This window comes from Nonomuraea muscovyensis, from assembly GCF_014207745.1.
Classification (GTDB): Bacteria; Actinomycetota; Actinomycetes; order Streptosporangiales; family Streptosporangiaceae; genus Nonomuraea; species Nonomuraea muscovyensis.
The window spans coordinates 3,217,461-3,328,116 of sequence record NZ_JACHJB010000001.1; the positions used below are offsets into that span (position 1 = coordinate 3,217,461).

General features: G+C 70.9%; 115 protein-coding genes and 5 pseudogenes (2 of these 120 only partly in view). 79 read left to right on the forward strand and 41 right to left on the reverse strand.

Annotation, left to right across the window (positions count from 1 at the left end; all coding sequences use genetic code 11):
- The 6 genes and pseudogenes from FHU36_RS15275 to FHU36_RS15300 form a co-directional block, all read left to right on the forward strand.
- On the forward strand, positions 1-6 hold the final stretch of the coding sequence (locus tag FHU36_RS15275) for an STAS domain-containing protein (RefSeq protein WP_101786510.1). The gene continues 345 nt to the left of window position 1, outside the view; only the last 6 of its 351 coding nucleotides appear in the window; the start codon falls outside the window, past its left edge; the stop codon is at positions 4-6.
- Positions 7-8: 2 nt separating this feature from the next.
- Positions 9-440, forward strand: a complete 432-nt coding sequence (locus tag FHU36_RS15280) for an ATP-binding protein (RefSeq protein WP_185084327.1) — start codon at positions 9-11, stop codon at positions 438-440.
- Positions 441-2,420: 1,980 nt separating this feature from the next.
- Positions 2,421-4,703: a sodium-translocating pyrophosphatase gene (locus tag FHU36_RS15285; protein ID WP_185084328.1), complete on the forward strand. Its 2,283-nt coding sequence runs from the start codon at positions 2,421-2,423 to the stop codon at positions 4,701-4,703.
- 410 nt (positions 4,704-5,113) lie between these two features.
- A complete protein-coding gene (locus FHU36_RS15290) occupies positions 5,114-5,326 on the forward strand; it encodes a sensor histidine kinase (protein ID WP_185084329.1) in 213 nt (70 codons plus the stop codon).
- Positions 5,323-5,762: pseudogene (locus tag FHU36_RS15295) on the forward strand (response regulator transcription factor). The gene FHU36_RS15290 and the pseudogene FHU36_RS15295 overlap by 4 nt, the downstream one beginning before the upstream one ends.
- Positions 5,763-5,941: 179 nt before the next feature.
- Positions 5,942-6,409, forward strand: a complete 468-nt coding sequence (locus FHU36_RS15300) for a SixA phosphatase family protein (protein ID WP_246502053.1) — start codon at positions 5,942-5,944, stop codon at positions 6,407-6,409.
- 32 nt (positions 6,410-6,441) lie between these two features.
- Here the strand turns inward: FHU36_RS15300 and serB are convergent, their stop codons facing one another.
- From serB to FHU36_RS15315, 3 genes are all read right to left on the reverse strand, one after another.
- Positions 6,442-7,659, reverse strand: coding sequence for a phosphoserine phosphatase SerB (serB, locus tag FHU36_RS15305; RefSeq protein WP_185084330.1), 1,218 nt, complete (start codon positions 7,657-7,659; stop codon positions 6,442-6,444).
- Positions 7,660-7,729: 70 nt separating this feature from the next.
- On the reverse strand, positions 7,730-8,785 hold the full coding sequence (locus FHU36_RS15310; protein WP_185084331.1) for an S-adenosylmethionine:tRNA ribosyltransferase-isomerase: 1,056 nt from the start codon (positions 8,783-8,785) through the stop codon (positions 7,730-7,732).
- A complete protein-coding gene (locus tag FHU36_RS15315; RefSeq protein WP_185084332.1) occupies positions 8,782-9,438 on the reverse strand; it encodes an SDR family oxidoreductase in 657 nt (218 codons plus the stop codon). Before FHU36_RS15315 ends, FHU36_RS15310 begins: the two co-directional genes overlap by 4 nt.
- A 124-nt stretch (positions 9,439-9,562) precedes the next feature.
- On the opposite strand from FHU36_RS15315, the gene FHU36_RS15320 reads away from it, so the two are divergent.
- Both FHU36_RS15320 and FHU36_RS15325 read left to right on the forward strand, forming a co-directional pair.
- On the forward strand, positions 9,563-10,678 hold the full coding sequence (locus FHU36_RS15320) for a GAF domain-containing sensor histidine kinase (protein ID WP_185084845.1): 1,116 nt from the start codon (positions 9,563-9,565) through the stop codon (positions 10,676-10,678).
- Positions 10,675-11,295 (forward strand): response regulator, encoded by a 621-nt coding sequence (locus FHU36_RS15325; protein ID WP_185084333.1) that lies wholly within the window; start codon positions 10,675-10,677, stop codon positions 11,293-11,295. The genes FHU36_RS15320 and FHU36_RS15325 overlap by 4 nt, the downstream gene beginning before the upstream one ends.
- A gap of 6 nt (positions 11,296-11,301) precedes the next feature.
- Here FHU36_RS15325 and FHU36_RS15330 read toward each other — a convergent pair whose 3' ends face one another.
- A complete protein-coding gene (locus tag FHU36_RS15330) occupies positions 11,302-12,030 on the reverse strand; it encodes an Rv1486c family protein (protein ID WP_312891603.1) in 729 nt (242 codons plus the stop codon).
- A 68-nt stretch (positions 12,031-12,098) separates the two neighbouring features.
- Here FHU36_RS15330 and FHU36_RS15335 point away from each other — a divergent pair, with 68 nt between their 5' ends.
- The 3 genes from FHU36_RS15335 (at position 12,099) to FHU36_RS15345 (ending at position 13,978) form a co-directional block, all read left to right on the forward strand.
- Entirely contained in the window at positions 12,099-12,887 is a 789-nt protein-coding gene (locus FHU36_RS15335) for an ABC transporter ATP-binding protein (protein WP_185084334.1), read from the forward strand.
- An 86-nt stretch (positions 12,888-12,973) separates the two neighbouring features.
- Positions 12,974-13,729: a sulfite exporter TauE/SafE family protein gene (locus FHU36_RS15340; protein ID WP_185084335.1), complete on the forward strand. Its 756-nt coding sequence runs from the start codon at positions 12,974-12,976 to the stop codon at positions 13,727-13,729.
- Between the two features lie 30 nt (positions 13,730-13,759).
- Positions 13,760-13,978, forward strand: coding sequence for a DUF8836 family protein (locus tag FHU36_RS15345; RefSeq protein ID WP_185084336.1), 219 nt, complete (start codon positions 13,760-13,762; stop codon positions 13,976-13,978).
- A 30-nt stretch (positions 13,979-14,008) separates the two neighbouring features.
- On the opposite strand, the gene FHU36_RS15350 is transcribed toward FHU36_RS15345, so the two are convergent.
- The 6 genes from FHU36_RS15350 to FHU36_RS15375 all read right to left on the reverse strand — a co-directional run bounded on the left by FHU36_RS15350 (position 14,009) and on the right by FHU36_RS15375 (position 19,641).
- Positions 14,009-14,863: an NAD(P)H-binding protein gene (locus FHU36_RS15350; RefSeq protein WP_185084337.1), complete on the reverse strand. Its 855-nt coding sequence runs from the start codon at positions 14,861-14,863 to the stop codon at positions 14,009-14,011.
- Positions 14,864-14,881: 18 nt separating this feature from the next.
- Entirely contained in the window at positions 14,882-15,715 is an 834-nt protein-coding gene (locus FHU36_RS15355; RefSeq protein ID WP_246502054.1) for a Rieske (2Fe-2S) protein, read from the reverse strand.
- Between the two features lie 120 nt (positions 15,716-15,835).
- Positions 15,836-16,447 (reverse strand): HD domain-containing protein, encoded by a 612-nt coding sequence (locus FHU36_RS15360; protein ID WP_185084339.1) that lies wholly within the window; start codon positions 16,445-16,447, stop codon positions 15,836-15,838.
- Positions 16,448-16,466: 19 nt separating this feature from the next.
- Complete coding sequence (locus tag FHU36_RS15365; RefSeq protein WP_185084340.1) at positions 16,467-18,638, reverse strand: molybdopterin-dependent oxidoreductase; 2,172 nt, start codon at positions 18,636-18,638, stop codon at positions 16,467-16,469.
- Between the two features lie 123 nt (positions 18,639-18,761).
- On the reverse strand, positions 18,762-19,424 hold the full coding sequence (locus FHU36_RS15370) for a hypothetical protein (protein ID WP_185084341.1): 663 nt from the start codon (positions 19,422-19,424) through the stop codon (positions 18,762-18,764).
- A gap of 1 nt (position 19,425) precedes the next feature.
- A complete protein-coding gene (locus tag FHU36_RS15375) occupies positions 19,426-19,641 on the reverse strand; it encodes a hypothetical protein (protein ID WP_185084342.1) in 216 nt (71 codons plus the stop codon).
- 694 nt (positions 19,642-20,335) lie between these two features.
- Here FHU36_RS15375 and FHU36_RS15380 point away from each other — a divergent pair.
- Together FHU36_RS15380 and FHU36_RS15385 are read left to right on the forward strand one after the other, a co-directional pair.
- Positions 20,336-21,199 (forward strand): helix-turn-helix domain-containing protein, encoded by an 864-nt coding sequence (locus FHU36_RS15380; protein ID WP_185084343.1) that lies wholly within the window; start codon positions 20,336-20,338, stop codon positions 21,197-21,199.
- A gap of 53 nt (positions 21,200-21,252) precedes the next feature.
- Entirely contained in the window at positions 21,253-21,477 is a 225-nt protein-coding gene (locus tag FHU36_RS15385; protein ID WP_185084344.1) for a DUF397 domain-containing protein, read from the forward strand.
- Between the two features lie 291 nt (positions 21,478-21,768).
- On the opposite strand, the gene FHU36_RS15390 is transcribed toward FHU36_RS15385, so the two are convergent.
- On the reverse strand, positions 21,769-23,166 hold the full coding sequence (locus FHU36_RS15390; protein WP_185084345.1) for an MFS transporter: 1,398 nt from the start codon (positions 23,164-23,166) through the stop codon (positions 21,769-21,771).
- Positions 23,167-23,284: 118 nt separating this feature from the next.
- Here FHU36_RS15390 and FHU36_RS15395 point away from each other — a divergent pair, with 118 nt between their 5' ends.
- The 4 genes from FHU36_RS15395 (at position 23,285) to FHU36_RS15410 (ending at position 27,727) form a co-directional block, all read left to right on the forward strand.
- Positions 23,285-24,106, forward strand: coding sequence for a helix-turn-helix transcriptional regulator (locus FHU36_RS15395; protein ID WP_221495902.1), 822 nt, complete (start codon positions 23,285-23,287; stop codon positions 24,104-24,106).
- A gap of 71 nt (positions 24,107-24,177) precedes the next feature.
- Positions 24,178-25,254, forward strand: a complete 1,077-nt coding sequence (locus tag FHU36_RS15400) for a CapA family protein (protein WP_185084346.1) — start codon at positions 24,178-24,180, stop codon at positions 25,252-25,254.
- 41 nt (positions 25,255-25,295) lie between these two features.
- Entirely contained in the window at positions 25,296-27,026 is a 1,731-nt protein-coding gene (locus tag FHU36_RS15405; protein ID WP_185084347.1) for an SDR family oxidoreductase, read from the forward strand.
- A 41-nt stretch (positions 27,027-27,067) separates the two neighbouring features.
- The gene (locus FHU36_RS15410; RefSeq protein WP_376774131.1) at positions 27,068-27,727 is read left to right on the forward strand and encodes a TetR/AcrR family transcriptional regulator; all 660 of its coding nucleotides are present in this window, start codon (positions 27,068-27,070) and stop codon (positions 27,725-27,727) included.
- Here the strand turns inward: FHU36_RS15410 and FHU36_RS15415 are convergent.
- Both FHU36_RS15415 and FHU36_RS15420 read right to left on the reverse strand, forming a co-directional pair.
- On the reverse strand, positions 27,724-28,563 hold the full coding sequence (locus FHU36_RS15415; protein WP_185084348.1) for an SMI1/KNR4 family protein: 840 nt from the start codon (positions 28,561-28,563) through the stop codon (positions 27,724-27,726). The genes FHU36_RS15410 and FHU36_RS15415 overlap by 4 nt on opposite strands.
- Positions 28,564-28,661: 98 nt before the next feature.
- Entirely contained in the window at positions 28,662-28,892 is a 231-nt protein-coding gene (locus FHU36_RS15420; RefSeq protein ID WP_185084349.1) for a hypothetical protein, read from the reverse strand.
- Between the two features lie 179 nt (positions 28,893-29,071).
- Between FHU36_RS15420 and FHU36_RS15425 the strand changes: the two genes are divergently transcribed.
- Positions 29,072-29,602, forward strand: a complete 531-nt coding sequence (locus tag FHU36_RS15425; protein ID WP_312891604.1) for a tetratricopeptide repeat protein — start codon at positions 29,072-29,074, stop codon at positions 29,600-29,602.
- Positions 29,603-29,774: 172 nt separating this feature from the next.
- Here the strand turns inward: FHU36_RS15425 and FHU36_RS15430 are convergent, their stop codons facing one another.
- The 7 genes from FHU36_RS15430 to FHU36_RS15460 form a co-directional block, all read right to left on the reverse strand.
- Positions 29,775-30,545: a hypothetical protein gene (locus FHU36_RS15430; protein WP_185084350.1), complete on the reverse strand. Its 771-nt coding sequence runs from the start codon at positions 30,543-30,545 to the stop codon at positions 29,775-29,777.
- A 358-nt stretch (positions 30,546-30,903) separates the two neighbouring features.
- Positions 30,904-33,474 carry an ATP-dependent chaperone ClpB gene (clpB, locus tag FHU36_RS15435; protein WP_185084351.1) on the reverse strand — a complete coding sequence of 857 codons (2,571 nt, stop codon included), beginning with the start codon at positions 33,472-33,474 and terminating at the stop codon, positions 30,904-30,906.
- A gap of 5 nt (positions 33,475-33,479) precedes the next feature.
- Positions 33,480-33,830 (reverse strand): heat shock protein transcriptional repressor HspR, encoded by a 351-nt coding sequence (locus FHU36_RS15440; protein ID WP_185084352.1) that lies wholly within the window; start codon positions 33,828-33,830, stop codon positions 33,480-33,482.
- A gap of 3 nt (positions 33,831-33,833) precedes the next feature.
- Positions 33,834-35,015 (reverse strand): molecular chaperone DnaJ, encoded by a 1,182-nt coding sequence (gene dnaJ, locus FHU36_RS15445; RefSeq protein ID WP_185084353.1) that lies wholly within the window; start codon positions 35,013-35,015, stop codon positions 33,834-33,836.
- 21 nt (positions 35,016-35,036) lie between these two features.
- Complete coding sequence (gene grpE / locus FHU36_RS15450) at positions 35,037-35,663, reverse strand: nucleotide exchange factor GrpE (protein ID WP_185084354.1); 627 nt, start codon at positions 35,661-35,663, stop codon at positions 35,037-35,039.
- Positions 35,663-37,537: a molecular chaperone DnaK gene (dnaK, locus tag FHU36_RS15455; protein ID WP_185084355.1), complete on the reverse strand. Its 1,875-nt coding sequence runs from the start codon at positions 37,535-37,537 to the stop codon at positions 35,663-35,665. Before dnaK ends, grpE begins: the two co-directional genes overlap by 1 nt.
- 154 nt (positions 37,538-37,691) lie before the next feature.
- Positions 37,692-38,168 (reverse strand): hypothetical protein, encoded by a 477-nt coding sequence (locus tag FHU36_RS15460; protein ID WP_185084356.1) that lies wholly within the window; start codon positions 38,166-38,168, stop codon positions 37,692-37,694.
- A 91-nt stretch (positions 38,169-38,259) separates the two neighbouring features.
- Here FHU36_RS15460 and FHU36_RS15465 point away from each other — a divergent pair, with 91 nt between their 5' ends.
- From FHU36_RS15465 to FHU36_RS46325, 5 genes are all read left to right on the forward strand, one after another.
- On the forward strand, positions 38,260-39,150 hold the full coding sequence (locus FHU36_RS15465; RefSeq protein ID WP_185084357.1) for a proline dehydrogenase family protein: 891 nt from the start codon (positions 38,260-38,262) through the stop codon (positions 39,148-39,150).
- A gap of 20 nt (positions 39,151-39,170) precedes the next feature.
- The gene (gene proC / locus FHU36_RS15470; RefSeq protein WP_185084358.1) at positions 39,171-39,965 is read left to right on the forward strand and encodes a pyrroline-5-carboxylate reductase; all 795 of its coding nucleotides are present in this window, start codon (positions 39,171-39,173) and stop codon (positions 39,963-39,965) included.
- A 268-nt stretch (positions 39,966-40,233) separates the two neighbouring features.
- Positions 40,234-40,521: a hypothetical protein gene (locus FHU36_RS15475; protein WP_185084359.1), complete on the forward strand. Its 288-nt coding sequence runs from the start codon at positions 40,234-40,236 to the stop codon at positions 40,519-40,521.
- Positions 40,508-41,710 (forward strand): RNA-guided endonuclease InsQ/TnpB family protein, encoded by a 1,203-nt coding sequence (locus tag FHU36_RS15480; protein WP_185084360.1) that lies wholly within the window; start codon positions 40,508-40,510, stop codon positions 41,708-41,710. Before FHU36_RS15475 ends, FHU36_RS15480 begins: the two co-directional genes overlap by 14 nt.
- A gap of 330 nt (positions 41,711-42,040) precedes the next feature.
- Positions 42,041-42,649 (forward strand): ABC transporter permease, encoded by a 609-nt coding sequence (locus FHU36_RS46325; RefSeq protein WP_312891605.1) that lies wholly within the window; start codon positions 42,041-42,043, stop codon positions 42,647-42,649.
- A 16-nt stretch (positions 42,650-42,665) separates the two neighbouring features.
- Here FHU36_RS46325 and FHU36_RS15490 read toward each other — a convergent pair whose 3' ends face one another.
- The 4 genes from FHU36_RS15490 to FHU36_RS15505 form a co-directional block, all read right to left on the reverse strand.
- On the reverse strand, positions 42,666-43,406 hold the full coding sequence (locus FHU36_RS15490; protein WP_185084362.1) for an ABC transporter permease: 741 nt from the start codon (positions 43,404-43,406) through the stop codon (positions 42,666-42,668).
- Positions 43,403-44,293, reverse strand: coding sequence for an ABC transporter ATP-binding protein (locus FHU36_RS15495; RefSeq protein ID WP_185084363.1), 891 nt, complete (start codon positions 44,291-44,293; stop codon positions 43,403-43,405). Before FHU36_RS15495 ends, FHU36_RS15490 begins: the two co-directional genes overlap by 4 nt.
- An 80-nt stretch (positions 44,294-44,373) precedes the next feature.
- Entirely contained in the window at positions 44,374-45,033 is a 660-nt protein-coding gene (locus FHU36_RS15500; RefSeq protein ID WP_185084364.1) for a response regulator, read from the reverse strand.
- On the reverse strand, positions 45,030-46,190 hold the full coding sequence (locus FHU36_RS15505; protein WP_185084365.1) for a sensor histidine kinase: 1,161 nt from the start codon (positions 46,188-46,190) through the stop codon (positions 45,030-45,032). Before FHU36_RS15505 ends, FHU36_RS15500 begins: the two co-directional genes overlap by 4 nt.
- 119 nt (positions 46,191-46,309) lie before the next feature.
- Between FHU36_RS15505 and FHU36_RS15510 the strand changes: the two genes are divergently transcribed.
- The 10 genes from FHU36_RS15510 (at position 46,310) to FHU36_RS15555 (ending at position 54,401) form a co-directional block, all read left to right on the forward strand.
- On the forward strand, positions 46,310-47,473 hold the full coding sequence (locus tag FHU36_RS15510; protein ID WP_185084366.1) for an acetoin utilization protein AcuC: 1,164 nt from the start codon (positions 46,310-46,312) through the stop codon (positions 47,471-47,473).
- 9 nt (positions 47,474-47,482) lie between these two features.
- Positions 47,483-48,265 carry a phosphatase gene (locus FHU36_RS15515; RefSeq protein ID WP_185084367.1) on the forward strand — a complete coding sequence of 261 codons (783 nt, stop codon included), beginning with the start codon at positions 47,483-47,485 and terminating at the stop codon, positions 48,263-48,265.
- A gap of 312 nt (positions 48,266-48,577) precedes the next feature.
- Positions 48,578-48,781, forward strand: coding sequence for a helix-turn-helix domain-containing protein (locus tag FHU36_RS15520; protein ID WP_026214222.1), 204 nt, complete (start codon positions 48,578-48,580; stop codon positions 48,779-48,781).
- Between the two features lie 185 nt (positions 48,782-48,966).
- A complete protein-coding gene (locus FHU36_RS15525; RefSeq protein ID WP_018654693.1) occupies positions 48,967-49,065 on the forward strand; it encodes a 30S ribosomal protein bS22 in 99 nt (32 codons plus the stop codon).
- A 23-nt stretch (positions 49,066-49,088) separates the two neighbouring features.
- Entirely contained in the window at positions 49,089-50,084 is a 996-nt protein-coding gene (locus FHU36_RS15530; protein WP_185084368.1) for an NAD-dependent epimerase/dehydratase family protein, read from the forward strand.
- Positions 50,081-50,983: a lysophospholipid acyltransferase family protein gene (locus FHU36_RS15535; RefSeq protein WP_376774132.1), complete on the forward strand. Its 903-nt coding sequence runs from the start codon at positions 50,081-50,083 to the stop codon at positions 50,981-50,983. The genes FHU36_RS15530 and FHU36_RS15535 overlap by 4 nt, the downstream gene beginning before the upstream one ends.
- Before the next feature lie 69 nt (positions 50,984-51,052).
- A complete protein-coding gene (locus FHU36_RS15540; protein ID WP_185084369.1) occupies positions 51,053-51,847 on the forward strand; it encodes an SDR family NAD(P)-dependent oxidoreductase in 795 nt (264 codons plus the stop codon).
- A 69-nt stretch (positions 51,848-51,916) separates the two neighbouring features.
- Complete coding sequence (locus FHU36_RS15545; protein WP_185084370.1) at positions 51,917-52,498, forward strand: RNA polymerase sigma factor; 582 nt, start codon at positions 51,917-51,919, stop codon at positions 52,496-52,498.
- A gap of 2 nt (positions 52,499-52,500) precedes the next feature.
- On the forward strand, positions 52,501-53,490 hold the full coding sequence (locus FHU36_RS15550) for an LCP family protein (protein WP_185084371.1): 990 nt from the start codon (positions 52,501-52,503) through the stop codon (positions 53,488-53,490).
- A gap of 77 nt (positions 53,491-53,567) precedes the next feature.
- Complete coding sequence (locus FHU36_RS15555; RefSeq protein WP_185084372.1) at positions 53,568-54,401, forward strand: hypothetical protein; 834 nt, start codon at positions 53,568-53,570, stop codon at positions 54,399-54,401.
- Positions 54,402-54,405: 4 nt separating this feature from the next.
- Here FHU36_RS15555 and FHU36_RS15560 read toward each other — a convergent pair whose 3' ends face one another.
- The 3 genes from FHU36_RS15560 to FHU36_RS15570 all read right to left on the reverse strand — a co-directional run bounded on the left by FHU36_RS15560 (position 54,406) and on the right by FHU36_RS15570 (position 56,639).
- Complete coding sequence (locus FHU36_RS15560; protein WP_185084373.1) at positions 54,406-55,281, reverse strand: HAD family hydrolase; 876 nt, start codon at positions 55,279-55,281, stop codon at positions 54,406-54,408.
- Between the two features lie 10 nt (positions 55,282-55,291).
- A complete protein-coding gene (locus FHU36_RS45610; protein WP_185084374.1) occupies positions 55,292-55,930 on the reverse strand; it encodes a DUF5667 domain-containing protein in 639 nt (212 codons plus the stop codon).
- Positions 55,931-56,000: 70 nt separating this feature from the next.
- Positions 56,001-56,639 (reverse strand): sigma-70 family RNA polymerase sigma factor, encoded by a 639-nt coding sequence (locus tag FHU36_RS15570; protein WP_185084375.1) that lies wholly within the window; start codon positions 56,637-56,639, stop codon positions 56,001-56,003.
- A gap of 178 nt (positions 56,640-56,817) precedes the next feature.
- Here FHU36_RS15570 and FHU36_RS15575 point away from each other — a divergent pair, with 178 nt between their 5' ends.
- Positions 56,818-58,455, forward strand: a complete 1,638-nt coding sequence (locus tag FHU36_RS15575) for an antibiotic biosynthesis monooxygenase (protein ID WP_185084376.1) — start codon at positions 56,818-56,820, stop codon at positions 58,453-58,455.
- Between the two features lie 24 nt (positions 58,456-58,479).
- Here FHU36_RS15575 and FHU36_RS15580 read toward each other — a convergent pair.
- Positions 58,480-59,080 (reverse strand): annotated as a pseudogene (locus tag FHU36_RS15580) (transposase family protein); the annotation flags it as partial.
- Between the two features lie 53 nt (positions 59,081-59,133).
- On the opposite strand from FHU36_RS15580, the gene FHU36_RS15585 reads away from it, so the two are divergent.
- A complete protein-coding gene (locus FHU36_RS15585) occupies positions 59,134-59,466 on the forward strand; it encodes a type II toxin-antitoxin system PemK/MazF family toxin (RefSeq protein ID WP_185084377.1) in 333 nt (110 codons plus the stop codon).
- Positions 59,467-59,672: 206 nt separating this feature from the next.
- Here the strand turns inward: FHU36_RS15585 and FHU36_RS15590 are convergent, their stop codons facing one another.
- Positions 59,673-59,906, reverse strand: a complete 234-nt coding sequence (locus FHU36_RS15590) for a glutaredoxin family protein (protein ID WP_185084378.1) — start codon at positions 59,904-59,906, stop codon at positions 59,673-59,675.
- Positions 59,907-60,006: 100 nt separating this feature from the next.
- Here FHU36_RS15590 and FHU36_RS15595 point away from each other — a divergent pair, with 100 nt between their 5' ends.
- The 6 genes from FHU36_RS15595 to FHU36_RS15620 all read left to right on the forward strand — a co-directional run bounded on the left by FHU36_RS15595 (position 60,007) and on the right by FHU36_RS15620 (position 66,459).
- Positions 60,007-60,699, forward strand: a complete 693-nt coding sequence (locus tag FHU36_RS15595) for a redox-sensing transcriptional repressor Rex (RefSeq protein WP_185084379.1) — start codon at positions 60,007-60,009, stop codon at positions 60,697-60,699.
- The gene (locus FHU36_RS15600; RefSeq protein ID WP_185084380.1) at positions 60,696-61,952 is read left to right on the forward strand and encodes a glutamyl-tRNA reductase; all 1,257 of its coding nucleotides are present in this window, start codon (positions 60,696-60,698) and stop codon (positions 61,950-61,952) included. The genes FHU36_RS15595 and FHU36_RS15600 overlap by 4 nt, the downstream gene beginning before the upstream one ends.
- A gap of 29 nt (positions 61,953-61,981) precedes the next feature.
- The gene (gene hemC, locus FHU36_RS15605; protein WP_221496360.1) at positions 61,982-62,854 is read left to right on the forward strand and encodes a hydroxymethylbilane synthase; all 873 of its coding nucleotides are present in this window, start codon (positions 61,982-61,984) and stop codon (positions 62,852-62,854) included.
- The gene (locus tag FHU36_RS15610) at positions 62,851-64,395 is read left to right on the forward strand and encodes a bifunctional uroporphyrinogen-III C-methyltransferase/uroporphyrinogen-III synthase (RefSeq protein ID WP_221495904.1); all 1,545 of its coding nucleotides are present in this window, start codon (positions 62,851-62,853) and stop codon (positions 64,393-64,395) included. Before hemC ends, FHU36_RS15610 begins: the two co-directional genes overlap by 4 nt.
- Positions 64,392-65,375 (forward strand): porphobilinogen synthase, encoded by a 984-nt coding sequence (hemB, locus tag FHU36_RS15615; RefSeq protein WP_185084382.1) that lies wholly within the window; start codon positions 64,392-64,394, stop codon positions 65,373-65,375. The genes FHU36_RS15610 and hemB overlap by 4 nt, the downstream gene beginning before the upstream one ends.
- A gap of 454 nt (positions 65,376-65,829) precedes the next feature.
- On the forward strand, positions 65,830-66,459 hold the full coding sequence (locus FHU36_RS15620; RefSeq protein WP_185084383.1) for a bifunctional DNA primase/polymerase: 630 nt from the start codon (positions 65,830-65,832) through the stop codon (positions 66,457-66,459).
- Between the two features lie 211 nt (positions 66,460-66,670).
- On the opposite strand, the gene FHU36_RS15625 is transcribed toward FHU36_RS15620, so the two are convergent.
- On the reverse strand, positions 66,671-67,537 hold the full coding sequence (locus FHU36_RS15625) for a CPBP family intramembrane glutamic endopeptidase (RefSeq protein ID WP_185084384.1): 867 nt from the start codon (positions 67,535-67,537) through the stop codon (positions 66,671-66,673).
- Positions 67,538-67,666: 129 nt separating this feature from the next.
- Here FHU36_RS15625 and hemL point away from each other — a divergent pair, with 129 nt between their 5' ends.
- Positions 67,667-68,956 carry a glutamate-1-semialdehyde 2,1-aminomutase gene (hemL, locus tag FHU36_RS15630; protein WP_185084385.1) on the forward strand — a complete coding sequence of 430 codons (1,290 nt, stop codon included), beginning with the start codon at positions 67,667-67,669 and terminating at the stop codon, positions 68,954-68,956.
- A 30-nt stretch (positions 68,957-68,986) separates the two neighbouring features.
- Here hemL and FHU36_RS15635 read toward each other — a convergent pair whose 3' ends face one another.
- From FHU36_RS15635 to wrbA, 4 genes are all read right to left on the reverse strand, one after another.
- On the reverse strand, positions 68,987-69,379 hold the full coding sequence (locus FHU36_RS15635; protein ID WP_185084386.1) for a DUF6069 family protein: 393 nt from the start codon (positions 69,377-69,379) through the stop codon (positions 68,987-68,989).
- On the reverse strand, positions 69,376-69,561 hold the full coding sequence (locus FHU36_RS15640; protein WP_185084387.1) for a hypothetical protein: 186 nt from the start codon (positions 69,559-69,561) through the stop codon (positions 69,376-69,378). Before FHU36_RS15640 ends, FHU36_RS15635 begins: the two co-directional genes overlap by 4 nt.
- 91 nt (positions 69,562-69,652) lie before the next feature.
- The gene (locus FHU36_RS15645; RefSeq protein ID WP_185084388.1) at positions 69,653-70,993 is read right to left on the reverse strand and encodes an SGNH/GDSL hydrolase family protein; all 1,341 of its coding nucleotides are present in this window, start codon (positions 70,991-70,993) and stop codon (positions 69,653-69,655) included.
- Positions 70,990-71,622 carry an NAD(P)H:quinone oxidoreductase gene (gene wrbA / locus FHU36_RS15650; RefSeq protein WP_246502055.1) on the reverse strand — a complete coding sequence of 211 codons (633 nt, stop codon included), beginning with the start codon at positions 71,620-71,622 and terminating at the stop codon, positions 70,990-70,992. The genes FHU36_RS15645 and wrbA overlap by 4 nt, the downstream gene beginning before the upstream one ends.
- Positions 71,623-71,708: 86 nt before the next feature.
- Between wrbA and FHU36_RS15655 the strand changes: the two genes are divergently transcribed.
- Positions 71,709-72,323: a TetR/AcrR family transcriptional regulator gene (locus FHU36_RS15655; protein ID WP_185084389.1), complete on the forward strand. Its 615-nt coding sequence runs from the start codon at positions 71,709-71,711 to the stop codon at positions 72,321-72,323.
- Positions 72,324-72,361: 38 nt separating this feature from the next.
- On the opposite strand, the gene FHU36_RS15660 is transcribed toward FHU36_RS15655, so the two are convergent.
- Positions 72,362-73,240 carry an EamA family transporter gene (locus FHU36_RS15660; protein ID WP_185084390.1) on the reverse strand — a complete coding sequence of 293 codons (879 nt, stop codon included), beginning with the start codon at positions 73,238-73,240 and terminating at the stop codon, positions 72,362-72,364.
- A gap of 183 nt (positions 73,241-73,423) precedes the next feature.
- Here FHU36_RS15660 and FHU36_RS15665 point away from each other — a divergent pair, with 183 nt between their 5' ends.
- The 6 genes from FHU36_RS15665 to ccsB all read left to right on the forward strand — a co-directional run bounded on the left by FHU36_RS15665 (position 73,424) and on the right by ccsB (position 78,927).
- Entirely contained in the window at positions 73,424-74,344 is a 921-nt protein-coding gene (locus tag FHU36_RS15665) for a LysR family transcriptional regulator (protein WP_185084391.1), read from the forward strand.
- Positions 74,345-74,399: 55 nt separating this feature from the next.
- Complete coding sequence (locus tag FHU36_RS15670; RefSeq protein WP_185084392.1) at positions 74,400-75,041, forward strand: histidine phosphatase family protein; 642 nt, start codon at positions 74,400-74,402, stop codon at positions 75,039-75,041.
- Between the two features lie 88 nt (positions 75,042-75,129).
- Entirely contained in the window at positions 75,130-75,699 is a 570-nt protein-coding gene (locus FHU36_RS15675; RefSeq protein WP_185084393.1) for a TlpA family protein disulfide reductase, read from the forward strand.
- A complete protein-coding gene (locus tag FHU36_RS15680) occupies positions 75,692-76,414 on the forward strand; it encodes a cytochrome c biogenesis CcdA family protein (protein WP_185084394.1) in 723 nt (240 codons plus the stop codon). Before FHU36_RS15675 ends, FHU36_RS15680 begins: the two co-directional genes overlap by 8 nt.
- Positions 76,415-76,427: 13 nt before the next feature.
- Positions 76,428-77,987 (forward strand): cytochrome c biogenesis protein ResB, encoded by a 1,560-nt coding sequence (gene resB, locus FHU36_RS15685; protein WP_185084395.1) that lies wholly within the window; start codon positions 76,428-76,430, stop codon positions 77,985-77,987.
- The gene (gene ccsB, locus FHU36_RS15690; protein WP_185084396.1) at positions 77,977-78,927 is read left to right on the forward strand and encodes a c-type cytochrome biogenesis protein CcsB; all 951 of its coding nucleotides are present in this window, start codon (positions 77,977-77,979) and stop codon (positions 78,925-78,927) included. Before resB ends, ccsB begins: the two co-directional genes overlap by 11 nt.
- 28 nt (positions 78,928-78,955) lie before the next feature.
- On the opposite strand, the gene FHU36_RS15695 is transcribed toward ccsB, so the two are convergent.
- The gene (locus tag FHU36_RS15695) at positions 78,956-79,264 is read right to left on the reverse strand and encodes a PLD nuclease N-terminal domain-containing protein (RefSeq protein ID WP_246502056.1); all 309 of its coding nucleotides are present in this window, start codon (positions 79,262-79,264) and stop codon (positions 78,956-78,958) included.
- A gap of 168 nt (positions 79,265-79,432) precedes the next feature.
- Here FHU36_RS15695 and FHU36_RS15700 point away from each other — a divergent pair, with 168 nt between their 5' ends.
- Positions 79,433-80,485, forward strand: coding sequence for a hypothetical protein (locus FHU36_RS15700; protein WP_185084398.1), 1,053 nt, complete (start codon positions 79,433-79,435; stop codon positions 80,483-80,485).
- A 10-nt stretch (positions 80,486-80,495) separates the two neighbouring features.
- Positions 80,496-80,789: a hypothetical protein gene (locus tag FHU36_RS15705; protein ID WP_185084399.1), complete on the forward strand. Its 294-nt coding sequence runs from the start codon at positions 80,496-80,498 to the stop codon at positions 80,787-80,789.
- Between the two features lie 151 nt (positions 80,790-80,940).
- On the opposite strand, the gene FHU36_RS15710 is transcribed toward FHU36_RS15705, so the two are convergent.
- A complete protein-coding gene (locus FHU36_RS15710) occupies positions 80,941-81,162 on the reverse strand; it encodes a BldC family transcriptional regulator (RefSeq protein WP_026214226.1) in 222 nt (73 codons plus the stop codon).
- A 256-nt stretch (positions 81,163-81,418) separates the two neighbouring features.
- On the opposite strand from FHU36_RS15710, the gene FHU36_RS44425 reads away from it, so the two are divergent.
- Positions 81,419-81,637, forward strand: coding sequence for a DUF4229 domain-containing protein (locus FHU36_RS44425; protein ID WP_185084400.1), 219 nt, complete (start codon positions 81,419-81,421; stop codon positions 81,635-81,637).
- Here the strand turns inward: FHU36_RS44425 and FHU36_RS15720 are convergent.
- A complete protein-coding gene (locus tag FHU36_RS15720; RefSeq protein WP_185084401.1) occupies positions 81,634-82,845 on the reverse strand; it encodes a hypothetical protein in 1,212 nt (403 codons plus the stop codon). The two genes, FHU36_RS44425 and FHU36_RS15720, sit on opposite strands and share 4 nt — an antisense overlap.
- A gap of 77 nt (positions 82,846-82,922) precedes the next feature.
- Between FHU36_RS15720 and FHU36_RS15725 the strand changes: the two genes are divergently transcribed.
- The 17 genes from FHU36_RS15725 (at position 82,923) to FHU36_RS15805 (ending at position 101,347) form a co-directional block, all read left to right on the forward strand.
- Positions 82,923-83,639, forward strand: coding sequence for a demethylmenaquinone methyltransferase (locus tag FHU36_RS15725; RefSeq protein ID WP_185084402.1), 717 nt, complete (start codon positions 82,923-82,925; stop codon positions 83,637-83,639).
- A gap of 149 nt (positions 83,640-83,788) precedes the next feature.
- Positions 83,789-85,045, forward strand: coding sequence for a geranylgeranyl reductase family protein (locus tag FHU36_RS15730; protein ID WP_185084403.1), 1,257 nt, complete (start codon positions 83,789-83,791; stop codon positions 85,043-85,045).
- A 73-nt stretch (positions 85,046-85,118) separates the two neighbouring features.
- Positions 85,119-85,514: an NADH-quinone oxidoreductase subunit A gene (locus tag FHU36_RS15735; protein ID WP_185084404.1), complete on the forward strand. Its 396-nt coding sequence runs from the start codon at positions 85,119-85,121 to the stop codon at positions 85,512-85,514.
- 2 nt (positions 85,515-85,516) lie between these two features.
- Positions 85,517-86,068: a NuoB/complex I 20 kDa subunit family protein gene (locus FHU36_RS15740; protein WP_185084405.1), complete on the forward strand. Its 552-nt coding sequence runs from the start codon at positions 85,517-85,519 to the stop codon at positions 86,066-86,068.
- Positions 86,065-86,745 carry an NADH-quinone oxidoreductase subunit C gene (locus FHU36_RS15745; RefSeq protein ID WP_185084406.1) on the forward strand — a complete coding sequence of 227 codons (681 nt, stop codon included), beginning with the start codon at positions 86,065-86,067 and terminating at the stop codon, positions 86,743-86,745. The genes FHU36_RS15740 and FHU36_RS15745 overlap by 4 nt, the downstream gene beginning before the upstream one ends.
- On the forward strand, positions 86,742-88,067 hold the full coding sequence (locus FHU36_RS15750) for an NADH-quinone oxidoreductase subunit D (RefSeq protein WP_185084407.1): 1,326 nt from the start codon (positions 86,742-86,744) through the stop codon (positions 88,065-88,067). The genes FHU36_RS15745 and FHU36_RS15750 overlap by 4 nt, the downstream gene beginning before the upstream one ends.
- Positions 88,064-88,720: an NADH-quinone oxidoreductase subunit NuoE gene (gene nuoE, locus FHU36_RS15755; protein WP_185084408.1), complete on the forward strand. Its 657-nt coding sequence runs from the start codon at positions 88,064-88,066 to the stop codon at positions 88,718-88,720. The genes FHU36_RS15750 and nuoE overlap by 4 nt, the downstream gene beginning before the upstream one ends.
- On the forward strand, positions 88,717-90,006 hold the full coding sequence (gene nuoF / locus FHU36_RS15760; RefSeq protein WP_185084409.1) for an NADH-quinone oxidoreductase subunit NuoF: 1,290 nt from the start codon (positions 88,717-88,719) through the stop codon (positions 90,004-90,006). The genes nuoE and nuoF overlap by 4 nt, the downstream gene beginning before the upstream one ends.
- Positions 90,003-92,390 carry an NADH-quinone oxidoreductase subunit G gene (locus FHU36_RS15765; protein ID WP_185084410.1) on the forward strand — a complete coding sequence of 796 codons (2,388 nt, stop codon included), beginning with the start codon at positions 90,003-90,005 and terminating at the stop codon, positions 92,388-92,390. The genes nuoF and FHU36_RS15765 overlap by 4 nt, the downstream gene beginning before the upstream one ends.
- Positions 92,387-93,736: an NADH-quinone oxidoreductase subunit NuoH gene (nuoH, locus tag FHU36_RS15770; protein ID WP_185084411.1), complete on the forward strand. Its 1,350-nt coding sequence runs from the start codon at positions 92,387-92,389 to the stop codon at positions 93,734-93,736. Before FHU36_RS15765 ends, nuoH begins: the two co-directional genes overlap by 4 nt.
- Positions 93,723-94,238, forward strand: coding sequence for an NADH-quinone oxidoreductase subunit NuoI (gene nuoI / locus FHU36_RS15775; protein ID WP_185084412.1), 516 nt, complete (start codon positions 93,723-93,725; stop codon positions 94,236-94,238). The genes nuoH and nuoI overlap by 14 nt, the downstream gene beginning before the upstream one ends.
- The gene (locus FHU36_RS15780; RefSeq protein ID WP_185084413.1) at positions 94,231-94,989 is read left to right on the forward strand and encodes an NADH-quinone oxidoreductase subunit J; all 759 of its coding nucleotides are present in this window, start codon (positions 94,231-94,233) and stop codon (positions 94,987-94,989) included. Before nuoI ends, FHU36_RS15780 begins: the two co-directional genes overlap by 8 nt.
- Positions 94,986-95,282: an NADH-quinone oxidoreductase subunit NuoK gene (gene nuoK, locus FHU36_RS15785; protein ID WP_185084414.1), complete on the forward strand. Its 297-nt coding sequence runs from the start codon at positions 94,986-94,988 to the stop codon at positions 95,280-95,282. The genes FHU36_RS15780 and nuoK overlap by 4 nt, the downstream gene beginning before the upstream one ends.
- Before the next feature lie 73 nt (positions 95,283-95,355).
- Positions 95,356-97,200 (forward strand): NADH-quinone oxidoreductase subunit L, encoded by a 1,845-nt coding sequence (gene nuoL / locus FHU36_RS15790; RefSeq protein WP_185084852.1) that lies wholly within the window; start codon positions 95,356-95,358, stop codon positions 97,198-97,200.
- The gene (locus FHU36_RS15795; protein WP_185084415.1) at positions 97,200-98,765 is read left to right on the forward strand and encodes an NADH-quinone oxidoreductase subunit M; all 1,566 of its coding nucleotides are present in this window, start codon (positions 97,200-97,202) and stop codon (positions 98,763-98,765) included. The genes nuoL and FHU36_RS15795 overlap by 1 nt, the downstream gene beginning before the upstream one ends.
- The gene (nuoN, locus tag FHU36_RS15800; RefSeq protein ID WP_185084416.1) at positions 98,762-100,348 is read left to right on the forward strand and encodes an NADH-quinone oxidoreductase subunit NuoN; all 1,587 of its coding nucleotides are present in this window, start codon (positions 98,762-98,764) and stop codon (positions 100,346-100,348) included. Before FHU36_RS15795 ends, nuoN begins: the two co-directional genes overlap by 4 nt.
- 9 nt (positions 100,349-100,357) lie before the next feature.
- Entirely contained in the window at positions 100,358-101,347 is a 990-nt protein-coding gene (locus FHU36_RS15805; protein WP_185084417.1) for a polyprenyl synthetase family protein, read from the forward strand.
- Here the strand turns inward: FHU36_RS15805 and rarD are convergent.
- The gene (gene rarD, locus FHU36_RS15810) at positions 101,323-102,258 is read right to left on the reverse strand and encodes an EamA family transporter RarD (protein ID WP_185084418.1); all 936 of its coding nucleotides are present in this window, start codon (positions 102,256-102,258) and stop codon (positions 101,323-101,325) included. The two genes, FHU36_RS15805 and rarD, sit on opposite strands and share 25 nt — an antisense overlap.
- A 120-nt stretch (positions 102,259-102,378) precedes the next feature.
- Between rarD and msrA the strand changes: the two genes are divergently transcribed.
- From msrA to FHU36_RS15845, 8 genes and pseudogenes are all read left to right on the forward strand, one after another.
- The gene (gene msrA / locus FHU36_RS15815) at positions 102,379-103,050 is read left to right on the forward strand and encodes a peptide-methionine (S)-S-oxide reductase MsrA (protein WP_185084419.1); all 672 of its coding nucleotides are present in this window, start codon (positions 102,379-102,381) and stop codon (positions 103,048-103,050) included.
- Between the two features lie 56 nt (positions 103,051-103,106).
- On the forward strand, positions 103,107-103,415 hold the full coding sequence (locus FHU36_RS15820; RefSeq protein WP_185084420.1) for a type II toxin-antitoxin system prevent-host-death family antitoxin: 309 nt from the start codon (positions 103,107-103,109) through the stop codon (positions 103,413-103,415).
- 3 nt (positions 103,416-103,418) lie between these two features.
- Entirely contained in the window at positions 103,419-103,937 is a 519-nt protein-coding gene (locus FHU36_RS15825; protein WP_185084421.1) for a type II toxin-antitoxin system RelE family toxin, read from the forward strand.
- A gap of 21 nt (positions 103,938-103,958) precedes the next feature.
- Positions 103,959-104,066, forward strand: a pseudogene (locus FHU36_RS44430) (peptide-methionine (S)-S-oxide reductase MsrA); the annotation flags it as partial.
- Between the two features lie 318 nt (positions 104,067-104,384).
- Positions 104,385-106,004 (forward strand): peptidoglycan-binding protein, encoded by a 1,620-nt coding sequence (locus FHU36_RS15830; RefSeq protein WP_185084422.1) that lies wholly within the window; start codon positions 104,385-104,387, stop codon positions 106,002-106,004.
- 162 nt (positions 106,005-106,166) lie between these two features.
- Positions 106,167-106,475: a hypothetical protein gene (locus FHU36_RS15835; RefSeq protein WP_221495907.1), complete on the forward strand. Its 309-nt coding sequence runs from the start codon at positions 106,167-106,169 to the stop codon at positions 106,473-106,475.
- On the forward strand, positions 106,451-106,867 hold the full coding sequence (locus FHU36_RS15840; protein WP_185084423.1) for a PIN domain-containing protein: 417 nt from the start codon (positions 106,451-106,453) through the stop codon (positions 106,865-106,867). Before FHU36_RS15835 ends, FHU36_RS15840 begins: the two co-directional genes overlap by 25 nt.
- 45 nt (positions 106,868-106,912) lie before the next feature.
- Positions 106,913-107,044 (forward strand): annotated as a pseudogene (locus tag FHU36_RS15845) (peptide-methionine (S)-S-oxide reductase MsrA); the annotation flags it as partial.
- Positions 107,045-107,434: 390 nt separating this feature from the next.
- On the opposite strand, the gene FHU36_RS15850 reads toward FHU36_RS15845, so the two are convergent.
- The gene (locus FHU36_RS15850; protein ID WP_185084424.1) at positions 107,435-107,923 is read right to left on the reverse strand and encodes a DUF6326 family protein; all 489 of its coding nucleotides are present in this window, start codon (positions 107,921-107,923) and stop codon (positions 107,435-107,437) included.
- 378 nt (positions 107,924-108,301) lie between these two features.
- On the opposite strand from FHU36_RS15850, the gene FHU36_RS15855 reads away from it, so the two are divergent.
- Together FHU36_RS15855 and FHU36_RS46330 are read left to right on the forward strand one after the other, a co-directional pair.
- Positions 108,302-108,976 carry a TetR/AcrR family transcriptional regulator C-terminal domain-containing protein gene (locus tag FHU36_RS15855; RefSeq protein ID WP_185084425.1) on the forward strand — a complete coding sequence of 225 codons (675 nt, stop codon included), beginning with the start codon at positions 108,302-108,304 and terminating at the stop codon, positions 108,974-108,976.
- Positions 108,977-109,062: 86 nt separating this feature from the next.
- Positions 109,063-109,149 (forward strand): annotated as a pseudogene (locus FHU36_RS46330) (transposase); the annotation flags it as partial.
- A gap of 59 nt (positions 109,150-109,208) precedes the next feature.
- On the opposite strand, the gene FHU36_RS15865 reads toward FHU36_RS46330, so the two are convergent.
- Positions 109,209-110,656, reverse strand: the 3' portion of a protein-coding gene (locus FHU36_RS15865; RefSeq protein ID WP_185084426.1) for a glycoside hydrolase family 5 protein. 988 nt of this gene lie beyond the right edge of the window; the window shows 1,448 of its 2,436 coding nt (coding positions 989-2,436); the start codon falls outside the window, past its right edge; the stop codon is at positions 109,209-109,211.

Consider the following 110,656-nt stretch of genomic DNA (forward strand, 5'->3'; position numbering starts at 1 on the left):
AAGTAGTCATGGCTACTGTCGAGCTGACGTTCAGCGCGCTCCCCGCGCATGTGCGGACCGCCCGGCTGGTGGCGACGGCGATAGCCCGGCGCACCGGCGTGGAGGAGTCATTGCTGGACGAGGTCAGGCTCGCCGTGGGGGAGGCGTGCTCTCGGGCGGTGGAGGCTCACCGTGCTCACTGCCCGGGTGAGCCCATCCGCATCGAGCTGCGTGACGACTCGGGGCGGTTCGAGGTCACGGTCAGTGACCTGGCGCCGAGCGACGAGACCATTCAGGAACGACCCCTCGATCTGGGTGTGCTCTCCGACTCGTTCATGTCGGGCTTCGGCATCGCGGTCATCGCGGGCCTGGCCGACGACGTCGAGGTCTTCCCCAGCCCCAAGGGCATGCGCATCCGCATGAGCTGGCCCGCCGCGACGAACGGTCATCCGTCCTTCTGAGCGCGGGCCGTCTCGCGGTGTTTCCCCCTCCAGGGCGGGGTTCCCGTCCAGCTTGTACGGCAGGCACGGTGCACCCCACCCTCCGCACGTGGCCGGTCTCCGTCCAGGGGAACGCTCCTCCGGTGGAGACGGCTGCGCGCCGTGACGTGCGCACCGGACCCGTGGCTTCCGCCTGCGCTCACTCGTGCCGACTGGTGAGGTGGCCACCCGTGCCGACTGGTGAGGTGGCCACCCGTGCCGACTGGTGAGGTGGCCACCCGTGCCGACTGGTGAGGTGGCCACCCGTGCTGGCCGGTGAGGTGGTCACCCGTCCCGGACGGGTCACATGGTCACCCGTCCCGGAAGGTGACATGGCCGACTGTGCCGGAGGGCTTTGTAGGGCTCCGAGGCCGGGCGTGACCCGTGCGTCGTGCGGACTGGCCGGGGGCGGATTCGGCGCAATCGGGTGTCTTGCGGGTGCCTGAGGCGTCGTAGGGACTCGTGCGTCCCTGTGGGTAGGCCCGTGCGTCCTGTGAGTGGCTTGTACGTCTTGCTGAACGCCGTGCGACCTATGAGTGGCCTGTCATCTCGCTGCGTCAGGTTGGCTGGACGTCCTCAGGGGGATCGTGCGTCCTTGCCGTCCGACACTGGGCAGGAGCGTTCCGGATAACGCCGGCGACCCCGCGGGGAGGTGGCGACGGGGTGCTCGTGGGCTGGTGCGGCTACGCCGTGTCAGAGGTCGGTGCGACGGTGGCGAGGCGCTCTTGGCCCGAGGACGTTCGCCCGTGCATGATCGTTGCTTCGCGTGCACCGCTCTATGCCATGCTCCGGGCGTGCTGCTGGACGCCGCCGCTTCCGGCGTGTGCCGTGGTGGTCTCTGGAGATCTTGGGAAGCGGTGTCACCGGGCGGGCTCGTGGTGGATCGAGAAAAGCCGCTCGTCTTGGCCGTATTCGCAGCGATCTAGGAATTCCGTCCCCACCGGCCCATTCGTGATGATCCTGAGGGAAACGGTCTGAGGTCAATGCTGTGGTGCTTCTTGGGGAACGGGTAAGGCCGCATTCCCGAGCGGCTTTTGCGGGTTGAGGAAGATCGCTTTTCGGGTGCGCTTTTGGCGGGGTGCGGGAGCGTACTTCCGAGACGTACCTTCCCGATAGGCGATCAAGATGGTGAGGCCGCTGACGAGAAGCGGGGGTCGAGTGGGACCGGAAGCCGGTGATGGTTGGGGTGAACCGCGGAGGCGTGGCCCAGGACGAGGTAGGGGCTGGTCAATAGGGATGGGACGGGGTAGGGGCCGGGCAGTTGGGGCCTCTGGCGGGACGGGCATGGTGAGGTAGCCAGGGATCAGTGCCACGATTCATGGCAGAGTGGTCGCGGTCAGGCCGTGTACGGGGCGTCGAGGCGGCCTGTCCGGCTTGGGGGCGGGGCGTACCGCAGGTCCGGAGCTGGTTCCGGTGTGGGGTGCGTACTTCAGGCGATGGGTCGGTTCGGGGCGTGGGTGTGCTCCCTGGCGGGCTGGGGCCGGCTCGGGTGGGGGTGCAGGCGGTGGCTGGGGCCGGCTTGTGCGGGTGGTGCGGGCGGGAACGCGCTGCGTGTCGGTCCGGGGTGTGGCGGGATGGGTCGTGCGGGGGTTCGGGGCGGGGGTACAGCGTCGAGACGCGCCGTTCCTGGGGTGGGAGTGGGCTGGGTGACTCCAGGGATGAACGGGTTTCGGGCGTGTCGTTATTGAGGGTTGTCATGGCCGTAAACCGGGGGAAATATCTCTTGTCAGAGCCCAAATCCCCTCGCTGCCCGGGGATTACTGGACGCACGCACAATTAGGCGGCTGCAGAGCCTTCATATCCGGGCAGACGCTGCGTAGACTCCCGGCACCGGCCAAGGTGATCCGGAGCGACTACGGACTCAACCGGAAGCGGCACCCACAACCCGGATGGTGCCGCACCGCCCGCCGGTGTTCGCGGCACCGCCCGGGCAGGACGACCGGTCTTGCCGAGGAGAAACCGATGATCAGGCACGTGCTGGCACTGGAGCCAGCGTCCAATCTGGCCCTGAACGGTAGCAATCTCACCATCGTGATCGTGGTAGCCGCGGTCGCACTGATCGCCCTGGCCGTCGCCGGCGGCCTGGTGCGCGAGGTGTTGCGCGCCGACCAGGGCACTGAGCGCATGCAGAACATCGCCCGCGCCGTGCAGGAAGGCGCCGCAGCGTATCTGACGCGGCAGTTCCGCACGTTGGCGATCTTCGTCGTCGTGATCCCCTTCCTGCTGTTGTTGCTGCCGGGCGCGATGGACGTCCGCATCGGCCGCTCGATCTTCTTCGTGGTCGGTGCGGTGTTCTCCGCGCTGACCGGCTTCATCGGCATGTGGCTGGCCGTGCGCGGAAATGTCCGCGTCGCCGCCGCGGCCCGCGAGTCGGGCGAGAAGCGCGCCATGCGCATCGCCTTCCGCACCGGTGGCGTGGCCGGCATGGTCACGGTGGGTCTCGGCCTGCTGGGCGCGGCCGTCGTCGTCCTCCTCTACCAGGGCGACGCGCCGGGCGTTCTTGAGGGCTTCGGCTTCGGCGCGGCGCTGCTCGCGATGTTCATGCGTGTTGGTGGCGGCATCTTCACCAAGGCGGCCGACGTCGGCGCCGACCTCGTCGGCAAGGTCGAGCAGGGCATCCCCGAGGACGACCCACGCAACGCGGCGACCATCGCCGACAACGTGGGCGACAACGTCGGAGACTGTGCGGGCATGGCCGCCGACCTGTTCGAGTCGTACGCGGTCATGCTGGTGGCGAGCCTCATCCTGGGCAAGGTGGCCTTCGGCGAGCAGGGTCTGATCTTCCCGCTCATCGTTCCGATGATCGGCGTGCTCACGGCGATCATCGGCATCTTCATCACCGGGATGCGCGACCGCGACCGCAGCGGCATGGCCGCCATCAACCGCAGCTTCTTCATCTCCGCCGCGATCTCCGCGATCCTCGTCGCCGCCGCGACGTTCTGGTACCTGCCGAGCAGCTTCAGCGGCCTGACCGGGGCGAGCGTGCAGTCCGACGCCGACCCGCGGATCATCGCCCTCGGCGCCGTGCTCATCGGCCTGGTCCTGGCCAGTGCCATCCAGCTGCTGACCGGCTACTTCACCGAGACGAACCGCCGCCCGGTCCGCGAGATCGGCGAGAGCTCGGCCACCGGCCCGGCGACCGTCATCCTGGCCGGCATCAGTGTCGGTCTGGAGTCGGCCGTCTACACGGCGCTCATCCTCGCGGGCGCCGTCTACGGGGCGTTCCTGCTGGGATTCGGCAACGTGACGATCGCGCTGTTCGCGGTGGCGCTGGCGGGCACCGGCCTGCTCACCACGGTGGGCGTCATCGTCTCCATGGACACCTTCGGCCCCGTCTCCGACAACGCGCAGGGCATCGCCGAGATGTCCGGCGACGTCGAGGGCGAGGGCGCCCGGGTGCTGACCAGCCTCGACGCCGTCGGCAACACGACGAAGGCCATCACCAAGGGCATCGCGATCGCCACGGCCGTGCTCGCGGCGACCGCGCTGTTCGGGGCGTTCCGGACTGCCGTGGAGAGCGAGCTGGCGCAGGCGTCGACGTTCAGTCTCAGCATCGACCAGCCGAACGTGCTGGTCGGCCTGATCATCGGCGCCGCGGTGGTGTTCCTGTTCGCCGGTCTGGCGATCATGGCGGTCGGACGGGCCGCGATGCGGGTCGTGTTCGAGGTGCGCGACCAGTTCCGCAACAACCCGGGCATCATGGACGGCTCGGTCAAGCCGGAGTACGGGCGCGTCGTCGACATCTGCACTCGCGACTCGCTTCGCGAGCTGGCCACGCCGGGCCTGCTGGCCGTCATGACGCCGATCGCGGTCGGTTTCGCCTTCGGGTACGCCCCGCTGGGCGCGTTCCTGGCCGGCGCGATCGCGTGCGGCACGCTGATGGCGGTGTTCCTGGCGAACTCCGGTGGCGCCTGGGACAACGCGAAGAAGCTGGTCGAGGACGGCCACCATGGCGGCAAGGGCTCCGAGGCCCACGCCGCGACCGTCATCGGCGACACCGTCGGCGACCCGTTCAAGGACACCGCCGGTCCGGCCATCAACCCGCTGATCAAGGTGATGAACCTGGTCGCGCTGCTGGTGGCGCCCGCGGTGGTGCTCTACGCGGACAACGTCGCGCTGCGTGTCGGCATCACGGTCGTCGCCACGGCCGTGGTGGTGGGGGCGATCATCGTCTCCAAGCGCCGCTCGGCCACCACCACACCCGCCAACGACAAGAAGCGCGAGCAGACGCCGGTCGCGTCGTAGACCGCGGTCACCGGGCACCCCGGTCCGCCCGACCTCGCGGTGGCCGGGTCCTGCGGTGGCCGGGTCCTGCGGTGGCCGGGTCCTGCGGTGGCCCGGCCCTGCGATGGTTGGGCCCTGCGAGTGGCCGGGCCCGCGGTGGCTGGGCTTTGCGGTGGATCGGTCGCACGGTCGCTGGGCCCTCGCGGTGGCTCGGGTTCTGTGGTCGCGGGGCTCTGCGGCCGTCGCCGTACGGCGTGATCCATCTGCGGGAGCGTTCGTCCCTTCGCCGGGAACACCGGGAGGGGGCGGGCGCTTCCTGCCGTTGCGGGGTGGGCCTGCGGGTCCGTTGACAGTACGGGCCTACCGCGGCGCCCGCGGGCCCTGGAACGTGGGCCTGGTCGGCGGGTCGCCTGGCCGCATCGCGTCAGCGTGTGGCCGTCACGATCGGCCACGACGGCGACTGCCTGGAGATCGAGGTCACCGACACCGGCGGCACGCGGACGGCCCGGTCGCGGACGGGCAACGGCCGCGTGCTGATCGGGCTGCGCGAGCGGCTCGCCCTCCACGGCGGTGTCCTGGAGACCTCGCGCACGACCGGCGGCGGCTACCGGCTCAAGGCCCGCGTCCCCTGGAGAACCCCATGACTCAGCCGCTACGCGCCGTCATCGCCGACGACCAGGCGCTGGTGCGCACCGGGTTTCGGATGATCCTCACCGCCGGCGGCATCGACGTGGTGGCCGAGGCCGCCGACGGAGCCGAGGCGATCGCGGCCGTCCGGCGCACCCGGCCCGACGTCGTGCTCATGGACATCCGGATGCCCCGGACGGACGGCCCACCCGGCGGATCGTGGCCGGCCCGCACCGGGATCTGTCCGAGCTGACACCGCGCGAGCTGGAGGTGCTGCGCCTGCTCGCGACCGGCCACAGCAACGCCGAACTCGCCGACCGGTTGTCCCTCAGCGCGACGACGGTGAAGACGCATGTCGCCCGCATCCTGTCCGAACTGGGCCGGCGCGACCGCGTCCAGGCCGTCGTCATCGCCTACGAGACCGGACTGGTCACCCCCGGTCGTCCGACATGACCTCCGGGGATCACCCGGGGTTGGGCGAGGACCCCGGGGGGCCGGTGGGAAACTGTTCGGATGAACGACAAGCGGCCCACCGGAGGAAAGGCGCTGGCCTACATCCTGCTGGCGATGCTGGGCATCCTGGCGGTCATCATCGGGCTGGCCATGTGGGCATCGAGAGGGATGTGACCGGCTTGCGCACACTGATCGTGCTCCGGCATGCCAAGGCCGCTCACGTGCCCGGCCTGGCCGACAGGGAGCGGCCGCTGACCGGGCGGGGAGAGCACGACGCCGCGCTGGCCGGTGAGCGGATGCGCGCCCTGGGACTGGCTCCCGAGCTGGTGCTGTGCTCGCCCGCCGTGCGCACCCGTCGCACCGCCGAGCTGGCGTTTCCCGGCCTGGAGCCCAGTTTCGAGCGCGACGTCTACGAGGCGTACCCGGACGAGCTGCTCGAACTGGTCAGGAGGACCGAGCCCGAGCTGCGGACCGTGGTGCTGTGCGGCCACAATCCGGGCGTGCACGAGCTGGCGATCGGGCTGGCCGGGGGCGACTACGGCTTCCGGCCGGGTTCGTTCGCCGTGATCGAGACCGACTCGGAGTGGAGCGACCTGTCCCCGGGCGAGGGGCGTCTCGTCATGCTGTGGGACCCCAAGGCGGACTGACAGGCAGGACCGGCCGGGGGGTCCCGGGAGGCTCAGCGGGTCAGGACCCCGTCCTCGGCGTCGGCGGCCTCCACCTCGTCCCTGGAGATGCCGAGCAGGTACAGGATCGAGTCGAGGTACGGCGTGTTGACCGCGGTGTCGGCGGCCTCGCGGACGACGGGCTTGGCGTTGAACGCGATGCCCAGCCCGGCCACGGCGATCATGTCGAGGTCGTTGGCGCCGTCGCCGATGGCCACGGTCTGGCTGATCGGCAGGCCCGCCTCACGGGCGAACCGCTCCAGCGCCCGCGCCTTGCCCGGCCGGTCGACGATCTCGCCGACGACCTTGCCGGTGAGCCGCCCGTCGGCGATCTCCAGGACGTTCGCGGCCGAGTAGTCGATGCCCAGGTCCTCGACGAGCGCGTCGGTGATCTGGGTGAAGCCGCCGCTGACGATGGCGAAGCGGTAGTCGAGCCGCTTGAGCGTGCGGACGAGCGTGCGGGCGCCCGGGGTGAGCACGACCTCGCGGCGCACGTCAGCCAGCACCTCGACGGGCAGTCCTTCGAGGAGCGCCACCCGGCGGCGCAGCGACTCGGCGAAGTCGATCTCGCCGCGCATGGCCTGACCGGTGACCCGGGCGACCTCCTCCAGGCAGCCGGCGTGGGCGGCGAGCAGCTCGATGACCTCGCCCTGGATCAGGGTGGAGTCGACGTCCATGACGACCAGCCGCTTGGCCCGGCGCGAGAGGCCGGTGCGCTGCACGGCCACGTCCACCTGGAGGGCGGCGGCCTCGGCGGCCAGCTCGACGCGGAGCGCGTCGGGGTTGGCGCCGGAGACGGACAGCTCGATGCAGGTGACCGGCCACTGGGCGAGCCGTTCGATGCGGTCGATGTTGGCGCCGGCGGCGGAGATGCGGCCGGCGATGCCGGCGATCGCCGCGGGCTGGAGGGTCGCGCCGAGCACGCTGACCGACAGGCGGCCGCGGCGGCGCTTCTCCTTGGCCTGGGAGCCGGTGGACAGCTCCACCTCCATGCCAAGGTCCTCGGCGACGTTCTCGACGGCGGTCCACATGGCGCCGAGCGTGGTGCCCGTGCCGGTCGACGGGCCGCCCGCGTAGGCGACGAGCACGCCGAGGGTGAGCCGGCCCCGGATGACGACCTGCTCGATGTCGGAGACGGTGACGGGGAAGCTCGACAGGACGGAGAAGAGCCGGGAGGTGACGCCTGGCCGGTCGGGCCCGGTGAGGGTGATCAGGAGCGTGCGCTGGTCCACATCGTGCCACGCTACTGCGCCCGGAGGGGTGCTCGGGCGGCAGGGTGGTCGTTCGGGGCGTCCCGGCGGTTCAGGGGGAGAGCTGTGTCCCGGCGAGGATGAGATGCGTGTCGCCGAACTCGTGCCACAGGTACCCCTCCCGCAACGCCTCCTCGTAGGCCCGGGCGAGCGGGCCCGCCCCGGCGATCGCGGTCAGCATCATCAGGTGGCTGGACCGCGGCTCATGCAGGCCGGTGATCAGGCCGGTGACGGCCCGGACGCCGGTGCGCGGGGTGACGACGTGCCGGGTCCACCCGGCCGAGGCGGACACGAGCCCGTCGCCTCCCGCGGCGGTCTCCAGGGCGCGGACCACGGTCGTGCCGGCGGCCACCACCTGGCCGCCGTTCCGCCTGGTCAGGTTGACCAGCCGGGCCGTGGCCGCGGGGACGGCGTACCGTTCGGCGTAGGGCGGCTCGTCCTTCTCCGGCGAGGCGACGCCGGTGTGCAGCGTGATCGGCGCGAGCTGCACACCGCGCGCCACCAGCGCCGTCACGAGGCCGGCGCTGAACGGCCGGCCGGCGCTCGGCATCTCCGCGCTGCCCGGCACGGCCGCGAACACCGTCTGGTACGTCTCGATCGGCCAGTCGCGCGGCACGTACCCGTAGCGGATCGGCACCCCGTACGCCGCCAGGTACGCCTCCACGTCCCGGTCGAGGCGGGCCCGCCACAGCCGGGGCGTCTCCCGCTCGATCAGCCGCAGCGTCGCCCGGCCGGGCAGGGGCAGCCACTCGCCGGGTTCGCCGCCGCCGTACGGCTCGGACGCGCTGGAGGTGCGGCGGCGCAGCTCGACCAGCCAGGTGCCGTCGTCCCGGGCGGTGGAGAAGTGCACGGCGAGCCGGTCGAGGCGGATGGCGGCGGGGAGCGTCGCCGAGTTGTTGACCACGACCAGGTCGCCCGGCGCCAGCAGGTCGGGCAGGTCGGTGAAGCGGTGGTGCTCCGGAGCTCGTCCGCCCCGGCTGACGAGCAGGCGGACCGCGTCGCGGGCCAGGCCGCGCGCCTCGGGCGGCTCGTGCGCGGCGAGCGCGGGCGGCAGGACGAAGTCGAAGGCGGGCTCCGCGGGCGGCCCGTCGCCGAGTGTCGTGGTCATTGCAGGCTCACCCTGCCGCTGGCCGGGCGGGAGCGGACCAGGTCGCGCAGGGCGGCGGCGACCTTGGCCGGGTCGGCGGCTCCCGCGGCCTCCTCCACGCCGACGGCGTCGGCCAGCATGCGGGTGTTCATCTCGCCCGGGTCCGTCCACCAGACGGCCAGCTCGGGCTCCTCGGCGGCGAGCACGTTCGAGAGCTGCTCCAGGGCCGCCTTGGTGGCGCCGTACCCGCCCCAGCCCGGGTAGGCGCCGGTGGCGGCGTCGGAGGTGACGTTGACGACGGCGCCGCGCCTGGCCCGCAGCGCGGGCAGCACGGCCTGGGTGAGCGCGAGCGGGGCGGTCACGTTCGTCTCCAGCAGCAGCTTGAACGCCTCCAGCGGGTAGCTCGCCAGCGGCGGCAGCGGCGTCACGCCCAGCGCGCTCGCGTTGTTGACGAGCAGGTCCAGCTCGGGCACGGCGAGCGAGAGGCGTTCGACGTGGGCGGGATCGGTCACGTCCCCGGGCAGGGCGGTGGCGCCCAGCTCGGCGGCGGCCCGCTCCAGGTCGTCGTGCCCGCGGGCGGTGAGGACGAGGCTCCAGCCCGCGTCGGCCAGTGACCGCGCGAGGGCCAGGCCGAGCCCGCGGGAGGCGCCGGTGATGAGTGCGGTGTTCGTCATGGCTCGACGGTAGGAACGCCGCGTGGACCGCACATCGGGCGTCGGGCCGGGCCGGGAGTGGGCACTTCGTCCTAGGACCGCCGGCCCTGGTGGTTCGCGGGGAGCACCCTAGAGTGGGGGCGTGATGGCGGAGGAGCGGGAGGAGATCCTGCAGGCGGTGAGTTCGGCGGTGCTCGCCGTGACCCGGCACCTGTCGGTGCGCGAGGTGCTGCAGGTCATCGTCCGCTCGGCGCAGCGGCTGCTGGACGCGCGCTACGCCGCGCTGGGGGTGCCGGACGACGACGGGGCGTTCGCGGAGTTCGTCGCCGAGGGCATCACCGACAAGCAGTGGGAGGCGATCGGGCCGCTGCCCCGGCAGCACGGCATGCTCGGCGCGATGCTGCGCGAGGGAGCCCCGGTGCGGCTGCCGGACCTGTGCGAGGATCCCCGGTTCGAGTACTGGCCGAAGGCGCACCCGGTGATGAAGGACTTCCTGGGCGTGCCGATCCGCGACGGCGACGAGGTCCTCGGCATCATCTTCCTGACCAACAAGCGCACCGAGGGCGGCTTCACGGCCGACGACCAGGACCTGCTCACGCTGTTCGCCGCGCACGCCGCCATCGCGCTGACCAACGCCCGGCTGTACGAGCGCGGGCGCGAGCTGGCCATGCTGGAGGAACGCAACCGGGTGGCCCGCGAGTTGCACGACGCGGTCACCCAGAAGCTGTTCTCGCTCCGGCTGTCGGCGCAGGCCGCCGCGACGGTGCTGGACCGCGACTCGGCCCGGGCCGCCGCCGAGCTCGAACGGGTCCAGCGCCTGGCGGGCGAGGCGCTGGCCGAGCTGCGCGCCGTGATCGTCGAGCTGCGTCCGGCGGAGCTGGACCGCCACGGGCTGGCCGAGACGCTGCGCAAGCACGTGCGCCTGCTCGACCGGCTGCATCCGGTCCGGGTCACGTTCGACTGCGAGGGGCTGCCCGCGCTCGACCCGGCCGTGGAGGTGGCGGTGCTGCGGGTGGCGCAGGAGGCGCTGCACAACGCGCTGCGGCACGCGGAGGCCGCCGGGGTGTCGCTGTGGCTCGGCCACGAGGCCGGCAGGCTGGTGATGTCGGTGCGCGACGACGGCAAGGGTTTCGACCAGGCGGCCTCGCGTGGCCTGGGGCTGGTGTCGATGCGCGAACGGGCGGAGTCGGTGGGCGGGGTCATGAGCGTGGAGTCGGCCCCCGGCGAGGGGACGGCGGTCCGCGTGGAGGTGAGCGTGTGATCCGGGTGCTGATAGCCGACGACCATCCGGTGGTGCGGCAGGGGCTGCGTACGTTCCTCGACCTGCAGGACGACATCACGGTCGTGGGGGAGGCGGGTGACGGGGCCGAAGCGGTCGAGCTGGTCGGCGAGCTGGCGCCCGACGTGCTGCTGCTCGACCTGAAGATGCCGGTGCTGGACGGGCTCGGAACTCTGGAGATGCTGTCGGGCACCGCGACCCGGGTGGTCGTGCTCACGTCGGTGAGCGAACCGTCGGACGTGGGGCCGGCGATGCGGGCCGGGGCCTCGGGGTTCCTCTACAAGGACGTGGACCCGCCCGCGCTGGTGCAGGCCGTACGGGCCGTGTACGGCGGGCAGGTGCTGCTCGCGCCGGAGGCGGCCGAGGCGATGCTGGCCGGTGGCGGAGGCGGCGGGGCGCCCGCGCCGGTGCCGCTGACCGAGCGCGAGCGGGAGGTGCTCACGCTCATCGCGGCCGGGCGGTCGAACCGCGAGATCGCCAGGAGCCTGGTCGTCGCGGAGAAGACGGTCAAGACGCACGTCTCCAACGTGCTGATGAAGCTCGGTGTCCAGGACCGCACCCAGGCCGCCCTGTACGCGGTGCGGCACGGCCTGGCCTGAGCCCGGTCAGGCGCTGCGCAGGGGCTCGAAGATGGCGTGGTGGGCGGCCACGGTCGCCCGCCGTACCGACCGGTCCAGCGCGCGCAGCGCGTCGCCGCGGGCCGCGAGCTGCGCCGAGGTCAGCCCCCGGTCGTCGGCCAGCCGCAGCACGGTCGCCAGCCGCGCGGCCAGCGACGCGACCCGGTGCGCCCGCGCGGGGTAGCCGGGAGCCAGGCCGGTGTCGCCGGGGGCGCCGCCGGGCAGCCGCTCAGGCCGGCCCTGCGCCGGGCCCTCGACGGAGGCCAGCGCCTCGGTCGCCGACCTCATCACGGCCGACAGCTCCTGCTCGGCCTCGGCCAGGGACGGCAGGTCGTGCCTGACGGGTCCGGCCTCGTACACGGTCAGCCGCACCCCGGCGTACGAGGAGCCGCGCCGGTCGGGTGCGGGCACGAGCCCGAGGCGGCGGTCGGGCAGCACGACGACGACGGCCTCGCCCGCGTCGACGGCGGCCGAGTTGAACTCCGGCGGCCCGGAGAGCCCGAGCGGGTCGCCGGGCGCCGGCAACGCCAGCCGGAACTCGCTCAGGCCGTCGGCGCGCAGGCCGGCGAGGTAGCCGCGCAGCGGCACCTCGCCCGCGACCGTGGGTCCGCCGGCCACCTCGACGCGGTCGGCGGCCTCGTCGAGACCCACGTGACCGGCCAGCCAGGCGTTGCCCCAGGCGACCAGGACAGGAGAGACAGTCGATTCAGGGCGCACCGGTCCACGATATGCGCTCGCCCTGCAATAGGTTTGACCCGAGCGTTCTCCTGAAGGAGGGATCCGGAATGGGTGGTCAGGTGCTGCGGCTCCAGGACGTGGTCGTCAGGCGCGACGGAGCGGCCCTGCTGCGCGGCATCGACTGGGAGGTCAACGCGGACGAGCGTTGGGTCGTGGTCGGGCCCAACGGCGCGGGCAAGACGACGTTGCTGCAGGTGGCGAGCACGCTGCTCCATCCCAGCGAGGGCGTCGTCGAGGTCCTCGGCGAGCGCCTGGGCCAGACCGACGTGTTCGACCTGCGACCGCGCATCGGGCTGGCGAGCGCGGCGCTGGCCGAGCGCATCCCGCCCGAGGAGAAGGTCATCGACCTCGTGCTCACCGCGTCCTACGGCATCATGGGCCGCTGGACGGAGGAGTACGACTCCAACGACGTCACCCGGGCCGTCGAGCTGATCGACATGCTCGGCGCCGCCCACCTGATCCGGCGGCGGTTCGGCACCCTGTCGGAGGGGGAGCGCAAGCGGGTGCAGATCGCCCGTGCCCTCATGCCCGACCCCGAGGTGCTGCTGCTCGACGAGCCGGCCGCGGGGCTCGACCTGGGCGGCCGCGAGGACCTGGTGCGCCGCCTGACGGTGCTGGCCCAGGACTTCCGGTCGCCGACGCTGGTGCTGGTCACGCACCACGTGGAGGAGGTGCCGAGCGCGTTCACGCACGGGCTGCTGCTGCGCAACGGCTCGGTGGTGGCGCAGGGGCCGCTGGACCAGGTGATGACGGCCGACAACCTGTCGCGGACGTTCGGGTTGCCGCTCTCGCTCGACCGCAGCGCCGAGGGCCGCTGGTACGCCCGCGCCCTGTGACGTGCGGGTGGTTCGCGCGCCCGGGTGCCGTGATCTGCCCGGGGCCGCTGTGCTGACGGCGCCGGGCGGCGTCTAGGCTACGGCGGGTGACGATCTGGGAAGTACTGGCCGTGTGCGCGGCGGGGGTCGCGGCCGGGGCCATCAACGCGGTCGTCGGCTCCGGTTCGCTGATCACCTTTCCGACCCTCGTCGCGGTGGGCGTCGACCCGGTCGTGGCGAACGTGTCCAACAACATCGGCCTGGTCCCCGGGTCGTTCACGGGTGCCTACGGCTACCGCGAGGAGCTGAAGGGTCAGCGTGACCGGCTGGTCCGCCTGGGCGTGGCCTCGTGCCTGGGTTCGGCCATCGGCGGCGTCCTGCTGCTCTCCCTGGACCCGGGTGTCTTCCAGGTCGTGGTGCCGGTGCTGATCGCCGTGGCCTGCGTGCTGGTGGTGGTGCAGCCGCGGCTGAGCGCCCGGCTGGCGGCCGGGCGCCCGCACGCGGACTCGCACGGCGGGGTGGCGCTCTGGCTGGGCGTGTTCGGCGCCGGCATCTACGGCGGCTACTTCGGCGCCGCCCAGGGCGTGCTGCTCATCGGGCTGCTCGGCAGCTTCCTCAGCGAGCACCTCCAGCGGGTGAACGCCGCCAAGAACGTGCTGTCGCTCATCGTCAACTTCACCGCCGCCGTCATATTCACGGTGGTGGCCGAGGTCGACTGGTGGGCGGTGCTGGCGGTGGCGCTGGGGGCGATGGCGGGCGGGTTCGTGGGGGCGAAGGTGGGCCGGCGCATCCCGGCGCCCGTCCTGCGTGGCGTGATCGTTGCCGTGGGGATCATAGCGATTGTCAAACTGGTGTACGGATAAATTCCCGCTCTTCTGGGTATGAATCTGGACATGAAGGGTGATCGGGTGGAGATCGTCATCGACGCGGGCGGCACCCCGCGAACCTACGAGGTCATCGCCACCCGCGCGGGTCGTCGCGTCGAGGTGGCCACGCGGCGGGGTCTGGTCGAGGTGAGCGAGGTGACCCGCGGCGGCACGGCCGTACGGACCGCACGGTTCATGTCCAGCCGCATCCTCGCGCTGGTGGAGCACCCCGCCGACGAACACTGACGAACGCCGGATACGACGGGCGGGGCGGCCCTACCGGAAGTCGGCGACGTGGTCGCCCGCCCACTGCCGGAACGTCAGCGCCCGCCTACCCAGCAGCCGCTGCACCGTGTCCGTGACGCGCTCCGGCGTGCCGGCGAACGACGCCCACGCCGCGAGCGCGTCGTCCACGGCCTCCGGGTCTCCCCAGGCCGCCAGCAACTCCTCGCGGGCCGCCGCCGGCGGCGGCTCCTCCCAGCGCACCTCGCGCCCGACGACCTCGCCGATGATCCGCGCCTGGTCCGCCCGGGTCACCGCCTCCGGCCCGCTGATCGTGTACGCGGCGCCGCCGTGCCCGGCGGAGGTGAGCACGTGCACGGCCACGGCCGCGACGTCGCGCTCGTGGACGGGCGACCGCGCGGCCGTCCCGTACGGCAGGCGCACCACGCCCCGGCGCACCTGGCCGGCCCAGCCGAGGGTGTCCGCGGCGTACCCGGTGGGCCGCAGGAACGTCCACGGCACCCCCGCCCCCCGGATGTGCCGCTCGGTCTCCCGGTGGACGGCGTGGTCGCCGGACAGGTAGATGATCCGGCGGGCGTGCCTGGCGACGGCCGCGACCACCGGGCCGGCGGTCGCCGCGGCGGAGTCCGGCCAGGGCGGGTCCTGCCGGGGCGGGCCCGGCCAGGTCGGGAACGGCCAGGCCAGGAGCACGGTCTCCACGCCGCGCAGCGCGGCCTCCAGCGTCTCCGGCGCCGTCAGGTCGCCGCCGGTCACCTCGACGCCCTCCGGCAGCCGGGCCCGGGACGGGTCGCGGACCAGCGCGCGGACCGCGAGACCCGCCTCGGTCAGCTGGGTGACGACGTGCCTGCCCACGTCACCGGTCGGTCCGGTCACGAGAAACTCGCCCATGACCTCGACCGTAGGATCTCAAGTCAGCTTGAGGTCAAGCCCCGGCCGTACCTGGATGATCCCGTCACGCCGGATGCGGGTCTCGAAGTTCGGCGCCGGAGCGGTCGCGGGCCCGTGCTTGACCGACCCGTCGCCCAGCCGGAACGTGCTGCCGTGCCAGGGGCAGACCACGCAGGCCTCGCCGTTCTCCACCACGAGCCTGCCCTGGTGCAGCGGGCCGGCGAGGTGCGGGCAGCGGTCGGCGAGCACGGTGACGTGGTCGCCGCGCCGCAGCACGAAGAGCTGGATGTAGCCGAGCCGCCGCGCCACCGGCCTGCCGTCGGGCAGGTCGGCGAGCGCGCACAGGTCGTGCCAGCCCAGGGGCACCAGGTGGGCGAGCTGGGGGGCGTGGTTGGCCCCGGCCGCCTGGCGGTAGGCCATGTGGCCGCCCAGGTAGGCGCCGATGCCGCCGATGCCGACGCCGGCGAACGACAGGATGCGGCCCACCCGCTCCCGTCCGGCCAGCCGCGAGGCCAGCGAGGCGGAGAACAGCCCGAGCGCGGTGACGTTCGTCAGCAGGTGCACGAAGCCGACGCGCTGCTGTTCCCGATGCAGCGACGACCAGTCGGTCAGCCCGGCGGCTGCGGTGGGGAGCGCGCTGCCGATGCCGACGGTCAGCAGCAGCCGTGCCGCCCGGGGGTCGATCCGGGTGAGGTCGAGCACGGCCGCGGAGAGCCAGCAGCCCAGGGTCACGTTGGCCATCGGCGGGTGCAGCGGCTTGCCCAGCGGGACTCCGTGGAGCAGGTCGCGTATCAGGCCCGGACGGATGGTGTCGCGTACGGCCTTGGCCAGCGCCAGGATGGGCTTGTCCATGGCCTTGGTCTTCTCGAGCTGTTCCGCGAGGTTGACCGGCCCCCCGAAACGGCGCAATTGCCTACGTCTCGGTCGCACTATCTCTTTCACGAAATGTCCCCTACCCCCGGCACGAGGGCATCACTCGGACAGGTGTCCCCGCGACACGGAGAGTTCGACCAGGTCGAGGGCGTACGCGCCGAGAGAGGGGGAGCCCTCCTGGATCAGCCGGACGTTCCGCTTGACCTGCTCGGCCGTGACCTTGAACAGCGGCCAGGTGCCGCCCTCGGTGTGGTGGTTGGCCAGCAGCGGCGCGAACCGGTCGAGCGCGCGGGCGAACCTCGCCTCCGGCGTCCTGCGCGCCTCGAACTCGTTCCACAGCTCCCGCAGCCCCGCCGCCTGGTCGGCGGGCAGCAGGGCGAAGATGCGGTCTGCCGCGGCTTGCTCGGCCTCCGCCTGCGCGGCCACGGCGACGGGATCGTAGATGAAGGTGTCGCCCGCGTCGATCTCGACCAGGTCGTGCACCATCAGCATGGCGACGACCCGCTGGATGTCCGTGCCGGGAGGCGCGTGCTCGGCGAAGATCATCGCCAGCATGCCCACGTACCAGGAGTGCTCTGCGTCGTTCTCCCGCCGGGAACCGTCCATGAGGAGGTTGCGGCGGATGATCCGCTTCAGCTTGTCGATCTCGACGGCGAAGGAGATCTGGGCGTGGAGGCGGTCCTTTTCCGGCACGGTAGTCACGCGCGACACCCTAACGGCCGATGATCACTTAGGTGGGCAGAACGGTCACCGGAACCCCGTTGAACACCGCGTTGCCCGACGGGACGTCGATCGCCGTCTCGTCCGTGAGCACGTTGGCGCTGACCCCGGCGTGCTCGGCGGCCACCGCCTGGGAACTGCCCGCGTGCCCCCAGCCGTGGGGCAGCGAGACCACGCCGGGCATGATGGCGTCGGTCGGTTCGAGGGGCACGGTCAGCTCGCCCCTGGCCGAGCGCACCACCGCCTCGCCGGCCAGCCCGAGCCTGGCCACGTCGGCCGGGTTCATCTGCAGCGTGCAGGTGTTGCTGCCGCCGACCAGCGGCGCGACGTTGTGCAGCCAGCTGTTGTTGGAGCGCAGATGGCGCCGCCCGATCAGGACGAGCTCCGGCGGCTGCTCCTCCAGCCCGGCGCGCAGCCGCTCGACGTCCCGCAGGAGCAGCGCCGGGGCCAACTCGACGACGCCCGAGGCGGTACGGAGCACCTCGGGCAGCCGCGGCTCCAGCGGCCCGAGGTCGATGCCGTGCGGGTGGTCGAGCAGCGTGCGCAGCGACAGCTCGCCCTTGCCGGACCATGTGCCGTACGGGCCGAGCCGCAGCATCAGGTCGAGCCGGCGCTCGGCACCCGTCTCCCCGTCGAGCGCGGCCTGCAGCTCGGCCGCGTCACGGCCCTCGACGCCGGAGCCGGGCGTCTGGACGGCCTTGGCCAGCGACTGCCCGATGACGAACGCGTCCAGGTCGCCCTCCACCCCGGAGGCGATCATGGCGAGCCGGGCCAGGATCTCCGCCTCGGACGGCCGCCCGTCCAGGGGGAGCGACGGCCGCGAGTAGCGCGCGTAGTTGCGCACGGCGAAGCCCTGCAGCGCGAAGTCGAAGTGGCCCGACTGCAGCATCCGCGGCGGCGGCAGGATGACGTGCGCGTGCCGGGTGGTCTCGTTCAGGTACGGGTCAACGCTGACCATGAAGTCGAGCCCCGCGAACGCCCGGTCGAGCCGTGCCCCGTGCGGCGCCGACAGCACCGGGTTGCCCGCCACGGTCAGCAGCAGCCTGATCTGCCCCTCGCCCGGCGTCTCGATCTCGTCGGCCAGCGTCGCCACCGGCAGCTCGCCGTTCGTCTCGGGCAGGCCGCGCACCCGGCTCGTCCACCGCCCCACCGTGTACGGCCGGCGCGGGCCGCCGTACTCGGTGGCGGGCTTGGCGAACATGGCGCCGCCCGGCCGGTCGAGGTTGCCGGTCAGCACGTTCAGGACGTCGACCAGCCACTGCGCCAGCGTGCCGAACTCGGCCGTGCAGGTGCCGATCCGGGCGTAGACCGCCGCGGCCGGGGCCGCCGCGAGCTCCCTCGCCAGCCGGACGATCACCTCCGCCGGGACGCCCGTACGGCGGGCCACCACGTCCGGCGGGAAGTGCTTGGCGGCCTCTCGCACCTGGTCGAGCCCGTTGACCTGGAGCGACACCCGGTCCAGGCCCTCGGCGAGCACCGTGTGCACCAGGCCGAACAGCAGGTAAGCGTCGGTGCCCGGCCGGACGAACACGTGCTCGTCAGCCAGGGCGGCCGTCCGCGTGTGGCGCGGGTCCACCACGACGAGCCTGCCGCCGCGCGCCCGCAGCGCCCTGAGCCGGCCGGGGAAGTCGGGCGCGGTGCACAGCGAGCCGTTCGACTCCAGCGGGTTCGCGCCGAGCATGAGCAGGTAGCCGGTCCGGTCGAGGTCGGGCACCGGGATGGTCATCGGGTGGCCGAACATGAGCCCGCATGACACGTGCTTGGGCATCTGGTCGGCGGTGCTGGCGGTGAAGACGTTGCGGGTGCCCAGCGCTTTGATCATCGGGCCGGCGTAGAGGGCGCCGGCCATGGTGTGGGCGCTGGGGTTGCCCAGGTAGACGCCGATCGACTGGCGGCCGTACGTCTGGGCGACGCGCTCGAATCCGGCCTCGACGGCGGCGAACGCCTCGTCCCAGCCGGCCTCGCGCCACCGCTCGCCGTCGCGGATCATCGGGTGGCGCAGCCGGTCGGGGTCCTCGTCCAGGCGGCCGAGACTGGCGCCCTTGGGGCAGATGAAGCCCTTGCTGAACGGGTCGTCCCGGTCGCCCCGCACGCCGGTCACGTGCCCGCCGTCGTCGAGGGTGAGGGTCAGGCCGCAGACGGCCTCGCACAGGGGGCAGGTGCGGTGGACGGTCGAGGGCATCACGACTCCTGAGTTCGTCAACTGAACTCATCTTGGCCTGTCCCGCGCGCGGGGGGAAGCCCCGGAGCCCCCGCGGTCTCCGGGGCTTGCCCCGGGGGCACGGCGCGGTCGCGCCCCCAGGAGTCAGCCCACCTGCGACAGAACCAGCCTGCCGGGCGGAGCGGAGCGCAGATCAGGCGGCTCCTCGAGATCGGACGACCGGAGCGGGATCCACGCCCGCCGGCCGTACAGGCGTTCCAGCCCGGGGGAGAGCGCCCCCGGCAGCTCGTCCCGCCGGACGATCTCCACGATCACCAGGTGTGCCCACCTGCGGTGCCGGTAGACGGCGGCGCTCCTGGCCCAGCAGGCGGCGGCGATCTCCTCCGCGTACGCCTCGAACTCCGCCGCCGAGATGCCGGCCCTGGTCAGCACCAGCGCCTTCTCGCCCGTACGGGTCGGCGTGATCCACAGCACCAGCGGGATCCGGCCGGCGCGCGTGTGCATCGTCGTCTCCAGGCAGGTGCGCTGCAGGCGGTGCCGGGAGACCACGCACCAGAAGTGCGCCACCACCCAGTTGCGGCCGCTCCTGGTGACCGCGGGCGCCGAGATCGCGGCGCTGAGCAGGATCAGCGGCATCCACCGGCCCTGCCCCACCGCCCCCACCAGGGCTGCGGCGACCAGGAAGAGAGCCGCGAGGACCAGCAGCTCGGTCCGGTAGCGCCACAGTCGGGCGAGCGCGGTGGACCGGCGGGCCGCCGGCAGGTCCTCGCCGGCCGGGTAGATCTGGTTGCGCGGGTTCCGGTCCATCTCACGACACCTCCTCGGCCACTGGTGGCGCGACGCGGAGCTGGTCGAAGCGCGGGTCCCGGTAGAGCCGGGTGCCGAATCCGGACCTGGTCACCGCCCAGCCCCGCCGGTAGGCGAACTCGTCCGGCTCCATGCAGATCTCGCGATCGGCCCAGGCGATGAGCTCCCGGATACGAGACTTGATTCGCCTGAGTCCCTTGGTACCTTGTGAGTACATGTGGAAGACCCCTTTCGCGGTAGTACTCGAGCGCCGTATTACTCGAGGTGGCTTCTCAAGCCGGACTGCAGGCTGGTGACCGGATTCGCCGCAGGGTGGCAGCCCTTATGCGGTGACCGGCCGGCAGCCTGAGTCCGGTTTTTTCGTGCACCCGAGCCGGGTTCGCCGGTGGGTGCGGCTCCTGCGCCGGTGTCTCCGGCGGAGCGACAGTCGCGGCTTCGTGTCAGACGAGTGCGAGATCCTTCCGGCAAGCGGCCTCCCTGGGGCGGGGATTCGTATCCGGGACGGCGCCGTTGCCGGTGGGGCGGCCCGCGTGGCCGCGCGCGAACATGAACGGAAGGACCGGGCGGTGCGGCCGTGTCGTCATTCCGGCCTCCTCGGCAGCTCGTTCCCTCCTGAGCCCGATCGTCTCTCCGTAACGTTTCCCCTGCAAGGCCCCGAGCAAGAGAAGATTTACATTTCTTCGCACCTTGCTTATTGCCTTGCGCTGCAAATTGCACGACCGAGGCTGTTTCCCCATGCTTGTTCCCGTGCTCGCTTGCTCGACGCCGCCGATCGTGTCAGGCTGCAAGCGCGGCTGAGCGCGACTACACATGCAAGTTGCAGTGTAAGATTGAGCGATACGGCCCCCCGTCCGGGCATTCCAAACGACCCTTCCCGGCTACACCTTCCTTCCCGACGAGGAGAGTGGACGGTGCCATCGCAGCAGGGCAGCCCGACTGTCCGCCGGCTCAGACTCGCCCAGGAGCTCCGCCTCCTCCGCGAGCGCAGCAAACTCACCGGGGGCAAGGCCGCCGGTGAGCTCGGCTGGTCGGCGAGCAAGGTATCCCGCATCGAAGCGGCCAAGACCATGCCCAGTGCCGACGACATCAAGGCGCTGGCGGAGCTCTACCAGGTCGACGAGCCGAAGCTTGACGAACTTTTCGGCCTGTTGCGTGACGCGCTTCAGCGCGGATGGTGGGAGGATTACGAAGATTCTCTACCCGAGGAGTACACAAGATTCCTTGGGCTGGAGGCGGAGGCCACGTTTCAGCGCAACTGGGAACCCCAGGTGGTGCCGGGCCTTCTGCAAACCGAGGACTACGCGCGGGAGGTCATCCTGGCACCGCGCGGCATCGTCCGTATCACGCACAGCGGTGTCCGGAGCCGGGTCGAGGCTCGGATGGACCGACAGCGGCGAGTCCTGCAGCGGCCGGATCCACCCGAGATGCGCTTCGTCCTGGACGAGTCCGTGCTGACCCGGAAGTTCGGCGAGCCCTCGGTGATGCGGGCGCAGATGGAGCATCTCCTGGAGATGTCCCTGCTCTCGCACGTCAGCGTCCGCGTGCTGACGATGGAGTCGCTGCACCCGGTCAACACGGGAGCGTTCATCCATCTGAAATTCGCGGCGTTTGACGATGTTGTATACCTGGAGCAGCTTTACACGGCTAACTTCGTCGAGGATCTCGCACGAGTGGCCGGCTACGAGGCGGCCTTCGAACACATCCGGTCCGAAGCGCTCGACGAGGACGAATCGCGCGTGCTCATCCAGCGCAAGGCCATGATGTGGCGGCGTTAGCGATGAAGACCAACAAGGGGGCAACGGTGCCCCCTCGCCCATTTGGGGAGACCATGTACATCGAGAGCAAGACGGCGGCATGGCAGAAGAGCAGCTTCTGCAACGGCGCGAGCAACTGCGTCGAGGTCGCTCCGCTGGCCGACGGCAACGTCGCGCTGCGAGACAGCAAGGCGCTGGACGGCCCCGTCCTCGTCTTCACGCCGTCGGAGTGGGAAGCCTTCACGGCGGGGGTTCGTGACGGTGAGTTCGACCTGGCGGCCCTTGCCGCCGGTAGGTGAAGAACGGCCCGGGCGAGTTGCTGGCACAACTTGCCGGGCCGTTCGGTGAGGCCGCTGACGGCCTCCGACAATCCAGCTCACCGTGAGGCGGTACAGCTGACCTGCACATCATGACACAACGACGCCCCCCCATGATCACTCGATGACACGCCCATGGCGGTAGCGCACCAACCATCCCCGTAGGTCTCCCTGATGGTTCCTGCCACCTGGCGCCCACCGGTGCGAAGAGGTCGAGCAAAAGGGGCGCTTGTTGTACGCCGAGCGGATGATCTCTCCCCGACGCTCCGGTCTTCAGGCGCGTCGCCGTACGAGGAACAGGGAGCTCACCCCGGCCAGGACGGCCAGCGCGGCGCAGGCGAGCGCGGCGGTCATGGCGGCCGTGGCGCCCTGGCCCTGCAGCGAGATGAACAGCGTGCCGACCGTGGCCACGCCGATGACCTGCCCGAGCTGCATCACGGTCAGCAGCGCACCGCTCGCGTCGGCGGCGTGGGCCTCGCTCACCTGCGCGGTGGCGAGGTTCGTGACCGCGATCTGCACGCCGAGCCCGGCGCCGATGAGCGCGCTCATCACCGCGTACGGCAGGCCGCCCCCCGCCGCGAGGCCGAGCCCCACGTACGCGGGCGTGGCCACCACGTAGCCGTAGGGCACCAGCGAGCGCTGCAGGCGGGCGGGCAGGCGCGGCCAGGCGAGCCCGACGACGGCGAAGGCCAGCGCGCACGGCACCAGCATCATGCCGGAGGCCAGCGGCGACAGGCGCAGCTCGCCCTGCAGGTGCAGCGCCGAGGTGAACAGGAACGCGCCCCACGTGGCCGGCCCGAGCAGCAGCACCGCGAGGCCCGGCCGCATGCCCGGCGCGCGCAGCACGGCCGCGTCGACCAGCGGCCGGCCGCCGCGGGCGGTCACCCAGCGCTCGATCCGGACGAACGCCGTGAACATCGGCACGCTCAGCGCCATCGACGCCCAGCCCCACAGCGGCCAGCCCAGCTCCCGGCCCAGCACCAGCGGCACCACGAAGAGAAGCACGGCCGCCGCCAGCGTCACCAGGCCGCCCGGGTCGAGCCCGGTCCGGCGGGCGCCGCCCCGGTCGGCGGGCAGCACGCGCAACCCCGCCACGAGCAGCAGCGCGCCGATCGGCACCAGCACCAGGAAGACGATCCGCCAGCCGGCGCCGAGGCCCAGCAGGATGCCGCCGAGCGCCTGGCCCACCACGATGCCGCCGCTCACCACGGCCGACCACAGGCCGAGCGCCCGGCCCCGGGCCGCGCCCTGGTAGTTGTGCTGGATCAGGGTGAGCACCTGCGGCATCATCAGGGCGGCGCCCGCGCCCTGCGCGAGCCGGAAGCCGACCAGCCAGCCGGTCGAGGGCGCCAGCCCCGCGCCGAGCGTGGTGAGGGTGAACAGCCCCAGCCCGGCGAGGAACGCGTTGCGGTAGCCGAACAGATCGCCGAGCCGGGCTCCGGTGATCAGCAGGACGGCGTAGACGATGGTGTATCCGGCAACGATCATCTGCAGGCCGGCGCCCGAGGAGCGCAGGTCGGCCTCGATCGTGGGGGTGGCCACGTTGACGATGTTGACGTTGAGGATGGCCAGGAACTGCCCCACGAGGATGACCGCCAGGAGCAGACCGCTGGCCCCGCTCCGCTCCGGTCGCACGGCCAGAGGGGGAGGAACGGCAGCAGTACGGGTCATGTTTCTACAGTCTGACGGCAATCGGATACCGGTAACGAGAGCCCCTGCATACTGGTATTGACGCTACCCGGCTACCGGTTCCCGGGCGGCCCCACCGGACCCACGGGGAGACGCGACAGTGGCAGAGGCGAAGCGGACCGACCTGGCGGCGTTCCTGCGCACCCGCCGCGAACGCATCACCCCCGAGATGGTCGATCTGGCCCCCGGGCCGCGCAGGCGCACGCCCGGCCTGCGCCGCGAGGAGGTCGCCCAGCTCGCCGGGGTGGGCGTGACCTGGTACACGTGGCTGGAGCAGGGGCGGCCGATCAACGCCAGCACCCAGGTGCTTGACGCCATCGCCCGCACGCTCCGGCTCGACAACGCCGAGTGGCAGCACCTCTACCGGCTGGCCGGCCACAACGCCGGCGTGCCCGCCGGCGACGCCGTACGGGTGACGCCGCAGATCCAGGAGATCCTCGACCAGCTCGACCCGATGCCGGCCTGCCTGTCCAACAGCCGCTGCGACGTGCTCGCCTGGAACTCCGCCTACGCCGTGTTGGTGCCCGAGGTGGTCCAGGCGCCGGAGGGGGAGCGCAACACGCTCTGGCAGAACTGCGTGTCCACCAAGCTGTCGGCCATGCTGGTCAACCGCGAGCAGGAGCTGCCCGGCGTGATCGCGGTGTTCCGCGGCGCCTACAGCCGCCACGCCGACGACCCGTGCTGGCAGGGCTTCGTCACCAGGCTGAGCGCGGCCAGCCCGGAGTTCGCGCGGCTGTGGGCCCGGCAGGACGTCGCCGAGCCGGGTCCCCGCGAGAAGCTCATGAAGCACGAGCGGGTCGGCGAGATGCGGTTCACCACCACGATCCTCCACTCGCCGGCCCCCGAGACCCGCATGGTGATCTACAGCCCCATGGACGACGGCACCCGCGCCGCGATCGACCGGCTGCTTACCGAGACCTGACCTCGGCGTGACACCGGGCCTCATGGCATGCTCGATCCTTGACCCACCGGATCCAGCAGAAGTGGCGACATATGAGACTCCCCCCTGCCGCCGCGGCTGTGGCTCTCGCCGCCGCGCTCACAGCGTGCTCCGCTGCCGAGTCCGAGACCCCGGAGCGCCGCGGCGAGACGGCCACCGCCGAGGCGACGTCACCGAGCCCCAAGCCGTCGCGGGTGCGCAAACCGTTCACGATCGCGTTCGGCGGTGACGTGCACTTCGAAGGCGGCCTGCGGGCGCGGCTGAACAGCCCCCGCACCGCGCTCGGGCCGATCGCCGGCGTGCTGCGCGACGCCGACCTGGCGATGGTCAACCTGGAGACGGCGATCACCACCGGCGGCACTCCGGCGCCGGGCAAGCAGTTCGCCTTCCGGGCGCCGGCCAGCGCCTTCACCGCGCTCAAGGCCGCCGGGGTGGACGTGGTGTCGATGGCCAACAACCACGGCATGGACTTCATGGAGACCGGCCTGGCCGACTCGCTGGCCGCCATCAAACGGTCGAAGTATCCCGTGGTGGGCATCGGCAGGAACGACACCGAGGCGTACCGGCCCTTCCGCAGGGTCGTCAACGGCAACCGGGTGTCGATCATCGGGGCCACCCAGGTGCTCGACGACCACCTCATCCCCGCCTGGACGGCGACGCCCGACAAGGGCGGGCTCGCCTCGGCCAAGAACGAGACGCGCCTGCTCCGGGCCGTACGGCAGGCGCGCAAGCAGTCCGACACCGTGATCGTGCACCTGCACTGGGGCACCGAGATGCAGAAGTGCCCCAACCCGGCGCAGCTCTCGCTCGCCCCCAAGCTGGTCAAGGCGGGCGCCGACGTGGTGGTCGGCGGGCACGCGCACATCCTGCTCGGCGCCGGCTACCTCGGCAACGCCTACGTCAGCTACGGCCTGGGCAACTTCGTCTTCTACCACTCCAGCCCGGCGACCACCGGGCGGACCGGGGTGCTCACGCTCACCCTCAACGGCCGCAAGGTGCTCAAGGACACGTGGACCCCGGCGACCATCCAGGGCGGCGTCCCCGTCCCCATGACCGGCTCGGCCCGCACCCAGGCGGTCGCCGACTGGAAGGCGCTGCGCTCCTGCACCGGTCTGTCCACCCGGCCCTGACCGGCTATGTTCGGGAAGGGGGCCGACAGCGGGAGGTCGCGATGCGGTGGGTCGAGTCCGGTGACGTGCGGCTGGCACTCGTCGAGGAGGGCGACCCCGCCCGGCCGACGGTCCTGCTCCTGCACGGCTACCCCGACACCCACCGGGTCTGGGACGAGGTCGCCGAACGGCTGCGCGACCGCTTCCATGTGATCCGCTACGACGTGCGCGGCGCGGGGAGCTCCGGCGCGCCGGCCGACCACCGGCACTACGACCTCGGCCACCTGTCCGCCGACCTCGCCGCCGTGCTCGACGAGATCGGCAAGCCCGCCGTCCACCTGGCCGGCCACGACTGGGGCTCGCTGCAGGGCTGGGACGCGGTGACCAGGCCGGGCATCCGCGAGCGCGTCGCGTCCTTCACCAGCCTCGGTGGGCCCGGACTCGACCAGACGGCGCCGTTCCTGCGGCACGGCAGGCCCGCCGAGGTAGCCGCCCAGCGCGCCCGGTCCTGGTACATCGGCGCCTTCCAGCTCCCGGTGCTGCCCGAGCTGGCCTGGCGGACCTTCGTGCCCGCGATGCTGGAGCGGACCCTGCGGCTGCGTGACGGGGTCGGCCCCCGGCCCGGCCATCCCGCCGCCACGCTGGCCAGGGACGCCGCGAACGGGCTGTGGCTCTACCGGTGCAACAGCGCGGGCCGGCGGCCCCGCCGCGACCCGCGCGTCGACGTTCCGGTGCAGCTCATCGAGGCCACCCGCGACTCGTTCGTCACCCCGGCCCTGCTCGCCTCGCTCACCCGGTGGGCGCCCCGGTGCTGGCACCGCAGGGTCGTCGCGGGTCACTGGGCGCACCGCGGCCGCCCAGGCGTGGTCGCCAGGATGATCGCCGAGTTCGCCGACCATGTGGACGGGCGCGTGGAGGGGCGCGTGGACGGCGGCGGGGTCGAGGGGAGCCTGCGCCGGGCCCGGGTCGTGCCGGGACGCGGGGCGTTCGGTGACCGGCTGGTGGTCGTCACGGGCGCGGGGAGCGGCATCGGCCGGGCCACCGCCCGCGCGTTCGCCGCCCACGGGGCCGAGGTCGTCTGCGCCGACATCGACGCGGCCGCCGCCGCGCGCACCGCCGGTGACATCGCCAAGGACCTGTCCGGCACGGCGCACGCCCGGTGGGTCGACGTCGGCGACGCCACCGCGATGGAGTCCTTCGCCCAGGACGTACGCGACCGGTACGGCGTGCCCGACATCCTGGTCAACAACGCCGGCAGCGTCGTCAGCGGCCCCTTCCTCGACCACTCGACCGACGACTGGCGCAGGACCCTCGACGTCAACCTATGGGGCGTCGTCCACGGCTGCCGGCTGTTCGGCGCCCAGATGGCCGAGCGCGGCGAGGGCGGCCACATCGTCAACATCGCCTCCATGGCCGCGTTCGCCCCGACGGTCGTGCTGCCCGCCTACTCGGCGGCCAAGGCGGCGGTGAAGACGCTCAGCGAGTGCCTGCGGGCCGAACTGGCCGGCCTGGGCATCGGTGTCAGCGCCGTCTGCCCCGGGCTCGTGTCGACGGCCATCGCCCGCAACGCCACCTACGTCGGCCCCGACCTGCGCGGCCTCGCCGAGAAGGGGGCCGAGCTGCGCGGCTACCCGCCCGAGCGCGTCGCGGCCCACATCCTGCGGGCCGTCCACCGCGACCAGGCCGTCGTCCCCGTCAACACCGAGGCCAAGCTCGGCTACGCCCTGTCGCGGGTCTTCCCCGGAGCCATGCGCGGCATCGCCCGGCTGTCCGCCGCCGCCAGAAATCTGTAATCGGCGGGTGACGATCGGCTGCTTCGGGAGAAGATGAGGACGTGCCGACCCCCCAGACTGATGACTGCACCAGCGCCCCGTCATTGCGGCGACAGCCCAGCCAGCGCCGCAGCGCCCGCCGGGTCCAGCGCATGCTCGACGCCTGCGCCGCCCTGCTCGACGAGAGCGGCTACGAGGCGCTGTCGACGACCCGCATCGCCGAACGCGCCGGTGTCGCGATCGGCTCCGTCTACCAGTTCTTCCCCGACAAGCGGGCGATCACCCAGGAGCTGACCCGGCGCAACGTCGAGCAGTTCGTCTCCCGGGTGGGGCATCGCTTCATCGAGGAGGACTACCGCGGCTGGTGGGAGGCGGTCGACGCGATCATCGACGAGTACGTCGACATGCACCGGACCGTTCCGGGTTTCAGGAGCCTCCACTTCGGCGACGCGGTGGACCTCAACCTGCTCGACTCCGACTCCGACAACAACACGGTCATCGCCGGGCGGCTGCGCGGGCTGCTGCTCAACGAGTTCGGGCTGGCCGACAGCCATGAGCTGGACGTGGCGATGCTGGTGGCCGTCGAGGCGGGCGACGCGGTGCTCAAGCTGGCCTTCCGGCGGGATCCCGCCGGCGAGCCGGAGATCATCGACGCGGCCAAGCAGCTCATCCGCGGCTTCCTGTCGCGCCAGCTCCGCTCCTGGTCGCCCCGTCCCGCCTAGGTCCAGACGGGCTCCCCGAGGTGTGTCGTCGCCGACAGCACCCGGCAGCCCATGCGGCGGGCCGCGTCGAACAGCGTGACCCGAGCCCGCTCGGCGTCCTCGGGCGGGAAGGCGAGCCGGATCTGGTGGCCGTAGACCGTCTCGTAGGTCAGCGACCAGCCGAGGTCCGTGGCGGCGAAGTGGTCCTGCCGCGCGCCGTCCTCGTCGCTGTGGCCGCCCCGGTCCGCCGTGGGCGCGAGCGCGTCCCGCAGGATCCGCAGCCGCTCGTGGTAGGGCAACTCGCCCTCGGACAGCCTGACGGAGACGTGTTCGCGCTCGCGGAACGGCTCGAACCACGGCGACGGCTCGACCTCGCCGGGCAGGATCGGCGTGCTGATCCGCCCGGTCAACCAGCCGTGGAGGAACTCCACCGCGCCGACGTCGAACGCGTCGTAGGCGACGCTGCGTGGATTCCAGACCACGACGCCCCAGTCGTCCGGTTCTCCGCCGGTCAGCCAGCAGAGCGAGTCGCCGTTGTCGGTGCCCGCCCACTCCAGCAGCCCACCGGGCTCCGGATGGAACGGGTAGGGGCATTCGTCGGGATACCTCTCACGGAAGGACCGCTCTCTGTCGAGCAGCCGCCGAGCGCGCTGGAGCAACAGGTCGTGAGCGCCGAACGGGGTCAGCGGCGTGATGAAGTCGACGAACTGGCCGAGCCCGTAGCGCTCGACGAGCGTCTTGAAGTCGGCGGGCAACCCGAGCCCGAGGACGGCCTCGACCGCGCTCCAGTCGCCGTGCGCGTCGACCGGTTCGGCGGGCGGCGGCACGAGGCGGAGCAACTCCTCAATCGTCGTCACGGCCCGCGAGTGTACCGAGCCCGCGCCGCCGGACGGCGTCCGGCCAACTACGCCGCCGGACGCCTTTCGGCGGCATGGTTCGCCGGCGGGCAGGTGCGCTATCGCGGAGTGCGCGGCTTCTCGGCGACGGAGGCGGGACCGCGCAGGCAGGGAGCGGGGAACGACACGGGCCGGGTGTCCTCGCGGACCATCCGCGCGTTCAGCCGGGCCTCGACGGCGCGCAGGTTGCGCTCGGCCGTCTCGACGGCCTCCAGCCGGGCCGAGAGGTAGCCGGACGCGCCCGGGATCACAGCAGAGAGGACGATGGCGCAGCCCAACGCGAAGGTCATCTGTTTGGACATGCCCATGACGGCCCCCTCGGCTTGCGGCGCGCGACGGCAGTTATGCCCGAGGGGCGGAGCGACACGCCGATCTCCGTCAGGCTTTGACCTGACAGTGGCGAAGTCGTGGCCGATCGGCGATGTGCATTGCCGGGGCAAACCGGCAAGGGGCTCGGTAGTCTCGCGGTGTGGCGCATGTGACCCGTGAGCACCTTGATCGCCTGCTTGAGCAGGCCCTGCTGGCCGACGACCACGGCTCCTTGGCCCAGCGGCTGTACGACGTCGCGCTCGGCTATTCCTCGGGCGACGTCTCCAGGGCGTCCATCCTGGTCCTGGCGGCCGAGGAGTGGCGAGCGGCCGGGCAGCCCGCGCGGGCGATGGAGTGCTTCCAGCGCGCGGTGGAGGACGGTGGCGAGTCGATCGTCGACCCGCGTGCCGGCATCGCCGACACGCTGTTCGAGCTCGAACGGCCCGACGAGGCGAGGGAGGTCATCGAAACGATCAGAGCGGAGGGCGGCGTCACCACGCCGACCGCCCACACGATCGCCGAGACCCTCGTCGCCTACGGCGACCTGCGGGCCGGGCTCGAATGGGTGACGCAGGCCGTGCTGGCCAGCGACGAGGACGACCCCGAGCACGTGGCGCTGCTGCGCACCCGCTACCGCATCAGGGTCGACCTGGGGCTGCCGGAAGACGAGCTCGACGCGCTGGTGTCCTGAGCGCCGGCGCGACAGGGCCGCGACCGTGAGGGCCGCGGCCCGTTTCGTGCTGTCCCGGATCGCCGATGATGTGGTCTCGGTGCCCCCGGACGGTCTGCCGCGCGGTTTCGGGCGGTCCTGATGGCCTGCCGAGGAGGGGACACTCCTCTTACCTGAGAAGGCGGTCGCCGGGTCAGTCGAGGCCCAGGCCGGGCAGCACGCCGTCTACCGCGTCCAGGGCCGGGGGCTGCGGCAGGCCCGGCACGCTCGGCACGTCCGGGAGGGTCTCGCCCTTCTGGTAGGTCCTGGGGGCGATCCGCCGGCGGTCCGGGCTCACCGGACGGTGCGCGGTCGAGTCCGCCGGGCGCCGCGCGGACGAGGCCGCACCCGCCACCGGTACGCCGCCGAACGACATGCCGCTGGGCACGACGGGCAGCACGGGGAGACCGGGCAGGTCGGGCGCCGGGCTGACCGTGGAGACGTCGGGCAGGCCGGCGGGGTTGGGGACGGCCGGCTTCGCCGGCACGTGCGAGTCGACGGCAGTCCCGCCCTCGCCGGCCTCGGCCGCACCGGTCTGGGCCTCGCCGGTCTGGGTCTCGCCGGTCTGGGCGGAGCCCTTGCCCTCGCCGCGCCCCTTCCCCTTCCCGTTGCCCTTGCCGCCCTTGCCGCCCGTACGGCCCTCGCCGCCGTCCTCGTGGTCTCGGGCGGGGCTTCCCGTGATGGCGCTGTCCGTTGGAGCCGAGCCGTCCGGAACGCGGCCGTTCAGGCCCGTCAGTCCGAGGCGCTGGGCGGTCCGCGTGACCAGCCTCGACAGTTCCTCGTCGTCGGCGAGCCGCTCGCCGGTGGCGCGGGTGAGCTCGTCGCAGGCCGACGCGGCGACTGAGTCGACGGACGCCGGCCTGCACGTGTCGGCGCTCACCGGGCCCACCCCCGGCCAGCTCACCCCCGCGGTCAGAGCGGCCACCGCAATGATGTTCCGAGATGCCACTTCACGTCCCCCTGATCGTGTTTCGGCGATCCGATGAAGCGCCAAGCTAGTCAGGGAGGCGAAGAGCGGAGAGCTGCTTGCCCGAAGGCTGGGGCAGACCTTACCGACGATCGGGCGGCATGACCGTCGGTTGCCCGGCCCGAGCCCGCGAGAGGGAGCGCCGTCGACAGCCCCCGTCGCCGCGGCCACCACGTCCGCCGCGTCTTCGGGGTTCTGGCAGCGGCGCAGGGCGTCGTCAGGTCCGTGTCCACGATGCCGAGGGCATGACATCCGTCCCCGGAAAAGACGGAAGCCCGCGGCCGAAGGGCCTGCGGGCTTCCTGGGGCGCCGGACGTCAGACGCGCTGGATGATCAGCTCGTCGTCGCCGAGGTCCACCTTGACCTGGTCGCCGTCGGCGACCTCGCCCGACAGCACCGCCTTGGCCAGCTTGTCGCCGATCGCCGACTGCACCAGCCGCCGCAGCGGGCGGGCGCCGTAGAGCGGGTCGTAGCCGGTCAGGGCCAGCCACTCGCGCGCCGCCGGGGTGACCTCCAGCGTCAGCCGGCGGTCGGCCAGCCGCTGGGCGAGCCGCTCGACCTGCAGGTCGACGATCTGCGTCAGCTCCTCCGAGCCGAGCGCGTCGAACAGGATCACGTCGTCGAGCCGGTTGAGGAATTCCGGCTTGAACGCGCCCCGCACCGCCCTCATGACGGCCTCGCGCTTGGCGTCGCTCTCCAGCGTCGGATCGACCAGGAACTGCGAACCGAGGTTGGAGGTGAGGATGAGGATCGTGTTGCGGAAGTCGACCGTGCGGCCCTGCCCGTCGGTCAGCCGCCCGTCGTCGAGCACCTGCAGCAGGATGTCGAAGACCTCGGGGTGCGCCTTCTCCACCTCGTCCAGCAGCACCACCGTGTACGGGCGGCGCCGCACGGCCTCGGTGAGCTGGCCGCCCTCCTCGTAGCCGACGTAGCCGGGAGGCGCGCCGACCAGCCGGGCCACGCTGTGCTTCTCGGAGTACTCGCTCATGTCGATGCGGGTCATCGCCCGCTCGTCATCGAACAGGAACTCCGCCAGCGCCTTGGCCAGCTCGGTCTTGCCCACACCGGTGGGGCCGAGGAACATGAACGAGCCGGTCGGCCGGTCGGGGTCGGCGATGCCGGCCCGGCTGCGCCGCACGGCGTCGGACACGGCCTGTACGGCCTGCCGCTGCCCGATGAGCCGCCTGCCCAGCTCGTCCTCCATGCGCAGCAGCTTGGCCGTCTCGGCCTCCATCAGGCGGCCGGCCGGGATGCCGGTCCAGGACGAGATGACCTCGGCGATGTCGTCGGGGCCGACCTCCTCCTTGACCATGGCGTCCTCGGGTGGCGCGGCCTCGGAGGCCTCCCGCAGGGCCTGCTCCAGCCGGGGCACCTCGGCGTACATGAGCCGCGAGGCCGCCTCGAAGTCGCCGTCGCGCTGGGCCCGCTCGGCGGCGCCGCGCGCCTCGTCGAGCTGCTTCTTCAGCTCGCCGACCTTGTTGAGCCCGGCCTTCTCGCGCTCCCAGCGGCCGACGAGGGCGTTGAGCTCCTCCTGGCGGTCGGCCAGCTCCTTGCGGAGCCGTTCGAGCCGCTGGAGGGACGCCTCGTCGGTCTCCTTGGACAGCGCCAGCTCCTCCATCTTCATCCGGTCGACGTTGCGCTGGAGCTGGTCGATCTCCACGGGCCGGGAGTCGATCTCCATGCGCAGCCGCGAGGCGGCCTCGTCGACCAGGTCGATGGCCTTGTCCGGCAGGAAGCGGCTGGTGATGTAGCGGTCGGACAGCGCGGCGGCGGCGACGAGCGCGCTGTCGGCGATCTGCACCTGGTGGTGGGCCTCGTAGCGGCCCTTGAGCCCGCGCAGGATCGCGATCGTGTCCTCGACCGTCGGCTCGCCCACGTACACCTGCTGGAAGCGGCGCTCCAGCGCCGGGTCCTTCTCGATGCGCTCGCGGTATTCGTCGAGCGTCGTGGCGCCGATCATGCGCAGCTCGCCGCGGGCCAGCATGGGCTTGAGCATGTTGCCCGCGTCCATCGCGCCCTCGGCGGCCCCCGCGCCGACGACGGTGTGCAGCTCGTCGATGAAGGTGACGATCTGGCCGTTGCTCTCCTTGATCTCGGAGAGCACCGCCTTCAGCCGCTCCTCGAACTCGCCGCGGTACTTCGCGCCCGCGACCATCGCGCCCAGGTCGAGCGAGATGAGCCGCTTGCCCCGCAGCGACTCGGGCACGTCACCGGCCACGATGCGCTGGGCGAGGCCCTCGACCACGGCGGTCTTGCCGACGCCGGGCTCGCCGATCAGCACCGGGTTGTTCTTGGTGCGCCGGGACAGCACCTGCACGACCCGGCGGATCTCGGAGTCACGGCCGATGACCGGGTCGAGCTTGCCGCTGCGGGCCCGCTCGGTCAGGTCGACACCGTACTTCTCCAGCGCCTGGTAGGTGTCCTCGGGCGTCTCGCTGGTGACGCGGGCGTGGCCGCGGACCTTCTCGAACGCGTCCAGCAGCGCCTGCGGCGTCGCCCCCTGCGCCTTGAGCAGCTCGGCCACCTGGCCGCCGTCGGTGGCCAGGCCCACGAGCAGGTGCTCGGTCGAGACGTACTCGTCCTCCAGGCGCTTGGCGCGCTGGGCGGCGGTGTTGATGACGGTCAGGAGCTGGCGCGAGCTGGACGGCGCGCCGACGGTCGAGCCCTGCGCCTTGGGCAGCGCCGCCAGCAGCTCCTCCGCCCTGGTGCGCAGCGCCTTCCAGTCGGCGCCCACGGCCTCCAGGAGGGGGACGGCGGTGCCGCCCGTCTGGTTGAGCAGCGTCGTGAGCAGGTGGGCCGGGGCGATCTCGGGGTTGCCTTCGGCGGCGGCGCGCCGCATGGCCCCGGAGAGCGCTTCCTGGCTCTTCTGGGTGAGCTTGTAGTCCATCTGTTCTAGGCCCCCGGTGGCAGCTCGTAGCGGATCAGCGCCTTGACCATCTGCATCTCGGCGCGCAGGCGGAGAACCTCCTCGCGCAGCCGCAGAGCTTCGTTCTCCAGCTCCAGGATCCGCTTGATGCCGGCGAGGTTGATGCCCTCCTCCTGGGAGAGGCGCTGCACCTCGCGCAGCTGGACGATGTCGCGTGTCGAATAGAGACGGCCGCGCCCGGCCGTGCGACCCGGGCAGACCAGGCCGAGCCGGTCGTACTGCCGCAACGTCTGCGGATGCAGGCCCGACAGCTGGGCGGCCACCGAGATCACATAGACGGGAGTGTCGTCGGACAGGTCGAAATAGTTGGCGTCCATCGGCTACTCGCTTCTGGCTCTCTGAATGAGATCAGCCCGCGGGTCGTCCTCCGCGGTCGCGGTGGCGAACTCCGTCAGGAGTTCGCGTGACTTGTCGTCGAGCGTCTTGGGCACCAGCACCTCGACGGTGGCGAGCAGGTCACCCTTGGTGCCGTCCTTGCGGGCGACGCCGCGGCCGCGCACCCGGAAGGTGCGGCCGTTCGGCGTGCCGGCGGGGACGCGCAGCGTGACCGGCAGGCCCTTGAGGGTGGGCACCTTGATCTCGGCGCCGAGCGCGGCCTCCGTGAACGTCACCGGCACGGTGATCGTGAGGTTGTCGCCGCTCCGCCCGAACACCGCGTGCGCCTTGACGTGGGTCTGGATGTAGAGGTCACCCGCGGGCCCGCCGTTCTCGCCCGGGGCGCCCTTGCCCTTGAGCTTGACCCGCTGGCCGTCGGCCACCCCCGCCGGGATGCGCGCCTGGATCGTGCGCGTGCTCTTGGCCCGGCCGCTGCCCTCGCAGACGGGGCAGGGGTCGTCCACGAGCAGCCCACGGCCCTTACAGTCGCGGCAGGGCTCGGAGAAGGCGAAGTTGCCGAGGTTGCGGCTGGCCGCCCCGGTGCCCTCGCAGGTGGGGCAGACCCGTGGGGTCGTGCCCGCCTTGGCTCCCGTCCCGCTGCACGCCGTACAGGCGGCCGAGCTGGTCAGCCGTAGCGACACCGTGGTGCCCTCGGCCGCCTCGGTGAAGCTGAGCGTGACCTCCGACTCGACGTCCTGGCCGCGGCGCGGCCTGGTGGTCCTGGTCGTGGTGCGGGCCGAACCGCCCCCGCGGTTGAACAGCCCGCCGAACAGGTCGCCGAGACGGTCTCCGCTTCCGGCGCCGCCCGGCTGACCGGCCGTGCCGCCGAAGAGGTCACCGAAGTCGAACGGGAACCCGCCACCGCCGGGACGCTGGCCGCCCATCCCGGACCCGAACAGCGTGCGCGCCTCGTCGTACTCCTTGCGGCGCTTGCCGTCGGACAGGACGTCGTAGGCTTCGGAGACCTCCTTGAACTTGGTCTCCTTGGTCGTGTCGCCCTGGTTGGTGTCCGGGTGATACTGCCTGGCCAGCTTCCGGTAGGCCTTCTTGATCTCGTCGGCGGTGGCGGTCTTGGGCACACCAAGGACGGCGTAGTAATCCTTCTCCAGGTAGTCCTTGGTGCTCATCTATGGCCCTTCGTCCTTTGGTCAGTTGTCGTCGTCAGCGGACGCCGAGGGGGCGTCCTCGGGCTCGGCCACGGCCACCCGGGCCGGGCGCAGCACCCGGTCGCCCATGCGGTAGCCGAGCTGGAGCACCTCGACCGCGGTCGGCTCCGTCACGTCGGGCGAGTAGCTGTGCATCAGCGCCTCGTGGACGGTCGGGTCGAAGGGCTCGCCCTTCTGTCCGAACGGGCTGAGCCCCAGCTTGGTGAGCACCGCCTCCAGAGACTCTGCCACCTTGGCGAAGCCGCCGGTGAGCTCGCCGTGGTCGCGGGCCCTGCCGATGTCGTCGAGCACCGGAAGCAGCTCCGTCAGCGCGCCGGCCACGGCCTGCTCGCGCACGACGACGCGGTCACGCTCGACGCGCCTGCGGTAGTTGGTGTATTCGGCCTGGAGGCGCTGCAGGTCGGCGGTGCGCTCGGCGAGCTGGGCCTTCAGCTCGCCGTCGTCGCCGACCGGCCCCGCCCCGGTCGCGCCCGTGTCGGCCGGTGTCTCCGTGGGCTGCTCGGCCTTGCCATCCGAGCCGAGCCGCGCCTGGCCCGTCTCCGGGTCGATCTTGCGGTTGTCGCGGATCACCGGCTCGCTGTGCTCGTGGCCGTTGTCACGAGGCGGCATCACTTGTCCTTCTTCGGCTCGTCGTCGACGATCTCGGCCTCGACGACGTCGTCGTCGGCCTTCGCCTGGGCGGCGTCACCGGCTGCGGCGTCCTGCGGGGCGCCTGCGCCCTCGCCGGCGGACTGCTGGCTCTGGGCGTAGATCGCCGAACCCATCTTCTGGCTGACCGTGGCGAGCTTCTCGGCGGAGGTGCGGATCGTGTCGGTGTCCGTGCCCTCCAGGGCCTTCTTCAGCTCGGCCAGGGCGTCGTTGACCTCGGTCTTGATCTCGCCGGGGACCTTGTCGTCGTTCTCGCGGAGGAACTTCTCCGTCTGGTAGGCGAGCCCGTCCGCGTTGTTGCGGACCTCGGCCTCCTCGCGGCGCTTCTTGTCCTCCTCGGCGTACGACTCGGCCTCGCGCATCATGCGCTCGATGTCGTCCTTCGGCAGCGCGGAGCCGCCGGTGATCGTCATCGTCTGCTCCTTGCCCGTGCCCAGGTCCTTGGCGGAGACGTTGACGATGCCGTTGGCGTCGATGTCGAAGGTGACCTCGATCTGCGGGATGCCGCGCGGCGCCGGGGCGATGCCGGTCAGCTCGAACGTGGCGAGCTTCTTGTTGTAGGAGGCGATCTCGCGCTCGCCCTGGAAGACCTGGATCTGCACCGACGGCTGGTTGTCCTCGGCCGTGGTGAAGACCTCCGAGCGCTTGGTCGGGATCGTCGTGTTGCGCTCGATGATCTTGGTGAAGATGCCGCCCTTGGTCTCGATGCCCAGCGACAGCGGGGTCACGTCGAGCAGCAGGACGTCCTTGACCTCACCCTTGAGCACGCCGGCCTGCAGGGCGGCGCCGATGGCGACGACCTCGTCGGGGTTGACGCCCTTGTTGGGCTCCTTGCCGCCGGTCAGCTCCTTGACCAGCTCGGAGACGGCGGGCATGCGGGTCGAGCCGCCGACGAGCACCACGTGGGCGATGTCGGAGACCTTGATGCCGGCGTCCTTGATGACCTGGTGGAACGGGCCCTTGGTCCGCTCGAGCAGGTCGGCGGTGAGCCGCTGGAACTCGGCGCGGGTCAGCTTCTCGTCAAGGTGCAGCGGGCCCTCGGACGAGGCCGTGATGTAGGGCAGGTTGATCGTGGTCTCGGACTGGCTGGACAGCTCGATCTTGGCCTTCTCCGCAGCCTCGCGCAGGCGCTGGAGGGCCATCTTGTCCTTGGACAGGTCGACGCCGTGGGCGTTCTTGAACCTGTTGGCCAGCTCGTCGACGACGCGCTGGTCCCAGTCGTCACCGCCGAGGTGGTTGTCGCCCGAGGTCGCCTTGACCTCGACGAAGCCGTGACCGTCCTCCTGGCCGACGTCGAGCAGGGACACGTCGAAGGTGCCGCCGCCGAGGTCGAAGACCAGGATCGTCTGGTCCTCCTCCTTGTCGAGGCCGTAGGCCAGGGCGGCCGCGGTCGGCTCGTTGATGATGCGCAGCACGTTGAGGCCGGCGATCGTGCCGGCCTCCTTGGTGGCCTGGCGCTGGGCGTCGTTGAAGTAGGCCGGGACGGTGATCACCGCGTCGGTGATCTTCTCGCCCAGGTAGGCCTCGGCGTCCTGCTTGAGCTTCTGCAGGACGAAGGCGCTGATCTGCTGAGGAGAGAACTTCTTGCCGTCGATCTCCTGGGACCAGTTGGTGCCTATCTCGCGCTTGACCGAGCGGATGGTCCGGTCCACGTTGGTGACGGCCTGCCGCTTGGCGACCTCGCCGACGAGAACCTCGCCGTTCTTCGCGAACGCGACCACGGACGGCGTGGTCCGCGAGCCCTGCGCGTTGGCGATGACGGTGGGCTCACCGCCCTCGAGAATCGAGACGACGGAGTTGGTCGTCCCCAGGTCGATACCTACCGCACGTGCCATGAGTACGTCCTTGTAGTCAAAGTTGAGTCGGTCAGACTCAAGGTACGAATGACGGGTCTCTTTGTCAAACGTCTTGAGCCTACTCGACTCAACCCCAAGGACGGCCTGCGCATTCCCTTGATTTCGCCGTGGGCGTGCTCGTTCTCGTCGGTGGTCAGGCCTTGGCGCCGTCCACGATCTTGCGCTTGCCGAGCGGGGCCCTGAGCTTGACCGTGGTCGTCTTCTCGATGGCGATCATGATGCAGGAGACGTTCTTCGCCGTGGGCGCGGTGCCCTCGTACAGGGTGATCGTGACGCGCGTGCGCGTCTCCTTGACCTTCACCCGGTCCAGCACGGTGCACGGCGCCACGCCGGACGTCCAGACGAGCTGGACCTTGCGCCCCTTGGCGACGGGCTTGGCCTTCGTCCAGCGCACCTTGCGGACGTCGATCGCGTCGCCCGTCGGCTTGACCGGCTCCGGGCCCTTGACCGGGGGCGTGGTGGGCGTGGTGGGCACGGTGCCGGTGGCGGAGACCGGCGTGCTGGAGAGCGGCGTGCCGGAGGAGGGCAGGGTGGACGAGGTGGCGTGCCCGTCGGGCGTCGCTCCGCAACTCGTCGCGAGCAGACATCCGGCCAGAAGAGTCGCTGTCATCGTTCGCATACCCCTACGACGAACCGCGCCGCCGCGCGGTTCACCACCGGATCCGGCGGGCGGGCGCGGACGCGAGGACTAGGGTGGTCACGTGCTTCGTCAGGTCCTGCTAGCCGCCTCCAGGAGCGAGCGCGTCGAGCGCGTCGTGTCCACCTCTCCGCTGACCAGGGACGTGGTCAGGCGCTACGTCGCCCAGGACGTGGGCGCGGTCGTCTCGGAGCTGACCCGCGACGGGCTGCTCGTCACGGTCGACCACCTGGGCGAGGAGGTGACCGACCGGGCGCAGGCCGAGGGCGAGGTGCGGGCCTACCTGCGGCTGCTCACCCGCCTGCCGGAGGGCTCCGACGTGTCGGTCAAGCTGACCGCGCTCGGCCTGCGGCTGTCGGAGCAACTCGCGCTGGACAACGCCGCCACCATCTGCGAGCAGGCCGCCCTGCGCGGCATCACGCTCACCCTCGACGCCGAGGAGCACGACACCATCGCCGGGCTGCACTCCGTGCACGCCACGCTGCGCAAGGAGCATCCCTCGGTCGGCGTCGTCGTCCAGGCCTACCTGCCCGAGGCACAGGAGCGCTGCGCCCGGCTCGCCGCCTCCGACGGGACACGCGTGCGGCTGTGCAAGGGCGCCTACACCGCCCCCGGCGCCTACACCTCGCGCGCCGACATCGACCGCTCGTTCGTGCGCTGCCTCAGGGTGCTGATGGCCGGCTCCGCCTTCCCGATGGTCGCCACGCACGACCCGCGGCTGGTGGAGATCGCCTCGGCGCTGGCGGTGCTCGCCGGACGCGACTTCTCGGCGTACGAGTATCAGATGCTCTACGGCATCCGCCCCGCCGAGCAGCGGCGGCTGGCCGCCCTGGGCGCGCAGATGCGGGTCTACGTGCCCTACGGCGACGACTGGTACGCCTACCTGATGCGCCGCCTGGCCGAGCGCCCCCGCAACCTCGCCTTCTTCGCCCGCTCGCTGCTGAGCAGGGGTTGACGGGCCGATAGGCTGCTGGCGTGATTGCGATTCTGGGCACGGGCAAGATGGGCGAGGCCCTGCTGTCCGGGCTGCTGCGGGCGGGGTTCAAGCCGGACGACGTCGTGGCCACGGCCCGCCGGCCGGAGCGGGCGCGGGCGCTGCGCGACACCTACGGCGTGCGCACGATGTCCAACCCGGAGGCCGCCAAGGTCGCCGAGACGCTGATCCTGGCCGTCAAGCCACAGGACATGGCGTCGCTGCTGGCCGAGATCGCACCCCACGTGCCCGCCGACCGCCTGGTGATCACCGCGGCCGCCGGCATCACCACCGCGTTCGTCGAGCAGCGCCTCGGTGTCGAGGCGCCCGTGGTCAGGGTCATGTCCAACACGCCCATCCGGTTCGACGAGGCGATGAGCGTCATCTCGGCCGGCGCCCACGCCCGCGAGGAGCACCTCCGGCACACCGAGGACCTCCTGCGGCCCGTCGGCAAGGTGCTGCGCATCCCCGAGGCGCAGCAGGACGCCGCGACCGCGCTGTCCGGCAGCGGGCCCGCCTACTTCTTCTACCTCGTCGAGGCCATGGTCGACGCGGGCATCCTGCTCGGCATGCCCCGGGCGGCGGCCCTCGACATGGTGACCCAGTCGATCGTCGGCGCGGCCGTGATGCTGCGCGATTCGGGCGAGCACCCGGTGATCCTGCGCGAGGCCGTGACGTCGCCCGGCGGCACCACGATCGCGGCGATCGCCGAGCTCGAACGGCACAGCGTCCGGGCCGCCTTCCTGGCCGCCATCGAGGCCGCCCGCGACCGGGGCCGCGAGCTCGCCTCCGGCTGACCACCCGCGCGGGTTCCCGCCCCTCACGGCCTCGTCCTTTCGTGCGGGTCTCCGCCGCTCCATGGCCCCGTCCTCTCGCGATCCGGCCACGCGCCCGGCGACCCGGCGGAGTTGGTCCCTACGATTGGTCGGGTGTCGATTCGTAAAGTCCTCCTGAGGGGACCGTCGCCTTCAGGCGGCGGGGGGATAGCGCAGTGACCTGCCAAATTGGGGCATCAGAATCTCCGTTCATCACGCATGAGATGTGTGACGCTGTGATACTGATCGTGTGACGCGTGAGGTGCGCACCTCCCCAGGAGCGGCGTTCGACCTCGGGTACCCCGTCGTGTGGTGCCCGCAGTGCCGCCGCCCGGTCGTCGGCGGGCGGGTGAAGACCCGCCTGCGGGACCTGATCCACGCCAAGGCCGACGAGCACGGTCACCCGCACTCGGGGCGGCCGACCCTGTGGTCATGGTTCTGCTTCCTGGCCACGGCCGGCGCCGAGTCGGCCAAGACGGTGCGGCGCTGCATCGAGGCGCAGGACGGGCGGGCACCCGGGGCGGGTGGCCGTGCGTAGGTCGTTCAAGTTCCTGCTGCGTCCCACCCGCGGGCAGGTCGTCGCGCTCACCGCGTGCCTGGCAGATCATCAACAGTTGTACAACGCGGCGTTGGAGCACCGTCGCACGGCCTACCGCAAGGCGGGTGTCACGGTGCGGTACGGCGAGCAGTCGGCGGAGTTGAAGCACATCCGGGCCGACGATCCCGGCGGGCAGGGCCGGTGGTCGTTCTCCTCCCAGCAGGCCACCTTGCGGCGGCTGGACAAGGCATTCAGGGCGTTCTTCGACCGTGTCAAGGCCGGCCACGCGCCCGGGTTTCCGCGTTTCAAGGGGCGGGGCCGGTTCGACACCGTTGAGTGGCCGAAGGACGGCGACGGCTGCCGGTGGGATTCCCAGCCCGGCCACCCGGCCGCCACGTATGTGCGGCTTCAGGGGGTCGGGCAGGTGCGGGTGCACCAGCACCGGCGGGTGCTCGGCACGGTGAAGACGATCAGCGTGAAGCGGGAAGGTTCCCGCTGGTTCGTGGTGCTGTCGTGCGACGACGTGCCCGCCGAGACGCTGCCCGCGACGGGGGCCGTGGCCGGGATCGACGTGGGGTTGGTTCATCTGGCGACGACCAGCGAGGGTGAGCACCTGGCCAATCCGCGCCACCTGCACACCTGTGCCGAGCGTCTGGCGACGGCTCAGCGGGACCTGGCCCGCACCAGGCGCGGGTCCAACCGCCGGCGTAAGGCTGTGGCCCGTGTCGCGGCGCTGCACGCCAAGGTGCGGCGGCAGCGCCTCGACGCAGCGCACAAGGCCGCGCTCGCGCTGGTGCGCGACTACGACGTGATCGTGCACGAAGCGCTCAAGGTCACCAATATGACCAGGCGTGCGGCGCCCAAGCCGGATGGCGTGGGTGGCCACCTGCCCAACGGGGCGGCCGCGAAGTCGGGGCTGAACCGTTCGATCTTGGACGCGGGTTGGGGGGTGTTCCTGACGATCCTGTCGCACAAGGCTGAAAGCGCCGGTCGAGAGCTGATCACGGTGAACCCCGCCAACACCTCCCGCACCTGCTCGCGCTGCGGGCACTGCGCGGCAGAGAACCGCGTCACCCAGGCCGGGTTCCGATGTACGGCATGCGGGCACACCGCGCACGCCGACGTGAACGCGGCCGTCAACATCTTGAGGGCAGGGCTTGCCCTTCGCGACGCCGCGCGAGCGGCCTAGCGAGAAGCCGCTCCCTTCAGGGGGCGGAGGAGTCACCAGCAGCGTCATGTCCGTCCGTCGTCAGCGGCATCGGCGGGCTGACGGCGTCCATGGCGTCCCTCCGGGCGGCGTCGACGGCTCAGGCCAGGACCTTGGTCAGGACGGCAGAGCGCACGAGCGAGGCGCTCACCGTCAAGGCGCCGTTCGTTGGCGTGGTCACGCTCGGCCGTCCGGCCGGCGGCGACGGCCGGACGGGCGCGACGGGCTGCTCGGCCAGATCCCGGCGGTGGACGGCAACTGCCGTCGCTGCCGTCCACCAGATCGGGCGGTGGCTCACCCGTTGTGGTGGGCGTGCCCATCTCGGCGGGCGACACCATTGTGACCGTCACCGGCGTCTCCAATCTCACGCTGGCCGCCGACATCGACGAGACGGACGTGCTGCTCGTCGAGCGCGGCACAGTCGAGCCGCTGCAGCGGAAGGTCGTGGCCGCGCTCACCGCCCGGTACCCGGGGGAGAAGTTCTCCGCCGTCACCCAGACCCAGTTGCTCGGCACGATCGGCAGCGTGCTCGGCATGCTGACCGGCGTGCTGGCCGCCATCGCCGGCGTCTCGCTGCTGGTCGGCGGGGTGGGCGTGTCCAACATCATGCTGGTCAGCGTGCGCGAGCGGACCCGCGAGATCGGGCTGCGCAAGGCGCTCGGCGCCCGGCAGCGCGACGTGCTGGCCCAGTTCCTCATCGAGGCGGTGCTGCTGACCACGATCGGCGGCGTGATCGGCATCGTGCTGGGGGTCGGCGGCGCGCTGGCCATCAGGACGTTCACCGAGGTGCCGGCCACGATCACGTGGTGGTCGGTCGCGCTGGCGTTCGGGGTGTCGGCCGCGGTGGGCGTGTTCTTCGGCGTCGCGCCGGCGCGGCGGGCGGGCCGGCTGGACCCGGTCGTCGCCCTCCGCGCCGAGTAGGCGGGCGCCGCGGGGTTCACGCGTCGCGGCGCCGCATCAGCACGGCGCCCGAGATCACGGCGACCGCCACCCAGGCGAGGTAGACCGCGAACCCGCTCCACGGGCCCAGGGAGGCGTTGCTCTGGCCGGACACGACCAGCAGGCCGGCGTTCGTGGTGAAGTACTCGGCCACGGTCCTGCCCCACTCGCCCGGGAACTGGTTCGCCATCGTGGGCAACACCATGATCAGCGCGATGGCCGACACGATGGCCCCCGGCGTGTGCCTGATGAGCGTGCCCAGCCCCAGCCCGAACAGCCCGCACGCGGTCAGGTAGAGAGCGGACCCGAGCGAAGCCCGCGCCACCTCGCCCAGCTCGATCGACGGCGGCTGGGAGATCGCCACACCGACGCCGATCGCGCCGGCCGACGCGACCCCGCAGACGATCAGTGAGACCGCGACGAACACCACGATCTTGCCGGCCAGCAGGCTCGTGCGCCTGGGCACGGCCATGAGCGAGGTGCGGATGCCCCCGGTGCGGTACTCGCTGGAGATCACCAGAACACCCAGGGTGGCCATGGACAGCGAGGCGAGCATCGTCCCGGTCAGGCTCAGCATGATCGCCTGGTCGCCCGGGACCGGCCCGTCGGCCATGTTCTTGGCCGAGGCGCTGATGAGGGCGGACAGGCCCAGCACCAGCACGGCGGTGACGGTCAGGGTCCACACCGTCGAACGGACCGAGCGGATCTTGGTCCATTCGGACCTGAAAATGTCGATCATGACGTGTACTCCAGGCTGTCCTTGGTGAGCTCCATGTAGGCCGCCTCCAGCGTGGGCTGCACGAACGTCAGCTCCTCCAGCGCGATCCCGGCCCGCGCGGTGATCGTGCCTATCTCGAGCGTGCTCATCGCGGTCACCCGCAGGTGGTCGGAGTGCGGCTCGCCCACCTTGATCAGCTCGGCCACCTCGGCCAGCCGGGGCGAGCGCACCCGCACGTACCCCTGCGAGCTGCGCCCGATGAACTCCTCCACGCTCGTGTCGGCGATGAGGCTGCCCTTGCCGATCACGATCAGATGGTCGGCGGTCTGCGCCATCTCGCTCATGAGATGGCTGGAGACGAACACCGTCCGCCCCTCGGCCGCCAGCCTGCGGATGAACGTGCGGATCCACAGGATGCCGTCCGGGTCGAGCCCGTTGACGGGCTCGTCGAACAGCAGGATCTCCGGGTCGCCGAGCAGCGCCGCGGCGATGCCCAACCGCTGCGACATGCCCAGCGAGAACCCGCCGATCCGCCGCCCGGCCACCTCGCGCAGGCCGACGGCCTCCAGCACCTCCTCGACCCGGCGTGCCGGGAGGGCGTTGCTCTGCGCGATGGCCAGCAGGTGGTTGCGCGCGCTGCGCCCGCCGTGCACGGCCTTGGCGTCCAGCAGCGCGCCGACCTTGCGCAGGGGGTGCTTCCACTCCTGGTACGGCTTGCCGTCCACGAGCGCCGAACCGTCCGAGGGACGGTCCAGGCCGAGGAGCATGCGCATGGTCGTCGACTTGCCGGCGCCGTTGGGGCCGAGGAAGCCGGTCACCCGGCCGGGCTCGACGTCGAAGGACAGGCCCGCCACGGCCACGGTCGAGCCGTAGCGTTTGGTGAGGTTCGTCGCCCGTATTGAGGTCATGGGTCCAGCGTGACGGCGCGGAGCGGCGACTTCTTCCTGCCCGAGAACCGTTTCGTCCCAGGGGGTCTGGGAGCGCGGTCCTACGCTCCGGGGGTGACGAGCCCGGCCTCGTAGGCGGCGATCACCGCCTGGGCCCGGTCCCTGACGGCCAGCTTGGCGAACAGGCTCGTCACGTGGTTCTTCACCGTGGAGGGGGAGACGCCCAGGTCGGCGGCGATCTCGCCGTTGGACCGGCCGCGCGCGATCAGCACGAGGATCTCGCGTTCCCGCTCGGTCAGGCCGGCCGGCTCCGGGCGCGTGCCGGGCCGGTGCGGGCGCTCGGCCCGGACGAAGGTGCCGATGAGGCGGGTCAGCAGGCGCGGCGCCACGGCCGACTCGCCCCGGTGCACCACCCGCACGCCCTCGACCAGTTCCTCGGGGGAGACGTCCTTGGGCAGGAACCCGTCGGCGCCCGCCCGCAGCGCGGCCACGACGTTCTCGTCCAGGTCGAACGTGCTCAGCGCCAGCACCCGCACGCCGGGCTGCTCGGCGATGATCCGCTCGGTCGCGCGCACCCCGTCCATGCCGGGCATGTGCAGGTCCATCAGCACCACGTCGGGCCGCAGCCGTCTGCTCCGCTCGACCGCCTCGGCGCCGTCGCCGGCCTCGCCGACCACGCGCATGTCCGGCTGGGCGTCGAGCATCAGCCGGAACCCCATGCGCACCAGCGCGTGGTCGTCGGCCAGGAGTACCGCGATCATGTCTTCTCCAGGGGGATGCGGGCGCGCACCCGGAAACCGCCTTCGGCGCGCGGACCGGTCTGCAGCTCGCCGCCGCACAGCGCCACCCGCTCGGCCATCCCGCCGAGCCCGAACCCGGGCGGCGCCGCCGGCTGCCTCACGGCCTGCTCGGGGACGCCGTCGTCGACGACCTCCACCTCCACGGCCTCGGGCCGGTAGGTCAGCACGACGCCGGCACGGGCTCCCGGGGCGTGCTTGCGGGTGTTGGTCAGGGCCTCCTGCACGATGCGGTAGACGGCGTGGTCGACCGCCGTGGGCAGCGCCACGGCCTCGCCCGCCACGGTCAGGGTGGCGGGCAGCCCGGCCGTCCTGGCCTCCTCCAGCAGGGCGGGCAGCCGGGACGTGCCCACGCCGGTGGCGGCCCCGTCGCCCTCGCCGCCGTCGGCCCGCAGCACGTCGAGGAGCTGGCGCATCTCGGTGAGCGCCTGCCGTGCGGTGCCCTCGGCCCCGGTCAGCGCCTCGCGGGTGACCTCGTGCCCCGGCGGGAGGGTGGCGCGGGCGCCGCCGACCAGGGCGTTGATCACGCTGAGGTGGTGGGCCACGACGTCGTGCAGCTCCCGGGCGATCCGCCGCCGTTCGGCGCGGACCGCCTCCTCGGCCGCCTCGCGGCGGCCCCGCTCCCTCAGCTCGGCGCGGACGCGGACGAGCTGGCCCAGGCCGGTGAACACGAGGAAGGAGACCAGGTTCGGCACCCAGGCGATGGGGCCGCCGGTGGTCTCGATGGACAGGTGGAAGGCCACGTTGTAGACGACCGACGCGGCCACCGCGACGATCACGGCCGTCCGGCCGGCCAGGTAGCGACCCACGCTGTAGAGGGCGATCGTGATGGGCACGTTGGTGGCGCTGATGATGCCGGTGAGCAGGCCGAAGACGTCGAGGGCGGTGACGGCGGCCGCGGCGGCGACCGGGTGGCGGCGCCGCACGAGGAGGGGGAGGACCGAGATCGCGAACTGGGCGAACTGGGCGGAGGCGGCCGCGGGCTGCGGGTAGCCCTGCGCCAGCATGGCGATCATGCCGACCAGCGGGGCACCGGCCAGGACGATGACCAGCGTGGTGTCGAACACGCGGGGACGCCGGAAGAAACGCCATGCGGCCTCGACACGGCGTACCAAGCGCATGATCCGACCTTACGCAAAAATGCGGCGGTATCTCGCTTCGATCACCTCCGCCACCGGAGAGACGGAGCCCGTGGGGGCTGCGGTAACGTCGGCCCAAGGGCGAGGGACGGGGAGTGCGTATGAGTCGGACAGTGCGGGTCATCTGGGACGATGCTCTCACCTCCTACAATTTCGGCCCGAGCCATCCCCTCGCACCCATCCGCGTCGAGCTGACGATGGCGCTCGCCCGCGAGCTGGGCGTGCTCGACAAGGTGGAGCCGGCCGGCTGCGTCCCCGCCACCGACGACGAGCTGGCCATGGTGCACGACCGCGGCTACATCGAGGCGGTCCGGCGCTGCTCCGCCACCGGCGCACCCGACCTTTCCGCCGGCCTCGGCACGGCCGACAACCCGTCCTTCGCCGGCGTCCACGAGGCGTCCGCCCTGATCGCCGGCGCCTCGCTCGCCGCCGCCCGCGCGGTCTGGGAGGGCACGGCCGAGCACGCGGTCAACGTGGCCGGCGGCCTGCACCACGCGATGGCCTCGACGGCCAGCGGCTTCTGCGTCTACAACGACCCGGCCCTGGCCATCGCCTGGCTGCTGCGCCAGGGCGCCGGCCGGGTGGCGTACGTGGACGTGGACGTGCACCACGGCGACGGCGTGCAGGCGCTCTTCTACGACGACCCCCGGGTGCTGACGATCAGCCTGCACGAGAGCCCGCGCACCTTGTTCCCCGGCACCGGGTTCCCCGAGGAGACCGGTGCCGGGGGCACGGCGGTCAACGTGGCCCTCCCGGCGGGCACCGGCGACTCCGGCTGGCTGCGCGCCTTCCACGCGGTGGTGCCGCCGCTGCTGCGCGAGTTCGCGCCGGAGATCCTCGTGACCCAGCACGGCTGCGACAGCCACGCGCTCGACCCGCTCGCCAACCTGATGCTCAGCGTCGACGGCCAGCGCGCCGCCTACGCCGCCCTGCACCGCCTGGCCCACGAGACGGCGGGCGGCCGGTGGATCGTGACGGGCGGCGGCGGCTACGAGCTGGTCCAGGTGGTGCCGCGGGCCTGGACCCACCTGATCGCCGAGGTGGCGGGGCATCCGCTCGACCCGGCGACGCCGACCAGCGAGGGGTGGCGCCGGCTCGTCCGGGAACGCACCGGGGAGACCCCGCCGCTCACCATGACCGACGGCCGTACCCCGGAATTTCGTGACCTGTCCGGTGGTTATGACCCAGGAGACCCGATCGACCGTGCGATCATGGCGACCCGCAACGCGGTCTTCCCCCTGCACGGCCTCGACCCGATCCCCTAGCGAGGAACCGTGCTGAGCCGTGACGCACTCCACGAGCACCTGATCCACACCCGCATCGCCGGCGATGTCGCGACCTCTCGTGAGAACAACCTCGACCACTACAGCTCCCTGGCCAACGGCGACCCCTACTACGCGCTGGGCCTGACGTTCGAGCAGCCGTGGTCCTTCCGCGACGTCCTGGAGCTGATGGCCAAGTCGGCCGGCGTCGTCGCCGATCCCCGTCACCGTTCGGGTCAGGACACCATCGACCCCGAGCGGACGATCGCCGCCCTCGACGCCATGGCCGGGCGCATCGCCGCCGCGCTGTCGCGCGAGCGGCCGCGCCTGCTGTTCGCCACCGGTCACCCCACGGGCCTGCTGGCCGTGCACCTGCCGCTCGCCAGGCTCGCGGCCGAGCACGGCGCGACGCTGCTGACACCCGCCGAGGGCTGGTCGTACGCGGGGTCCGGATTCGGCCGGCTGCGCCGGATCCGCTACCTCTACGACGTGGCGATGCTCGACGACAAGGGCGGCTTCGTGCACACCCACGACGCGGCCCCGATGGAGCGGATGCTGGACGAGCTGGGCGACGAGCCGCCGGACCTGGTCATCGCCGACCACGGCTGGGCCGGGGCCGCGGGCGAGGCCGGGGTGCCGACGGTGGCCTTCGCCGACTCCAACGACCCCGGGCTCTTCCTCGGCGAGGCCGAGGGCAAGATCGACGTGGTCGTGCCCCTCGACGACAATGTGCTGCCGCGCTATTACGCACCGCTGACCGAATGGCTCGTCACTGGAGTCTCACGAGCCCTGTGAGTCGAAAACGGTCAGCTCGATACCGTCTTTTCGCGCCTGCATTCCAAGAGGCTCGCTGTCCCTTTGCCAACTTTTGACACGTCCTGGGCGACTCTTATGTGTGACAAGTTGGACAGTTCCAACGATCAGGCGAGGTGCTCGGCAAGCTGCTGACCAGGCATTTTACTGGTCTGGCTGACGCGTGGCTCCGACGGCTGAGAAACTGGGGGGTTTGCCGACTCGGAGTCCCGTCTTACGCTGACGGCAGTACACGTGCGTGAGCAATGGCACCAGTGGGGATAACCCGGAAACCACGTGCGGAAGAGGCGTCCGATGGGTGCAGGCGAAAGACCTCTCAGCGAGGTGAAGTTCCTGACCGTGGCAGAAGTCGCCACAGTCATGCGGGTGTCCAAGATGACCGTGTACCGGCTGGTGCACTCCGGCGAACTCCCGGCGATCCGTGTCGGCAGGTCGTTCAGGGTGCCTGAGCAGGCGGTCCACGACTATCTCCGGGAGGCCTACATCGAGGCAGGATGACGCAGGAGTAGCGGTGTGACGCGTGAGTTCGGCCACACCGCGAATGGCCGACGCGGGCGAGGCCCGGCCGGCACAACGCGGCCGGGCCACCCCCTTGGGGCGATCTACCGTGGATCGCCGGTAGTCTGTGACCCGGTGTGCGCTCGCACATCGGTTCAGCCTTGCTATCACCACCTGGGGGTCCCGTGGGCTCTGTGATCAAGAAGCGCCGCAAGCGGATGGCCAAGAAGAAGCACCGCAAGCTGCTCAAGAAGACGCGCATCCAGCGGCGTAACAAGAAGTAACCAGACGCAGCTGCGAGGCGCTGATGACCCACACCGTGCTCGTCACCGGGGTCTCGCGCCATATCGGCGCCCGGGTGGCGAGAGTTCTTGCGGCCGACCCGGACATCAGCCGCGTCATCGGTGTCGACACCGTGCCGCCGCCCTCGCTGACGCGAGAGGGCGGCGTCTCCCTCGGTCGGACCGAGTTCGTCCGCGTTGACCTGCGCAGCCCCGACATCGCGCAGGTGATCGCGGCCGCCGACATCGACACCGTCGTGCACATGAGCCTGGTCAGCGCTCCGTCGCGGAACGCCGGGCGGGCGCTGATGAAGGAGCACAACGTCATCGGCGCCATGCAACTGCTCGGCGCCTGCCAGCGTTCGGCCACCGTCCGGCGCGTCGTGGTGCGCTCCACCACGGCGGTCTACGGCTCGTCCCCCAGGGACCCGGCGGTGTTCACCGAGGACCTGGAGCCGCACGACGGGCCCGTCCACGGCTATGCCAAGGACGCGGCCGAGGTCGAGGCCTACGTGCGCGGTTTCGCGCGCCGCCGCCCCGACGTCACCGTGACGCTGCTGCGCTTCGCCAACTTCATGGGTCCGGGCGTCGACTCGCCGCTGACCCGCTACTTCACCCAGCCGGTGGCGCCGACCGTGTTCGGCTTCGACCCCCGGCTGCAGTTCGTCCACGAGGACGACGCGGTCGAGGTGCTGCGCCGCACGGCGACCGAGGACCACCCCGGCACGTTCAACGTGGCCGGGGCAGGCGTGCTGCTGCTGTCGCAGTGCGTACGGCGGGCCGGCCGGCTGTCGCTGCCGCTGCCCTCCCCGGCCTTCCGGATGCTGGGCAACACCGTGCGCCGGATGGGCCTGGTCGACTACTCACCCGAGCAGCTCCGGCTGATGAGTTACGGCCGCGCGGTCGACTCCAGCAGGCTGGCGGCCGAGCTGGGCTGGCGGCCCAAGTTCACCACCGGCGCGGCGTTCGACGACTTCCTGCGCTCGCGGGAGCTGCATCCGCTGGGAGGTGCCCGACGGTGAGCGTTCCCGACCGCGAGGCGCGGGTGATCCCGATCACCGAGGCGCCGTCCCACGACAAGCCCGGCCCCGACCCGCTGGCCGAGGCCCTGGCCTTCCTGCGCAGGCGCGTCACCGGCGACTACGAGGTCGACGAGTTCGGCTACGACCCCGAGCTCACCGACAAGGTGATGCTGGAGCTGATCAGGCCGCTCTACCACCACTGGTTCCGGGTCGAGACCGTCGAGCTGAAGAACGTGCCGCACGACAGCGGCGCGCTCGTGGTCGCCAACCACTCGGGCACGCTGCCGCTCGACGCGCTCATGCTGCAGGTGGCGCTGCACGACGAGGCCGACCGGGCGCTGCGGCTGCTCGGCGCCGACCTGGTCTACCAGCTCCCCGTGCTCGGCCACCTCGCGCGCAAGACCGGCCACACGCTGGCCTGCCCCGAGGACGCCGACCGGCTGCTGCGCAAGGGCGAGCTGGTCGGGGTGTTCCCCGAGGGCTTCAAGGGCGTGGGCAAGTCGTTCTCCGAGCGCTACAAGCTGCAGCGGTTCGGCCGGGGCGGCTTCGTGGCCTCGGCCATCAGGGCCGGCGTGCCCATCGTCCCCACCGCGATCGTGGGGGCCGAGGAGATCTACCCCAAGATCGGCGACCTGGCCTCGCTGGCGCGGCTGCTCGGCCTGCCCTACCTGCCGATCACGCCGTTCTTCCCGCTGCTCGGGCCGCTCGGCCTGGTGCCGCTGCCGTCGAAGTGGATGATCGAGTTCGGTGAGCCGGTGCACACCGACGCCTACGACCCGTCCGACGCCGACGACCCGATGCTGGTGTTCGAGCTGACCGACCACGTCCGCGAGCTCGTCCAGCAGATGCTCAACGAGCTGCGGCTGCGGCGCGGCCACGCCTTCCCGCCGTTTCTCTGACCCGCGCAACCGGTCGCGGCCGGCCGGTGTTCCTTCCTGTGCAAGTGACACCCAGCATGAAGGAACACCATGGATCTGCAGCTTTCCGGACGCGTCGCCATCGTCACCGGCGCCTCCAAGGGCATCGGCCTGGCAGTCGCGCGCACCCTCTTCGAGGAGGGCGCGCACGTCGTGGCGACCTCCAGGACCCGCACGGCCGACCTGCCCGACAAGGTGGTCCACGTGGCGGCCGACCTGATGGACCCGCAGGCGCCCGCCCGGATCGTGGCCCGCGCGGCCGAGGAGTTCGGCGGTGTCGACATCCTCGTCAACAACGCGGGCGGCCCGCCGCCCGGCGTCACGCTGCCCCGCGTCGGCTTCCTCGCGCCCGACGACGCCGCCTGGCGGGAGATGTTCGAGTTCAACCTCTTCTCGGCGGTCCGGATGGTGCGCGCCGCCGTACCGGCGATGCTGGAGCGCGGCGGCGGCGCGATCGTCAACGTCTCCTCGGGCTCGGCCCGCCAGCCGTCGGCGATGAACGTCGACTACGGCGCCGCCAAGGCGGCGCTCAACCACGTGAGCAAGGCCCTGTCGGAGGAGTACGGCCCGCAGGGGATCCGGGTGAACACCGTCTCGCCCGGCCCGGTGCTGACCGACTGGTGGACCAAGGACGGCGGCGCGGCCGACGTCATCGCCGGCATGGCGGGCGCCGACCGCGACAGCGTCATCGCGACCCTGGCGCCCGAGATGATGAAGCTGTCCACCGGCCGCCTGGTCCACCCCCAGGAGATCGCCGACGCCGTCGTCCAGCTCGTCTCCCCGCGTTCCGGCAGCACCACCGGGGCCGAGGTGGCGGTAGACGGAGGCTTCCGCAAGGAGCTGTAGGCCTTCGTGAACCCATGAGGCGGGTTGTGGCGAGACATCCCTGACCGACTTCCCCACAGAAGGGCGGAGATGATCACACAACCCGCCACCAGGGGTGCGGACGCCGACCTCGTGCGAACCTCCTGGACCCAGCCGGAGGCGTTCGCCGAGCTGTTCGACCGCTACTCCGCCATGCTCTACCGGTACGTCTCCAAACGGCTCGGCACCGAACCGGCCGAGGACCTCGTCGGCGAGACGTTCCTGGTCGCCTTCTCCCGCCGCCGCAGCTACGACCTTGCCTACACCGACGCGCGGCCATGGCTGTTCGGCATCCTCACCAAGCTCATGTCCCGCCACCACCGCACCGAGGCGGCCCGCTACCGGGCGCTGCTGCGGGCCCCGGTCGACGACCACGTGGACTCCCCGGCCGACCGGGTGGCCAGCGGGGTGAGCGCGCAGGCCGTCCGCCCCGAGCTGGTCAGCGCGCTCGCGGCGCTGCCCGCCAAGGACCGCGACGTGCTGTTACTGGTCGCCTGGGGCGACCTCACCTACGTGGAGGTCGCCCAGGCGCTCGGCATCCCGGTCGGCACGGTGCGCTCCCGCCTCAACAGGGGCAGGCGGAAGGTCCGCGCGGCACTCGGAGACACCAATCCGCTGCTGGAGGAGGCGTGACGATGGACGACCTGAAACTGCTGCGTGACCTCGGCGCCGAGCTGGAACACCAGCCGCCGGCGACGCTGGCCCGCCAGCGCAACCGCCTGCTCACCGAGCGGCCCCGCCGCCGCAGGATCGGCTGGCTCGCCACGGCCCTCGCGGCGGCGGCCACCGCGATCGCCGTGGCCGTGCCCACCGTGGTGCTGAGCGGCCACGAGACCGTGCCGTCGCCCGCCGGCGCCCGTCCCCCGAAGGTGACCGGGACGATGAACATCCTGCTGGTCGGCACCGACAGCCTGGCGGGCACCCCCCGGTTCCGCAAGGGCGCCCGTTCGGACACCATCCTCCTCGTGCACCTGCCCGCCGACCGGAAGCAGATCACCACGGTGAGCATCCCGAGGGACTCCATGGTCCAGATCCCCCGGTGCGGCTCCGAGCCCGCCCGCCGGGACATGATCAACTCGGCGTTCGACAAGGGCGGGCTCACCTGCACCGTCAAGACCATCGAGACGCTGACCGACGTGCGGATCGACCACATGATGGAGTTCGACTTCGCCGCCTTCAAGGAGGTGGTCGACGCCCTGGGCGGCGTGGAGGTCATGATCAGGAAACCGATCGACGATCCGAAGGCCAAGCTGAAGCTCCCCGCGGGCAAGGTCCTGCTCGACGGGGAGAAGGCGCTCGGCTACATGCGGCTGCGCAACCACGGCGACGGCTCGGACATCCAGCGGATCAAGCGCCAGATGACTCTCCTGTTGGCGATGCTCAGGAAGGGTCAGTCGCTGCTGGACGAGCCAGGCAGGCTGCGCGACTTCCTCGCGACCGCCACCAAGTCCGTCAAGACGGACCCGGCCTTCGACCTGGAGACGATGACCGCCCTCGCCATGACCATGGACCAGCCCGCGGGGTTCGTGTCCACCACAGTGCCCTGGAAGCCCGACCCGCGCGACCCGAACAGGGTCGTATGGAAGCAGCCCGAAGCCGGCGAGCTGTTCAAAAGATTCCGATAGTCCGCAAGCGGATTGACGAGGGATCTTCGATGCACCAGATTGTTCGCGTCATCCCCCCTCGTTCCCAGGGAAACCCTATGAAGCGAACCATCGTGGGTGTCGCCGTGGCCGTGGGCCTCGCGCAGCTCACGGCCGCGCCCGCGCACGCGGCGCCCAAGCTCGACCCGGTCAACGCGCTCAAGGCCGAACTCGGCCAGGGCAAGGCCGTCAACTTCCGCTCCACGGCGAAGGTGACGTACGGCCGCGGCCTGTCCGCCACCTCCGACGTGGAGGGCACGATCGGGTTCGGCCCGCGGGGCGCGGCCGCGTCCGACGTGGCCCACACCCTGCGCTACAGCGAGGACATGCTCCGCCAGATGCGCAAGCAGCGGCCGGAGGAGACCGAGGCGCTGCGGGAGGGACCCATCCAGGCGATCTCCACGCGGGGTGTGAGCTACGTCTCCGGCCCGCTGGTCGACGAGGCCCTCCTGTCCAGCGGCGCCGACTGGGTGCGCTACCGGCGGGCCGACCTGCCGCCGAGCAACCTGCTGCTCGACGTGCTGGACCCCGCCACTCTCAAGACGCTCCTGAGCCACCGCACCTCCGTGCGGGACGGCGCCGTCAAGGGGTCCGTCAAGCCTGCCAAGCTCGCCGCCGTGTCCTCCGCCTTCGCCTCGCGCTTCGGCACCCGCTTCGGCCGCCGCGGCACGGTCTCCTACACCCTCCGGCTCGGTCCGACCGGCCTGGTCGAGCGGGTGAGCGCCAAGGCGGTCCTGCCCTACGCCGACGCCACCGTCGGGGTGGAGTCGGACACCCGCTTCGCGGCATGGGGCCGCGAGGCCACCGTGAACCTGCCGCTGGAAGGAGACGTGGTCGACAGGGAGCAGGTCGCGGACGCCGTGCCCGCCCGGATCCCCGGGATCTGGTACTAGGCGGCTAGCGCGGGCCGCGGTAGTGCTTGCGCAGGGCGATGCCCGCGGCGACGCCGCCCGCCACGGCGCCCACACCGGCCGCGATGGGCAGCGCGGTCAGCGTCGCCTTGCGGCCGGTGCGGAAGTCCTTGATCGGCCAGTCGTGCTTCCTGGCGTGCTCGCGCAGCTCGGTGTCGGGGTTGATGGCGATCGCCTGGCCGACCAGCGACAGCATGGGCAGGTCGTTGGCCGAGTCGCTGTAGGCGGTGCACCGGGTCAGGTCGAGGCCCTCCCGGCGGGCCAGCGCCCGCACGGCCTCGGCCTTGGCCGGCCCGTGGAGCAGGTCGCCGACCAGCCGTCCGGTGTAGACGCCGTCGGTGCTCTCGGCCACCGTGCCGAGGGCGCCGGTCAGGCCGAGCCGCTGGGCGATGACCCGGGCCAGCTCCACGGGTGTGGCGGTGACCAGCCAGACCCGCTGGCCGGCGTCCAGATGGCTCTGCGCGAGCGCGCGGGTGCCGCCCCAGATGCGGTCGGCCATCACCTCGTCGTAGATCTCCTCGCCGAGCCGTACGACGTCGTCGACCTTGGCCCCCGCGACGAACGCCAGCGCCGTCTCGCGGGCCACCGCGATGTGCTCGGGGTTCTCGTTGCCCCGCAGCCGGAACACCGCCTGGCCGACCGTGAACTTGAACAGGTCGGAGGTGGTGAACATGCCGCGCGTGGCCAGCCCTCGCGCGAAGTGGTAGATCGAGGCACCGCGCATCATCGTGTTGTCGACGTCGAAGAAGGCCGCCGCCTGGAGGTCGGGCTCGGCGGGGGGAGCGGTCACGGCCGCCGCGGCCGCGGCCTCGCCGGCGATCTCCGCCTCAACCTCGTGCCGTTGTCGGATTAGCCGCCACATGGGCTTCAGCTTACCCAGGAGGCGCGGCCAGGCCCTCGATGTAGTCGAGGTAGCCGCTGGCCTGGTCCTGGTGCGCCTCGTCCAACTGGTCGAGCATCGGCTCGACCACGTCGCGCTGGTCCTGGGCGAACCTGCTGATCTTCGGCGAGCGGGGGCTGACCCGTTCGAGCCTGCCGATGCCCGAGCGGGTCGAGCGCTCCATCTCCCTCAGCGTCTCGCTCACCAGCGACCCGGCCTCGGACGAGCCCAGCAGCTCGGCCACCTCGGCGGCCCGGGTCTTGGCCGAGACCAGCTCGCGCTCGCCCCGTTCGACGTCGTCGGCGCTGAGCCGGACGAGCGTGCTCTCCGCGGCGCGCTTGAGCGGGTACAGCGTGTCGCCCGGCACCGCCCGGTAGGTCGTGAAGGCCGACACCATCATGACCCCGGCCAGCCCGAACGTGGCGAGCGCCGACGGCCACGGCAGCCCCCGGCGGGGCCGCGACGCCCGGGGCCGGGCAGACGGCGCGGGGCCGGCGTCGTGGTGGTGGGACACCAGGTCGGCGCGCAACCGTTCGCGGAAGGAGTCGCTCGGCCCGCCCCCGAGGGGCAGCCGCCGCAACTGCGCGAGGTGATCCAGCACGTGCTCGCGCGAACGGCGCGACCTACCCATGACAGCTCCCTGACGCCCCCGCAAAGAGATCCAGTAGTGGCACATGCCTAACGACGGGAACCGATGGAGGTTACGCCAGGTCCTGCCTCAACGCCCGGCCCAGCGCGCGGATGGCGCGGAACTGCAGCGCTTTGATCGCTCCACTCTTCTTCCCCATGATCAATGCGGTCTCCGCCAGCGACAGCCCGTGCAGGAACCGCAGCACCACGCACTCCTGCTGCTCCGGGTTGAGATCCCGCACGGCCCGCAGCATCCGGTCGTTGACGATCGCCGTCACCACGGCGTTCTCCGGGATGTGCGCCCCGTCCAGCGGAACGTCGATCACCTCGCCCGTGGGGACCTCCAGCCGGTAGCGCCCCGACTTGAAGTGGTCCGTCACCAGGTTGCGGGCGATCGTCACCAGCCAGGCGCCGAAGTCGCGTCCCTGCCAGGTGAAGCCGGTGATGCGGCGCAACGCGCGCAGGAACGTCTCGCTGGTGAGGTCCTCGGCCAGGGGGTGCGAGCCCACCCGGTAGTAGATGTAGCGGTAGACCAGGTCCACGTAGCGGTCGTAGAGCGTGCCAAAGGCCTCCGTGTCGCCGGTCTTGGCACGCAACACCAGCGTGCGGAGTTCGTCGGGGACCTCTTCGCGGGCGGCGGGCGCACCGGTGACGGCGGTGCCGGCGGCCGCCGGCGACAGCAGCCCGGCGAACGGCCACGATTCAGGCATCCGGTATCCCTGGGGGTAAGGGGTGCGGCGTGCTCGATCACTCTAGAAATCAACAGCGGATTCCACAATCCACGCTCCAAAGTCATGACTAGCCGTAAGCGGCGGATACGGTGTGGACCGACCCGTTCCCTCTTCGGCTACCGGCTGGGAGGCATAGTCCGGCAGCATTGGAGTCACCATGGAGATCCTCGTTGCTGTCATAGCCTTCGCCGGTGCCCTCCTCGCCGCCATCGCCACGGGCGCGCTGGCGAACCGGCTGCGTGAGGAGATCGAGGGGTGGTTGATCGCCTGGACGGTGGCGGTGGCCGCGCTGTGCGTGTCGCTGGCCGTGGTGGGCGTCGGCCACCTCATGGGCTTCGGAGCCGTCACCTTCAAGATCTACCAGGTCACGGGGTCGCTGCTGGCCCCCCTCTGGCTCGCTGTCGGCCTGATCCAGCTCCTGGCCGAGAAGGTGCCGCCGAAGTTCGCGGCCTGGCTGTTCGGCACCGCGGTCACCATCGTCGCCGGCGTGATCCTCTTCGTCGACCCGCTGATCTCCGAGCAGATGGGCAAGGTGCTGCCCGCCGCCAAGCAGCACTGGGGGCTGATCCCCGACAAGCTGCTGCTCGGGGTGCACGTCGTCGTGGCGGTGATCCTGCTGGCGGCCGTGGTCGTCGCGGCCCTTCGGTGGCGCTCCGGCGACGAGTACGACACCGACAACCTGCACGCCGTGCTGGTCGTCGCGCCGTCCGCGCTGGCCGTCCTGGGCGCCATGCGGTTCGCGGTGCCCGGCTTCTTCACGACCGCGCTGTTCGTCGTGGCCGCCGCCGGCATCTGGTACTGCGTGCTGCGCCCGCTGGCGCCGTACGAGGATGACGAGGAGGACGACGAGCCGGAGCGCCACCGCGGCTCCCGCGACGGCGGCCGTGAGGGATCGCGTGACGGCCGCGGCGGCGCCCGCGGCGACGGGCGGCACGGTGAGCAGGCGCCGGCCGGCCACCGGGCGGGAGGGCGGGCCGGCTCCCGGGCCGCCGAGCCCGTCGCCTCGGCCGAGCAGCCCGCCGTCCAGCCGCCGCGCAGGGTTTCGGGCCTGGGCGACCTGGTGGCCGAGTACCGGGCGGGCGACAGGGACGTCGACTACGCCGCCCGGATGGCTCCTCCGCCCGACTCGGGCCCGTCCACGGGTTACATCATGAACGGCAGCCAGGGCGCCTTCCAGGACGACTACGGGGCCGGCCGGCAGGACTTCGACGCCCCGCGCGCCGACCGGCCCGGCCACGGCGCTTCGCCCGACTTCGCCCCGCCGGGGTTCGGGCCCCAGCCCGGCTACGGCTCCCCGCCCGGCCACGGCCTTCCCCGGCAGGACTACGACGACGACGGCCCGGCGACAGGTGCCCTCTACTCGGGCGCCGACCTGTTCGCCCCGGGCGGGCGCGCCGCGCAGCCCTCCCCACCGCACGCCCAGCCCCAGCCGCACGCCCAGCCCCAGCCCGCCGGCGGGCGGCCCTCCCCGAGCATCTACGGCCTGCTCACCGTCTTCACGATCATGGACGGCTCGGGTGAGGCGTTCGACCGGCTGGCCGAGCAGACCGTCGAGGCCGTCCGGCGGGGCGAGCCCGACACGCTCGTCTACGCCTGCCACGCCGTGAAGTCGGCCCCGCTGCAGCGCATCGTCTACGAGCTCTACCGCGACGAGGTGGCCTACCGCGACCACCAGCGGCAGCCGCACGTGGAGAGGTTCGTCAACGAGCGCCAGGCCATGGTGCTGGCCACCAACGTCATCGAGCTCACCGTCAACGCCGCCAAGGTGGTGCCGCTGCCGACCGTGCTGTTCTAGTACTCCAGCTGTAGATCGTGATCTTCAATTCTGATTCGCGGCTTGTGGTCGGTAGTGGCCGACTTGGGCTCGGGCCTGGTGGCGGCGTCGCCAGGCGGACCAGGCGAGCCGGTGGGCTACCTCGCGCACGGGCCGGACGACCAAGGTGATGAACAGTCGCTGGATCTCGTTGCAGGTGAGCGGGATGAGCCCGTCAGGTGCGGGGTGCCGGGCTTGTTCGTCGGCGCGGACAACGGCGAGGAAGGCGTGAGCGAGCATGGCCAGGGTGACCCAGCGGGACCAAGAGGTGTAGCGGCGGATTTGGTGCTCGTCGAGTCCCGCCAGGCCCTTTCCGGACTGGAAGGTCTCCTCCACCCGCCACCTTGATCCAGCGACGCGGACCAGGGCGGTCAGGGGTACGGGGACGGATGAGAAAGCAGCGGTAGTAGGCGAGTTCACCGGTGGTGCGGTTGCGGCGGATCAGCAGCTGGCGGCTGCCGGGCCGGGGTTCGGCCAGGTCGATGACGGCCCAGTCGTAGAAGCGGTGCCCCTTGGCCCCGGCTCCGGCGGACAGCTTCTGCCATGCCCGCTTGGGCACCTTCGCGGCCAGGGCATCCGCGCGGAAATTACGATCTGTGCCTGGAGTAGGCGGCGGTCGAAGGGGCGACGCAGGCGCGCCGTCCCGTATCAGGAGGACATATGCGACGTGGCGAAGTCTGGTGGGCAGATTTCAACGAGCAGCGGGCAGTCGTACTGCTGTCGGGAGAAGAGGCGTCCGGTTTCTTGGCGATGCAGGTCGTCGCTCCCGCGGGCACCGATCTCAGCGGCGTGGCCGTTGAGGTGGCAGTAGGTGCCCCCGAAGGACTGCCTCTCGAAGGCGTCCTGAGAGTCGCACTTCCACGTCCCGACCTCATCCCTTGCACTTGGCTGGTCACCCTGGCCAGGGAAGACCTGATCGGGCAGGCGGGCGTCCTGCCGTCCGCGAAGCTCAGCGAGATCGAGGATGCCCTTCGTCTCGGTGGACTCATGTAGGCAGAGAGGGATGGACGCCGCCGATGGCGCGGTCGGTCTCGTCGAGATGGTCAATGGTGGCCGCGCCATATCGGCGGCGCCCCCACTCACAAGATCACGATCTACGGCTGGAGTACTAGGTCGTGCTGTTCTCGGTCGTGCTGCTCCAGGCCGGGCCGTTCCAGTCCGTGCCGTTCTCGGCCGGGCCGTTCCGAGCCGGTCGGGGCTCAGGCGAGGGCCGCCCTGAGCCGATCCTCGGACACGCGCCAGAAGTCGTGCTGGACGCCGTCGACAAGTGTGACGGGAATCATCTCCCCGTACTTCTCCCGCAGTTCGGCGGAGGTGTCGATGTCGACCTCCTCCCACGGCACGCCCAGCTCTCCCGCGACTCTGGCGATGACCTCGCGGGCGTCGTCGCAGAGGTGGCAGCCCTGCCTTCCGAGCAACGTGATGCTGTGCATGGCCCCCACCGTAGCGCCTGACTTTGTGCGTCGGTTCACAAAGGGATTAACCTGAAAGGCGGTTCGATCCCACCCACGCGGCCCACGGCCGCCCGTTCCCATGGAGCTCCGGCACGTGAAGAGCCCGTCCCAACCCCGTGACCGCGGCATCCCCGACGCCACGGTCGCCCGGCTTCCGTTGTACCTGCGGGCGCTGCACGGGATGGCCGAGCGGGCGATCGCCACCGTCAGCTCCGAGGACCTGGCCATGGCCGCCGGGGTCAACTCCGCCAAGCTCCGTAAGGACCTGTCGCACCTCGGCTCGTACGGCACCCGCGGCGTCGGCTACGACGTCGAGTACCTCGTCTACCAGATCTCCCGCGAACTGGGCTTGACCCAGGACTGGGCCGTGGCCATCGTCGGAGTCGGAAACCTCGGCCGCGCGCTCGCCAACTACGGCGGGTTCGTCTCCAGGGGGTTCCGCGTGGCCGCGCTGGTGGACGCCGACCCCGAAGTGGTGGGCGACGACATCGCGGGGTTGAATGTGGAGCACATCGACGAGCTGGAAGCCGTCATCAAGCGGCGTGGAGTATCGATCGTGGTTCTGGCGACACCTGCTGCGGCCGCGCAAGAAGTGTGCGACCGTGTGGTGGCCGTCGGCGTGACCAGCATTCTCAACTTCGCACCTGTCGTTCTGTCCGTGCCTGACGGCGTCGATGTCCGTAAAGTCGACCTATCAATCGAATTGCAGATCCTTGCGTTCCATGAGCAACGCAAAGCTGGGGGGCCACTGATGGCCGTGGACAGCCAGTGAGTGTTCTGGCGATCGGACTCAGCCACCGGACAGCGCCGGTGGCCATGCTGGAGCGCGTCTCGGTGACCGGCGACGCGCTCGTCAAACTCCTGCACGACGTGCAGCAGGACACCTGTGTGGCGGAGGCCATGGTGGTCTCGACCTGCAACAGGGTCGAGATCTACGCCGCGGTCGACCGGTTCCACGCCGCCTTCACCGCGATCTGCGACCGGCTGAGCGTCCACACGGGCGTCAGCGCCGACGAGCTGAGGCCTCACCTGTACGTCCACTTCGAGGAGCGTGCCGTCGAGCACCTGTTCTCGGTGGTGTGCGGCCTCGACTCGATGGTGGTCGGCGAGGGCCAGATCCTCGGCCAGGTGCGCAGGGCGCTCAAGCTGGCGCAGAAGCAGGGCACCGTCGGCGCCGTGCTCAACGACCTCGTGCAGCAGGCGCTGCGGGTCGGCAAGCGCGCCCAGACCGACACCGGCATCGACAAGGCCGGCGCCTCCCTGGTGAGCGCGGGCCTGGCCCTGGCGGGCGAGCTGCCCGGCCGGCGGGCCCTGGTGGTCGGCGCGGGCTCGATGAGCTCGCTGGCCGCCACGACGCTGGCCCGCGCGGGGGTGACCGACATCGTCGTGGCCAACCGCACCTTCGAACGCGGCCGGCGGCTGGCCTCCTCGGTCGGCGGCCGGGCGGTGGAGCTGTCCGCCGTCCAGGACGAGCTGGCCGCGGCCGACATCGTCATCACCTGTGTCGGCGCCGGACACCACGTGATCACCCCCGGCATGCTGACCCGCGGGTCGTTCCTCCTCGACCTGGCGCTCCCCCATGACATCGACCCGGCGGTCCGCGAGGTCCCCGGCGTCACACTGGTGGACCTGGAGACCATCCAGGAGTCCGGCATCGGCTCGCGCGAGGGCGACGCGGTACGGTCGGTCCGCGAGCTCGTCTCCCAAGAGCTCGAGGCCTACCTCGACGCCGAACGCGCCGCCAAGGTCACGCCGACCGTCGTCGCGCTGCGCGGCAAGGCCGCCGGCGTGGTCGAGGCCGAGCTGGGCCGCCTGCTGATGCGCATCCCCAACCTCGACGGCAAGACCCGCGACGAGGTCACCCAGACCGTGCACCGGGTCGTCGACAAGCTGCTCCACGAGCCGACCGTGCGTGTCAAACAGCTCGCCACGTCACCCGGCGGCGATCATTATGCGCAGGCCCTGCGCGAGCTGTTCGATCTCGATCCGAAGATGCCCGAGGCCGTGAGAGAGGTAGAGCTGTGACGTTGCGACTGGGGACCAGGCGCAGCCTGATGGCGACCACGCAGTCGCAGATGGTCGCCGACGCCTACACCGAGCGCACCGGCCGGGCCATCGAGCTGGTCGGCATCACCACGTTCGGTGATGTGTCCAAGGCCCACCTGGCCCAGCTCGGCGGCACGGGCGTGTTCGTGAGCGCGCTGCGTGACAAGCTCCTGGAGGGCGAGATCGACTTCGCCGTCCACTCGCTGAAGGACCTGCCGACCAAGCCCGACCCGCGCATCGCGCTCGCCGCCCTGCCCGCCAGGCACGACCACCGTGACGCGCTGGTCGGGCGCGTGCCGTTCGCCGAACTGCCCGCCGGTGCCCAGGTCGGCACCGGCTCGCCGCGCCGCGTCGCCATGCTCCGCGCCCTGCGCCCCGAGCTCGAGTACGTTCCGATCCGCGGCAACGCCGACACCCGGATCGGCAAGGTCACCTCCGGCGAGCTCGACGCGGTCGTGCTCGCCTCGGCCGGCCTGACCCGCATCGGCCGCACCTCCGAGATCGCGCAGATCTTCGAGGTCGAGGAGCTGATGCCGGCTCCCGGCCAGGGCGCACTCGCCGTGGAATGCCTCTCCGAGCGCGAGGACCTGGTCGACTTCCTCTCGGTGCTCGACGACCCGCGCACGCGCTCCGCGGTGACGGCCGAGCGGGTCGTCCTGGCCGCCCTGGAGGCCGGCTGTTCGGCGCCCGTGGGTGCGTTCGCGCTCGATGACGGGCAGACTCTCAACCTGACCGCCCTGGTCGTCGCCATCGACGGCTCAGAGGCGGTCCGCAAGTCCGCCGCCGGCTCTCCTTCGGAGGCTGTCGCTCTCGGCCACGAACTGGCGGCCGAGATGATCTCCGAAGGGGCCGACAGATTGATGGGGGAGCATTCCCATTGAGCCCCGATAGTCCGACCTCCGGCTTCGTCGCTTTCGTCGGCGCCGGTCCCGGTGATCCCAATTTGCTCACGCTCCGCGCCGCCGAGCTGCTCGGCAAGGCCGACGTGGTCGTCCTCGACGAGGAACGCTACGGTCCGCTGCTGCGCCACTGCCGCGAGGGCGTCGAGGTGGCCGCGGCCGACCTCGTCAAGCACGCCCAGGCGGGCCGCTTCGTCGTGCGCGTGTGCGAGGGCGACCCGATGCTGTTCTCCTCGATCACCGAGGAGGTCGCGGCCTGCACCGCGGCCGAGGTGGACTTCGAGATCGTGCCCGGCGTCCCGCCCGCGACCGCCGTGCTCACCTACGCGGGCATCCCGCCGGCGACGATCGTGCCCGAGTTCCGCGTCGTCGACGCCGCCCAGGACCAGGACTGGGCCTCGCACGCCGCCTGTCCCGGCACCCTGGTCGTCTACAACGGCCTCACCGACGCCGTCGCCATCGGCAAGGCGCTGATCGCGGGCGGCCGGGCCGACACCACGCCCGTCGCCGTCACCAGCGGCGGCACCACCACCGAGCAGCACACGGTCGTCTCGTCGCTCGGCCGGCTGCAGGCCGACCTCAAGCACGCGGGCTTCACCGAGCCGGCGCTCATGGTCGTCGGCGACGCCGTGGGCATGCGCGACAAGCTGTCGTGGTTCGAGACCAAGCCGCTGTTCGGCTGGCGCGTCCTGGTGCCGCGTACCAAGGAGCAGTCCAAGAGCCTGTCCGAGCAGCTCATCTCCTACGGCGCGGTGCCCGAGGAGGTGCCGACCATCTCGGTCGAGCCGCCCCGCACGCCGCAGCAGATGGACCGCGCCATCAAGGGCCTGGTCACCGGCCGCTACGAGTGGGTGGCCTTCACCAGCGCCAACGCCGTCAAGGCGGTGCGCGAGAAGTTCGAGGAGTACGGCCTCGACGCCCGCGCGTTCGCCGGGCTCAAGGTCGCGGCCGTGGGCGACGCCACGTCGCGGGCCCTGATCGAGTTCGGGGTCAAGCCCGACCTGCTGCCGTCGGGCGAGCAGTCGTCGGAGGGCCTGGTCGCCGAGTGGCCGCCGTACGACTCGATGCTCGACCCGATCAACCGCGTGCTGCTCCCGCGCGCCGACATCTCCACCGACACGCTGGTCGCCGGGCTGACCGAGCTGGGCTGGGAGTGCGACGACGTCACGGCCTACCGCACCGTGCGTGCCGCGCCGCCGCCCGCGCCGATCCGGGAGGCGATCAAGGGCGGCGGGTTCGACGCCGTGCTCTTCACCTCCTCCTCGACCGTGCGCAACCTCGTCGGCATCGCCGGCAAGCCGCACAACGTCACTGTGATCGCCGTCATCGGCCCGCAGACCGCGAGCACCGCCGAGGAGTTCGGGCTGCGCGTGGACGTCATGGCCGACAAGCCCTCGGCCTCCGCGCTCGCCGCCGCGCTCGCCGAGTACGGCGCCAAGCAGCGTCAGGCGGCGCTCGCCGCGGGCGACACGCCCCGACGGCCGTCGCTGAACCGCAGAGGAGCCCGGAGGAGAGCCAAGTGAGTGCGCAGTTCCCGACCGCCCGTCCGCGACGGCTGCGCCGCACCGCCGCGCTGCGGCGGATGGTGGCGGGCACCCGGCTGCACCCGGCCGAGCTGATCCTGCCGCTGTTCGTCAAGGAGGGCATCGAGGAGCCGGCTCCGGTCGCCTCGATGCCGGGCGTCTTCCAGCACACCCGCGACTCGCTGTGCAAGGCGGTGCACGAGGCCGCCGAGGCCGGGGTGGGCGGGGTCATACTGTTCGGCATCCCGGCGGTCAAGGACAGCCGCGGCTCGGCCGCCGACGACCCCGACGGGATTCTCCAGGTGGCGCTGCGCGAGGTGACCGCCGAGGTCGGCGACGCCCTCGTGGTGATGGCCGACACCTGCCTGGACGAGTTCACCGACCACGGGCACTGCGGCATCCTCACCGAGTCCGGCGACGTCGACAACGACGCGACGCTCGAACGCTACGCCTCCATCGCCGTGGCCCAGGCCCGCGCCGGGTCCCAGATGGTCGCGCCGAGCGGCATGATGGACGGCCAGGTCGCGGCCATCCGCGCCGCGCTCGACGCCGACGGCTTCGCCCAGGTGCCGATCCTCGCCTACTCGGCCAAGTACGCCTCCAGCTTCTTCGGGCCGTTCCGCGACGCCGCCGAGTGCGCGCCGCAGTTCGGCGACCGCAGCACCCACCAGCAGGACCCGGCCGGGCCGCTGGACGAGGCGCTGCGCGAGGTCCGCCTGGACCTGGCCGAAGGCGCCGACGCGGTCATGGTCAAGCCGGCCCTGGCCTATCTCGACGTCATCAGGAGGGTCCGCGACGAGGTGGCCGTGCCGGTCGCGGCCTACCAGGTCAGCGGCGAGTACGCGATGGTCGAGGCGGCCGCGGCGAACGGGTGGATCGACCGGGACCGCATGATCATGGAGTCGCTGGTGGCGATCCGGCGGGCGGGGGCCGACCTGATCCTCACGTACTGGGCCACCGAGGTCGCCCGCCGCCTCTGACCCCGCCCCAGAGGGTCCGCCTGCTTTTGGCCCGCTCCGGTGGATCCGTGCGCACTCCGCGCCGCACTGGCACGAGAGTGGCTCGCCCGTGCTCGTGTCGGCCCAGGTGCCGCCGCGCGTCCGGCCGCGCGAGCTGCGGGTGAGGACTCCCGTACATCCCGTGGGCGTTCGCGGGGTCGCCGGGCACGGGGCCGGGGCGGGGTGGGGGTGTGGTTCGGGGGCGTGCGAGAGTGGGTGGGTGAGCCTCCGCGCGCCACGCCGTTGTCTGTGGGGTTTTCGCGGCGCGGGGGTGGGCTGGGCGGGCCCTCTGGAGGGCGCACGGTCTTCAACGTGGGGATTCCCGTCGGGTCATGGGACGTGTGCGATAAACTGTGACGACTAGTGCTGGTGTGTCCCGCGTGAGCCCATGGCCAGGAGCCGGGAACCTTCAAGGCACGGATCGACGGGAGACACCATGGTGGGGGCACCACTCGCTCGGCGTACCAGAAAACGATCCCGGCCGTCCCGGATCGACTCCGTCCTGGGCTATGCCGCCCTGGGGTGGCCGGCCGTACCGGGGGCCTTTCCCCTGCGGCGCGGGTCGCGGGCGTGTTCGTGCGACCGGCTCGGCTGTCCCGACCCCGGCGCGCACCCGCTCTCGCCCGCCTGGCATCTCCAGGCCACCACTGACGCCACCCTGCTGGCGCGCTGGTGGCGGCTGGAGCCCGAAGCCAACGTGATCCTGCCCACGGGCACGGTGTTCGACGTGTTCGACGTACCCCTCGCCACCGGTCTCACGGCTCTGTCCCGCCTCGACGCCGAGGGAGTCCACTCAGGCCCGGTCGCCGCCAACGGCGACCGGGTCTTGTTCTATGTGGCGACCCGGGGAAACCCGGAGGACGAGGACGAGTGGTGGTCGTGTCACCTCGACTGCGATCCGGCCACCATCGACGCCACGCCGGGGCTCCGCTGGCACTGCCGCGACAGCTACGTCCTCGCCCCGCCGTCCACGTTGCCGAACGGCCAGCCCGTCTCCTGGCTCCGCGCCCCGGACGGCCGCCCGCTCCCCGACCCGCTGCGCATCCTGGAACGCCTGGCCGACTAGACCGGCGCGCCGTGATCTTTTGACGGGAGCCGCTGTCCGGCCGCCGGATGCCGGTCTGGGTGAAGGGCCGCCGGCCTGGCAGAGCGGATCGATGGGTGGTGGAGCGGGGCGGGGTGGCCGGTGGGGGGTGGTTCGTCCTCGTGGATCTGGGGGTCGCTCACTCGGCCTGGCCGGTGGCCGGGGCCGGTTCGCAGAGTTGTGGCGGACGGGGTCAGCGGCCGAGGAGGAGGGGGACGAAGACCAGGTTGGTGATCACGTGGATGAGGATGATCACCCAGATGTTGCGGTAGCGGGACCACAGGTAGCCCAGCATGAGGCCGAAGACGCCCTGGAAGGCGACGATGCTCGCCAGGCCCAGCAAAGGCGCGTCGGGGCGTACGTGGGAGGTGTGCATGAGGGCGAACAGCAGGGACGAGCCCAGGATCGCCGGCCACCTGCCGTACAGGGCCTCCAGCCGGGTCTGCAGCCAGCCCCGGTAGAACACCTCCTCCAGCACGCTCGCCGTGAGCAGCGTGATCAGCGACCCGATGACCAGGACGACGGGGTCGGGCAGCTCCTGGGTCAGCGGCACGGCGAGCGGGCCCACCTGGGAGAGCAGGAACCACACGACGACCGCCGGTAACGGGGCCAGCCAGGTGACCGGGGCGGGAATCGCCCTGGCCGCGAGCCCGTCGCCGCGCAGCAGGCGGAAGGCGAGGAGGGGACCGGCCAGCAGGACGACGACCTTGACCACCGGGTAGAGCAGGCCGGCGCGGGACGCGAACGGGGCGAGGCAGGCCATCACCAGAGCCAGCGCCACCAGGATCCACGCCTCGCCGCGCAGCCGGGAGGCGGGCAGGCCGGTGAGCGGCCGGGGCGGCTCCACCCGGGGCGGCACCAGGCGGGCCAGCGCCAGCGCCGCCAGCGGGGGCAGGATGGCCGCCCACAGGGACATGCCCGACGCGCCAGGGTCGGCGGAGCCCGTGATCGAGGTGTGGCCCGTCGCCACGAGCCAGACGTAGGCGGCGGCGAACACGGTCAGCCCCGCGCCCGTGAAGGCCAGGCGGGGAGTGGTGGTCGGGGATGTGGGAGGGGCCATGAAGGAGATGGTCTCCGGAAATCGGGCGAGTGTCGTCATCCCGGGGTCCGATTCTCGGGGACCGACTTTGGATGTACGCGCGCCCCACCGCATGGGGGACCGCGGCCGTCCGCGACTAACCTGGAGCGCGTGAGCCGTACACAGAAGTCCGAGGACCTGTTCGCCCGCGCCCGCGCCCTCGTGCCGGGAGGCGTCAACTCGCCGGTCCGCGCGTTCGGCGCGGTCGGCGGCACGCCCCGCTTCATGGCCTCCGGCGAGGGGCCCTACATCACCGACGTGGACGGCAACCGTTACGTCGACCTCGTCTGCTCCTGGGGGCCGATGATCCTGGGGCACCGCCACCCCGCCGTCGTCGAGGCGGTCACGGAGGCGGTCTCCCACGGGTTCGGGTACGGCGCGGCCACCCCCGGGGAGGTGGAGCTGGCCGAGGAGATCGCCGCCCGGGTCGCACCGGTGGAGCGGGTACGCCTGGTCAGCTCGGGCACCGAGGCGACGATGAGCGCGGTGCGGCTGGCGCGCGGGTTCACCGGCCGGTCCAAGGTGATCAAGTTCGCCGGCTGCTACCACGGCCATGTCGACGCGCTGCTGGCCTCGGCCGGGTCGGGCGTGGTGACGTTCGGGCTGCCCGACACGCCTGGGGTGACCGGGGCGTCGGCGGCCGACACGATCGTCCTGCCGTACAACGACGTCGCGGCGGTCGAGGCGGCGTTCGCGGCGGCCGAGATCGCCTGCGTGATCACGGAGGCGTGCCCGGCCAACATGGGCGTGGTGCCGCCGCGTGACGGCTTCAACGCGCGGCTGCGCGAGCTGTGCACCGCCAACGGCGCGTTGCTGATCATGGACGAGGTGCTGACGGGCTTCCGCGTGTCGCCGGCGGGCTGGTACGGCCTGGACCCGGTGGACGCCGACCTGATGACGTTCGGCAAGGTCATGGGCGGCGGGCTGCCGGCGGCGGCGTTCGGCGGGCGGGCCGACGTCATGGCCAGGCTCGCCCCGGAGGGACCCGTCTACCAGGCGGGCACGCTGTCGGGCAACCCGCTGGCGTGCGCCGCGGGCCTGGCCACGTTGCGCGCGCTCGACGCCGACGCCTACGCCACGGTGGACGCGGCGGCGCTGGCCGTGGGGCAGGCCGCCTCCGACGCCCTCACCGCGGCCGGGGTGCCGCACAGGTTGCAGCGGGCGGGCAACCTGTTCTCGGTCTTCTTCACCGACCAGGAGGTCCGTGACTTCGCCGGGGCCCGGAGCCAGAACACGGCGGCGTTCACCGCGTTCTTCCACAGTATGCTCGACCAGGGCGTCTACCTGCCGCCGTCGGCGTACGAGGCGTGGTTCCTGTCGGCGTCGCACGACGACGAGGCGCTGAACCGGGTGGCCGACGCCCTGCCCGCCGCCGCCAAGGCGGCCGCCGCGACACACTAGCGCTCCCGGCCCGGCGCCCGAGCGACCTGGCTACCCGCGGCGACGCAGCAGCGGGACCAGTACGGCGGCGACGGCGAGGTGCATCGCGGCGAGCACGGTCCTGGCGCCTGCCGTGGCCTCGGCGAAGAGGATCGGGACGAAGGACACCAGCAGCACGATCACCGCGAGCCAGGTCCAGATGGTGGCCGCCCGCTCGCTGAACCTCTCCAGGACGGCCAGGGCGCCCCAGCCGAGCAGCGCGAAGGCGAGCGCGAACCCGGCGACGAGGGGCAGGCCGATCACCATCGGCGGTTGCCCGTTGCGCATGTCCACCCGCAGCTCGATGCCCAGGACGGCGGCGGCGAGGCCGACGAGCACGGCGGCGAGGACCGCCCCGCCGACCGCCAGGACCCTCGTGCGGCGGCGGGCTCCGGCGGCGGTCATGCCGCGCTCCGGGCGAGCAGCGCGGCGCGCTCGGCGACCCGGGGGCGGGGGAGAGACGTGGTCGGCGCCCGCCCGGCGCCGGCCCGGTCCGTGTCCTTTGCGGCGCCCCGGCCAGGAGCGGCCGGCCGGGCCGCGGCCAGGGCCGGCGGGCGGACGGTGCTCGTGAAGCGGTGGGAACTCATAGCGACATTGGCTGACATGGTGTGTCCTCTCGGGTGGTCGTGAAGGACGCGACGAGGGGCCGAGTCCCGTCATGACCGGTTTCGGGTCGGTTCAGCCGAGGTCGGCGGGGTTGACGGCGTGGGCGACGGCGCGGTAGCCGGCATCGTTGAGGTGGAGGTGGTCGCCGGCGTCGTAGGCGGGGTCGAGCTGATCCTCATCGGTGGGGGACGCCAGCGCGCGATCAAGGTCGATCACGGCGTCGTACTGACCGGAGGTGCGGATCCAGGTGTTGACCTCCTCCCGCTTTCTCTCGCTGCGCGGCGTGTGGTAGCGGGAGCCCTTCATCGGCGGAAGCGTGGCGCCGATGATCCGCACCCCCTTGGCGCGGGCCTGCCGGATCAGACTGAGATGCCCCGCGATGACCTTTTGGGCCGGGACCTCGACGGCGGGCCCGCCGATGGGGGAGGGCGCCTCACTCATGCCGATGTCGTTGGTGCCTGCCAGGACGATGACCGTGCCCACGCGGGGCTGCGCGAGGACGTCACGTCCGAACCGGGACGTGGCACTGTCGCCGAACTGCGGGGAGTCGACCGTCACGAGGTTGCCGGCGATGCCCTGGTTGACTATGGCGCGAGGCCGGCTGGTGGTGGAGAGCCGTTCGGCGAGCTCGTCGGGGTAGCGGTTGTCGGCCCCGGGGGTGGAGCCGTACCCATCGGTGAGGGAGTCGCCGAAGGCGACCACGCCAGGGCGTCGCGGCGTCGCGCCGATGACGTCGACTGCGCTGAGGTAGTACCAGGACTGTGAGGTGTCGGTGAAGGCCGTGGCGCTGGTGTCGGCCCGGTGGTCGCCGGCCGCCCGGTAGCTGGTGGCCGTGGCCTGTGCGTGGTAGGTGGCGGGACCGGTCGGCGCGGCGAAGTGAAGGGTGACCGTCACGGAGTCCAGCGCTTTCAGCGGCAGCGCCACCGGGTCGCCGGCGAGTTCCGCCCCGGCCGGGATGGTGAAGGATCGAGCTCGTTCGACGGTGAGGTGGTGCAGCGTCTCCGGCCGGATGGAGGCGCCGCGGGCAGTGCGGGCGATGGTCGCACCGGTGACTCTGAGCGGGGCCGTGCCGTAGGCGTTCGACAGCCGCACGCGCGTCAGGCGGCCGCCGGCGCTGATGCGGACCACCTGCCGGACGGTCTGGCGGGTGAAGCCCTCCTCGGCCCAGTTGGGGGTGAAGCTCCTGCTCGGACGCTGCGGCGATGCGGTCCAGGTGGCGGTCCAGCCCTTGCCCGCGCCCGTCCCGGCGGTCGTGGACGCGCCGGCGGGTGTGGACGCGCCGGCGGGTGTGGGGCCCGCCGCGACCGGCACCATCGCCGCGGCCACCAGCATGGCCGACGCCAGGGCCCACACGGACAGCCTCCGTCGTGGTGGGGCGGGCGTGCGCGCGGCCCGCCGGTGCCAGGCGGTCATGCCGCGCTCCGGGCGAGCAGCGCGGCGGTCGCGGCGGCCCGCCGCCCCTGGTGCGCGGCGGCCTCCAGCTCCACCTCGCCCGGCTCGCCTCCCATGGCCGAGACGAACGAGGTGCCGTAGGGATTGCCCAGCCGGAACTGGACGGGGTCGGTGTAGCCGGGCGGGACGATGATGCCGCCCCAGTGGTAGAAGACGTTGCCGAGGGACAGCAGCGTGCTTTCCTGACCGCCGTGCGCGGTGGCACCCGCGGTGAAGGCGCCGTAGACCTTGCCGGCGAGGCGGCCCCGCTGCCACAGCGGGCCGGTGGTGTCGATGAACTGCTTGAGCTGGGCGGCGACCGTGCCGTATCGGGTGGGGGTGCCGAACAGGACGGCGTCGGCCCACTCGAGATCGTCGAGTGCGGCCTCGGGGATGTCCGCGGTCCGCTCGATGTGCGCCTGCCAGGCGGGGTCGCTCTCGACGGCGTGGGCCGGGGCGAGCTCCGCGACCCGGCGCAGCCGTACCGTGGCGCCGGCCTTCTCCGCGCCTTCGGCCACCGCCCGCGCCAAGGCGTGCACGGTGCCGGTGGAGCTGTAGTAGATCACTGCGACGTTGACCGTCATGGTGTCGTCCTCGTTCCAAAACTTCATGCGGTGTGTAGTTCCGAATCTACAGATAGCATGAAGTTCGCACCAAGGGGAAGTTCACATCGAATGAAGTTGTTGGGAGGGGTGGCATGGCGGCCATCGACCGGCCCCAGAACGCGCGCAGCCGCCGCACCCGGGAGGCCCTCCTGACCGCCGCGCGCAAGCTGATCGAGGAAGAGGGTTTCGAGGCGACCACCATGGCCGCCGTCGCCGAGCGCGCCGGCGTCTCACACCGGGCGCTCTATCTCCACTTCGCCTCCCGTGGCGACCTGCTCACCACGCTGTACGGGCATCTCGGCGCCGCCGAGGATCTCAGGGCCTCGCTCGACCTGGTGTGGAGCCGGCCGGACGCGGTGAGCGCTCTGGAGGAATGGGCGCACCACATGGCCAGGGCGCACCCGAGGATCATGGCGGTCTCGCTGGCTGTGGAGCGAGCCTGCCGCACCGACCCGGACGCCGCGCAGATGCGCGGGATCACCATGCGCAACTGGCATCTCGGCTGCACGAGGCTCATGGCCTGGCTGGCGGACGAGGGGCGGCTGGCCGGCGCGTGGACGGTCGAGACGGCGGCCGACATGCTGTGGGGCCTGATGTCGTGGGATCTGCTCGAACGGCTGATCGTCGAGAAGGGCTGGTCGCCCGAGCGGTACGGCGACCACCTGGCGGGCCTCTTCCGCGCCACGTTCGTCGCCGATCCTCGCTGAGCGGAGCGACGCTCGGCCGGTGCCGCGGACCTGGAGCGTCACGCCCCCCGGACGGCGGGCGCGGGCTCGGCCGGCGCGGGCGCCCGGCGGGTGCCCGCGTACAGGACGCCGCAGACGATGAGCGCTCCCGCGACGAGCTTGACCCAGGAGAGGGGCTCGCCCGTGACCAGGGCGGCGGAGGAGAGGCCGAACACGGGCACCAGCAGCGTGTACGGCGCGACGGTCGAGGCGTCGTAGCGCCGCAGCAACCACCCCCACACCCCGAACCCGCCCAGCGTGGAGACGAACGCCACGTACACCAGCGACAGCCAGCCCTCGGCGGGCGCCGACAGGCTGGGCGTGCCCTCCACCAGCAGGGACAGGGCCAGCAGGGGCGGCGCGGACAGGGCGCTCACCCACACCATGAACCGCAGCGAGTCGGGCGGCGCGGCCCGGCGCTGCACCACGTTGCCCAGCCCCCACGCCGCGGCGGCGGCCACGCACAGGGCGAAGGCGCCGGCGGGTCCGGCCAGGCCGAAGTCGACGGCGACGAGCGCCAGCCCGGCGAAGGCGAGGCCCAGCCCGGCGACGCGCCGGGCGGTGAGCCGCTCACCGAGCAAGGTCACCGCGAACAGCACGGTGAACAGGGCCTGCACCTGCAGGACCAGTGAGGTGAGACCGGCGGGCATGCCGGCCCGCATGCCCATCAGCAGCAGGCCGAACTGTCCGACGCCGATCGTCGCGGCCACCCCGGCCACCCAGCGCCACGGCACTCCCGGCCGGCCCACCAGCAGCAGGGCGGGGAAGGCGGCCATGGCGAACCGCAGCCCCGCGTACAGCAGGGGCGGGAAGTGGCGCAGGCCCACCTGCATGACCACGAAGTTGAAGCCCCAGACGGCCGCGAGGCCGATCGCCAGGGCCAGGTGACGCGGTGTCACGCAGAGCGCGGCTTCTGGTAGCGGATGCGCTGCTCGCGGGCCTGCTCGGCGAGGACCTTGAGGTAGGAGACGGACGTGGACGCGTGCTTCTTCGTGTTAAGGATTCGCATGCATATATTTTCGTCTACTTCAGATTGAAGGACAAGCGAGACTTTCTACGCTAAACCCTTTAGGCTGGCTTACATGTTGGACCTGAACCGGCTCAAGGCTCTTCACGCCGTGCACGTCTACGGGTCGGTCGGCGCCGCCGCCGACGCGCTCATGGTCACCCCCTCGGCCGTCTCCCAGCAGATCGCCAAGCTGGAGCGCGAGACCGGTGCCCGGCTGATGGAGCGCAACGGCCGGGGCGTCCGGCTCACCGACGCGGCCGGCCTGCTCGCCGAGCACGCCGAACGGATCCTCGCGCTGGTGGAGACCGCCGAGGCCGACTTCGAGGCGCTGCGCGGCGAGGTCGTGGGCCGCCTGAACATGGGGGCGTTCCCGACGGCGGTGCGCGGGCTGATGCCCGCCGCGCTGACCGGCATGCGGCGGCGCCACCCCGACCTGCATGTCCTGCTGCACGAGCGCGAGCCCGAGCGGGTGGTGCGCGAGGTGGCGCGGGGCGAACTCGACCTCGGCGTCGTCCAGGACTGGATGAACCGCCCGATGGCCCTGCCCGACGGGTTGTCCAAGGCGACCCTGCTCGACGACATCGCCGACGTGGTGGTGCCCGCCGACCATCCGCTGGCCGGCCGCAAGGAGGTCGAGCTGTCGTCGCTGAGCGGAGAGCAGTGGATCAGCTCCTCGCCCGGCACCGTCTGCCACGACTGGCTCGTCTTCACGCTGCGCAGCGCCGACCTGGAGCCCGAGATCTCCTGCATGGCCGACGAGTACCCGACCCAGATGGCGCTCGTCGCCGCCGGGATCGGCTGCGCCATCATCCCCAGGCTGGGCCGCGACCTCCTGCCCGAGGGCGTCAGCGTCGTCCCGCTCCGCCCCCGGCAGACGCGGCGGATCTCCGCGATCTGGCGCACCGACGCAGCCCGCCGCCCGGCGATCAGGGCCGCCGTCGAGGCGCTGTCCGAAGCCAGCCGCACCCAGGAGAACTCCTGGGCCGTGAGCTGACCCCGCACGCCCTGGTGTGGCTCGCAGGGCGCGGCCGGATAGGCTGTGGCGCACCATGGCTGAAACCACCGTCGTTCACCTGATGCGGCACGGTGAGGTGCACAACCCCGAGGGCATCCTCTACGGCAGGCTGCCCGGCTACCACCTGTCCGACACCGGCCGGCAGATGGCCGAGGTCGTCGCCAAGGCGGTCACCGCCCGCGACGTCGTCGCCCTCTACAGCTCGCCCCTGGAGCGCGCCCAGGAGACCGTGGCCCCGCTGGCGGCGACGTTCGGCCTGGAGGTCACCCTCGACGACCGCCTGATCGAGGCGGGCAACCTGCTCGAAGGCCGCATGATCGGCCAGGGCCTGGGTGTCTTCCGCAACCCGCGCAACTACCGCTACTTCTGGAACCCCATGCGCCCCTCGTGGGGCGAGCCGTACCCCTCGATCATCCAGCGGATGCGGTCGGTCGTCGACGACGCCAGGCGCGCGGCGCGCGGCCACGAGACGATCCTGGTCAGCCACCAGCTGCCCATCTGGGCGATCCGGATGGCCGCCGAGGGCCGGCGCAGGCTCTGGCACGACCCGAGACGCAGGCAGTGCGGGCTGGCCAGCCTCACCACGTTCACCTTCGAGGGCGACCGGCTCGTCAGCGTCGGCTACAGCGAGCCGGCCGGCTCGCTCGTCAAGGGCCCGACGATTCCCGGAGCCTGATCCGCGCGGGTGCCCCTGCGTCCTGGGCGGCCCGTCACGCCGGTAGAGTTGCAAGCTCTACCGGTTGTAGTACAAGGAGATCTTCCCCGTGCGCGCGAAGCTCGTCTCCCTCACCCTCCTGGCCCTGCTGGCGGCCGGCTGCGCGGGCAGCGGCCAGACCGGACAGCCCCAGGCGGGCGACACGCGCTTCGTCGCGGGCGACGGCACGATGCAGCTCTTCGCCGCGGCCGACCGCAAGCCCGCGCCCACGGTCGAAGGGGAGACCCTCGAAGGCGGCACCGCCTCACTCGCCGCGCACAAGGGCAAGGTCGTGGTGCTGAACTTCTGGGCGTCGTGGTGCGGGCCGTGCCGGGCCGAGGCGCCGGTGCTCAAGGAGGTCGCGGCCAAGACCAAGGGCGGCGGCGTCGAGTTCCTGGGCGTCGACTTCAAGGACCGCAAGGCCGACGCGCTGGCGTTCGAGCGCACCGAGCAGACCGGCTACCCGAGCATCTTCGACCAGCCCGGCAAGGTCGCGCTCGCCTTCCAGGGCACCGTGCCGCCCGCCGCCATCCCGTCCACGCTGATCATCGACAAGCAGGGCCGGATCGCCGCCAGGGCGCTCGGCGCGGTGCGCTACACCGACCTGATGAACACGGTGACCAAGGTGCGCGATGAGTGACGTCGTCGCCTCCGGCTCGCTGCTGCTGGCCGTGCCCATCGCGGTCCTCGCGGGTCTGGTGTCGTTCCTGTCGCCGTGCGTGCTGCCGCTGGTGCCGGGCTACCTGTCGTACGTGACCGGGATGAGCACCGACCCCCGCAAGGGGCGGCTCGTGCTGGGCACCGTGCTGTTCGTCGCCGGGTTCGCGGTGGTGTTCGTGCTCAGCGGGGCGCTGTTCGGCGGGCTCGGCGCGGCCATGTTGGGCCACGCCGAGGTCATCACGCGGGTGATCGGCGTGCTGACGATCCTGCTCGGGCTGGCCTTCCTGGGCGTGCTGCCCGGGCTGATGCGCGACGTGCGCATCCACCGCCTGCCCTCGGCCGGTCTGGCCGGGGCACCGCTGCTCGGCGTGGTGTTCGGGCTCGGCTGGACGCCGTGCATCGGGCCGACGCTCGCCGTCGTGCTGGCGCTGGGGCTCAACGAGGGCAGCGCGTCACGGGGCGCGCTGCTCGCCGTCGCGTACGCGCTGGGGCTCGGGGTGCCGTTCGTCGTCGCCGCGCTGGCCTACAGCAGGGCGCTGCGCACGTTCCAGGCCATCCGGCGGCACTCGCGGCTGATCACCCGGATCGGCGGCGGCATGATGGTGGCGGTGGGCATCCTGCTCGTGACCGGCCTTTGGGGAGAGATGATCGCGTCCATGCAGGGGCTGGTCGGCGGGTTCAGGCCGGTGATCTGATGACGGTGACGCCATGACGGTGGACGAGCTGCGCAAGCAGGAGGCGCCCCGCCCGGCCGGGCTCGGCCCGGTGGGCTGGCTGCGGTGGGCCTGGCGCACCCTCACCTCGATGAAGACGGCGCTCATCCTGCTCTTCCTGTTCGCGCTGGCCTCCGTGCCCGGCTCGCTGCTGCCGCAGCGCGGCGTCGAGCCGGAGCAGGTCGCCCAGCTCTACCAGCAGAACCCCGCGCTCGCCGAGTGGTACGACCGCTTCCAGCTCTTCGACGTCTTCAGCTCGGTCTGGTTCGCCGCGATCTACCTGCTGCTGTTCACCTCGCTGATCGGCTGCATCATCCCGCGCACCACGACCTACCTGCGCGAGCTGCGCCGGCGTCCCCCGGCCGCGCCGCGCAACCTGTCGCGCCTGCCGCACTTCTCGTCCTTCGACGGCGGCCTGACCGTCGAGCAGGCCGCCGCACGGCTGCGCCGGCGGCGCTTCCGCGTCGAGACGGGCGACGGCTGGGTGGCCGCCGAGAAGGGCTACCTGCGCGAGACCGGCAACCTGTTCTTCCACATCGCGCTGCTCGGCCTGCTGGTCGCCGTCGGGATCGGTTCCCTGTACGGCTACCGGGGCAACGTCCTCGTCGTCGAGGGCGACGGGTTCGCCAACACGGTCGCCGCCTACGACCGCTACATGCCCGGCAGCCAGGTGTCCGCCGAGTCGCTGGAGCCGTTCTCCTTCCGGCTCGACCGCTTCGAGACCACCTACCAGGTCGAAGGCGACAAGCGCGGGCAGGAGCTCGACTACTCCGCCTTCCTCAAGGTCAGCGACGCGCCCGGAGCGCGCGAACGCGACTACGAGCTGAAGGTCAACGAGCCGCTGGAGATCGACGGCACGCAGACCTACCTCATCGGCCACGGCTACGCCCCCGAGTTCAGGATCACCGACGGCAAGGGGCAGGTGGCCTTCGAGGGGCCCGTGCCGTGCCTCATCGAGGACAAGCCGTCGCTGACCTCGGGATGCGTCGTCAAGGCGCCCGACGCCCGGCCCGAGCAGCTCGGCTTCCTGCTGAGGTTCCTGCCGACGAGCGTGCCGCTGACCGACGGCGGCCACGCCTCCGCCTTCCCCGGCGCGCTCCAGCCGGAGGTGCAGGTCATCGGGGCGTTCTCCGGCGACCTCGGCGTGCGCTCGGGCAAGCCGCAGTCGGTGTACGAGCTGGCCCCGCCCGAGCTGATGAAGAAGCTCAACCCGCTGGTCATGGGCACCTCCGTGCCCAAGCCGCTGGCCGTGGGGCAGTCGCTCGACCTGCCGAACGGAGCGGGCAAACTGGAGTTCACCGGCGTCAAGGAGTGGATGACGCTCCAGATCGCCTACGACCCGGGGCGGCTGCCCGCCCTGGTGGCCGCCGCGGTCGCCACCGTCTCGATCGCGCTGTCGCTGATGATCCGCCGCCGCCGGGTGTGGGTGCGGATCAAGGACGGCGCCGCCGAGGTGGGCGGCCTGACCCGCACCGAGGGTTCGGCGGCGGGCTTCACCGAGGAGTTCGCCGACATCGTGAAGGTTCTATCAGCAGGAGACAAGGATGCCCGCTGAGCAACTGGCCGAGGTGAGCGACCTCTTCATCCTCGCCGCCGTCCTGCTCTACCTCCTGGCCATGATCGGCTTCGCGCTCGACCTGGCGTTCGGCCGGGCCCACGCGGGCACGGCCGCCGCACGGGGCAGGGAGCCCGTCGCCGTGGGCGCCGGCGGTGGTGCCGAGCCGCCCGCCGCCGGCCCGGCCGGCGTCGAGGGGGGCGCGGCGTCGCCGACGTGGGCGTCCAAGGCCGCCCTCGTGGCGCTGCTGCTCGGCTGGGGGGCGTGGGCGGCCAACCTGGCCGCCATCGTCACGCGGGGCCTGGCCGTGGAGCGCTGGCCGTGGGCCAACATGTACGAGTTCGTGGTGGGCATCTGCTTCGCCGCCGTGACGGCGTTCCTCGGCACCCACCTGCGGTACAACGTCCGTTTCCTCGGCCCGTTCGTCATGCTCACGGCGGCTCTGGGGCTCGGCTTCGCGGTCAAGTTCCTCTACACCGCCGCCGGGCCGGTGGTGCCCGCGCTCAACTCCTACTGGATCGCCATCCACGTCTCGGCGGCGATCCTGGCCAGCGGTCTGTTCATCCTGGCGGGGGTCACGGGCGTCCTCTACCTCGTACGCGGGGACGGCCTGTCGCGGCTGCCGTCGCGGGAGGACCTGGAGCGGGTGGCCCACCGGGCGATCGTGCTGGCCTTCCCGGTGTGGACGTTCGCCGTCATCGCGGGCGCGCTGTGGGCCGACAAGGCGTGGGGCCGCTACTGGGGCTGGGACCCCAAGGAGGTCTGGTCCTTCATCACCTGGGTGGCGTACGCCGCCTACCTGCACGCCCGCGTCACGGCGGGCTGGCGGGGCCGCGCGGCGACGATCGTCCAGCTCGTCGCCTTCGCCTGCCTGCTGTTCAACCTCGTCGGCGTGAACATCTTCATCACGGGGCTCCACAGCTACGCCGACGTCGGCTAGGAGCCCCGCACGTCACCCCGGGGGCGGCTCAGTCGTCGCTGCCGCCGCGCATGCGGCGGTCCAGCTCGCGGAGGAAGTCGGGGTCGTCGTCGGGACCCTTGGGGGCCGGCCGCGGAGGCCTGCCGGGCTGCCGCTGTCGCGGCGTGTGGTGCGCGGCGGCCTGCGGGCGGCCGCGCGCCAGCCAGAACAGGCCGCCCACGAGGGGGAGCAGGGCGACGATCAGCAGCCACAGCGCCTTGGGGGCGTTGCGGACGTCCTCCTCGGGGGTGGTGATCACGTCGAACAGCGAATAGAGCCAGAAGGCCAACAGAGCCAGACCCAACAGGACACCTGCCATGCCCGAACTGTAAGCCATCCGCGACGTGATCGTGTCACCTACATGCACCATTTCGGGTGACTCGGGAAGGTGCCCGTCGTACCGTGGAACCCGATTCAGCGGAGCCCTCGCCGGGCAGCCCCGACCGTCCGGCGGTTCGCGCGGGCGCCACGGGCGTGGAGAGGTGCGATGGCCTTTTCGACCGACAAGGGCCGCCATCGGCGGGGCCGCTGGTGGCGGCGCGGGTCGTACCTCTTCTCGCGGCGCCGCGAGGCGCCACCCGATGCCGACCGCTCGTTCTGGGCGTACGACGAGGGACTGCTTCGCCGGCCCCCGGACGTGAGAGGCGGCCCGGGCGGCTCCGAGACGCGGCCCGACCGCGACGACCGGCCCGACCGGGACAGGTCCGTGCGCGACTGGCTGGGACGGGACCGTTCCCGGCGCCCGCGGCCCGAACGCGATTGGCACCGCGTCCTGCCCGACCTCGGCGAGGGCTCCCGGTCACGGGACCGCCGCCGGCGGGACGGCGCCGAACGGCTGCCGGCGGCCGTGGTGGACCACCCCGCGTACACCTGGCACGACTTCGAGCTGGACGACACACCGCTGAGAGCCAGGCCGCACCGCCCCGAGGCGCCCTCCCTGGGTGACGGGCTGCGCCACTGCGGCAGGCTGGAGACGATCCTGCACCGCCAGTGGGACGCCCGCCTCGGCCCGCCGCCCGCGGAGATCGTCCGCGCCGTGGAGAGCCTCGCCCGGCTGCCCGAACGGCTCAAGGAACTGCTCGCCGACGGGCTCGAAGGCATCTACGTCGGCCCGGGCGGCGTGCCGGACCTCGACGACATGGGCTACCTGCGCGGCGCCCCGCTGCCGTCCGGCCGGGCCACCTGGGACATCTGCGCGGGCGCGTACGGCGACCGCAAGATCGTCGTGGGCGACCGGCCGTCGCCGACACCCGACGTGATGATGCACGAGGTGGGGCACGCCATCGACGACATCGACTCCCAATACGGCGACTGGGTGTCGGACTCGCCGGAGTTCGTGGCACTGTACGAGCAGGTGATGCCCCTGCTGGCCTCGTCCTTCCACCGCCAGGGCGGAGGGCTGGGCCGCAAGGAGTTCTTCGCCGACGCCTTCGCCGCCATCGCCTCGCGCCAGCGGCCCGCCCTCGTCGACATGCTGAACGGAGACACGCGGATGGCGCTGAACGTCATGCTGTTCTTCAACCGGCGCTACGGAATCTAGGTGATCGGGCATGTACGTCATCCGGCTCGCTGACGGGACCCTGCGCGTGCCGCGAAGCCTGACCAGCGAGGACGGGCGGCTGATCGGCAACGCCTACGTGGACGTCGTGCCCGGCGACCCCGACTACGACCGCTGGCTGAAGGAGTCGCTGACCGAGGACGAACTGGCCGAACGGCGCGGTCGCTGGCAGGAGGGCGACGAGGAGCTGGAGCGGGAGTTCCTGGCGTTCAAGACGGAACACGCCGGGCAGGTCGAGGCCGGGCAGGTCACGGCGGAGCAGGAGCAGGAGCCGGAGAGAGGCTGACGCGGAGGCCGCTCAGGGCGGGCCCGGGGCGTGGGGGAGGTCTGGACAGGCGCCAGCCACGTTCGGCGGTTGGCGCCCGGGCGTGCCGTACATCTCCAGAACGGCGTCCCGTCGCGGTGACCCTGACACGCAGGATCACCATGACGAAACGTCACACGCGCGGGGACTCGCCTGCCGGCCGGTCGGCCGTCAGAACATCCTCGCCACGCAGAAGGGCGTGCACTTCCGACTCGCGGAACCGCCGGTGCCCTCCGGGGGTGCGGATACTGCTGATGCGGCCTGCCGCAGCCCAGCGCGTAACCGTCTTTGGGTCTACTCGGAAGAGGGCGGCAACCTCTCCCGGGGTCAGCAGACGCTCGCTGCTACTCTCCACCAATCTCTCCCCCTCGCATCCCGCTTCCTGCCAGCGGGCGGACAGGTAACCAGTGTGTCGAGCGAAGCCTGATTTATCCGTGGTTTTCGACAAAGATCACGGGTTGTTATCAGCTGACTGCCCGATTGTTATATGATAGAGCCTCTTTGGGGCTCTCATGGGTGTTTCTTTACGAAACTCCCTGACTGTGAACACTAGCAGCGCTCGCGCCGGATGCGAAGAGCGACCGCACTGTCCGCCGAGTAACCTCGACGTTGTGCGTCCCGTTCTCGTTTACACCCTGCTGCGCGTCGTTCTGTTCGCGGTGACCTTCGGCGTGCTCTACCTGCTCGGCCTGCAAAACCTGCTCGTGCTGATCGTGGTGTCGTTCCTGGTGAGCGGCATCGTGAGTTACGTGCTGCTGTCGAAGCAGCGCGACGCCATGAGCGCACGACTCAGCGGCAGGCTCAACCGGTCCAAGCCGCACGACGACTAGGTCAGGGGGAACATGCCAATCCGGGCATGGTACTCCCGTCCCAGTCGCGTCGTGTCGCTACCAACCAGTAGGCCGCCCGGGTGCGGCAGAAACGCCTTGACCCCGATCCCACGCTCACGTCCCGGATTCCACGTGAGCGCCTTGCCCGTGCCGGGATGAATGGCGGCGATCCCCTCGCGCGCCACCGCGCCGGGCCCCGCCGAGTCGCGGCCACGGGGATTGTTCAGCCATCGCTGGTGCCCGCCGACATAGACCGCCGCCCCCGTCACCGCCACCGCGTAGAGCGAGTCTCCACCGGTGTGGTTGACCCACGTGGGCCGCACGTCGGCCGCCGTCGCCCGGGTCTCGAACCGCGCGGCGGTGTCGCACAGCTTCGTGCCGGTGGCCGCCCCTCCCGTGGTGACGACGACGAAGTAGCGCCCGTCCGGTGAGAAGTCGAGTCCCCGCACGTAGGAGGGGAAGACCCTCTTGCACGCCGGTGCGTACGCCGAGGTCCGCCAGGCGGCCACCTCGGCCGTCGGGCCACTCACGTCGATCAGCCCGAGCTGGGGCCGCGACCGGCCGCCGAGCGTGGTGAAGCTGCCGTTCACCGCGAGCCGGCCGCCCGCCACCGCGAGCGCGTGCACCTTGACGCGCGGCGTCAGCGGCGCGCCCGGCGTGATCGCGAACCTCGGGTCCGCCGCTCCGGTCCTCGCGTCCAGCCTGGCCAGCGCCGTGCGCGGCCGGGTGAAGTCGCCTCCGGCGTACAGTTGCCCGCCCTGCCGGGCCAGCGTGGCGACCATGCCCCCGGCGACGCGCGGCGCGAAGCCGCGCACCAGCGACCCGTCGCGCAGGCTGAGCCGGGCCAGCGACCTGGCCGCCTGCCCGTTGACCTCGGGGAAGTCGCCGCCCACGTAGACCGTGCCGGCGTCGCCGGCGGCCAGGCCGTACACGGGGCCGTCAACCTCCGGCGCGAAGCCGGGCAGGACGCGGCCCGTGGCGAGGTCGTAGGCGAAGAGGTTGTCGCGGGCCAGTGTCACCGTGCGCCCGGCGTCGCTCACCTCGCTGAACGACCCCCCGACCACGACGGTGCGGCCGACCAGCGCGATCGCGTTGACGATGCCGTCGAGCACGTGCGGCGTGGTGTCGGCGGGGTCGGCCGAGACGACGCGCGAGTGCGCGGTGGGGGAGGCGGCCAGCACGGCCGCAAGGGTGACTCGGGCAAGCATTCGCCAAGTTCTAGCAGACTGTCCGTAGCGGTGTGGATACTTTCCGTCAATCGCCGGTATGGCCATAGGCTTGGGCCATGACGCGCGCTCAGTTGGACAAGAAGCCGGGCGAGGTCGCCGCGATGTTCGATCGCACCGCCCGGCGCTACGACCTGGTCAACGACGTGATCTCGCTGGGACAGGTGCGGCTGTGGCGCAAGGCCGTGGCCGCGGCCGTCGACGCGGGGCCCGGCGAGGTGGTGCTCGACCTCGGGGCCGGCACCGGCACGTCCACCGACGCGTTCACGACCCTGGGCGCCCGCGCGATCGCCTCCGACTTCTCCCTCGGCATGCTGCGCACGGGGGTGCGGCGGCACGGCGGCAACGCGCTGAGCGGACCGGGCGTTCCGTTCGTCGCCGGTGATGCGATGCGGCTGCCGTTCGCCGACGACAGCTTCGACGCGGTGACCATCTCGGTGGCGCTGCGCAACGTGCACGACACCGGGCAGGCGCTGCGCGAGATGCTGCGCGTGGCCAAGCCGGGCGGGCGGCTGGTCGTGCTCGAGTTCTCGCACGTGACGGTGCCGGCCTTCGACCTGGTCTACCGCGAATACCTGATGAAGCTGTTGCCCAAGGTGGCCACGGTGTTCGGCTCCAATGACGACTCCTACGAGTACCTGGCCGAGTCGATCCGCGACTGGCCGGACCAGGCGAAGCTGGCCCGCGTGATCCGCGACGCAGGGTGGCAACGGGTCGCCTGGCGCAATCTCACGATGGGCATCGTGGCCATGCATCGGGCGTTCAAGCCGGTGTGACGGACGGGTTGGGTCAAAGGGCGTGCCCCGACTGCCACTATCCAGACGAAAAGCAGTAGACTGCGGGCCGACAAGTTTGTGAAGGGGTTCACAAAGGAACGAAGGCGACACAACCCGAGGCCTTCAAGCGTGTAGGACAGGACAGTCCCGTGACCGTGCCCACAGCCACACAGGCTGACGCCGACGTCATCGTCGTCGGCGCCGGTCCCGCCGGTTCCGCAACCGCCTTTTACCTCGCCCGGGCCGGGCTCGACGTGCTGCTCCTCGAGAAGACCACCTTCCCCCGGGAGAAGGTCTGCGGCGACGGGCTGACCCCCCGCGCGGTCAAGCAGCTCCTCAACATGGGCGTCGACGTCGACGCCCCCGGCTGGGTCAGGAACAAGGGCCTGCGGGTCGTCGGCGGCGGCCTTCGTTTCGAGCTCGACTGGCCGCAGTTGGAGCGCTTCCCCGACTTCGGCCTGGTGCGCACCCGCCAGGACTTCGACGAGATCGTCGCCGCCAACGCCGTCCAGGCCGGGGCGCGGCTCATGCAGGGCGTCACCGTCACCGGCCCGGTCCTCGACGACCGCAGCGGCCACGTCGTCGGCGTCACGACCAAGGACGGCGCGACCTACCGCAGCCGCCTGGTGGTCGCCGCCGACGGCAACAGCACCCGGCTGGCCCTCGGCATGGGGCTGCACAAGCGCGAGGACCGCCCGATGGGCGTGGCCGTGCGCACCTACTTCACCAGCCCCCGCCACGACGACGACTATCTCGAGACCTGGCTGGAGCTCTGGGACGGCGACACGCTGCTGCCCGGTTACGGCTGGGTGTTCGGCGTCGGCGACGGCACCGCCAACGTCGGCCTCGGCCTGCTCAACACCAGCGCCCACTTCGGCAACATCGACTATCGCGTCCTGCTGAAGCGCTGGTGCAAGGCCATGCCCGCCGAATGGGGCTTCACCGAGGAGAACATGACGGCCCCGATCCGCGGCGCCGCCCTCCCGATGGCGTTCAACCGCCAGCCCCACTACACGCGCGGCCTCGTGCTCGTCGGCGACTCCGGCGGCTCGATCAACCCGTTCAACGGCGAGGGCATCGCCTACGCCATGGAGACCGGCGAGATCGCGGCCGAGGTCATCGAACGGGCACTGCGCAAGGACACCACGCCCGCGCACCGCGAACGGACCCTGCGCACCTATCCTCAGGTGCTGAAGGACGCCTACGGCGGCTACTTCACGCTCGGCAGGTGGTTCGTCGAGGCGATCGGGAAGCCGGGGGTCATGAGCTTCGGCACCCGCCACGGTCTGCCCCACCCGAGGCTGATGCGCTTCGCGCTCAAACTCCTTGGTAATCTCACCGACCGGCGGGGCGATGCGTCAGACAAGATCATCAACGCACTCTCGAAGGTCGCGCCGCCAGCATGAATCCCACAAGACCCAGGCACATCCATAGATCAGGCTGCGCGTTCGCGCGCGTGGCTCCAGAGGAGGCGTAGCGATGGACCTTTACGTGCCCATCCTGGTGCTCGCCGTTCTCGCGGGGGGCTTCGCGATCTTCTCGGTCGCCATCGCTCCCTTCACCGGTCCCAAGCGCTGGAACCGCGCCAAGCTTGACGCCTACGAATGCGGCATCGAGCCGACGCCCCAGCCTGTCGGTGGCGGACGGTTCCCGCTCAAATACATGGTCACCGCGATGCTCTTCATCGTGTTCGACATCGAGATCATCTTCCTTTACCCCTGGGCTGTGTCCTTCGCGCCGCTGAAGAACGACGCGGGCGGTGTGCTCTCCTCGGGCCTCGGGGTGTTCGCGCTCGTCGAGATGCTGCTGTTCATCGTCACCGTGCTCGTCGCCTACGCGTACGTGTGGCGCCGCAAGGGTCTGGACTGGGACTGAAAATGGGACTTGAAGAGAAACTCCCCAGCGGCTTCATCCTCAGCACGGTCGAGCAGGCCGCCGGATGGGCTCGCAAGAACTCCGTGTGGCCCGCCACGTTCGGGCTCGCCTGTTGCGCCATCGAGCTGATGGCCACCGGTGGCCCCCACTACGACCTGGCGCGCTTCGGCATGGAGCGCGCTTCGGCGTCTCCCCGGCAGGCCGATCTCATGATCGTGGCGGGCCGCGTGTCGCAGAAGATGGCACCGGTCCTGCGGCAGATCTACGACCAGATGGCCGAGCCCAAGTGGGTCATCGCGATGGGCGTGTGCGCCTCCAGCGGCGGCATGTTCAACAACTACGCCATCGTGCAGGGCGTCGACCACGTCGTCCCCGTCGACATCTACCTGCCCGGCTGCCCGCCGCGGCCCGAGATGCTGATCGACGCGATCGTCAAGCTGCACGACAAGATCCAGAACACGAAGTTCGGCGCGCACCGGGCCAAGCAGATCGACGAGCTCGAACGCCAGAAGCTGCGCGCCCTGCCGCTGATCGACCAGGGGGCTGCCAAGTGACCTCCCCAGACAACCTTCCCGAGGTGCCAGGCGTTCCCGAGGTCCCGGAGTCACCGGTCGCCCGGCGCGGGATGTTCGGGGCGAGCGACTCCGGCGACACCTCCGGCTACGGCGGTCTCGTCGTCCGGCGGGCGCCGCAGCTGTCCACGCCGCGCCCGTACGGCGGCTACTTCGACGAGGTGGTCGACAGCCTCGGCCTCGACGACGCCGTCGAGCGGGTCGTCGTGGACCGCGGCGAGCTGACCCTGCACGTCAAGCGCGAGCGCCTCGTCGAGGTCTGCGGCAAGCTGCGCGACGACCCGGCCCTGCGCTTCGAGCTGGCGCTCGGCGTGTCCGGCGTCCACTACCCCCACCTGGTCGGCGAGGAACTGCACGCCGTCTACCACCTGTGCTCCATCACCCACAACCGGCGCGTCCGGCTTGAGGTGAGCTGCCCCGACGGCGACCCGCACATCCCCTCCACCGTCGGCGTCTACCCGGGCAACGACTGGCACGAGCGCGAGACGTACGACTTCTTCGGCATCGTCTTCGACGGCCACCCCGCGCTGACCCGGATCATGATGCCCGACGACTGGGACGGCCACCCGCAGCGCAAGGACTACCCGCTCGGCGGCATCCCCGTCGAGTACCGCGGCGCCACCATCCCGTCGCCCGACCAGAGGAGGTCCTACCAGTGACCACCGGCTACGACGAGGCCACCGAGGGCAAGGTCTACTCGGTCACCGGCGCCGACTGGGACGAGGTCGTCACCGGCGTGCGCGACTCCGAGGAGGAGCGCCTGGTCGTCAACATGGGCCCGCAGCACCCGTCGACCCACGGCGTGCTCCGGCTCGTGCTGACCCTCGACGGTGAGACGGTCACCGAGGCGCGCGGCGTCATCGGCTACCTGCACACCGGCATCGAGAAGAACATGGAATACCGGACGTGGACCCAGGGCACCACGTTCGTCACCCGGATGGACTACCTCTCGCCGATCTTCAACGAGACGGCCTACTGCCTCGGCGTCGAGAAGCTGCTCGGCATCGAGGACCGGATCCCCGACCGGGCCCAGGCCATCCGCGTGATGATGATGGAGCTCAACCGGATCTCCTCGCACCTGGTCGCGATGGGCACGTTCGGCATGGAGCTCGGCGCGACCACGCCGTTCCTGTTCGGCTACCGCGACCGCGAGCTGATCATGGACCTGTTCGAGTACATCACCGGCCTGCGGATGAACCACGCCTACGTCCGGCCGGGCGGCGTGAGCGTCGACCTGCCCGCCGGCGCGGTCGACAAGGTCGGCGAGTTCCTCAAGGAGATGCCCAAGCGGATCAAGGACATCCGCAAGCTCCTCGACGAGAACCCCGTCTACCTGCGCCGCACCCAGGACGTGGCCTACCTCGACCTGACCGGCTGCATGGCGCTCGGCATCACCGGCCCGATCCTGCGCGCCGCTGGGCTGCCCTGGGACCTGCGCAAGTCGCAGCCCTACTGCGGCTACGAGACGTACGAGTTCGACGTCGCCACCCAGCGCGGCTGCGACGTCTTCTCGCGCTACCTCGTCCGCATGCAGGAGATGGAGGAGTCCCTCAAGATCATCGAGCAGGCCCTGGACCGCCTCGCCGGTCCGCTCAAGGGCGACCCGGTGATGATCGAGGACAAGAAGATCGGCTGGCCCGCGCAGCTCGCGCTCGGCCCCGACGGGTTCGGCAACTCGCCCGACCACATCGCCCACATCATGGGCTCCTCCATGGAGGCGCTCATCCACCACTTCAAGCTGGTGACCGAGGGCTTCAGGGTGCCGGCCGGGCAGGCGTACGCCAGCATCGAGTCGCCCAAGGGCGAGCTCGGCGCGCACGTGGTCAGCGACGGCGGCACCCGCCCCTACCGCGTGCACTTCCGCGAACCGTCCTTCTGCAACCTGCAGGCCTTCCCAGCGATGGCGGAGGGCGGCCAGATCGCCGACGTGATCGCCGCGGTGGCTTCTATCGACCCCGTCATGGGAGGTGTGGACCGGTGACCTACGCACCGGAGATCCGCGAGCGTCTGGAACGAGACGCCAAAGAGATCATCGGCCGCTACCCGAAGACGCGGTCGGCCCTGCTGCCGCTGCTCCACCTCGTGCAGTCGGAGGACGGCTACGTCTCCGACGACGGCCACGAGTTCTGCGCGGAGATGCTGGGCCTCAGCAAGGCCGAGGTCGTCGGCGTCTCGACCTTCTACACCATGTACAAGCGCAGGCCCGCCGGCGAGTTTCACGTCGGCGTGTGCATCAACGCGCTGTGCGCGGTCATGGGCGGCGACGAGATCTGGGAGCAGCTCTCGGAGCACGTCGGCGTCGGCCACGAGGAGACCACCGCCGACGGCAAGGTCTCGCTGGAGCGCCTGGAGTGCAACGCGGCCTGCGACTTCGCCCCCGTCATGATGGTCAACTGGGAGTTCTTCGACAACCAGACGCCCGGGTCGGCCAAGCAGCTCGTCGACGACCTGCGTGACGGCAAGGACGTGCGGCCGACCCGCGGTCCCAAGAAGCTGTGCACCTTCAAGGAGGCCTCGCGCGTGCTGGCGGGCCTGCCCGACGACCTGGCGGGCGAGGGCCCGTCGGCCGCCGGCCCCTCGCTGGAGGGCCTCAAGGTCGCCAAGGCCAACGGATGGAAGGCCCCCGAGGCATGACGACGACTTTGACTCCGGTCCTGACCGCCAACTGGGACCGCCCCGACTCCTTCACCCTCGACGGCTACGGCCCGTACGACGCGGCCAAGAAGGCGCTCGGCATGGACCCCGACGCCGTCATCCAGGCCGTGAAGGACTCGGGCCTGCGCGGCCGCGGCGGGGCGGGCTTCCCCACCGGCATGAAGTGGGGCTTCATCCCGCAGGGTGACGGCAAGCCGCACTACCTCGTCGTCAACGCCGACGAGTCGGAGCCGGGCACCTGCAAGGACATCCCGCTGATGATGGCCAACCCGCACTCGCTCATCGAGGGCGTCATCATCACCTCCTACGCCATCCGCGCCAACCACGCCTTCATCTACGTGCGCGGCGAGGTGCTGCACGTCATCCGCAGGCTGCACGCGGCCGTGCGCGAGGCGTACGCCAAGGGCTACCTCGGCACCGACGTCTTCGGCTCGGGCTACGACCTGGAGCTCGTCGTGCACAGCGGGGCCGGCGCCTACATCTGCGGCGAGGAGACGGCGCTGCTCGACTCGCTGGAGGGCCACAGAGGTCAACCGCGTCTCAAGCCTCCGTTCCCGGCCGTGGCGGGCCTGTACGCCTCGCCGACTGTTGTGAACAACGTGGAGTCCGTGGCCAGTGTTCCCTCGATTCTCGCCAACGGGGCCGACTGGTTCGCCTCGATGGGCACCGAGAAGTCGAAGGGCTTCGGCATCTTCTCGCTGAGCGGCCACGTCACCCGGCCAGGCCAGTACGAGGCGCCGCTCGGCATCACGCTGCGCGAGCTCCTCGACATGGCGGGCGGCATCCGCAAGGGGCACCGGATCAAGTTCTGGACCCCGGGCGGCTCCTCCACACCGATCTTCACCGACGAGCACCTGGACGTGCCGCTCGACTTCGAGGCCGTCGGCGCCAAGGGCTCGATGCTCGGCACCCGCGCCCTGCAGATCTTCGACGAGACCACCTGCGTGGTCCGCACCGTGCTGCGCTGGACCGAGTTCTACGCCCACGAGTCGTGCGGCAAGTGCACCCCGTGCCGTGAGGGCACCTACTGGCTCAAGCAGGTGCTCAAGCGCCTGGAGAAGGGCCAGGGCACCGAAGAGGACCTGGCGACCATCACCGACATCGCCGACAACATCCTGGGCCGCTCCTTCTGCGCCCTCGGCGACGGTGCGACCAGCCCGATCCACTCCTCGGTGAAGTACTTCCGCGACGAGTACCTCAAGCACTTCGAGATCGGCGGCTGCCCGTTCGACGCGAAGAAGTCCACTCTCTGGGGTGACCAGTGACAACGACCGCTGTAGAGACGACCCTGGTGACCTGCACGATCGACGGGTTCCAGGTCAGCGTCCCCAAGGGCACCCTGATCATCAGGGCGGCAGAGCTGCTGGGCATCCAGATCCCGCGCTTCTGCGACCACCCGCTGCTCGACCCGGCGGCCAACTGCCGCCAGTGCCTCGTCGACATCCCCGACGCGGGCAACGGCCGCGGCTTCCCCAAGCCGCAGCCGTCCTGCGCCATCGAGGTGGCCGAGGGCATGGTCGTGCAGACCCAGCTCACCTCGCCGGTCGCCGAGAAGGCGCAGCGCGCGGCGATGGAGTTCCTGCTACTCAACCACCCGCTCGACTGCCCCGTCTGCGACAAGGGCGGCGAGTGCCCGCTGCAGAACCAGGCCATGAGCAACGGCCAGGGCGAGTCCCGCTTCCAGGAGCAGAAGCGGACCTTCCCCAAGCCGCTGCCGCTGTCCACGCAGGTCCTGCTCGACCGTGAGCGCTGCGTGCAGTGCGCCCGCTGCATCCGCTTCTCCGACCAGATCGCCGGCGACCCGTTCATCGAGTTCTTCGAGCGCGGCGCCAAGGAGCAGGTGGGCGTCGCCGACGGCGAGCCGTTCCAGTCCTACTTCTCCGGCAACACCGTGCAGATCTGCCCGGTCGGCGCGCTCACCGGCGCCGCCTACCGGTTCCGGGCGCGGCCGTTCGACCTGGTCTCCACGCCGAGCGCGTGCGAGCACTGCGCGTCGGGCTGCGCGATGCGCACCGACCACCGGCGCGGCCGGGTCACCCGCCGCCTGGCGGGCGACGACCCGCAGGTCAACGAGGAGTGGAACTGCGACAAGGGCCGCTGGGCGTTCACCTACGCCACGCAGCCCGACCGCCTGCAGCAGCCCCTCGTCCGCAACGAGGAGGGCGTGCTCGTGCCGGCCTCCTGGCCGGAGGCGCTCAGCGTCGCCGCCGAGGGCCTCGCCGCCGCCCGCGGCAAGGCCGGCGTGCTCGTCGGCGGCCGGGTCACGGTCGAGGAGGCCTACGGCTACGCCAAGTTCGCCCGCGTCGCCCTCGGCGTCAACGACGTCGACTTCCGCGCCCGGCCGCACTCAGCCGAGGAGGCGCAGTTCCTCGCGCACGCGGTGGCCGGCAAGGGCATCGAGATCTCCTACGCCGACCTGGAGAGCGCGCCCGCGGTGCTGCTCGTCGGGTTCGAGCCCGAGGAGGAGTCGCCGATCGTCTTCCTGCGCCTGCGCAAGGCGTGGAAGAAGCACGGCCTGAAGATCAGCGCGATCGCGCCGTTCGCCTCCCCGAGCCTGGCAAGGATGGGCGCCACGCTCATCCGCACGGCGCCCGGCGGTGAGGCCGACGCCATCGGCGACCTGGTCGGCTCCCTCGCGGAGGGCACGGTCGTGCTCGCCGGCGAGCGCCTGGCCACCGTCCCCGGCGCCCTGTCGGCCCTGGTGCGGCTCAGCGCCGCCTCCGGCGCCCGGCTCGCCTGGATCCCGCGCCGGGCCGGTGAGCGCGGCGCCCTGGAGGCCGGCGCGCTGCCCAACCTGCTGCCGATCGGCCGCCCGGTCGCCGACGAGAGCGCCCGCGCCGAGGTCGCCAGGGCGTGGAACGTGGCCTCGCTGCCCGCCACACCCGGCCGCGACACCGCAGGCATCCTCGCCGCCGCCGCGGACGGGGAGATCGACGCGCTGGTCGTGGCCGGCGTCGACCCCTACGACCTGGCCGACCCGGCCGCCGCGCTCGCGGCGCTGGAGAACACCCCGTTCATCGTCAGCCTGGAGATCCGCGCCAGTGCCGTCACCGACCGGGCCGACGTGGTCCTGCCGGTCGCGGCCGTGCAGGAGAAGGGCGGCACGTTCGTCAACTGGGAGGGCCGCGGCCGCTCGTTCGAGGCGCCGCTGCGGAAGCCCGGCCTGCAGAGCGAGCTGGCCGTGCTCGGCAGCCTGGCCGACCGGATGGACGTCCACCTGGGCCTGCCCGACGCCAAGGCCGCCCGCCGCGAGCTGAGCGCCATCGGCGCCTGGCGCGGCAGCCGGGTGGCCGCTCCCAACGCCGCCACCCGGCCGGAGCCCGCCCCGGCGGCGGGCGAGGCGCTGCTCGCCACCTGGCACCAGCTCCTCGACGACGGCCGCCTGCAGGACGGCGAGCCCTACCTCGCGGGCACCGCCCGCCCCGCCGAGGCCCTGCTCTCGCCGGACACGGCCGCGGAGATCGGCGTCACCGACGGCGACAAACTCGTCATCGGCGGCCCCGGGCCCAACCCGGTCACGCTGCCGGTCCGGGTCGCGGACCTGCCCGACAGGGTGGTCTGGGTCCCGGCGAACTCCGGCGGCTGCTCGGTCACCCGTGACCTGAGCGTGGTGGCCGGCGACATCGTCACCATCGGGAGCGCCTCATGACCCACGTTCTCGCGGCCGATCCGACCCTCGCCGACTTCGGCAAGGACCCGCTCTGGATCACCATCATCAAGGCCGTGATGCTCTTCGCCTTCCTGATGCTGGGCATCCTGTTCGGCGTCTGGTACGAGCGCAAGCTGATCTCGCGGATGCAGAACCGCTTCGGCCCCAACCGGGCCGGCAAGTTCGGCCTCCTGCAGTCGGTGGCCGACGGCATCAAGATGGGCCTGAAGGAGGACATCTTCCCGCGGACCGTGGACAAGGTGCTCTACCTGCTGGCCCCGGTCATCATGGTCATCCCGGCCTTCCTGGCCTTCTCGATCGTGCCGTTCGGGCCGATGGTCAACCTGTTCGGCGTGCAGACGCCGCTGCAGCTCGTGGACCTGCCGGTGGCGGTGCTGTTCATGCTGGCCATGGGCGCCATCTCGGTCTACGGGGTCGTCCTCGCCGGATGGTCGTCGCGCTCGCCGTACGCGCTGCTGGGCGGGCTGCGGTCGGCGGCCCAGGTGGTCTCGTACGAGATCGCGATGGGCCTGTCGTTCGTGGGCGTCTTCCTCTTCGCGGGGACGCTGTCCACGTCCGAGATCGTCAAGGCGCAGGCGGGCGGCGGCGAGTTCTTGGGCATCTCGATGCCGTCGTGGTTCGCCGTCCTGCTGCTGCCGTCGTTCCTCATCTACGTGGTCTGCATGTTCGGTGAGGCGGCCCGCATCCCGTTCGACCTGCCGGAGGGCGAGGGCGAGCTGGTCGGCGGCTTCCAGACCGAGTACTCCTCGTCGCTGAAGTTCGCTCTGATCATGATGGGCGAGTACTTGCACACCTTCACCGCCTCCGGCATCGCCGTGACGCTGTTCCTCGGCGGCTGGCGGGCGCCCTGGCCGATCTCGCTCTGGGACGGAGCCAACCAGGGCTGGTGGCCGGTGCTGTGGTTCTTCATCAAGTTCGCGCTGACGTTCAGCTTCATCATCTGGGTGCGGGCCTCGCTGCCGCGCGTCCGCTACGACCAGCTCATGGCGCTCGGCTGGAAGGTCCTCATCCCGCTCAACCTGGCGTGGATCATGCTGGTGGCCTCCGTCCGTGCCGTCATGTACGTCCGCGACGGCACGTTCACCGACGCCAGCCTGGTTCCGGTCCTGGTGCTGGCGGCGGCCGTCGTCATCGGCGCCCTGGCCATCTGGGCCAGGTTCGACACGGTCAACCAGCGTCGCAAGGAGGCCAGGAAGGCCCAGGTCGAGGCCGAGTTCGAGGAGCTGTCCGACGAGCCGGCGGCAGGTGGCTACCCGGTGCCGCCGCTGGACCTGCCGCACTACCACGGGGTGCAGCACAAGGAGATTCCCAGTGGGACTAACTGATTGGCTGAACCCCGTCAAGGGCTTCGGGGTCACCTTCCACACGATGTTCAAGAAGCCCGTCACGACCAACTACCCGGAGGTCAAGAAGCCGACGGCGCCCCGCTTCCACGGCCGCCACCAGCTCAACCGGTGGCCCGACGGGCTGGAGAAGTGCGTCGGCTGCGAGCTGTGCGCCTGGGCGTGTCCCGCCGACGCGATCTACGTGGAGGGCGCGGACAACACCGAGGAGGAGCGCTTCTCGCCGGGTGAGCGTTACGGGCGCACCTACCAGATCAACTATCTGCGGTGCATCCTGTGCGGCCTGTGCATCGAGGCCTGCCCGACGCGGGCGCTCACCATGACCAACGAGTACGAGCTGGCCGACGGTGACCGCGAGGCGCTGATCTACACCAAGGAGATGCTCCTCGCGCCGCTGACGCAGGGCATGGAGCAGCCTCCGCACCCGATGCGCCTCGGCGACACCGAAGAGGACTACTACCGGCTGGGACGGACCAATGGGTGAGGCCATCACGTTCTGGGTGCTCGCCGTCGTGTCCGTCGGCGCGGCGCTCGGCATGGTCTTCAACCGGAAGGCCGTCTACTCCGCGCTGATGCTCGGCTCCGTGATGCTCTGCCTGGCGGTCCTGTACGCCGTGCAGGACGCGCCGTTCCTGGCCGCGGTGCAGATCATCGTCTACACCGGCGCTGTCATGATGCTCTTCCTGTTCACGCTCATGCTGGTCGGCGTCGACTCGTCCGACTCGCTGGTGGAGACGCTGAAGGGCCAGCGCTTCTGGGCCGCGATCGCCGCCGTCGGCTTCGCCACGCTCATCGTGCTGGCCGTCGGCAACGCCGTCTTCGCCGGTCAGACCGGGCTGGCGACCGCCACGGCGCAGGGCGGCTACGTCCGCTCGGTGGCGCTGCTGCTGTTCACCAAGTACGTGTTCGCGTTCGAGGTAACCTCGGCACTGCTGATCACCGCGGCGCTCGCCGCGATGGTGCTGGCGCACCGCGAGCAGCTCACCGAGAAGGCCACGCAGAAGGACCTGTCCCGGGCCCGCTTCCGCGGTGACCGGCCGTCGCCGCTGCCCGGCCCCGGCACGTACGCCCGCAACAACGCCATCGACATGCCGGCACTGCTGCCCGACGGCTCCGTCGCGGCGGACTCGGTCAACCGCTACATCGCGCGCTACGACGTGGAGCACGACCACCTGCCCGCGGACCCCAAGCTGGCCGAGGCCATCCAGCACAAGGCCGAGGAGGAGTCCAAGTGACCACGCACTACCTGGTCCTGTCGGGCCTGCTGTTCGCGATCGGCGCCCTGGGCGTGCTGATCCGGCGCAACGCGATCGTGGTGTTCATGTGCGTCGAGCTCATGCTCAACGCCTGCAACCTCGCGTTCGTCACCTTCGCCCGGCAGCACGGCAACCTCGAAGGCCAGATCATCGCGTTCTTCGTGATGGTGGTGGCGGCCGCCGAGGTCGTGGTCGGCCTGGCCATCATCGTGACGATCTTCCGAACCCGCAGGTCCGCGTCGGTCGACGACGCCAACCTGCTGAAGTACTAAGAGGTGACTGGTGGAATCTCCTGTTGAGATCGTCCAGCACACCGCCGGCGGAGTGATCGGCGTCTCGTGGCTCATGATCGCGTTCCCGTTGCTGGGGGCGGCGATCCTGCTGGTCCTCGGGCGGATCACCAACCGGTGGGGACACCTGCTGGGCGTGGCCATGTCCCTCGCCTCGTTCGTCGTGGCTGTGCTGGCTTTCTTCGAGCTGATCGGCCTGCCCGACGGGCAGCGCCGCCAGGCCGTGCACCTGTGGGAGTTCATCCCCGGCATGGTCGACATGGGGCTGCTGATCGACCCGCTGTCGATCTGCTTCGCGCTGCTGATCACCGGTGTCGGATCGCTGATCCACATCTACTCGATCGGCTACATGGCGCACGACTCCGACCGGCGCCGCTTCTTCGCTTACCTCAACCTGTTCGTCGCCGCGATGCTCCTGCTGGTGCTGGCCGACAACTACGTCGGGCTGTTCATCGGCTGGGAGGGCGTGGGTCTGGCCTCCTACCTGCTGATCGGGTTCTGGCAGTTCAAGCCGTCGGCCGCGGTCGCGGCGAAGAAGGCGTTCGTGGTCAACCGCGTCGGTGACTTCGGGCTGCTGGTCGGCATGTTCATCATCTGGTCGTCGTTCGGCACGTTCGCCTTCGCCGACCTCGGCGCCCAGGTGGGCACCGCCTCCCAGGGCACGGTCACCGCGATCGGCCTGCTGCTGCTCCTCGGCGCGTGCGGCAAGTCGGCGCAGCTCCCGCTGCAGTCGTGGTTGCTCGACGCGATGGAGGGCCCGACCCCGGTCTCGGCCCTCATCCACGCCGCGACCATGGTCACCGCCGGCGTCTACCTGGTGGTCCGCTCCGGCGCGTTCTTCTTCGAGCCGGGCTCGCCGCAGGCGCTCGCCGTCGCGATCGTCGGCGCGGCCACGCTGCTCGCCGGTGCGATCATCGGTTGCGCGAAGGACGACATCAAGAAGGGCCTGGCCGGCTCGACGATGTCGCAGATCGGCTACATGATGCTGGGCGCGGGTCTCGGCCCGGCCGGCTACGCCTTCGCGATCGGCCACCTGATCACGCACGGCTTCTTCAAGGCCGACATGTTCCTCGGCGCCGGCTCGGTCATGCACGGCATGAACGACGAGGTGGACATGCGCAAGTACGGCGGCCTGCGTAAGTACATGCCGCTGACCTTCGCCACGTTCATGGTCGGCTACCTGGCGATCATCGGATTCCCGCTGCTGTCCGGTTACTTCACCAAGGACGGCATCATCGAGACCGCGGTCCACGAGCAGCCCGTGCTGGGCTGGCTGGCCGTGCTGGGCGCGGGCATCACCGGCTTCTACATGTCGCGGATGGTCTTCATGACCTTCTTCGGCGAGAAGCGGTGGGCGCAGGACGCGCACCCGCACGAGTCGCCCAAGGTCATGACGATCCCGCTGATCGTCCTGTCGATCGGCTCGATCTTCCTGGGGGGCTACCTCATTCTCAACGGCACGCTGATGAGGTTCCTCGCTCCCGCCGTCGGTGCGCCCGAGGCAGAGCCGGGCTTCAACCCGTTCACGACCCCGGGCCTCGCCACGCTGGCGCTGGTCGCGGTCGGCGCGGGCTTCGCGTGGATGCGGTACGGCAAGGCCGAGGTGCCCGCGGTGGCGCCGCGCGGCTCGTTCCTCACCACGTTCGCCCGGCGTGACCTGTACGGCGACGCGCTCAACGAGTCGCTGTTCATGCGCCCCGGCCAGTGGCTGACCCGCCTCGCGGTGTTCTTCGACAACCGCGGCATCGACGGGGTGGTCAACGGGCTGGCCGCGGGCATCGGCGGGACCTCCGGCCGCCTGCGGCGGATCCAGACGGGCTTCGCCAGAACGTACGCGCTGTCCATCCTGATCGGTGCCGCCCTGCTGACCGGCGCCCTGCTCCTCGTTGGGAACATCTGATGTCGTCACTCTGGCTCCCAATCATCATGGCGGTGCCCGTGCTGGGCGCCGTCGTGGTGGCGCTGCTGCCCAAGGGCAGTGACAAGCTGGCCAAGCAGGTCACGCTGGCGGTCTCGCTGGTCGTGCTCGCGCTGACGCTGGTCATGGCGTTCCAGTTCCCGTCGGCGCGCGGCGAGCGGTTCAAGTTCGAGAAGAGCTACGACTGGATCCCCAGCTTCGGCGTGCACTTCGGGGTCGGCGTCGACGGCATCGCGCTGGTGCTCATCGCCCTGTCGGCGGTGCTCGTGCCGATCGTGGTGCTGGCCTCCTGGCACGACGCCGACGGCGTCCGCACCGCCGACGGCACGCTCATCACGCCGAAGCGCTCGGTCAAGACGTACTTCTCGCTGCTGCTCGTGCTGGAAGCGATGATGATCGGCGTCTTCGCGGCGACCGACATCTTCCTGTTCTACGTCTTCTTCGAAGCCATGCTGATCCCGATGTACTTCATGATCGGGTCGTACGGCGGCGCCCAGCGGTCCTACGCGGCCGTCAAGTTCCTGCTGTACTCCCTGTTCGGCGGCCTGCTCATGCTGGTCGCGGTCATCGGGCTGTACGTGGTCGCGGGCAAGGGCACGTTCATGTTCCCCGAGCTCGTCGGGGCGATCCAGGATCCGGCCACGCAGAAGTGGCTGTTCGCCGGCTTCTTCATCGCGTTCGCCATCAAGGCGCCGCTGTGGCCGGTGCACACCTGGCTGCCCGACGCGGCCGCCCAGGCGCCGGCCGGCGCCGCGGTGCTGCTCGTGGGCGTGCTCGACAAGGTGGGCACGTTCGGGATGCTCCGCTTCTGCCTGGAGCTGTTCCCGGAGGCCGCCAAGGCGTTCACGATGCCGATCGTGGTGCTCGCGGTCATCAGCATCATCTACGGCGCGATCGTGGCCATCGGGCAGACCGACATGAAGCGCCTGATCGCCTACACGTCGATCTCGCACTTCGGCTTCATCGTGATGGGCGTGTTCGCCATGTCGCAGGTCTCCCAGGCCGGCGCGACGCTCTACATGGTCAACCACGGCTTCGCCACCGGCGCGCTGTTCCTGGCCGCCGGGTTCCTCATCGCCCGGCGCGGCTCGCCGCACATCGCCGACTACGGCGGTGTGCAGAAGGTCGCCCCGCTGCTCGCGGGCTACTTCCTGATCGCCGGTCTGGCCGGTCTGTCGCTGCCCGGCCTGTCGTCGTTCGTCAGCGAGTTCATGGTCATGGTCGGCACGTACTCCAGCCCGGCTTTCGGCTCCGGCGCGCTGACGGTCGCGGCGATCGTGTCGGCGGTGGCGGTGATCCTGGCCGCCGTCTACATCCTGTGGATGGTGCAGCGGGCGCTGAACGGGCCGACCGCCGAGCCGGTCAAGGCCTTCAAGGACCTGAACGTGCGCGAGGTCGTCGTGCTCGCGCCGCTGGTCGCCCTGATCATCGGCTTCGGGTTCTTCCCCAAGCCGCTGCTCGACGTGATCAACCCCGCGGTGACCCAGACGCTGGTCAACGTGAAAGTGGACAACCCGGCTATCGCTGAGAAGGGGGCCGGCCAGTGAACGGTGTCATAGAGGCGCCGACGATCGAGTACGGCGTGCTCGCGCCGTTGCTGCTGGTGTTCGGCGCGGCCGTGCTCGGCGTGCTGGTGGAGGCGTTCGCGCCGCGCTACCTGCGCAAGGCCATCCACATGCCGCTCACGCTGCTGTCGCTGCTGGGCGCGTTCGCGCTGACGATCGTCACGGTCGTCAAGGGCGACCTGCCCACGACCGCCGCGGCGATGGGCGCGGTCGCGATCGACGGGCCCGCCCTGTTCATCTGGGGCGTCGTGCTCATCCTGTCGGCCGTGTGCGTGCTGATGATCAATGACGAGGGTCACTTCGTCGCCTCGGCCGCCGCCGTCCCCGGCAGCTCCGAGGAGGAGCAGGCCGAGGCGGCCGGCAGCGAGCACACCGAGGTCTACCCGCTGGTCCTGTTCGCGGTGGGCGGCATGATGCTGTTCCCCGCCTCCAACGACCTGCTGACGATGTTCGTCGCGCTCGAGGTCATGTCGCTGCCGCTGTACCTGCTGTGCGGCCTGGCCCGGCGTCGCCGCCTGCTGTCGCAGGAGGCGTCGATGAAGTACTTCCTGCTCGGCGCGTTCTCCTCGGCGTTCTTCCTGTACGGCGCGGCGATGGTCTACGGCTTCGCCGGCACCGTGTCCCTGCCGGGCATCAGCAAGGCCCTGGGCACCAGCGGCCTGCTGGACCCGCTGCTGATGATCGGCCTCTCGCTGCTCGGCGTCGGGCTGCTGTTCAAGATCGGCGCCGCGCCGTTCCAGGCGTGGAAGCCGGACGTCTACCAGGGCGCTCCGACGCCCGTCACCGCGCTGATGGCCTCCGGCACGCTGGTCGCGGCCGTGGGCGCCGTGCTGCGGGTGTTCTGGGTCGGCCTGGGCAACCTCGACTGGAACTGGCGGCCGGTCATGTGGGCCGTGGCGGCCCTGACCATGATCATCGGCTCGGTGCTGGCGATCACGCAGACCGACATCAAGCGGATGCTCGCCTACTCGTCCATCGCGCACGCGGGCTTCCTGCTCATCGGCGTCATGGCCACGTTCGACAAGGCCGAGCAGAACGTCGGCTCGCTGTCGGCCATCCTGTTCTACCTGCTGGTCTACAGCCTGACGACCGTGGGCGCGTTCGCGGTGGTGACGATGGTGCGCGATCCCGGAGGCGAGGCCTGGCACCTGTCCCGCTGGGCCGGGCTGGGCAAGCGGTCGCCGATCCTCGCGGGTGTCTTCGCGTTCTTCCTGCTCGCCTTCGCCGGCATCCCGCTGACGAGCGGCTTCTTCGGCAAGTACGCCGTCTTCACGGCGGCGCTGGGCAGCGGCATGGAGACCGGCGACTCGCTGGGCGGCTGGATGACCGGGCTGGTCGTGCTGGGCGTGGTCGCCTCGGCCGTCGCCGCGTTCTTCTACGTCCGCGTCATCGTGCTGATGTTCTTCAGCGAGCCCGCGGCCGACGGGCCGACGATCGCCGTGCCCAGTATGGGCACCGTGGCCGTCATCACCGTCGCCCTGCTGGTTACGGTAGGGGTGGGGCTGTTCCCGCAGCCCGTGCTCGACCTGGCCAACCAGGCCGCCTCCGGCCTGTTCATCCGATAGGGGACCCGTATGTCTGCGCCTCCCGTTGTTGACCTTCCGATCGAGGACGAGCGGTTGGCGCAGGACGTGTCCACCGGACTGGCCGCGGTCGAGAAGCTGTTGCGCTCGTCGGTGGAGAGCGAGGACGCCTTCGTCACGGAGGCGTCCAAGCACCTCATCGAGGCGGGCGGCAAGAGGTTCCGCACGCTGATGGTGCTGCTGGCCGCGCAGTTCGGCGACCCGTCCGCGCCGGGCGTCGTGCCCGGCGCCGTGGTCATCGAGCTGACCCACCTCGGGTCGCTCTACCACGACGACGTCATGGACGAGGCCCGCGTACGCCGCGGGTCGCCGTCCGCCAACGCCCGGTGGGACAACACCGTGGCCATCCTGACCGGCGACTACCTGTTCGCCCAGGCCTCCGACATCCTGGCCGACCTCGGGCCGGAGCTGATCCGCATCCAGGCCCAGACGTTCTCCCGGCTGGTGCAGGGGCAGATCCGCGAGACGATCGGGCCGAAGGGCGACGACGACGCGGTCGCCCACTACATCAGCGTGCTGGCCGACAAGACGGGCTCCCTGATCGCCGCCTCCGGCCGTTTCGGCGCGTTGCTGTCCGGGGCTCCGGCCGACGTCGAGGAGCGGCTCAGCAGGGCGTGCGAGGCCATCGGCGTGGCCTGGCAGCTCGGTGACGACCTGCTCGACGTGGCGTCCGACTCCACCGAGTCGGGCAAGACGCCCGGCACCGACCTGCGCGAGGGCATCCGCACCCTGCCCGTGCTGTACGTGCTGGCCTCAGACGGCTCCTCGCGGCTCGGGGAGCTGCTGGCGGGCCCCGTGGCCGACGAGGACGTCGAGGAGGCTCTGCGGTTGCTCAGGGCGCATCCGGCGATGGACCAGGCGCGGGCGGAGCTCACGGCGTGGGTCGACCGGGCCCGTGCCGACCTGACCGGCCTGCCCGACATCCCGGCCAAGGACGCCTTCCTGGCGCTGTGCGACTACGTGGTCGAGCGCTCGGGCTGATCCTGGAGGGCCAGGGCCTCCCTGCGGTCCCGGGCGTTCGCCCGCGCCGCGCGGATGCTGTCGTAGGTGAAGATCGCCAGAGCCAGCCACACGATCGAGAAGCCGATCCAGCGGCTGGCCGGCATGGTCTCCTTCGCGACGAGCACCCCGCACATGAACTGCAGGACCGGCGCGATGTACTGCAGCAACCCGATGGTGCTCAGCGGCACCCTGATGGCGGCCGCGGTGAAGCACAGCAGCGGCACCGCGGTGATCACTCCCGCGCCGACCAGGAGCAGCGCGTGCCCCGTGGTCGTGTGCCCGAACGTGGCCTCGCCCGCCGCCTCCAGGTAGACGAGGTAGGCGGCGGCGGGGGCCAGCAGCACCAGCGTCTCCACGGTGAGGCTCTCGGCCGCGCCCACGTTCGCCTGCTTCTTCACCAGCCCGTACACGCCGAACGAGACCGCGAGCGTCAGCGCGATCCAGGGCAGGCGGCCGTAGTCGAAGGTGAGCACCAGCACCGCCAGGGTGCCGAACCCGACCGCCGCCCACTGCAGCGGCCGCAGCCGCTCCCGCAGCAGTACCACCCCGAACAGCACGCTCACCAGCGGGTTGATGAAGTAGCCGAGGGCGCTCTCGACGACGTGGTTGCTGTTGACGGCGTAGATGTAGACGCCCCAGTTGGCGGTGATGATCGCCGCGGCCAGCGCCAGGAGCCCCAGCTTCCGGGGCTGCCGGAGCAGCCCCTTGATCCACGACCAGTGCCTGCGCACGGCGAGCACGGCGACGACCGCCAGGAGCGACCACACGATCCGGTGGGCCAGGATCTCGACGGCGTCGGACGGCTTGAGCAGCGGCCAGTAGAGGGGGAACAACCCCCACATCGTGTAGGCGGCCACACCGAACAACACACCACGCCGAAGGTCAGGCATACCCCCATCTAAGGCGATCCACACCTTTAAACACAAATGTGTATCACTATACGGAAATATGTAGGACTTCTTAACGGTTGAGCGTTTTGTACAGTGGACGGAGACTGCGGAGGTGGCACCATGAGCTGGCGGTTCAGCAGCGGTTTCGGCGACAGAACGGCGATGGTCCGTGCGGAGGAGGCCCTCCCCGGACGCGACGCGGGCATGCCGGTGCCCGCCCGGCACCCGGTCCTCGACGCCCCCCTCGCCCCGCCGTACCCCACCGGCACCGAGATCGCCGACTTCGGCCTGGGCTGTTTCTGGGGCGCCGAGCGCACGTTCTGGCAGACTCCCGGCGTCGTCAGCACCGCCGTCGGCTACCAGGGTGGCCACACGCCCAACCCCACCTACGAGGAGGTCTGCAGCGGCCGGACCGGCCACACGGAGGCCGTCAGAGTCGTCTACGACCCCGCCCGGATCTCGTACGAGGAGCTCCTGAAGGTCTTCTGGGAGGCCCACGACCCCACCCAGGGCATGCGCCAGGGCAACGACGTCGGCACCCAGTACCGCTCGGCCCTCTACTACCACTCCCCGGAGCAGCAGAAGGCGGCCGAGGCGTCCCGCGACGCCTACCAGCAGGTCCTCACGGCAGCCGGCTACGGCGCCATCACCACCGAACTCGCCCCCGCGAGCCCGTTCTACTATGCCGAGGAGTATCACCAGCAATATCTTTTTAAAGTGCCGAACGGCTACTGCGGCATCGGCGGGACCGGAGTCGCGTGTCCAGTGGGTCTGACGTCTGGCGAGGCGTGAGCCGATGCTCGGGCAGGGTCGCTGCGGTTCTATACAGAAAGATGTACAGTTGATGCATGACTGTTCTGCACGACGCTACTGAGCTGAGCGTCACAGAGGCGGCCCAGCGAGGCGTTGCCCGCCTGGTGGCTGATGCGGAGCAGGGGGCCGATCTGGTGGTCACCCGTCGGCATCAGCCAGTGGCGGCCGTGGTGAGCATTCGCCGGCTCAATGAGTTGGAGGAAGCGGCGGCTGATCTGCGTGATCTGGCGCTTGTGCTCGCCCGGTCAGTCACGGACACGGGGGAGCGGGTCTCGCTCGATGAGGTGCTTGCCGCTTTCGGGCATACTCGCGAATCGCTGTCCGCCATCCCGGACGATGAGTGAATCGTGTCCGACGTCGTCTTCACGGCGTCGGCGGTCGACGATCTCCGGCGCATTGGCCCAGACGCGGTGCCCAAGGTGCTCAAGAAGATCCTTCTCCTGCTGGACAACCCTGAGGCTGGTTACCCGCTCGGCGAGGAACTGACCGGTTTCCGGAAGCTGGTGGTCGGTCGCAACACCTGGCGTGTCGTCTACCGCATCACCGAGGACAAGTCGGTGGAGATCTGCGAGGTGTGGGCTGTCGGTGAGCGGGCCGACGCGGAAGTGTACGCGGAGGCGACGGCGAGGGTTCGCGAGGCGGGTGCTGGCCGTCCCGAGATCATCCAGCTCGGCCAGGTGATCGAGCGCCTTGGCAAGCTTGCCGATCACATTCGGGTGGAGAAAGCACCCCCTAGAGAACCGGTTCCAGATTGGCTCGCGGACCGGTTGATCTACACGGTCGGGATGGCGCGTGAGGACGTTGCCGCTCTTGATCTTCAAGAGGCGGTCGACACGTGGGCTGAGTACCGGTCCAAGCCTCATTAGGTCGCGCATCTATTGCCTGAAGCGAAGCGCTACCACCAGCAGTATTTGTTCAAAGTTCCGAACGGATACTGCGGCATCGGCGGGACGGGTGTCGCCTGCCCGGTCGGTCTGACCTCCGGCGAGGCGTAGACCTGCGGAGACAGGAGAGAGTTTGATCAGGACGACTCGGCCGTTCCCGATAGGAAGGCCGTAACGATGCCGTTCAGACCGAGCAAGAAAGGGGCGCTGGCGCAAGTTCGCGACGGCGTCGATCATGTTGGTGATCGACCGGACCCCGGACCCAGGCTCGCGATCGGCGAGGTGCACAGTTTCGGGATGACCCCGGCGATATAGGGGAAACATACCGGCCTCCTCTAGCCTCCGTATGTCTTTCCCCGGCTCAACTCAGACCCCGCCTCGGTGGTCGGAGAGTTGGGTCCGGGGCCCCTTCGGAGGAAGAAGCACACGATGCCCGGATCTCTATCGCGCCGCAGCCTGCTCAGGATCGGTGGTGGGGCCGTGGTCGCGGGGGCGGCCGCGTCCCTGACCCATGACGTGCTTGCCCCCGACGCGGCGCAGGCGGCTACATGGCATTCCCAGCTCGTCTACCCGGGCGCCGACGGCCGGCTGGTCTACAAGCCGGATTCACGGGGGAAGGTGATCCCGGACTTCAGCTGGGCCGGGTACCGCAATGGCCAGACGCCGATCCCGTCTGTCCCAGTCGTCAAGGAGATCGGCCCTGTCGCGGATGACAACACCGCGCACATTCAGGCCGCGCTCGACGAGGTGGGCGGGATGCCGCTCGGCGCCAACGGGTTCAGAGGGGCGCTGCTCCTCAAGGCTGGTCACTACCTCGTCGACGGCACGCTCCGGATGAAGCACGACGGTGTCGTGTTGCGCGGGGTCGGCAAGGAGGCCGACACGTCGGTCAACACGGTCATCACCGGTAGGGGCGACGGAAGCAGGAGCGCGGTTCTCTTCGTCGGTGGTACGTCCGGCGGCTGGGAATCGCAGGTGCCCGGCACCAAGACCGGCATCACCTCCAGCCTGGTCACGACCGGACAGCGCCGGATCACCCTGGCATCGACGGCCAACCTCAAGGTCGGCGACAACATCATCATCTATCACCCGCACACCCAGGAGTGGACCGACGCGATCAACGGCGGGGGCGTGGTGAACGATGCTCCCTGGACCCCTGGCGAACCGCCGGAGCTGCCCATCATGTACAACAGGTACATCCGGAAGATCGTCGGCAACGACATCGTCATCTGCGCCCCCGTCTTCAACGATCTACGACGCTCCCTGTCCCAGTCCTACGTATACGTCTGGGACCGGGCCGGGCTCGTCCGCAATGTCGGTGTGGAGAACCTCCGCATCGACATGGGCGATCCGTCGAGCACTAGCGAGGACCACCCGCAGAATTGCATCTTCGTCAGCAGGGTCGAGGACGCGTGGGTCATGAACGCCGCGCTCCTGCACTTCTCGGTCTCCGGCGTCTGGGTGCAGCGCAGCACGCGGGTCACCGTGCAGCGGGTTCGGGCCGTCCAACCTCGATCCCGGATCATCGGAGGGATGCGGTACAGCTTCTGCGCCGGTGGCATGGCCCAGCAGGTCCTCTTCGACGACTTGATAGCGTTCCATGCGCGGCACGCCTTCATCGGCACGGGGATGAGCACCTGCTCTGGCAATGTGTGGCTGAACGGGTACAGCAAGTTCGGCTACAACGAGACCGGCGGCCATCACCGGTGGAGTCAGGGGCTCCTGTACGACAACATCCAGGAACTGTCCAACCAGAGCGAGAACGATTGGGTCCTGGCCCTGCACAATCGCGGAGACAGGGGGGAAGGGCATGGCTGGTCCTCGGTGAACAGTGTGGCGTGGAACTGCACCGTCGACAACGGCAAGAAGTTGTGCGTGCAGACCCCACCCACCGCCCAGAACTTCGCCATCGGCACTACCGGCATCGTCACCGGGCAGAACTGGTACACCAACCACCAGACCGGCTACGTGGAGGGGACCAACCGCTCGGGGCTGGCACCTGGCTCCCTCTACCTGGCGCAGCTCGCCGATCGGCTCCGTGGCTCGTAAGCGATGAGCGTTGGCCGCGCCTCACTGGGCACGGCCGACGCGCTCCGGCCTGATGTTGTGGGTCTTGGCGGTCCGGGCCATCGTCACGGCCATGTCGGCCTTGAGCTGGGCAAGCGAGAACGGGGACCGGCGCTTTGCTACTTCAAGTAGTAAATTGGGTCTATGGGTATGCCTGAACGAGGCTTCGCCCCGGGGGACGGGCCGGCCGCCAAGGTCAGTGTGTCCCTGAGAACGGGCAACATTCGCGCCGTCCGAGAACGAGTCGGGGCCCGCGGGTTTTCCGCGTACGTCGATGCCGCTGTGGAGCGCCAGATCGAGCGGGATCTCTTGGAAGAAGCTCTGCAGGCGAACGAGGCCGCTGGGCCGATCCCGCAGTCTTTGCGTGATGAGGCGGCGGAGCTGTTCCGCCGCGCCAAGTCGGCGCCTGAACTCCAAGGGGAGGACGAATGGCGCGCGCACGAAGCAGGTTGAGCGCGGGCACCGTCGTTCTCGATTGCGAAGGGCTCGTGAAGTGGTGCGAGGCCGACCAGCGGATGACAGCGTTCGTACGGGAGGCGCAGGACAACGACTTTCGGGTTGTGGTCAGCGCGATGACACCGATCGAGGCGCAAGACGTTCGCGTCGGGAGCGATCGTCTCAGGTGGTACCTGTCTCGGTTGAAGATCGAGCCGGTGACCGAGGAAGTCTCGTCACGGGCGATCGAGCTTCTTCGAGATGCCCGCCTGCACGGTCACAAGTACGCCATAGACGCTGTGGTCGCGGCCACCGCACTGCGCTCGGTGCGCCCTGCCATCGTTCTGACGTCTGACGAGGATGGCATGGGCAAACTGTGCGGGAAAGCAGTGCAGGTGGTCCCTGTCTGAGACTGCTTGAGGGTCGAGCGGGAGTCTCCGGAACTATTGCGGGAGGCGAACCGCTACCACCAGCAGTACCTCTTCAAGAACCCGAACGGCTACTGCTGCATCGGCGGGACCGACGTCAAGCTGGGTGACCCGTCCGAGTGGTCCTGCCCGACGGGCCTGACGGCGGCCGAGGAGTAGCGGGTGTCCGTGCCGCGTTTCCTCTGAAGGTCGTTCCGGTACGGCTTGCATCACCTGGGCGGGAGCCGGAAGCCGCAACCGTCGCCCAGCGTGTTCATATGAAAGCACGTCGTGGCGAATCCCCGGCTCATAGCATCGATGCTATGAGCTGAAGTGCCGTGGGTCGGAGGACGATCACTCCTTGTGATCGTCCTTGACTCAGTCCCATTGATTGCTGCGCTCAACAGCCGAGACAAGCACCACGAGGTGTGTGCGCGGCTTCTGAGAGTGCGTTAAGCGAGCTGATGCCCCTTTCGTCGTTGCGGTTGGTTGGATGAGGTCTGCTGGTCGGTCAGCCGCCGTTCGGCCTACGGGCGGCGGGCTTCACGCCGTAGGGCTTTACACGGATACCTACTGCCGGAGGTCCTGTCGAAGGTCGGTCGTCGCGGGGCCGGCTGGGACGGCGGGGGTTCGAGGCCAGGTCCGGGCGGAGCGCAGGATGAAGGCCAGGAGCAGCACCTCGATTCCGATGGAGAGGCCGTAGAAGGGCGCCCAGTCCAAGGACTCCCCTGCCGCGTTGACCACCGAGTAGGGGATGTAGAGCGATGCCACGACGAGGTTCGTGGCGCGGTTCACCCGGGCGGGCAGCGTCATGGAGAGCATCACCATCAGGGCCGGGATCGCCACGGACGCGAGCATCATGGTCAACAACGTCGGGCTGATGTCGAACTCGAAGACGACGCCGGCGCGGAGGTTGTCGATGACGCCGGGCTTGTGGAGGTGGAAGTAGTCAACGTAGATGTAGAGGAACATGAAGCTGGTCCACGCGGCGGCGAGCTTGGCCTGCACGGGGACCGGCGGGTTGTCGAGCAGGTTCGGGGTTTTCGTTCGGACGGTCATCGGTTCTTCTTTCGAGAGGAGCGGTCCCTCCGCCGGAGTGGCGGCAGGGATGTACCGAGGCCGCGCCCACCTGGACGAGCACATCGCCTCGACCGGGCAGCGGTAGCCCGGGCCTCGGACGACTCGAGCGCTGAGGGCAGGCCGTAGCGGTGCTGGTCGGCGGCCCGCATCGTCGCCGCCCCGGCCGGACTCGCCACCGGCACCAGGCGTGCTCCGGCACTCGATCGCTGTTCGATTCCCACAGAAGCCTCCGCACCTCCGAGCTACGACTCTCGCTGGTTCGTACATTGTACGTCGTACGCTGTACTACGATCGTACGCTGTACCATGACCGTACGCTGGACGATTGTCAAGCCGTTCGAGGGAGCGAGGAGACCCGTTGTCCGCGAGGGAACGACGCCAGGTCGCGTCAGATGCGGGGCTGAGCAAGAAGCGGGTGGTGGTCGAGGCGGTCCGGCTCGCCGACCTCGAGGGGGTCGGCGAGCTGAGCATGCGCCGGCTGGCTCGCGCGCTCGGCGCGGGCGCGATGTCGCTCTACTACTACGTGGCGAGCAAGGAGGAGTTGCTGGACGCCATGATCGACGTCGTGTTCGAGGAGATCGAGCTCCCGCCCGAAGAGACCGACTGGCAGTCAGCGATGCGACGTCGGGCGGTATCCGCCCGACAGGTTCTCGCACGCCACCCGTGGGCGATCGGCCTGATGGAGTCGCGGACATCGCCGGGGCCCGCGAACCTCCGCCACCGCGAAGCGGTCACCGCCTGCCTGCGGAGGGCCGGCTTCCCGGTCTTGATGGCGACACACGCCAACTGGTTGCTCGACAGCTACGTCTACGGTTTCGCCCTGCAGGAAGCCAGCCTGCCCTTCGACACCGCCGATGAGTTCGCGGACATGGCCAAGGATGTCTTCCTGCCCCAGCTTCCTCCTGACGAGTTCCCCTACCTCAACGAGTCCGCCGCGGTGCTCGTCGCTGCCGGCTTCGACCCGGCGGAGGAGTTCATTTTCGGCCTCAACCTCGTCCTAGCCGCCCTCGAGCCCCTGAGAGTGCCTACGTGAGCCTCCATCCGTGATGTCGTTATGTGATCGTGTGGATTTGTGGTGTTACCGCCAGTCTGCGGGTCCAGTTGTGCTGGGATGGCGCGGTGACTGAGCGCGAGCCGTACCCGAGCGACTTGACCGACGCTCAGTGGGCGTTGATCGAACCGGTCCTCACGGCATGGAAGGCCGCGCACCCCTCGGTCCGGTGACGTCTGAGCCGTCTCCCAGACCGCCAAGATTGAAGATCAAGCTAGCGGTGTGCGGTCAGGGTGTAGGCGCCCCGGGTGCAGCCGGTGATGCGCCAACCGCCTGGTGCCTGCCGGGCGGCGACGCCCGTGACTCCGGTACTACGGACGACCGGCCGGGTGCTGCCGGGGAACCAGACGTCGAGGCCGCACCCGCGGCCTTCGCCCTGGGCCGTGAGGCTCGCCTGGTCCGACGTGAGGCCGGTCAGTCGCCCGGGGGCGGAGCGGGGGTAGGGGCGCGAGAGCTGGGCAACGTATTCGGGGGGCGGGGGCAGATCCTTCCCGGTGGCACAGTCCTCGATCATGAGGTTGCCGCCGGTCCTGGACTCGGCTCCGGCGTGGGCATCGCCGCAGGATTGCTTCCAGACCCAGAATGCGCCGCCGATGCGGTGCCGATCCTCTTGGTCGGCGTATCGCGTGATCGGGGCCGAGGCGGGGTCGTCGAACCAACCCCACTCTCCCGACCAGAGCCCGGCGCCGTAATACGCCGCCGCCCGGCTCGCCAGGTCGAAGCCGCGCTCGATGCTCGTGATGGTGAGGCCGGTGCCCTGGTCGATGGTGATCGACTCGTTGTAGAGGTGGGGGGCGAAGACGAGCAGCCGGTCGTCGGTGAAGTCCTTGGGCGGCAAGACCTCGAAGCCGAGACCCGACCAGAGCACGGACGGTTCGAAGAAGATCAGATGCGGGAAGCCGCGCCTCTCGCCCGCCCTGATGGCCTTGATCGCTCGGTCGTAGAAGCGGCCGAGCAGGACGCCGGAGGTGATCGGCGGGGTCTCGCCGAAGCCGGGCTCGTTCAGCAGGTCGTATCCGGCGACCATCGGCTCGTTCGCGAACCGCTCCGCCAGCATGCCCCAGGCGGCGACCAGGCGGGTCTGGATGCCGTCCCTGTCCTGGTAGAAGTTGGTGAAGGCGCGGGCGACGGCCGGGGAGATATCGCGTCCGGTGAACTCGCACTTGGGGGCGCCGTCGAAGCGGTCGGCCCATGTGGGGGCGCCGTCCCAGCCGTGCATGGGGGAACCGCTGGTGCAGGTGGTGCCGGGGGCGGCGTTGACGCCCTTGCCCCAGGCGTCCTGATGCATGTCGATGACGGTGCGCAGGCCGTGCTTGGCCGCGGTCTCTACAGCCCAGGAGATCCTGGCGAGGTAGGCCGGATCGTAGTGGCCGGGCTGGGGTTCCAGGGCTGACCAGGACACGGCGAGGCGGATGACATTGAAGCCCATCTGCTCCATGCCGGCGAAGTCGGCCTCGGTGAGCGGTCGTGTCACCGCCCTGTCCGGGAATTGCTGGAAGTAGTCTTCGAGCTGGTTGACGTTCACGCCACGCAGCAGCACCTCGTTGCCGACCGCGTCGACGATCCTGCGGTCGGCTGAGAGCGTCAGGCCCTTGGTGCGTGGGGGCGGCGCGGTGGTGGTGTCGGGTTGCAGGAGCGGTACGGCGAGTGCCGCCGCGGCCA

What these genes read in the sequence shown, in the direction of transcription:
- FHU36_RS15280 (WP_185084327.1), top strand. Translation starts at nt 9, where the DNA reads ATGGCTACTGTCGAGCTGACGTTCAGCGCGCTCCCCGCGCATGTGCGG.
- FHU36_RS15285 (WP_185084328.1), top strand. Translation starts at nt 2,421, where the DNA reads ATGATCAGGCACGTGCTGGCACTGGAGCCAGCGTCCAATCTGGCCCTG.
- FHU36_RS15310 (WP_185084331.1), bottom strand. Translation starts at nt 8,785, where the DNA reads ATGACCACGACACTCGGCGACGGGCCGCCCGCGGAGCCCGCCTTCGAC.
- FHU36_RS15315 (WP_185084332.1), bottom strand. Translation starts at nt 9,438, where the DNA reads ATGACGAACACCGCACTCATCACCGGCGCCTCCCGCGGGCTCGGCCTG.
- FHU36_RS15320 (WP_185084845.1), top strand. Translation starts at nt 9,563, where the DNA reads ATGGCGGAGGAGCGGGAGGAGATCCTGCAGGCGGTGAGTTCGGCGGTG.
- FHU36_RS15335 (WP_185084334.1), top strand. Translation starts at nt 12,099, where the DNA reads ATGGGTGGTCAGGTGCTGCGGCTCCAGGACGTGGTCGTCAGGCGCGAC.
- FHU36_RS15345 (WP_185084336.1), top strand. Translation starts at nt 13,760, where the DNA reads ATGAAGGGTGATCGGGTGGAGATCGTCATCGACGCGGGCGGCACCCCG.
- FHU36_RS15350 (WP_185084337.1), bottom strand. Translation starts at nt 14,863, where the DNA reads ATGGGCGAGTTTCTCGTGACCGGACCGACCGGTGACGTGGGCAGGCAC.
- FHU36_RS15355 (WP_246502054.1), bottom strand. Translation starts at nt 15,715, where the DNA reads ATGGACAAGCCCATCCTGGCGCTGGCCAAGGCCGTACGCGACACCATC.
- FHU36_RS15365 (WP_185084340.1), bottom strand. Translation starts at nt 18,638, where the DNA reads ATGCCCTCGACCGTCCACCGCACCTGCCCCCTGTGCGAGGCCGTCTGC.
- FHU36_RS15370 (WP_185084341.1), bottom strand. Translation starts at nt 19,424, where the DNA reads ATGGACCGGAACCCGCGCAACCAGATCTACCCGGCCGGCGAGGACCTG.
- FHU36_RS15375 (WP_185084342.1), bottom strand. Translation starts at nt 19,641, where the DNA reads ATGTACTCACAAGGTACCAAGGGACTCAGGCGAATCAAGTCTCGTATC.
- FHU36_RS15385 (WP_185084344.1), top strand. Translation starts at nt 21,253, where the DNA reads ATGTACATCGAGAGCAAGACGGCGGCATGGCAGAAGAGCAGCTTCTGC.
- FHU36_RS15390 (WP_185084345.1), bottom strand. Translation starts at nt 23,166, where the DNA reads ATGACCCGTACTGCTGCCGTTCCTCCCCCTCTGGCCGTGCGACCGGAG.
- FHU36_RS15400 (WP_185084346.1), top strand. Translation starts at nt 24,178, where the DNA reads ATGAGACTCCCCCCTGCCGCCGCGGCTGTGGCTCTCGCCGCCGCGCTC.
- FHU36_RS15405 (WP_185084347.1), top strand. Translation starts at nt 25,296, where the DNA reads ATGCGGTGGGTCGAGTCCGGTGACGTGCGGCTGGCACTCGTCGAGGAG.
- FHU36_RS15420 (WP_185084349.1), bottom strand. Translation starts at nt 28,892, where the DNA reads ATGACCTTCGCGTTGGGCTGCGCCATCGTCCTCTCTGCTGTGATCCCG.
- clpB (WP_185084351.1), bottom strand. Translation starts at nt 33,474, where the DNA reads ATGGACTACAAGCTCACCCAGAAGAGCCAGGAAGCGCTCTCCGGGGCC.
- FHU36_RS15440 (WP_185084352.1), bottom strand. Translation starts at nt 33,830, where the DNA reads ATGGACGCCAACTATTTCGACCTGTCCGACGACACTCCCGTCTATGTG.
- dnaJ (WP_185084353.1), bottom strand. Translation starts at nt 35,015, where the DNA reads ATGAGCACCAAGGACTACCTGGAGAAGGATTACTACGCCGTCCTTGGT.
- grpE (WP_185084354.1), bottom strand. Translation starts at nt 35,663, where the DNA reads ATGCCGCCTCGTGACAACGGCCACGAGCACAGCGAGCCGGTGATCCGC.
- dnaK (WP_185084355.1), bottom strand. Translation starts at nt 37,537, where the DNA reads ATGGCACGTGCGGTAGGTATCGACCTGGGGACGACCAACTCCGTCGTC.
- FHU36_RS15460 (WP_185084356.1), bottom strand. Translation starts at nt 38,168, where the DNA reads ATGACAGCGACTCTTCTGGCCGGATGTCTGCTCGCGACGAGTTGCGGA.
- FHU36_RS15490 (WP_185084362.1), bottom strand. Translation starts at nt 43,406, where the DNA reads ATGATCGACATTTTCAGGTCCGAATGGACCAAGATCCGCTCGGTCCGT.
- FHU36_RS15495 (WP_185084363.1), bottom strand. Translation starts at nt 44,293, where the DNA reads ATGACCTCAATACGGGCGACGAACCTCACCAAACGCTACGGCTCGACC.
- FHU36_RS15500 (WP_185084364.1), bottom strand. Translation starts at nt 45,033, where the DNA reads ATGATCGCGGTACTCCTGGCCGACGACCACGCGCTGGTGCGCATGGGG.
- FHU36_RS15505 (WP_185084365.1), bottom strand. Translation starts at nt 46,190, where the DNA reads ATGCGCTTGGTACGCCGTGTCGAGGCCGCATGGCGTTTCTTCCGGCGT.
- FHU36_RS15510 (WP_185084366.1), top strand. Translation starts at nt 46,310, where the DNA reads ATGAGTCGGACAGTGCGGGTCATCTGGGACGATGCTCTCACCTCCTAC.
- FHU36_RS15520 (WP_026214222.1), top strand. Translation starts at nt 48,578, where the DNA reads ATGGGTGCAGGCGAAAGACCTCTCAGCGAGGTGAAGTTCCTGACCGTG.
- FHU36_RS15530 (WP_185084368.1), top strand. Translation starts at nt 49,089, where the DNA reads ATGACCCACACCGTGCTCGTCACCGGGGTCTCGCGCCATATCGGCGCC.
- FHU36_RS15540 (WP_185084369.1), top strand. Translation starts at nt 51,053, where the DNA reads ATGGATCTGCAGCTTTCCGGACGCGTCGCCATCGTCACCGGCGCCTCC.
- FHU36_RS15545 (WP_185084370.1), top strand. Translation starts at nt 51,917, where the DNA reads ATGATCACACAACCCGCCACCAGGGGTGCGGACGCCGACCTCGTGCGA.
- FHU36_RS15550 (WP_185084371.1), top strand. Translation starts at nt 52,501, where the DNA reads ATGGACGACCTGAAACTGCTGCGTGACCTCGGCGCCGAGCTGGAACAC.
- FHU36_RS15555 (WP_185084372.1), top strand. Translation starts at nt 53,568, where the DNA reads ATGAAGCGAACCATCGTGGGTGTCGCCGTGGCCGTGGGCCTCGCGCAG.
- FHU36_RS15560 (WP_185084373.1), bottom strand. Translation starts at nt 55,281, where the DNA reads ATGTGGCGGCTAATCCGACAACGGCACGAGGTTGAGGCGGAGATCGCC.
- FHU36_RS45610 (WP_185084374.1), bottom strand. Translation starts at nt 55,930, where the DNA reads ATGGGTAGGTCGCGCCGTTCGCGCGAGCACGTGCTGGATCACCTCGCG.
- FHU36_RS15570 (WP_185084375.1), bottom strand. Translation starts at nt 56,639, where the DNA reads ATGCCTGAATCGTGGCCGTTCGCCGGGCTGCTGTCGCCGGCGGCCGCC.
- FHU36_RS15575 (WP_185084376.1), top strand. Translation starts at nt 56,818, where the DNA reads ATGGAGATCCTCGTTGCTGTCATAGCCTTCGCCGGTGCCCTCCTCGCC.
- FHU36_RS15585 (WP_185084377.1), top strand. Translation starts at nt 59,134, where the DNA reads ATGCGACGTGGCGAAGTCTGGTGGGCAGATTTCAACGAGCAGCGGGCA.
- FHU36_RS15590 (WP_185084378.1), bottom strand. Translation starts at nt 59,906, where the DNA reads ATGCACAGCATCACGTTGCTCGGAAGGCAGGGCTGCCACCTCTGCGAC.
- FHU36_RS15595 (WP_185084379.1), top strand. Translation starts at nt 60,007, where the DNA reads ATGGAGCTCCGGCACGTGAAGAGCCCGTCCCAACCCCGTGACCGCGGC.
- hemC (WP_221496360.1), top strand. Translation starts at nt 61,982, where the DNA reads ATGGCGACCACGCAGTCGCAGATGGTCGCCGACGCCTACACCGAGCGC.
- FHU36_RS15620 (WP_185084383.1), top strand. Translation starts at nt 65,830, where the DNA reads ATGGTGGGGGCACCACTCGCTCGGCGTACCAGAAAACGATCCCGGCCG.
- FHU36_RS15625 (WP_185084384.1), bottom strand. Translation starts at nt 67,537, where the DNA reads ATGGCCCCTCCCACATCCCCGACCACCACTCCCCGCCTGGCCTTCACG.
- FHU36_RS15635 (WP_185084386.1), bottom strand. Translation starts at nt 69,379, where the DNA reads ATGACCGCCGCCGGAGCCCGCCGCCGCACGAGGGTCCTGGCGGTCGGC.
- FHU36_RS15640 (WP_185084387.1), bottom strand. Translation starts at nt 69,561, where the DNA reads ATGAGTTCCCACCGCTTCACGAGCACCGTCCGCCCGCCGGCCCTGGCC.
- FHU36_RS15645 (WP_185084388.1), bottom strand. Translation starts at nt 70,993, where the DNA reads ATGACCGCCTGGCACCGGCGGGCCGCGCGCACGCCCGCCCCACCACGA.
- wrbA (WP_246502055.1), bottom strand. Translation starts at nt 71,622, where the DNA reads ATGAAGTTTTGGAACGAGGACGACACCATGACGGTCAACGTCGCAGTG.
- FHU36_RS15655 (WP_185084389.1), top strand. Translation starts at nt 71,709, where the DNA reads ATGGCGGCCATCGACCGGCCCCAGAACGCGCGCAGCCGCCGCACCCGG.
- FHU36_RS15665 (WP_185084391.1), top strand. Translation starts at nt 73,424, where the DNA reads ATGTTGGACCTGAACCGGCTCAAGGCTCTTCACGCCGTGCACGTCTAC.
- FHU36_RS15670 (WP_185084392.1), top strand. Translation starts at nt 74,400, where the DNA reads ATGGCTGAAACCACCGTCGTTCACCTGATGCGGCACGGTGAGGTGCAC.
- FHU36_RS15680 (WP_185084394.1), top strand. Translation starts at nt 75,692, where the DNA reads ATGAGTGACGTCGTCGCCTCCGGCTCGCTGCTGCTGGCCGTGCCCATC.
- resB (WP_185084395.1), top strand. Translation starts at nt 76,428, where the DNA reads ATGACGGTGGACGAGCTGCGCAAGCAGGAGGCGCCCCGCCCGGCCGGG.
- ccsB (WP_185084396.1), top strand. Translation starts at nt 77,977, where the DNA reads ATGCCCGCTGAGCAACTGGCCGAGGTGAGCGACCTCTTCATCCTCGCC.
- FHU36_RS15695 (WP_246502056.1), bottom strand. Translation starts at nt 79,264, where the DNA reads ATGGCAGGTGTCCTGTTGGGTCTGGCTCTGTTGGCCTTCTGGCTCTAT.
- FHU36_RS15700 (WP_185084398.1), top strand. Translation starts at nt 79,433, where the DNA reads ATGGCCTTTTCGACCGACAAGGGCCGCCATCGGCGGGGCCGCTGGTGG.
- FHU36_RS15705 (WP_185084399.1), top strand. Translation starts at nt 80,496, where the DNA reads ATGTACGTCATCCGGCTCGCTGACGGGACCCTGCGCGTGCCGCGAAGC.
- FHU36_RS15720 (WP_185084401.1), bottom strand. Translation starts at nt 82,845, where the DNA reads ATGCTTGCCCGAGTCACCCTTGCGGCCGTGCTGGCCGCCTCCCCCACC.
- FHU36_RS15725 (WP_185084402.1), top strand. Translation starts at nt 82,923, where the DNA reads ATGACGCGCGCTCAGTTGGACAAGAAGCCGGGCGAGGTCGCCGCGATG.
- FHU36_RS15735 (WP_185084404.1), top strand. Translation starts at nt 85,119, where the DNA reads ATGGACCTTTACGTGCCCATCCTGGTGCTCGCCGTTCTCGCGGGGGGC.
- FHU36_RS15740 (WP_185084405.1), top strand. Translation starts at nt 85,517, where the DNA reads ATGGGACTTGAAGAGAAACTCCCCAGCGGCTTCATCCTCAGCACGGTC.
- nuoF (WP_185084409.1), top strand. Translation starts at nt 88,717, where the DNA reads ATGACGACGACTTTGACTCCGGTCCTGACCGCCAACTGGGACCGCCCC.
- nuoH (WP_185084411.1), top strand. Translation starts at nt 92,387, where the DNA reads ATGACCCACGTTCTCGCGGCCGATCCGACCCTCGCCGACTTCGGCAAG.
- FHU36_RS15780 (WP_185084413.1), top strand. Translation starts at nt 94,231, where the DNA reads ATGGGTGAGGCCATCACGTTCTGGGTGCTCGCCGTCGTGTCCGTCGGC.
- nuoL (WP_185084852.1), top strand. Translation starts at nt 95,356, where the DNA reads ATGATCGCGTTCCCGTTGCTGGGGGCGGCGATCCTGCTGGTCCTCGGG.
- FHU36_RS15795 (WP_185084415.1), top strand. Translation starts at nt 97,200, where the DNA reads ATGTCGTCACTCTGGCTCCCAATCATCATGGCGGTGCCCGTGCTGGGC.
- FHU36_RS15805 (WP_185084417.1), top strand. Translation starts at nt 100,358, where the DNA reads ATGTCTGCGCCTCCCGTTGTTGACCTTCCGATCGAGGACGAGCGGTTG.
- rarD (WP_185084418.1), bottom strand. Translation starts at nt 102,258, where the DNA reads ATGCCTGACCTTCGGCGTGGTGTGTTGTTCGGTGTGGCCGCCTACACG.
- msrA (WP_185084419.1), top strand. Translation starts at nt 102,379, where the DNA reads ATGAGCTGGCGGTTCAGCAGCGGTTTCGGCGACAGAACGGCGATGGTC.
- FHU36_RS15820 (WP_185084420.1), top strand. Translation starts at nt 103,107, where the DNA reads ATGACTGTTCTGCACGACGCTACTGAGCTGAGCGTCACAGAGGCGGCC.
- FHU36_RS15830 (WP_185084422.1), top strand. Translation starts at nt 104,385, where the DNA reads ATGCCCGGATCTCTATCGCGCCGCAGCCTGCTCAGGATCGGTGGTGGG.
- FHU36_RS15835 (WP_221495907.1), top strand. Translation starts at nt 106,167, where the DNA reads ATGGGTATGCCTGAACGAGGCTTCGCCCCGGGGGACGGGCCGGCCGCC.
- FHU36_RS15840 (WP_185084423.1), top strand. Translation starts at nt 106,451, where the DNA reads ATGGCGCGCGCACGAAGCAGGTTGAGCGCGGGCACCGTCGTTCTCGAT.
- FHU36_RS15850 (WP_185084424.1), bottom strand. Translation starts at nt 107,923, where the DNA reads ATGACCGTCCGAACGAAAACCCCGAACCTGCTCGACAACCCGCCGGTC.